General features: G+C 42.8%; 80 protein-coding genes and 1 tRNA gene (2 of these 81 cut by a window edge). 34 read left to right on the top strand and 47 right to left on the bottom strand.

The genetic code is table 11. The features are described from left to right. From ACGHVY_RS23130 to ACGHVY_RS23105, 6 genes are all read right to left on the bottom strand, one after another. Window positions 1-850: the 5' portion of a glycosidase gene (locus ACGHVY_RS23130; protein WP_390601890.1), read on the bottom strand. Its footprint begins 341 nt before the window's first position; the window shows 850 of its 1191 coding nt (coding positions 1-850); its start codon is at window positions 848-850; its stop codon lies off the left edge, out of view. 89 nt (window positions 851-939) lie between these two features. Beyond that, window positions 940-2352, bottom strand: a complete 1413-nt coding sequence (locus tag ACGHVY_RS23125) for an Ig-like domain-containing protein (RefSeq protein ID WP_390601889.1) — start codon at window positions 2350-2352, stop codon at window positions 940-942. 18 nt (window positions 2353-2370) lie between these two features. Continuing rightward, window positions 2371-3936, bottom strand: a complete 1566-nt coding sequence (locus ACGHVY_RS23120; protein ID WP_390601888.1) for a glycosyl hydrolase — start codon at window positions 3934-3936, stop codon at window positions 2371-2373. A 26-nt stretch (window positions 3937-3962) separates the two neighbouring features. Further along, window positions 3963-5705 carry a RagB/SusD family nutrient uptake outer membrane protein gene (locus tag ACGHVY_RS23115; RefSeq protein WP_390601887.1) on the bottom strand — a complete coding sequence of 581 codons (1743 nt, stop codon included), beginning with the start codon at window positions 5703-5705 and terminating at the stop codon, window positions 3963-3965. Between the two features lie 33 nt (window positions 5706-5738). Then, complete coding sequence (locus ACGHVY_RS23110; protein WP_390601886.1) at window positions 5739-8792, bottom strand: SusC/RagA family TonB-linked outer membrane protein; 3054 nt, start codon at window positions 8790-8792, stop codon at window positions 5739-5741. Between the two features lie 64 nt (window positions 8793-8856). After that, the gene (locus tag ACGHVY_RS23105) at window positions 8857-10221 is read right to left on the bottom strand and encodes a DUF4925 domain-containing protein (protein WP_390601885.1); all 1365 of its coding nucleotides are present in this window, start codon (window positions 10219-10221) and stop codon (window positions 8857-8859) included. Window positions 10222-11521: 1300 nt separating this feature from the next. On the opposite strand from ACGHVY_RS23105, the gene ACGHVY_RS23100 reads away from it, so the two are divergent. Then, the gene (locus ACGHVY_RS23100; RefSeq protein WP_390601884.1) at window positions 11522-12442 is read left to right on the top strand and encodes an Rpn family recombination-promoting nuclease/putative transposase; all 921 of its coding nucleotides are present in this window, start codon (window positions 11522-11524) and stop codon (window positions 12440-12442) included. On the opposite strand, the gene ACGHVY_RS23095 is transcribed toward ACGHVY_RS23100, so the two are convergent. Beyond that, entirely contained in the window at window positions 12396-12695 is a 300-nt protein-coding gene (locus ACGHVY_RS23095) for a hypothetical protein (protein WP_390601883.1), read from the bottom strand. The two genes, ACGHVY_RS23100 and ACGHVY_RS23095, sit on opposite strands and share 47 nt — an antisense overlap. Before the next feature lie 200 nt (window positions 12696-12895). Continuing rightward, window positions 12896-13813 carry an alkaline phosphatase gene (locus ACGHVY_RS23090; protein WP_390601882.1) on the bottom strand — a complete coding sequence of 306 codons (918 nt, stop codon included), beginning with the start codon at window positions 13811-13813 and terminating at the stop codon, window positions 12896-12898. Window positions 13814-14040: 227 nt separating this feature from the next. Between ACGHVY_RS23090 and ACGHVY_RS23085 the strand changes: the two genes are divergently transcribed. Then, window positions 14041-15609 (top strand): DUF4832 domain-containing protein, encoded by a 1569-nt coding sequence (locus ACGHVY_RS23085; RefSeq protein WP_390601881.1) that lies wholly within the window; start codon window positions 14041-14043, stop codon window positions 15607-15609. Window positions 15610-15617: 8 nt separating this feature from the next. On the opposite strand, the gene ACGHVY_RS23080 is transcribed toward ACGHVY_RS23085, so the two are convergent. Then, entirely contained in the window at window positions 15618-16607 is a 990-nt protein-coding gene (locus tag ACGHVY_RS23080) for a calcium/sodium antiporter (protein WP_308745058.1), read from the bottom strand. A 259-nt stretch (window positions 16608-16866) separates the two neighbouring features. Here ACGHVY_RS23080 and ACGHVY_RS23075 point away from each other — a divergent pair, with 259 nt between their 5' ends. The 4 genes from ACGHVY_RS23075 to ACGHVY_RS23060 all read left to right on the top strand — a co-directional run bounded on the left by ACGHVY_RS23075 (window position 16867) and on the right by ACGHVY_RS23060 (window position 21356). Then, window positions 16867-17061: a transcriptional regulator gene (locus ACGHVY_RS23075; protein WP_390601880.1), complete on the top strand. Its 195-nt coding sequence runs from the start codon at window positions 16867-16869 to the stop codon at window positions 17059-17061. 18 nt (window positions 17062-17079) lie between these two features. Then, window positions 17080-17718, top strand: a complete 639-nt coding sequence (locus ACGHVY_RS23070; protein WP_308745060.1) for a hypothetical protein — start codon at window positions 17080-17082, stop codon at window positions 17716-17718. Window positions 17719-17729: 11 nt separating this feature from the next. Then, window positions 17730-19202, top strand: a complete 1473-nt coding sequence (locus ACGHVY_RS23065; RefSeq protein ID WP_308745061.1) for a DUF4062 domain-containing protein — start codon at window positions 17730-17732, stop codon at window positions 19200-19202. Between the two features lie 297 nt (window positions 19203-19499). Beyond that, window positions 19500-21356: a mechanosensitive ion channel family protein gene (locus ACGHVY_RS23060; RefSeq protein WP_390601879.1), complete on the top strand. Its 1857-nt coding sequence runs from the start codon at window positions 19500-19502 to the stop codon at window positions 21354-21356. A gap of 299 nt (window positions 21357-21655) precedes the next feature. On the opposite strand, the gene ACGHVY_RS23055 is transcribed toward ACGHVY_RS23060, so the two are convergent. From ACGHVY_RS23055 to ACGHVY_RS23025, 7 genes are read right to left on the bottom strand one after another with little or no spacing between them, the layout of a single operon-like run. Further along, the gene (locus ACGHVY_RS23055; RefSeq protein WP_390601878.1) at window positions 21656-22123 is read right to left on the bottom strand and encodes a hypothetical protein; all 468 of its coding nucleotides are present in this window, start codon (window positions 22121-22123) and stop codon (window positions 21656-21658) included. A 17-nt stretch (window positions 22124-22140) separates the two neighbouring features. Continuing rightward, on the bottom strand, window positions 22141-22788 hold the full coding sequence (locus ACGHVY_RS23050; RefSeq protein WP_390601876.1) for a hypothetical protein: 648 nt from the start codon (window positions 22786-22788) through the stop codon (window positions 22141-22143). A gap of 48 nt (window positions 22789-22836) precedes the next feature. Then, on the bottom strand, window positions 22837-24024 hold the full coding sequence (locus ACGHVY_RS23045; RefSeq protein ID WP_390601874.1) for a THUMP-like domain-containing protein: 1188 nt from the start codon (window positions 24022-24024) through the stop codon (window positions 22837-22839). Between the two features lie 51 nt (window positions 24025-24075). Then, entirely contained in the window at window positions 24076-24846 is a 771-nt protein-coding gene (locus ACGHVY_RS23040; RefSeq protein WP_390601872.1) for a M15 family metallopeptidase, read from the bottom strand. A gap of 43 nt (window positions 24847-24889) precedes the next feature. Continuing rightward, window positions 24890-27778 carry a DUF6493 family protein gene (locus ACGHVY_RS23035; RefSeq protein ID WP_390602069.1) on the bottom strand — a complete coding sequence of 963 codons (2889 nt, stop codon included), beginning with the start codon at window positions 27776-27778 and terminating at the stop codon, window positions 24890-24892. Window positions 27779-27792: 14 nt separating this feature from the next. Next, on the bottom strand, window positions 27793-30714 hold the full coding sequence (locus tag ACGHVY_RS23030) for a DUF6493 family protein (protein WP_390601870.1): 2922 nt from the start codon (window positions 30712-30714) through the stop codon (window positions 27793-27795). Next, complete coding sequence (locus ACGHVY_RS23025) at window positions 30702-32057, bottom strand: SWIM zinc finger family protein (protein ID WP_390601868.1); 1356 nt, start codon at window positions 32055-32057, stop codon at window positions 30702-30704. The genes ACGHVY_RS23030 and ACGHVY_RS23025 overlap by 13 nt, the downstream gene beginning before the upstream one ends. A 594-nt stretch (window positions 32058-32651) precedes the next feature. On the opposite strand from ACGHVY_RS23025, the gene ACGHVY_RS23020 reads away from it, so the two are divergent. After that, window positions 32652-33155, top strand: a complete 504-nt coding sequence (locus tag ACGHVY_RS23020; protein WP_308745069.1) for an RNA polymerase sigma factor — start codon at window positions 32652-32654, stop codon at window positions 33153-33155. A 115-nt stretch (window positions 33156-33270) separates the two neighbouring features. On the opposite strand, the gene ACGHVY_RS23015 is transcribed toward ACGHVY_RS23020, so the two are convergent. From ACGHVY_RS23015 to ACGHVY_RS22995, 5 genes are all read right to left on the bottom strand, one after another. Further along, window positions 33271-33344 (bottom strand) — tRNA-Ile (locus ACGHVY_RS23015). Window positions 33345-33435: 91 nt separating this feature from the next. Then, the gene (locus ACGHVY_RS23010; RefSeq protein WP_049701378.1) at window positions 33436-33747 is read right to left on the bottom strand and encodes a DUF4491 family protein; all 312 of its coding nucleotides are present in this window, start codon (window positions 33745-33747) and stop codon (window positions 33436-33438) included. A gap of 6 nt (window positions 33748-33753) precedes the next feature. Beyond that, window positions 33754-34218 carry an Lrp/AsnC family transcriptional regulator gene (locus ACGHVY_RS23005; protein WP_004302580.1) on the bottom strand — a complete coding sequence of 155 codons (465 nt, stop codon included), beginning with the start codon at window positions 34216-34218 and terminating at the stop codon, window positions 33754-33756. A 160-nt stretch (window positions 34219-34378) separates the two neighbouring features. Further along, window positions 34379-35257, bottom strand: a complete 879-nt coding sequence (locus ACGHVY_RS23000) for an FKBP-type peptidyl-prolyl cis-trans isomerase (RefSeq protein WP_390601866.1) — start codon at window positions 35255-35257, stop codon at window positions 34379-34381. Window positions 35258-35277: 20 nt separating this feature from the next. Then, window positions 35278-35862, bottom strand: coding sequence for an FKBP-type peptidyl-prolyl cis-trans isomerase (locus ACGHVY_RS22995; RefSeq protein WP_390601864.1), 585 nt, complete (start codon window positions 35860-35862; stop codon window positions 35278-35280). A gap of 234 nt (window positions 35863-36096) precedes the next feature. On the opposite strand from ACGHVY_RS22995, the gene ACGHVY_RS22990 reads away from it, so the two are divergent. Then, window positions 36097-36795, top strand: coding sequence for an NAD-dependent deacylase (locus tag ACGHVY_RS22990; protein WP_308745901.1), 699 nt, complete (start codon window positions 36097-36099; stop codon window positions 36793-36795). 14 nt (window positions 36796-36809) lie between these two features. Here the strand turns inward: ACGHVY_RS22990 and ACGHVY_RS22985 are convergent, their stop codons facing one another. The 3 genes from ACGHVY_RS22985 to ACGHVY_RS22975 all read right to left on the bottom strand — a co-directional run bounded on the left by ACGHVY_RS22985 (window position 36810) and on the right by ACGHVY_RS22975 (window position 38241). Next, complete coding sequence (locus ACGHVY_RS22985; protein WP_308745902.1) at window positions 36810-37028, bottom strand: hypothetical protein; 219 nt, start codon at window positions 37026-37028, stop codon at window positions 36810-36812. A gap of 14 nt (window positions 37029-37042) precedes the next feature. Beyond that, on the bottom strand, window positions 37043-37393 hold the full coding sequence (locus ACGHVY_RS22980) for an AraC family transcriptional regulator (RefSeq protein ID WP_308745903.1): 351 nt from the start codon (window positions 37391-37393) through the stop codon (window positions 37043-37045). Window positions 37394-37467: 74 nt separating this feature from the next. After that, window positions 37468-38241 (bottom strand): class I SAM-dependent methyltransferase, encoded by a 774-nt coding sequence (locus tag ACGHVY_RS22975; RefSeq protein ID WP_390601861.1) that lies wholly within the window; start codon window positions 38239-38241, stop codon window positions 37468-37470. A gap of 426 nt (window positions 38242-38667) precedes the next feature. On the opposite strand from ACGHVY_RS22975, the gene ACGHVY_RS22970 reads away from it, so the two are divergent. Then, entirely contained in the window at window positions 38668-42714 is a 4047-nt protein-coding gene (locus tag ACGHVY_RS22970) for a two-component regulator propeller domain-containing protein (protein ID WP_390601859.1), read from the top strand. Between the two features lie 175 nt (window positions 42715-42889). On the opposite strand, the gene ACGHVY_RS22965 is transcribed toward ACGHVY_RS22970, so the two are convergent. The 7 genes from ACGHVY_RS22965 to ACGHVY_RS22935 all read right to left on the bottom strand — a co-directional run bounded on the left by ACGHVY_RS22965 (window position 42890) and on the right by ACGHVY_RS22935 (window position 58223). Continuing rightward, window positions 42890-45289, bottom strand: coding sequence for a right-handed parallel beta-helix repeat-containing protein (locus ACGHVY_RS22965; RefSeq protein WP_390601857.1), 2400 nt, complete (start codon window positions 45287-45289; stop codon window positions 42890-42892). Window positions 45290-45453: 164 nt separating this feature from the next. Then, a complete protein-coding gene (locus ACGHVY_RS22960; protein WP_390601855.1) occupies window positions 45454-46608 on the bottom strand; it encodes a discoidin domain-containing protein in 1155 nt (384 codons plus the stop codon). 33 nt (window positions 46609-46641) lie between these two features. Beyond that, window positions 46642-49047, bottom strand: a complete 2406-nt coding sequence (locus ACGHVY_RS22955; protein ID WP_390601853.1) for a M60 family metallopeptidase — start codon at window positions 49045-49047, stop codon at window positions 46642-46644. Between the two features lie 86 nt (window positions 49048-49133). Further along, entirely contained in the window at window positions 49134-50978 is a 1845-nt protein-coding gene (locus ACGHVY_RS22950; protein ID WP_390601851.1) for a RagB/SusD family nutrient uptake outer membrane protein, read from the bottom strand. 161 nt (window positions 50979-51139) lie between these two features. Next, entirely contained in the window at window positions 51140-54535 is a 3396-nt protein-coding gene (locus ACGHVY_RS22945) for a TonB-dependent receptor (RefSeq protein WP_308745910.1), read from the bottom strand. A gap of 123 nt (window positions 54536-54658) precedes the next feature. After that, entirely contained in the window at window positions 54659-56767 is a 2109-nt protein-coding gene (locus ACGHVY_RS22940; RefSeq protein WP_308745911.1) for a glycoside hydrolase family 2 TIM barrel-domain containing protein, read from the bottom strand. 19 nt (window positions 56768-56786) lie between these two features. After that, complete coding sequence (locus ACGHVY_RS22935) at window positions 56787-58223, bottom strand: alpha-L-fucosidase (RefSeq protein WP_390601848.1); 1437 nt, start codon at window positions 58221-58223, stop codon at window positions 56787-56789. Window positions 58224-58638: 415 nt separating this feature from the next. Here ACGHVY_RS22935 and ACGHVY_RS22930 point away from each other — a divergent pair, with 415 nt between their 5' ends. The 22 genes from ACGHVY_RS22930 to ACGHVY_RS22825 all read left to right on the top strand — a co-directional run bounded on the left by ACGHVY_RS22930 (window position 58639) and on the right by ACGHVY_RS22825 (window position 88903). Beyond that, on the top strand, window positions 58639-62514 hold the full coding sequence (locus tag ACGHVY_RS22930) for a TIM-barrel domain-containing protein (RefSeq protein WP_390601846.1): 3876 nt from the start codon (window positions 58639-58641) through the stop codon (window positions 62512-62514). A 137-nt stretch (window positions 62515-62651) separates the two neighbouring features. Further along, window positions 62652-65600, top strand: a complete 2949-nt coding sequence (locus ACGHVY_RS22925; protein ID WP_390601844.1) for a glycoside hydrolase family 88 protein — start codon at window positions 62652-62654, stop codon at window positions 65598-65600. A gap of 59 nt (window positions 65601-65659) precedes the next feature. Further along, complete coding sequence (locus tag ACGHVY_RS22920; RefSeq protein ID WP_390601842.1) at window positions 65660-66052, top strand: hypothetical protein; 393 nt, start codon at window positions 65660-65662, stop codon at window positions 66050-66052. Window positions 66053-67133: 1081 nt separating this feature from the next. Next, window positions 67134-67676: an SPASM domain-containing protein gene (locus ACGHVY_RS22915; RefSeq protein ID WP_390601840.1), complete on the top strand. Its 543-nt coding sequence runs from the start codon at window positions 67134-67136 to the stop codon at window positions 67674-67676. A gap of 326 nt (window positions 67677-68002) precedes the next feature. After that, window positions 68003-69175 (top strand): DUF2264 domain-containing protein, encoded by a 1173-nt coding sequence (locus ACGHVY_RS22910; RefSeq protein WP_390601838.1) that lies wholly within the window; start codon window positions 68003-68005, stop codon window positions 69173-69175. Window positions 69176-69196: 21 nt separating this feature from the next. Next, entirely contained in the window at window positions 69197-70114 is a 918-nt protein-coding gene (locus ACGHVY_RS22905; RefSeq protein ID WP_390601836.1) for a glycosyltransferase family 2 protein, read from the top strand. A gap of 195 nt (window positions 70115-70309) precedes the next feature. Next, window positions 70310-71212 (top strand): glycosyltransferase family 10 domain-containing protein, encoded by a 903-nt coding sequence (locus ACGHVY_RS22900; RefSeq protein WP_390601834.1) that lies wholly within the window; start codon window positions 70310-70312, stop codon window positions 71210-71212. Between the two features lie 77 nt (window positions 71213-71289). After that, window positions 71290-71553, top strand: a complete 264-nt coding sequence (locus ACGHVY_RS22895) for a TIGR04149 family rSAM-modified RiPP (protein WP_303877304.1) — start codon at window positions 71290-71292, stop codon at window positions 71551-71553. A gap of 135 nt (window positions 71554-71688) precedes the next feature. After that, complete coding sequence (locus tag ACGHVY_RS22890) at window positions 71689-73098, top strand: TlpA family protein disulfide reductase (protein WP_390601832.1); 1410 nt, start codon at window positions 71689-71691, stop codon at window positions 73096-73098. A 37-nt stretch (window positions 73099-73135) separates the two neighbouring features. After that, window positions 73136-74731, top strand: a complete 1596-nt coding sequence (locus tag ACGHVY_RS22885; RefSeq protein ID WP_390601830.1) for a vitamin K epoxide reductase family protein — start codon at window positions 73136-73138, stop codon at window positions 74729-74731. Between the two features lie 71 nt (window positions 74732-74802). Next, on the top strand, window positions 74803-75084 hold the full coding sequence (locus tag ACGHVY_RS22880; RefSeq protein WP_390601828.1) for a hypothetical protein: 282 nt from the start codon (window positions 74803-74805) through the stop codon (window positions 75082-75084). Between the two features lie 63 nt (window positions 75085-75147). Next, window positions 75148-76299 carry a TlpA family protein disulfide reductase gene (locus tag ACGHVY_RS22875; protein WP_390601826.1) on the top strand — a complete coding sequence of 384 codons (1152 nt, stop codon included), beginning with the start codon at window positions 75148-75150 and terminating at the stop codon, window positions 76297-76299. A 27-nt stretch (window positions 76300-76326) separates the two neighbouring features. Then, window positions 76327-76605, top strand: coding sequence for a hypothetical protein (locus ACGHVY_RS22870; protein WP_390601824.1), 279 nt, complete (start codon window positions 76327-76329; stop codon window positions 76603-76605). A gap of 220 nt (window positions 76606-76825) precedes the next feature. Further along, window positions 76826-77131: a hypothetical protein gene (locus ACGHVY_RS22865; RefSeq protein ID WP_390601822.1), complete on the top strand. Its 306-nt coding sequence runs from the start codon at window positions 76826-76828 to the stop codon at window positions 77129-77131. A 163-nt stretch (window positions 77132-77294) separates the two neighbouring features. Then, window positions 77295-78638, top strand: a complete 1344-nt coding sequence (locus ACGHVY_RS22860; RefSeq protein ID WP_390601820.1) for a DUF4932 domain-containing protein — start codon at window positions 77295-77297, stop codon at window positions 78636-78638. Then, entirely contained in the window at window positions 78635-79972 is a 1338-nt protein-coding gene (locus ACGHVY_RS22855) for a radical SAM/SPASM domain-containing protein (RefSeq protein ID WP_303877320.1), read from the top strand. The genes ACGHVY_RS22860 and ACGHVY_RS22855 overlap by 4 nt, the downstream gene beginning before the upstream one ends. A gap of 177 nt (window positions 79973-80149) precedes the next feature. Beyond that, window positions 80150-80677 (top strand): hypothetical protein, encoded by a 528-nt coding sequence (locus ACGHVY_RS22850; protein WP_390601818.1) that lies wholly within the window; start codon window positions 80150-80152, stop codon window positions 80675-80677. Next, on the top strand, window positions 80674-81912 hold the full coding sequence (locus ACGHVY_RS22845; RefSeq protein ID WP_390601816.1) for a glycosyltransferase: 1239 nt from the start codon (window positions 80674-80676) through the stop codon (window positions 81910-81912). The genes ACGHVY_RS22850 and ACGHVY_RS22845 overlap by 4 nt, the downstream gene beginning before the upstream one ends. Window positions 81913-81939: 27 nt before the next feature. Then, window positions 81940-84168 carry a peptidase domain-containing ABC transporter gene (locus tag ACGHVY_RS22840; protein ID WP_390601814.1) on the top strand — a complete coding sequence of 743 codons (2229 nt, stop codon included), beginning with the start codon at window positions 81940-81942 and terminating at the stop codon, window positions 84166-84168. 3 nt (window positions 84169-84171) lie between these two features. Next, window positions 84172-85491: an HlyD family secretion protein gene (locus ACGHVY_RS22835; RefSeq protein WP_390601812.1), complete on the top strand. Its 1320-nt coding sequence runs from the start codon at window positions 84172-84174 to the stop codon at window positions 85489-85491. A gap of 81 nt (window positions 85492-85572) precedes the next feature. Next, window positions 85573-86430 (top strand): SGNH/GDSL hydrolase family protein, encoded by an 858-nt coding sequence (locus ACGHVY_RS22830; protein ID WP_390601810.1) that lies wholly within the window; start codon window positions 85573-85575, stop codon window positions 86428-86430. A gap of 94 nt (window positions 86431-86524) precedes the next feature. Further along, window positions 86525-88903, top strand: coding sequence for a glycosyl hydrolase 115 family protein (locus ACGHVY_RS22825; protein ID WP_390601808.1), 2379 nt, complete (start codon window positions 86525-86527; stop codon window positions 88901-88903). 81 nt (window positions 88904-88984) lie between these two features. Here ACGHVY_RS22825 and ACGHVY_RS22820 read toward each other — a convergent pair whose 3' ends face one another. The 16 genes from ACGHVY_RS22820 to metG all read right to left on the bottom strand — a co-directional run bounded on the left by ACGHVY_RS22820 (window position 88985) and on the right by metG (window position 110622). Further along, window positions 88985-90133, bottom strand: a complete 1149-nt coding sequence (locus ACGHVY_RS22820; protein WP_390601806.1) for a TlpA family protein disulfide reductase — start codon at window positions 90131-90133, stop codon at window positions 88985-88987. Between the two features lie 36 nt (window positions 90134-90169). Continuing rightward, window positions 90170-91111 carry a hypothetical protein gene (locus tag ACGHVY_RS22815; RefSeq protein WP_390601804.1) on the bottom strand — a complete coding sequence of 314 codons (942 nt, stop codon included), beginning with the start codon at window positions 91109-91111 and terminating at the stop codon, window positions 90170-90172. 24 nt (window positions 91112-91135) lie between these two features. Beyond that, window positions 91136-92749 (bottom strand): RagB/SusD family nutrient uptake outer membrane protein, encoded by a 1614-nt coding sequence (locus tag ACGHVY_RS22810; protein WP_390601802.1) that lies wholly within the window; start codon window positions 92747-92749, stop codon window positions 91136-91138. A gap of 19 nt (window positions 92750-92768) precedes the next feature. After that, complete coding sequence (locus ACGHVY_RS22805; protein WP_390601800.1) at window positions 92769-96338, bottom strand: SusC/RagA family TonB-linked outer membrane protein; 3570 nt, start codon at window positions 96336-96338, stop codon at window positions 92769-92771. A gap of 335 nt (window positions 96339-96673) precedes the next feature. Next, window positions 96674-97810 carry a redoxin domain-containing protein gene (locus ACGHVY_RS22800; protein ID WP_390601799.1) on the bottom strand — a complete coding sequence of 379 codons (1137 nt, stop codon included), beginning with the start codon at window positions 97808-97810 and terminating at the stop codon, window positions 96674-96676. Between the two features lie 13 nt (window positions 97811-97823). Continuing rightward, complete coding sequence (locus ACGHVY_RS22795; RefSeq protein WP_390601797.1) at window positions 97824-98990, bottom strand: FecR family protein; 1167 nt, start codon at window positions 98988-98990, stop codon at window positions 97824-97826. A 76-nt stretch (window positions 98991-99066) separates the two neighbouring features. Continuing rightward, on the bottom strand, window positions 99067-99576 hold the full coding sequence (locus ACGHVY_RS22790; protein WP_390601795.1) for an RNA polymerase sigma-70 factor: 510 nt from the start codon (window positions 99574-99576) through the stop codon (window positions 99067-99069). A gap of 2 nt (window positions 99577-99578) precedes the next feature. Next, window positions 99579-100328: a glycosyltransferase family 2 protein gene (locus ACGHVY_RS22785; RefSeq protein ID WP_390601793.1), complete on the bottom strand. Its 750-nt coding sequence runs from the start codon at window positions 100326-100328 to the stop codon at window positions 99579-99581. Next, window positions 100321-101586 (bottom strand): glycosyltransferase family 4 protein, encoded by a 1266-nt coding sequence (locus tag ACGHVY_RS22780; RefSeq protein ID WP_308745918.1) that lies wholly within the window; start codon window positions 101584-101586, stop codon window positions 100321-100323. Before ACGHVY_RS22780 ends, ACGHVY_RS22785 begins: the two co-directional genes overlap by 8 nt. 12 nt (window positions 101587-101598) lie before the next feature. Then, a complete protein-coding gene (locus ACGHVY_RS22775) occupies window positions 101599-102717 on the bottom strand; it encodes a glycosyltransferase family 4 protein (protein ID WP_308745919.1) in 1119 nt (372 codons plus the stop codon). Further along, window positions 102690-103706 carry a hemolysin activation protein gene (locus tag ACGHVY_RS22770; RefSeq protein ID WP_390601791.1) on the bottom strand — a complete coding sequence of 339 codons (1017 nt, stop codon included), beginning with the start codon at window positions 103704-103706 and terminating at the stop codon, window positions 102690-102692. The genes ACGHVY_RS22775 and ACGHVY_RS22770 overlap by 28 nt, the downstream gene beginning before the upstream one ends. Continuing rightward, the gene (locus tag ACGHVY_RS22765; RefSeq protein ID WP_390601789.1) at window positions 103703-104518 is read right to left on the bottom strand and encodes a phosphorylcholine transferase LicD; all 816 of its coding nucleotides are present in this window, start codon (window positions 104516-104518) and stop codon (window positions 103703-103705) included. Before ACGHVY_RS22765 ends, ACGHVY_RS22770 begins: the two co-directional genes overlap by 4 nt. After that, complete coding sequence (locus tag ACGHVY_RS22760) at window positions 104515-105882, bottom strand: bifunctional cytidylyltransferase/SDR family oxidoreductase (protein WP_308745922.1); 1368 nt, start codon at window positions 105880-105882, stop codon at window positions 104515-104517. The genes ACGHVY_RS22765 and ACGHVY_RS22760 overlap by 4 nt, the downstream gene beginning before the upstream one ends. Window positions 105883-105966: 84 nt before the next feature. After that, the gene (locus ACGHVY_RS22755) at window positions 105967-107010 is read right to left on the bottom strand and encodes a hypothetical protein (RefSeq protein WP_390601787.1); all 1044 of its coding nucleotides are present in this window, start codon (window positions 107008-107010) and stop codon (window positions 105967-105969) included. After that, entirely contained in the window at window positions 106997-108454 is a 1458-nt protein-coding gene (locus ACGHVY_RS22750; protein WP_390601785.1) for a lipopolysaccharide biosynthesis protein, read from the bottom strand. Before ACGHVY_RS22750 ends, ACGHVY_RS22755 begins: the two co-directional genes overlap by 14 nt. Window positions 108455-108582: 128 nt before the next feature. Beyond that, window positions 108583-110622 (bottom strand): methionine--tRNA ligase, encoded by a 2040-nt coding sequence (gene metG, locus ACGHVY_RS22745; RefSeq protein WP_390601783.1) that lies wholly within the window; start codon window positions 110620-110622, stop codon window positions 108583-108585. 383 nt (window positions 110623-111005) lie between these two features. On the opposite strand from metG, the gene ACGHVY_RS22740 reads away from it, so the two are divergent. The 3 genes from ACGHVY_RS22740 to ACGHVY_RS22730 all read left to right on the top strand — a co-directional run. Further along, a complete protein-coding gene (locus ACGHVY_RS22740) occupies window positions 111006-111575 on the top strand; it encodes a hypothetical protein (protein WP_390601781.1) in 570 nt (189 codons plus the stop codon). A 254-nt stretch (window positions 111576-111829) separates the two neighbouring features. After that, window positions 111830-113890 carry an acetate--CoA ligase family protein gene (locus tag ACGHVY_RS22735; protein ID WP_390601779.1) on the top strand — a complete coding sequence of 687 codons (2061 nt, stop codon included), beginning with the start codon at window positions 111830-111832 and terminating at the stop codon, window positions 113888-113890. 98 nt (window positions 113891-113988) lie between these two features. Further along, window positions 113989-115343 carry the beginning of a two-component regulator propeller domain-containing protein gene (locus tag ACGHVY_RS22730; protein WP_390601777.1) on the top strand. It continues 2662 nt past the right edge of the window, so the window shows 1355 of its 4017 coding nt (coding positions 1-1355); the start codon lies at window positions 113989-113991; its stop codon lies off the right edge, out of view.

Raw genomic sequence — 115343 nt, 5'->3', positions numbered from 1 at the left:
GCAGCCCGGCAGCGCAAGCCCGTACACCGTGGGCGAGGTGCAACCATCCTTTTGGGGTTTTGATAGGATGAGGCCCCTCGCCATTCTTCACCTCTTTTATAGTGTGATAGTGACGGTGGTTGATGATAATCTCTTCTTTTACTTCAGCGTGAGTCATATCATCTATTAGTGCCCAGCCGATACCTCCGCCGTTTCCGGCATCAATGAAGCTGTCTTGCGGGCGGGTGTACAAAGCGTATTTACCGTTAACAAATTCCGGATGCAGAACGACATTGCGTTGTTGGCTTTTGGAAATCAGGTTCGGCAGGCGTTCCCAATTCTTCAAGTCTTTCGTGCGGACGATACCTGCTTTCGCTACGGCGGAAGATAAGTCGCCCGGCGCAGCGTTCGGGTCAAGGCTTTCGCTACAGAAGATGCCGTAAATCCAACCGTCTTCGTGTGCAGTCAGACGCATGTCGTAGACATTTGTTTCCGACGGGTCTGTATCCGGCAGATGTATCGGGTATTCCCAAAAACGGAAATTGTCTACGCCATTCGGACTTTCAGCGATGGCAAAGAATGATTTGCGGTCATTCCCTTCCACACGGACTACCATCAGGTACTTTCCGTTCCATTTGATAGCTCCCGAATTCATGGTGGCATTGACGCCAATCCGTTCCATAAGCCAGGGATTCGTTTCCGGATTCAGGTCGTAACGCCACTCCAAAGGAGCGTGTTCGTTCGTTAAGACTGGATATTCGTATCTTTCAAAAATCCCATTGCCCGGAAGAATAATCTTGTTGGGGCGGGTTATCAGAGTTTCATGCGCATTTTTGAGAACACACAATCGATTGTCATAAATTCTACTCATAGTGAATTGTTCTTTCTTTTTCTTCCTAAGTTTAAGAAGTACCGGAAGCGTGGGGGCACTTCCGATATACTGTTATACCACTAATATAATTATGTATGAGCTACTATGTAAGAATCGTAGTCCCTACCTTCTTCACGGAATTTTATCCAAAAGAAGCCATTTGGCTCTCGTCCTTCATCATATTGTACTTTTTTCATTACCACATTAGAAATTTTGATTTCCGTACCATTGTTTCCAGAGCTGTTGATAGTATATAATGTAGCATCAGTCTTATCGCCTTCAGTACGATCTCCCTTGAAAGAAATAACAAAGCCATTCTTTATATTTTTGTCTCCTGTCTTTATAGTTGTGATACCGTTTGATTCATTAATCGAGCATCCGCCCGGTATTCCAAAGGCGCCTTGGATAAACCATCTTGCTATATCCTTTTCAAATGGATAATCAATACATTTCACATTGATTTCTATAGGTTTTGTTTTAAGTATATTGTCAGTTATTGTAATCTTCTGGTTCAAAGCCATTTTTTTCTCGACACCATTTATGATTAGTTCTGATTTATTTTCAGAGAGTACACATGTCATAGATGGATCACATTTGATTGTATAATCTCCGCTACCATCTACTATAGGGATTCTTAGTTCTTCACCTATCCACAAATAATCAACCTGAATCATTTTAATCTCAAATCCGCCTGTTACTCTTACTTTTATAGAGCTTGTTAGTTTCATTCTGTCAGTAATGGTGATAGTAACCTCTCCTTTGGAAACTCCCGTTACCTTAATGGCACCTTCAATAATTTCGGCAGTTGCTATTTCCGGATTTTCACTGGTAACGGAGTATTCCCCATTTCCGGATGTGATTCCGATATTCAAGGCTTCGCCTATCATGCAAACTTTTCCTGTTATATCCTCAGTTACCAGATGTTCATCGTATACGTTGACTTTCAATATTGTTTTATTTCCATCAGCATCGGTTACGGTAATATTGCAGAAATCACTGCTAATCGCAGTAACCGAAATTTTACCATCTTCGCTTACTTCAGCAGTAGCCACTTCATTGTTGCTGCTTTCTACCTTATAGTCACCATTGCCGCTTAAGATATTAACTAGTTCTGTATCATTCTCACCTAAAAACATGGATAATTCTTCTTTATCCAGCTTCAGTTCAAAATCTTCTTTCACCTTAATGGTGAATACTGCTGAATGTTTGCTCCAATCCACTAGGGTTGCAGTTGTTGTTCCGTTCCTCAGACCGTTGATAATAATGCGGGTACCATCTAGTGTAGCATTTGCTATATCTTCATTAGCTATAGTTAGTTTATAATTACCGTTTCCGTTCGTAATGTTGACTTCTGCGAAGGGGTTGTCTCCATCCGCTTGTATGAAAACCTCCGCTTTATCGATAGTCAATTCACTGTACGATGGGATGTCTTCAGAACATCCGAACATCAGTATGGCGGAGCTTAGTAAAGCTCCTGCCAGATATGTTATATTAATTTTCATCAGTATCTATTCATTTAATTATTTTACAGTCAGACTTCCTTTTTCTCCAAATCTACCGGTGATTGTTACTACACTATATTTAGGTACGGTAATAGAACGCTTGCCGGTTGAAGAAGGATTCAGCTTCTTGCGCAACCATTTTACGCTGGAATTGGAAGTGTATGAAACCATGCTTTCAAACTCTTTACCTTCAATTTCCAACAAAGTGTCAAATGCTTTAGTTTTTGATTTGTTGACCAATACAATGGTATATGTATCGTCTTTGATATATGCCGATGCACTCACGTCTCTCGGGATTCTGTTTGCTGATGTTGATTCTGTTTTTACATCTACACGTGTTGAACCTCTTTGGATATATCTGGAGAATTGTCCGATAGAGTAGTAACGGTCTATACGATAGTACGAATTACTGAAATCCCATGCATCGGTTTGAAGCAGGTTTTCTCCGGTTGTTGAACATTGGCGTGCTCCTGCCCACCATACAACGGCGCTACAGTTTGCTTTTGTCAGGTAATCATTATAATTCTTCGCCCACTTCATTGCATCATTCCAAGTCTCGTCACGAGTCTTATCGTCACAAGTTTCTGTCTGCCATACATGGATTCCCTTGTCTTGGGCTGCTTTCATTGGAAGGATATTGTCGTCCACTGTAGAATAACCATGTCCTGCTGCGACGATGTTGGCTTTCACTAAATCGGGATTGTTGTTCAATGCGCTCTCTACCCATGCAACGGCATTTGCCCACCAGGGTAATTCTCCATAAATGATTTTTGTGTCTTTCAGACCTTGTTTGTCAAGTTCCGGACGTAGGTTTTGTATAGTGAAATCTGCCATTTGCTGGTTGCCCCATATACATCCGTCCCATCCGCCCATGGCCTGGTCGGGTTCATTCCAACCGGAGATACCATAGACATTGATACCGAATTTTTCTTTGAAAGCTTTGGCAAAGCTGGTCAGGAAGTTAGCGTATTCTGCACTATATTTACTATTGAAAGAACCACTTCCGCCATTTTGCTCTTCGCCTTCGGCAAAAGATTTCCATACTATCGGTGGAGTCCATACAGAGAAGAAATAATAAATATCCATCCGTTTTTTCTTACATAGATAGTCGATAATCCATAGTTGGGCATATTCCTTGTATTTCTTACTATCCGATTTGAAGAGTACTTTTTGTTCAGGAGAGTGTGCTCCCAATTTATAGTTCTCTTGTGTCTTGAAATTGAAAGTTTTGCCGTCTTTAGATGCGGACGAAGCGCATACCTCTCCACGATAGACATTAAATCTCAATCCGTTTTCGCCGTACAGGTCGTCCATGATTTGCTCGCGTTTCAAACATCCGTACACAGACTCCGCCCAACCGAAGTTACATCCGAAACCGTCTATTTCCTGATGTTTGTTTTCCGGCAGGATTCTGATAACCGATTCTGTGGTAGGTTCCGGTGAAAGACCATCATCTTCGTCGGATATGACCATTGGGTCAGGAATATATACCTCATCATGCCCCATACTGTTGTCGTCGCAAGCTGTGATGCTTCCCAGCAACAGGAACAATGATGTGCTTACATATAAATATATCTTTTTCATAAATTTGTTTCTTATAGTATTGTTAATTATTTCCATAATTCATTCTGTTCTACTGATGAGTTGTTCAACTCTCCTGCAGGAATAGGGAAATATTTATTTCTTTCTTTGAAATTATAAGCTCCCTGCTTGTCATTGCCTTTCAAGATCATCTGCATTTGAGGAGTTGTGTACCAACGCTTCAAGTCATCGAAACGATGGCCTTCGCCGAAGAACTCAAGCAGACATTGGTGCTCAATCTCTTTCATCAGGTCGATTTGTTCGAAGTCTTTTTTAGGCAAACCTGCTCTTTGGCGGATTTCGTTCAATGCCCAGTTGGCTTGATCCTTATCTGCTACTTTAGCGCAAGCTTCAGCGTATAGCAATAGTGCTTCTGCGAAACGTATTGCGCGTACATTGTTTGCTCTACCTTCTATGTTACCCATATTGTCGGCACTTTTTGATTTTACGTAGTGCGCGGTGTATTTCTTCAAAAGGAACTTACCAATTTGTGCACCGCTGGCCTGGCTGACATTAAAGATAGGAGCGCCACCGGCCATTTTGGAAGCATTACCTGTCCAAAGATCATCCATAGTGAAAAGACCTCCATAGAACTTTCCGTTATACCAACCATTCTTTTCCGACACCCAGTCGCCGTATTCGCTTGGTGTGAAGAACATACTGCCATAGATACGTTTGTCATATTTCGAGTCCGGTTGTGCTGTTATATCCGGGTCTGGTACCCATTCTCCTTTTTCGTTTAGAATCTTGTGTCTGTCTCCGCGAGTTTCAGTAGTAAATTCGCTGACAAGGAATGCGGAAGGCATTAACTTTGCCCAACCGCCGGATTTTGCAGGGCCTATAAATTGTGCCAGTGAACTACCCATGCTGATGCTGCCTTCGTTACCCCATGACATATCACCGTCGCTGCTATATTGCAATTCAAATACAGATTCGGAATTGTTTTCATAGGCAGTGGTAAAGTTATCCACGAAGTTTTCCATCAACCGATAGCGTTTACCCGGATTAGAGCCGTCAAAATAACTGTAAGACGAGTCAATCAGACCTTTCAGCAGCGTTTTGGCTTCGGCATACTTGTGCTGCGTTGCATATACTTTTCCAAGTATGGTGATAGCTGCACCTCTCTCGATACGTCCTTTTTGTTCTGCAGGGCGGCTCTCAGGCAGGTTCCCGTCTTTGATGGCAGTAAGCAGGTCGTTTTCAATCTGTGTCCAGATTTCGGATGCAGGAGATTCCTTTTTGTCAGAATCATCCTCATTCGACGGAACTAACCGCAAAGGTACATTTCCGTAGTTGTTCACTAACAGGAAATACTGGTATGCTCTCAGCGTGAGGGCTTCTCCTTTAATCGTGGCACGGTCGCTTTCCGTGATGCCGCTTGCCGGAACGTTGTCGATATATCTCAGCACGATGTTGGCACGTTGGATACCTGTATACAGTGCACCGTACGGGTCATTCCCTGTTGTAGCGGAATTCTGGAATGTGGCTATATCCCACATACTGGCTTCTTCGTTCAATATTGTAAAGATATCATCTCCACGGCTGTTGAGGTTGAGCCATCCGTCGAATGCGCCGTAATATCCGTTCATCTGGTATTTGATAGGCGAGTAAGCTGCCGCCAGTGCGCTTTCTGCATCTGCCTTATCTTTCCAGAAATTTTCGTTGGTAAAGTGGTTCGGGTCTTTCAGATCCAGGAAAGAGTCGCTGCATGATGTCAGCGCTCCCGAAAGGAGAGCTGATACAAGCATATATGATAACCAATTCTTTTTCATAATTTAATTTTTCAATGTGTAAATCTTAATATGTTATAGTCCTAGCTGGATTCCGAATGAGAAAGTGCGGGGAATAGGATAACGTCCCTGGTCAATTCCTCTGGAGAATACGCTGTAACCCACACCGGTTGAAGAACTTTCGCCCAGGTCGGGAGTAAAACCGGTGTATTTGGTCAGTGTCAGCAGGTTCTCCATAGATACGTAAACGCGCATTCTTTGGATCATTGCTTTTTGCAGCCATTGTTTGGGGAAGGTGTAGCCTATGTCTATTGTTTTCAAGCGTACATAAGAGCCGTCTTCCAACCATCTGTCGGTATAGGCCAGTTTGTTGTCTGTACCGTCTGCTTTAGAGAAGCGCGGCATATCGGTGTTTGTGTTATCCGGTCTCCAGGAATTGGCTACGTTTGTGCTCAGATTGCCGTTGAATGCTCCTGATTCGAGACAATAGCGAGGATAGTTATAAATCTTGTTGCCTGCCACACCGTCGATGAAGATGTTAAGGTCGAAATTGTTCCAGTCGCCGCCCAGTCTCAAGCCGAAGGTGAAGTTAGGCAGTGGGCTGCCGACGTCGTGCTGGTCGTTGGTATCAATCTTTCCGTCGCCGTTCCAGTCTTTGTAACGTACGTCTCCTGCTTGCGCACCCGGTTGAATCAATTCGCCATTGCTGTTTCTGTAGTTTTCCACTTCTTCTATGCTGCGGAAGATACCATCAGTCTCAATCAAGTTGAAGTAAGACATGGAGTGCCCCTTCTTGAACATATTGATACCACGTCCGCCTGCTCCGTGTGCCGAGTATCCTGAAATAGACATATACTTTCCGCCGGCAGTGATTTCAGTAACCTGATTGCTGGCTGTGCTCAAGTTGGCTCCGATGTAATAGTTCGCTTTGTCGCCGATAGAGCTTCGCCATGTAGCAGATACTTCGATACCTTTGTTCTGTACCTGTCCTGCGTTTTGTATAGACAATCCGCCGATACCGGCAGAAGCAGTATAAGGAATGGGTAACAATACATTGTTTGTGTTTTTGATATAAGCATCTGCTGTCAATGCTAATCTGCCGTTCAACAGGGTTACGTCCAAGCCCACATTGTAAGTCTCCGTATTTTCCCATGTCAGGTTGTCCGGTGATACGGCACTTACGAAAGGAAGCTGACCAAACCAAATTGTGTTGCCTTGCAGATAGTTCATCCCCCCGCTAACGACACTCAGTGTAGGATAATAGCTGTCCATTTCTTGATTACCCAGTTTGCCATAGCTTAAACGCAGTTTCACTTGGTCGAAAATGTTTTCTAACGGGCGGAAAAATTTCTCACGATTGATGTTCCAACCTACAGAAACTGAAGGAAAGTTACCATACCGGTGTCCGTCTTTGAAGCGTGAAGAACCGTCGCGACGGATAGAAGCAGAGAATAAATAACGGTCATCGTAAGAGTACATCACACGTCCGAAGAGAGAAACCAATGCTTGTTCAGACAGTGAACTGCCTGCTTTCATGGTGGTCACGTTTCCTGTCATTGTTTCGATGAACTTCGGAATATCAGAGTTACTTCCATTCAGTCCATAACTTTTGTCTTTTTGTGCGGAATAACCTGCCATAGCAGACACTGTGTGTTTGCCGAAAGTGCGGTCGTAGTTCAAAGTGTTTTCAAGTACCCAGGAATCGAAGCTTGAGAAACTTTCCGAAAGGTCTGGAGCGTTGTTGATACCATAAGTTCCCAAGTCATATGCATCAAGATAATTACGGTTCTTCGTATGATTTCTTCTCATACCTAAGTTCAACTTGTATTTCAAACCGTTGATGATTTCTGCCTGAAGATAAGCATTCAGGAAGATTTGTGTGCTTTCGCTCTTTATATCATTGATTTCAGAAATCGCATAGGGGTTCGGAAGGTTGATGTCCGCAGATGTTCCCCAGCCGGTAGCATTGGTCGGATCGAACACAGGAATGACTGTCGGAAAACGCAGCAGGCCGTTCATTGTGTCTTGATCTGTGCCGCCTTTACCTTCGGCCATACGGAGAATTAACGATTCTCCTACAGTAACGCGGTTGTTGAGGAAGCTGAAATCACTTTTCAATCGGATATTGTAAGATTCGTGGCTGGTGTTGCGCAGGATACCGTCTTTGTTCAGATAACCGCCGGATGCGCTGAATGATGCATTCTTCGAGCCTCCTGTGATACCTACATTAGCTTTGTAGACCATAGCTGTGTTTAACATAATGTCCTGCCAGTCTGTACCTTCACCGGTGAAGGGCACTGCATCGCTTTCCGAACCGAAACCATCGGCAGCTAAGCCGTAGTATTTTGCAAAGCGGCTGTATTCTTCGCCATTCAGTACATTTAGTTTTTTAGGATTCTGCTGAACTCCTGTGAAGAAATTAACATCAACTTTGGTGGGCATCTCTTTGCGGCCGCCTTTGGTAGTAATCAATACTACACCACCTGCTGCACGCGAACCATAGATTGCAGCCGCAGCGGCATCTTTCAGAACTTCGATAGACTGGATATCGTTAGGGTCAATCATGTTGATGTCACCGAATGCACCGTCCACTACGAATAGGGGAGCATTGTTGGATAAAGAACTGATACCACGCACGTTGATAGTAGTTCCGTCATTAGGATTACCACTGGAACTCATTACGGATACACCCGCAATTTTTCCTTGCAATGCAGTAGCAGCAGTCGTTGCAACGTCTCCGTTCAGTTCTTTCGTTCCCACGGAACTCACAGCTCCTGAAAGGTGGCTCTTCTTCACTGTACCGTAACCGATAACGACTACTTGATCTAGTTGCACATTGTCTTCTGCTAGTGCTACGTTGATGGGAGCGTTGGAAGATACTTTTCTTTCAACTGTTTTCATACCAATTGTAGAGAAGACAAGTATGTCGTTCATCTTCGCTTGTATGGTGTACTGACCATCTATATTGGAGATTGTTCCATTGGTGGTTCCTTTCACCTGGACAGTGACTCCGGGCATCGGCTCATTGGTCGATGCTTCGGTTACTGTACCTGTTATATTTATTTCTTGCGCAAACCCGGAAAGGGTAAGAAGACACAAGAAAAAGAAAAAACAAAGTATTTTTTTCATGATACTACTTGAGTGTTTAAACTGTATTTATTCACTAGAAATCTTTTAGTCTGCCTTTATGTTGTTACTTTTCTAAATGTAACCCAATCTTGACGTATTTACATTCTCCACTCAATTCTCCACCCATACTTTCTTCTTTATATGTTAATAAATCAGGTAGGCGTTTTAAGAAAATTTTTATATTAGGAGCATATGGAGCTAATGTCGGATCGTTTTCTAATAATGGCATGAGAAAGTCCAAAGCTGCTTCGTTATTGCCCACTTCAGCTAATAATTTGAGAGCACCTAATAAAAACTCTCCGTCTATGTTAATAGACAGTTTTTTGTCATTAATTGAATACTCACATGGAATACCGTTTTCAAGAGCTGGCTTCAAAAACGCAATCAATCTTGTACCGAGTGCTTTAAGGTCTTCTGCTGCCCCACGGGTGTTAGGTGACGGTTGTACAAGGCCTTTGATCGTGTTTAATAGGAATTGACCATTAATTTCTACGTAGATACGATCTTCGTTCTCTTTGTCATAATAATAACGAATAATATTACGGTTCATATTAGAACTCCATCTGTCTGGGTTGGATTTGTCGCTATCCCATGCATAAGTAGCATATATACTTCCATTTGGTAAAACAGTGATGCTCTGCAATAAATCAGTTATTTCTTGTTGTACGTCAATAACATTGAAAGCTGCTGGAGATATTAGGACTAATAAATCATAGAGCCCGTTAGGAGTATAAGTGTCCATGTTTAATTTGTTTAGACCCAATTCTGGCAAGTTGATAATCCCAAATCTAATTGTTAGATTTGTATTCCAATCATACCATAAAGGTGTCATGGTAGCACTACTACCTGTATAAACATTCGCCTTAGTCTTCCATATACCTGCCAATTTGGATTCTGTCAGTTCATATTTGAAATTTAAAGTCATTTTGCCATCTATAATTTTACCTTCATACTCCATTGTATATGTAGGTTTGACAAGGTCGCCTTTAAATGCATAAGTCGATCCGTTTCTGTATACAGGAACATTCGTAAAGGTAAGTTCCTTTTCTCCCGGAACCGGGCAGTTTCCTGTGTACTTAAGACCCATACCCTGAATTAGGTTCGCACCCTGAATCAAACCAATTACACTTTCCAAATCAGTTTCTACAGCAGTAAATGTAATTGTAGCTGATTCATTCTTTTCATCAACGGCCATAACCACTTTCTGACCTTCAAGTAGATCACCATTGCAAGTCATTTCCAAGTCGTAATCACCTACCATACTATATTCACCATTCAAGTCAGGTAGTTCATCTTCAGAACTTGTTGTGCTATTAGTCATTTTCTGTTCAAGGTATTCGTCATCGACACCGTTCACGCAAGAAGTAAAAGTACCAGTGTAGCTTAATAGGCACGCTGCACTAATAAGATAAAATAATTTGTTTTTCATTACATATATAATTTGATGTTGTTAAACTCTGGGGACAAAGGTAGGGTGGTTTGTTACGGGGGACAAATATAATTTTATCAAATACTAATACGAAATTAACAAAAGACATAAAAATGAGTAAAAATGATGATATAAATTCTTTGATATAATACTAAAATGCTACAAATAGCTGTATTTGTAGGTATGACTATCAAAAGTGTGTCGTTATATATCGAATCTTTATAATACCTATAATATACTTTCCGTTCACTAAAAAAAGACCTGTGTCTTCTGTATGAAATATGAGTTTAACTTATATAGAACGTAACGTAAAAAGAGTAATACGTCATAGGTTATTTATTGTATTTGCCAAAGTGCAACTTTTCCCAAAAGCAAACTTTAAGCAGGTTGTTTCTACTCCCATTTTCTTGAATAACTCTTTGTTTATCATAAATATTGCTTTTTACATTCCTATTCTCTTTTTCATCATTATCATTTAATTCGTTTCCGTGCGGAAATGAATGAGAATTTGTTTTCAATTACTGATTTGAATAAGCATAACATGAACTTTTGATTCATAAGTTCCACCAGTTTCACCTTACATCTGAAACATCGATGAATAAGGAGATAGCGGGTGAAAGCATAGAAAAAATCAAGGTGAAATCTCCCGTTATTGCTTTCACCTTTCAAATTTATTTATATCGATGACAGAATTTCTTCATGCCGATTGCTGAACATATAGAGCCACTATGCTGGATATATAGATTCAATACGGTAAGTATATAGATACAATGTGTTGAATATATAGATCTACCAACTCAAGTGTTAGTAGATGAGACTTAATGTGTTAATACCTTATATCCAGGCTGTTAATGCCTGATGGATTATCTATTAATACCTGACAGCGGATTTGCTATAAGCATATTTTCATTAGCTATAATGATATTGGTTTTAGCTCAAGGGATATTTTGAAAAGACAAGGTGAAACCGATAATGTTCAGTTTTACCTGAATTTGCCACTTGCTTTCACCCGCTATCTCCTTATTCATCGGCATTTCAAGAATTAGGTGAAATCGATGAACAGCAATAATCTTATAGTGGCATTTATGATACTTTTATTAAGGAAGAGGTAAGTTACGCAGTATTCCGTTATCGAATGATTCAGAACTGCACAGTTTAGCTCATTTCCACATCAGATTTAAACAACTTCACCTCTACATAGTTATTTATCCTAATTATTTATCCTAAAACAAACATTGAACGATTTATTTTCTTAATTTTGTGCTAAAACCAAATAGCAATAAAAGAAAAAGGAAGTAGTATGGAACAAGCGGACAGATATATTCGTTTCGACTGGGCAATCAAGAGACTGCTTCGTCAAAAAGCTAATTTCGGTGTATTAGAGGGTTTTCTCACGGTATTTCTTGGTGAAGAGGTGAAAATCATCGAAATACTGGAAAGTGAAAGTAATCAGCAGACAGCCGATGATAAGTTTAATCGTGTAGATATCAAAGCCAAAAACGATAAGGGTGAGATTATCATCATTGAGATTCAGAACACTCGTGAACTGTACTACCTGGAGCGTATCCTCTATGGAGTGGCGAAAGCCATTACGGAGCATATCTCTCTTGGAGAACGTTATTATGAGGTGAAGAAGATTTATTCAATCAGTATCTTATACTTCGATATCGGTAAAGGGGATGACTACTTATACCACGGTCAGAACAACTTCGTCGGAGTGCATACGAATGACCGTCTTGAAGTGACTACCAAAGAGAAAGACGCATTGGTGCATAAGCTTCCCGCCGAAATCTTTCCCGAGTATTTCCTGGTTCGGGTAAATGAATTTAATAAGGTGGCGGTCACTCCTTTGGAAGAATGGGTGGAGTATCTGAAAACAGGTTGTATCCGTCCTGATACAGAAGCACCGGGGTTGAAAGAAGCCCGTGAGAAATTGGTGTATTATAATATGTCCAAAGCGGAGCGACAGGCTTATGATGAACATTTGAGTGCGATCATGATACAGAATGATGTGTTGGATGGGGCGAAATTGGAAGGCCGCATGGAAGGTCGATTGGAAGGTCGCATGGAAGGCCGATTGGAAGGTCGTGCTGAAGGACTTGTAGAAGGACTTGCTGAAGGTCACATGGAAGTTGCTCGTAACATGAAAAAGCTGGGAGTTCCCATCGAAATTATCATGCAAAGTACTGGATTATCAGAAAAGGAGATAGAGAACTTATAAGTAATATAGCTATTACGAAGCGGTCTTTTATATCAATTTTCTTTAGTACAATATCTCTGAATCCCGCTTTCTTTGCGGCTTTCCCCCATTGGCGCGGTTTAAACCGATTGGGATTCCATGTGTCTGCCAGTGCCCAGTATTCTTTTGGGGTGATAGTTCCGTCTTCCCACGATTTGTTTGCGTACATTCCCCATGACAGGTCAATGCCCCCATGAACGGCTGACATACCCAAATGGTCGTACCTCTTTCTCATTCTTAGATGATTTTAGAGCGATTATTGAAACTCTAATCGCTAATGAATATTAAGTATTTAGTCTTCATTATTAGTAAAAAAGACATTGGAAGATTTATTTTTCATAATGTAATAGCCTAAATAGCAATAATCTTTCAATATATTGAAAGATTATTGCTATATTTATTTCAGTAAATAAGATGAGTGTGGAGAAAAAGTGATTATTTGAAAACCATCTTCATCGGTCTGCCTATCCAGACTTGTGGTTGCTCAAGATTAAAAATAGATGCTATGGTAGAAGCTACGTCATATTGCATCATGCTTACGTCATCAAAACGGAGTCCTTTTTTAATATTCTTGCCGGAGATGATGAAAGCTGTTTCCATTTCCTGCATTGTTTTGCCGCCATGACCTTTATTAATACCGCCGTGGTCGGAAGTTAATATGAAAATAGTATCATCAAGGATTCCTGCGTCTTTTACAGCTTGGACAATTTGTCCGACATAGGTATCCAACTCTTTGAGTTTTTCATAATAGGCGGGAGTATCATGTCCTTCAGTGTGTCCGGTATGGTCAGGGCTATCGTAACAAATGGCAACGAGAGTCGGGTGTTTTTCCTTTATATAGGCAGATGCCATATTGCCTAATTCTTTGGGAGTCTTGTTGTAATCGGCCACATGGTAATGATAACTCATAGAAAGGGTATCCACCAGGTATTTGATTCCGTCCCATTCATAAAGGCAGCCGATTTCTGCTTCCGGGCGGGCATCGCGCAACAATTGGAAGATAGTAGGGAAAATTCCGTTCTTGTTCAATATGCGTGATGGAAGTTCCGGAGTTTTAGAGCCCCATTCGGTGTATCCGTGGAGTTCCGGCCCGGCTCCCATAAACATGGATGCCCAGTTGATGGCGCTGGAAGAAGGAAGGGCCGAGCGTTTTTTTAATGTATAAGAGCCGTCTTCCATTAGCTTCTTGACGTTAGGCATGTCTGCTTTGGGCAGGCTATATGCACCCCAGCCATCTAATCCGATAAAAACAACGTGCTTGGCTTTGTCTTTTCCTTTGGCATTGCAAGAGAAGCTGAGACTGAAGAGTAAAGCAAATGTAGTAAGTAGTGTTAAGAGAGTTTGTCTATTCATGATATTTTTATTTATATGGTTAATGTTTTATTCGTTGTTTAATGAGAAGTCATAGCTAACGACAGACAAAGATAGGACTATTTTGAATGTGAGACAAATACAATCTTAGCATTAACCAATACTTTTGCGTTTTTTATCCCAAACTGATACTTTACTGTGCGAAATGATTTCCGGCGGGTTGCCGTATCTTGATTTGTTATATATTTGCCGGCAAACAAGATATTACTATGAAGAAGAATTGGATGTATGGTGGTGTAGTGGCTGCCTTGTTTGCTTTGGTGGTAAGCGGTTGTGCTGACTCCCTGCGGACTGTTGAGTTTCGCGGAATCTGTGTAGATGACTTGCACGGTGAAAACGGGCTCTATAACCCCGGGAGAGGATTCCGCCTGGAAACAGCGGTAGATGTGCTGCATGAGAAAAACACTCCTACGAAAGAGCTGGTGGAACTGTCGGAGAAGTACATGGCGGACAGTGTCTCGCTTTCCCAAAGTTATTTTTATCTTACTTATCTGATAGGTGAGAATCTGTCTGAAGAGAATTTCCAAACTATGCAGATGTACTTTGATGAGTTGCAGAAGCAGGGAAAGAAAGCCGTATTGCGTTTTGCCTACGAAAGGGATTTTATGGGAAGAGCCGCCACAGGTCCTACCGGAGAACAGATATTGGAACATCTGGACCAGTTGAAACCTTTTCTGGAGAAGAATAAAGACTTGATTCTGGTAATGCAAGCCGGAATGATTGGTGCATGGGGCGAGTGGCACAGCTCTATCCAAGGTTTGGAGAACTCTGAAGAGATAAAAGCTGCGGTATTGGAGAAATTGCTTTCAGTCGTTCCCGAAGAGAGAAACGTGCAAGTAAGGCTGCCTGAGTTTAAGAATCTGCTGAAGGACAAACCGGAACTATATAAAAGACTTTCGTTCCATGATGATTTCATCGTGATACGTCCCGACAGATGGGATGCTGATATGCACGAAGGAACTGCCAAGTTCGACCAGATAGTGAAAGAATCGCCTTATCTCGTAGTAGACGGGGAACTTCCCTGGGGATTTTGGAGCGTAGGTGCCGATCCGGACAGCCCTTCTGCCGGATGGATTATTGACGGGCTGCAAGCGGCAAGACGTTTATTCCTTCAGCACTATACTTCATTGAGTGTTATCCATAATTATAAGGAACAACATCCTAACAACAGATTTGACGAGAATAACCCGCCCGAATATTCCATGGTGGTATGGAAGAAAACAATGATAACGGAAGATTCTCTCCGTCAACACCATATGCCTGTATCCGACAGTTATTTCCAAAAACAGGACGGAACGAAAGTGAAGCGTACTATGTTCGATTATATACGTGACCATTTGGGCTACCGTATCGAACTGCAATCTCTGCAATTGCCTGATAAGTTGCAAACCGGAAAAGAAAACCTGTTGAAACTGAACTTGGTAAACAGAGGTTTTGCCACCGTGTTTGGAGAGCATCCGGTTTACTTTGTATTGATTGACGATAAAGGGGAAGTTACGGAATTCCCGACCGAAGCCAACCCGTTGGACTGGCAGCCGTTCCAACCGGGAGATACGACTTATACGCCGTTGACACATTCTGTTGATTTATCCCTTCAACTGCCGGGGGCGGTTGTTCCCGGAAAATACAAACTGGGTCTGTGGATACCGGATGGCTCAGAAAGGTTGAAGTATAATTCCCGTTATGCTATCCGTTGTGCGAATGGGAATACGGTTTGGGCGGTGTCTAAAGATGGAAAATACGGAGTCAATATATTGACGACTGTTGAGGTGGAATAAATGTTGGTTTATGTGTTATAAATCAGCACCACCGTGTACGCCACATAGCAAAGTACCATAATGCTTCCTTCTATTCGAGTAATCGTCCGTTTGGCGAAGAACAGTCCGAAGAACCAGAGCAGGATACACGAACCTGCCAGCGTGAATAAATCAAAGTTGGTGATTCCGTTGAGGCGGAGCGGAGTAATGCTGGCACTGCATCCCAGTACAAAGAAGATATTGAAAAGATTGCTGCCGATTACATTTCCGATGGCAATTTCGGGATTCTTCTTGAGTGCGGCTACGATGGAAGTGGCAAGCTCCGGCAGGGACGTTCCTGCAGCTACCAGTGTCAGGCCGATAATGGATTCGCTTACACCCAGGTTGCGGGCAATACCCGTAGCTCCATTAACGAATAATTGTCCGCCATAAATAAGTGCGCCCAGCCCGCCAAGAATATAAAATGTGGATTTCCACCAGGGAAGCAATTTGATTTCGTCTTCTTCGGCAGGGTGTGCGGGTTGGTGGGCGTCACTCGTCGCAGTCGTGGACGGAGTACGGGCAATCGCAAAGGTATACCCCATGAAGATGGCGAAGAAACAGAGTAATAATAAGCCGTCTATTCTGTTCAGGATGTTTTCTGATGCCTTATCCAGAAATACATCATTAGCACAGACCAGCAGGACGACAGAAGAAAGTATGCAGAGCGGTATCTCCTTTCTGAGTGTGTTCCGGGTGATGACAATAGGGGCGAACAGGGCAGTGCAGCCTACAATCATCAATGTATTGAAGATATTGCTTCCCACCACATTGCCGATGGCAATATCCGCGCTGCCTTTGAGGGCGGAAGACACACTGACTGTCAGTTCCGGGGCGGAAGTACCGAATGCGACAATGGTAAGTCCGATGACGATAGGCGGGATACGGAAACGTTTGGCTACTGAAGCCGAACCGTCCGTCAGTCCGTTGGCTCCTAAAAGAATGAGGATTAATCCCCCTATAAGAAACAATATATTCATAATTTTTCAGTTTGGCAGCAAAGATAAAAAATCTAAATGAAATTAATGACAAAACTCAGAAAGAAGGTTGTAGGAGGATGATTTAGGTAATATGTTGAAAAAGGTATGACCGCTAAAAGTCGGTTGAAACCGGACGTTATTATCAGAGGACAAATAGCTATGGGCTTTTCATGCAACTACATGATAAAAGTTTTACTATTCTATCATTTGGGGTATTTATTCTTTGATTAGTTCAAATAAAACAATAAATTTGCATTATATGCCGATGAAAGGGGAGATAGTGAAAGATTTAACTAAATTGATAGTAGTCTTGGCCGAGCAAAAGAAAACAGGAAAATGGTTGGCTGAACAATTTGGGAAAGATATTTCGACCGTTTCTAAATGGCGTTCAAATAATAGTATGCAACTGTTGTTAGAGGTGTTAATGAGGCAAAAGAAGAATTTATTGAATTAATTACACAATAAAAGTTTTATGTCCCGACTAAGTGATCTATATAAAGCAATGGAAACATTGCGCAAAGAAGGTCTTTCTTTGAATGAAGACCTTGAAAAACAAGTGAGTGATTTGGAAGAGAACATCATCAAAAAAGAAATTCTTCCGATTGTAACCGAGACGATTGCACCGGCTTTAAAGCAAGTGCAGCGCGAATTAGTGCTTGTCGTGGATTATGTACCAGGCTCGCCTATTAGTGTACACTTGTCTCGTAAACGAAATTTTACAGCAGATATAGCAGATGCCAAAGAGATTCTTCCTGACCCACAGGTAGAGCATAAAGAAATAGGAAAGACTGGACCGAAAGGCGAAATTGCGCCAGCTACCCGATTGAGGATTACATTTGCTGATGACCGAGTGATTCAAGAGCCACAAGCTGCTGAGACTTTCCGTAAGTTTGTAATGGAAGTAGGTGCCGACCGCGTACGTTCTTTAGGAATGAAGCAAAATAAAGTACCTCTGATTTCCAATACGCTTGACAAGAAATATAGAAGTTCACAAAAGCCTGTTGGTAATGGTTGGTATCTGATGACATGTAGTAGTACGCTTACTAAGAAACGGGATATAGAACGTATAGCCAATGCGTTTGATATAAAGATTAAAGTTGAAATAGTGTAATTCTTTCAATCATGAGACGAATAAGAATATTCATAAGCAGCGTACAGAGTGAGTTTGCCGAAGAACGTGCAATGCTTTGTCATTATATCCGAACAGACGTGCTGTTGGGAAAATTCTTTGAGCCGTTTATTTTTGAGGAAGTACCGGCTAATGAGTATTCTGCAAATCATGTTTATCTGAAAGAAGTTGAGTTATGCGACATATACTTGGGGCTGTATGGTAATCTGTATGGATACGAGGATGGGGAAGGTATTTCTCCAACAGAGCGAGAGTATGATTTGGCGGCATCACTGCATAAAAGTCGGCTTATCTATATAAAAAGCATTGGTGAGGAAAAAAGACATCCCAAAGAAAAAGCATTGATAAGAAAAGTAGAGCAAGATATAGTACGTAAGACTTTTGTAGATATTGACGGATTACGAACTTCGGTATATGCTTCTTTAATCAGATATTTGGAAGAAAAGGAATATATCCGGTGGCGACCGTTTGATGCTTCCTGCGATAATGGAGCAACATTGAAGGATTTGGATGAGGACAAAATGAGGAATTTTATACACATGGCTCGTTCAAAACGTAACTTCCCGCTGTCGGTGGAAACTTCTCCTGAGGTTTTGCTTACTCATTTAGATTTAATTGATGAAAATGGGCGTTTGGCTAATGCGGCCATATTATTGTTCGGGAAGAAACCTCAGAAGTATTTCATTACTTCAGAGGTAAAGTGCGTGCAATTTTATGGAGATGTAGTAGAGAAACCAATGCCGGCATATCAGATATACAGAGGCGATGTTTTTGAATTGGTAGATCAAGCTACAAGTTTTGTCATGAGCCGTATTGATAATTGGGTAGGAACAAGGGCAGAGGGAGAAAAAGCTGATATTCCAACACGTCCTGAATTGCCTATTGATGCCGTAAAGGAAGCCATTGTAAATGCTGTGTGTCATAGAGACTACACAAGTAATGCGAGTGTGCAGATAATGTTATTTCGCAACAGACTGGAAGTCTGGAATCCGGGAACATTACCATATGGTCTTACCGTTCATAAACTTCATGGACCGCATAAATCGTTACCTGCAAATCCGTTGCTTGCTGACCCAATGTATTGGAATGGATATATCGAGAAAGTGGGAACAGGTACAGAGGACATTATCAATAAGTGTCGGGAATATGGTTTAAAGTCTCCTGAATTTTATCAAGAAGAAGATTTTAGAGTAGTCATCTGGAGAGTAATCGAAGGACAAGACGTTCCAAAGGTGATCCAAAGCGTTCCAAATAACGATCCAAAGGCGATCCAAAGCGTTCCAGACAATGAAACTAGACTCTTGGAGATGATAACGGAGAATCCCTCAGTGTCAAGGGCAGAACTTGCCAAGCGACTTGAGTTAAGTGAACGGCAAATAAGAAAAATAATTGACCAGTTACGGAATGCTGGTAAGTTAAAACGAGAAGGTGGTAAGATTGGAAAATGGATTATTACTGGAGAATAGTAAGAACAGTAGCTAAATTCCTTGATTAAGCAAAGGGTTTGGCTGTTGTTGTACTAGAGTTGTTTTGATGAGATGCGAAGCGCAGCAGATTGGTGTAACTATAATGTCGCCGAATCGTTACTGACAACTATCTGCTTCTCTGCTCAATGTTGTTATCCAGACAGATATAAAAAAAGTTCTTATCCGAAACAAAGATAATCATTTTGGAAGTTGATATGTCAAAAACAATCCGTATGTTTGCTCTGTTTTAATTAAAAAGGTGATTAACATTCATTTAATATCTGCGAACAATAGGATATGGAAATAAATAGGATGAAAAGAATAATGCTGGTGTTGCTGATGTCTTTTGGGGCAATGGGTGCACAGGCGCAGTTGGAACAGGCTGTCAAGAAGATATTTGCCGGAGATACCATAGCCAGTAAACATACCGCTTTGAAGCGGGACTCGGATTCGGCCTATGTGGCAAACCTGCAAAAGACATTGGAAGAAGCCCGGCTCAATGAAGCGAATATGCGTATGGAGATGGAGCAGATGAAGCTTCAGATGGCTGCCGCCGATTCAGTGAAATATGCTCAACAACGCCAACGTATCGACTCTCTGCGCCAGTTCACCAAAGGAATACCCGTAGTGGCGGACGATGATACTTTATTCTATCTTTTCACCAAACGTGGCGGATACACTCCTCAGCAACGTGCGCAGATGACCGGTGCTGCGATTGAAGAACTGGGAAGACGCTTCAATCTCCGTCCCGACTCCGTGTCAATCGACCATTCGGATATTGTTTCCGATTTGATGTACGGCAATAAGGTACTGCTCTCTCTCACGGATCAGGACGCTTTGTGGGAAGGCATTTCCCGTGACTCTCTCGCTAAGGAAAGGCAGCAGAATGTTGTAACCAAGTTACACGAGATGAAAGCGGAGCACGGACTTTGGCGAATGGTGAAGCGTGTGCTTTATTTTATCCTGGTGATTGTCGGCCAATATTTCCTGTTCCGTCTGACCAACTGGTTGTTCCGTAAGTTGAAAACACGTATCCTGCGTCTGAAAGATACGAAGATAAGGCCTGTGTCCATTCAGGGATATGAACTGCTGGATGCGCAGAAACAGGCTAACTTGTTAGTCTTCCTTGCAGGTATAGGGCGGTATATCCTTATGGGTTTGCAGCTATTGATTACTATCCCGCTGATTTTTATCATTTTCCCGCAGACGGAAGGATTGGCTTATCGTATATTAGGTTATATCTGGAATCCTATCCGCGGTATTTTTGTGGGTATCATCGACTATATCCCCAAACTGTTCACAATCATTGTCATTTGGTATGCAGTGCGGTACTTGGTGCGGCTGGTGCACTATCTGGCGCGTGAGATAGAGGCGGGGCGCTTGAAATTCAACGGTTTCTATCCGGATTGGGCAATGCCGACTTTCCATATCGTCCGCTTCCTGCTCTACGCATTTATGATTGCGATGATTTACCCTTATCTGCCGGGTTCCGATTCGGGAGTATTTCAGGGAATTTCGGTGTTTGTCGGATTGATTGTTTCGCTGGGTTCGAGTACGGTAATCGGTAATATCATTGCCGGACTGGTGATTACGTATATGCGTCCGTTCAAAATGGGCGACCGGATTAAATTGAACGATACTACCGGGGATATTATTGAGAAAACGCCGCTTGTCACCCGTATCCGTACACCGAAAAATGAGGTGGTCACTGTCCCCAACTCGTTTATCATGTCTTCGCATACCGTGAATTACAGTACCTCGGCGCGCGAGTATGGGCTGATTATCCATTCGGAAGTGTCTATCGGGTATGATGTTCCTTGGCGACAAGTCAATCAGATATTGATTGATGCTGCGTTGAACACTCCCGGAGTAGTGGATGACCCGCGTCCGTTCGTATTGGAAACGTCTTTGAGCGACTGGTATCCGGTCTATCAGATTAATGCTTATATCAAAGAAGCGGATAAGATGGCACAGATTTATTCTGACCTGCACCAGAATATTCAGGATAAATTCAATGAAGCAGGAATTGAAATCATGTCTCCGCATTATATGGCTGTCCGGGACGGAAATGCGACGACAATGCCTAAGGATGATTTGAGAAATAGTAGTCCTGCGAATAAGGCAGGACAGGGGGAAGCTGCCGAAAAACAATAAAGGTGCCCCTTTCATCACGAAAGAGACACCTTGCGTTGTGTGTTTTTTCACTGAGAGTAGAATTTATATCATCAAGGGAACTTATTTCTTCCGGGTGACCGTATAGAGTATATTCCCTTTTTTATCTATCATATGTAAATTGAGCTCTTTCTTGTCATAAATGTTAGCGTGCGTTAATTATTTGCCGCAAAAGTAGAGAGCTAAGGTTTCTTACTCTTTACAGTTGCTTGAATAACGCGTAACAAATATGCTACGTTTGTATTACAACATTTTTTGGGGAGGGTTATCGGATTGAACGGTTAATCGCTTCCGGGTATAGCGTAATGAATATCAAAACGTCCGTTAGTGAGACGTCCGCCATTGCCGAATGTCGCACTGATTATTCGCTTATTCGTATCGAAGCGGCTTATAAAGGCTGTTCCGTCTTCCAACTCTTCCCCTTCGAACCGTACGTCCGTAATCGCTGATTCTTTGCCTTCTTTAGGGGATAATATGGTGAAATGGATGCTGATTGCAGACTTCACAGTGACGGAAACGGATAGTTTTTCCTCTTCTTCATTATAGCGGAATGAGTCGTGAGTCCATGTGTTCGAGTGTCCCCATCCTAGGTATCGTCCGCCTACATAAATCCAGCCGTCTACAAGACAGCCGAATGTATCGGCACCCGTAGTTGTGGCGGAGGGCAGAACTGTGATATCGACTGTGTCATCTTCCATGCAACTCCAAAAACAGAGGATAGTGAGAAGGATGAGTATTGATTTCTTCATGGCTATTACAATAAATGTTAGAAATAGTAGGATAATCCCGTCGTTATATTTAGTCGTGTGAGGTTTGAGTCATTATCTGAGTTGAATTTTACATCAATCGTTTCTCCATGATAATGAGACCTCATCTTGAAAAGTCCGCTGAACATATATTGTACTCCCAGTCCGATTCCTACATTGGGAGTCAGTTTATAGGTAACATTGGCTTGGGTAAGAAGTCCGATACTGCAGGCGTTGACTTTTCGTGTTTTGCCGAATACCTGACTGTTGTTTCGTAGAAATACTACACCGGGGCCGGTTTCCACACGAACCTGCCAATGCTTTGTATAAGCATTGCACATACCAATCTGGGCGCCCATGAAATGAGTCCATAAATGGTCTTTTCCTTCCGGATGACTACCTTTGGAGGAGAATCCGGAGTAGATTGCGCCGAAAACAAAACGTTTGAGGGGGCGGAAAGTATATTGGCCATTCCAGCTTACGCCTTGCGCGAGGTTGCGTTGGTAACTGTGGGTGGTCAGTGTCAGTGAGGGGGGATTATGGAGCATAACACCATAGCCCGCATGAAAGGTGAACTCGTGTCTTTTGAAATCCCTTTGCGCGAAGAGGGAAGAGTGGCAGGTGAGCACGATGAATAATAAAATTGCTTTTATCAGTGTTTGCTTCATATAGATTAGTTTAGATAATACGTTCTTTTTACAAAAGTAGAAAATATATTAGAACTTCTTACAACGAATCAGAATTTTTTGCCCATTATTTAATGTGCTGGCAAATAGGTAGGTATCTCCCCCCTCTGCCAGGTTGATGCGTTTGCGTAGTTCAGCCACGGTAGCCGGAAAGTTGCGGACGGTGAGGTTCGCTTTCTTAAGGTCTGCCAGGTTTTCTTTTATCTCTTTCTTATTGAAACTGCATTGGTCGACGATACGGAAGATTCTTCCGGGAAAGCCGGTAATCAGCGTATCGGACGTATAAAGGTGGCTGTTGGGATGCAGTTTCTTTACCGGGTAGGCTGTGGCGATACTGCGGAAAGCGCCGGCTTTCAGGAGAGATGCATTCGGTTCATACAGATAGTTTTCTAATGCATCCGTGTAGGTACATTCACTGCGTTGCTCCTGCTCACGGGTGAATACGAAGTGTTGCTCTTCCTGCTCTCCTTTCGTGGAGAGGTTCACGCAGTGGATTGGGACTTCTGCCGGCGGGTTCTGCCCGAGTAATAACAGTAGCTCTTTACATTCGTTGTTGACGGATATGATATGTACCTCTTGCGTATATTCCAGCTCTTTCAGTGCCAATGTGAGGTCGAGCATAGGGGAGAGTTTAACCATAATCCGGTTGGCTTTGCTTAGTAAGAGTTCTTCCAGTTCGGCAACGTCCGGCTCGCAGTCGGAGATGGCGACGGTTTTACCACCGTGCTCGTTGCGGCGGGCAGGGTCGAGGAAGATACAGTCTACGGGGGACATTGCTTTCAGATGGTTTACTCCATCCTCGTTTCTGACGGTTATATGGTTCAGGTTGAGTATGGGGAAGTTGTGTGCCGCTATTTCACAAAGTTCTTCCTGACGCTCTACGTAAGTGACTGATTGGAATCCCGCAGCAAGGAAAGAACAGTCTATTCCGAATCCTGCGGTAAGGTCGGTCAGAGAGTCGCCTTGCAGGAGACTTGCTTTGTAGCGTGCGGTGATTTCCGAGGAACATTGTTCCAATGACAGATGTTTCGGATACCATATATCTTCTATCTCCTTCCACGACGGGATTTTCTCGGCAGCGGTCTGTCGTCCTGCTATTTGAGTGATGGCAGTCGGCATATCTACATTCGGATATTTTTTAGCTTGCAGAGCTAGGGTGCGTATATTGTCCGATAGGTGTTCGCGGATGAATTGTTGAGTTTCGGGGGAGATTTGCATAAAGGTATTATTACGTTATTGTGATAGTACGATGAATCGTTGAGTAACGGTTTATGGTATTAATTTATATTTCTGTCTGGCTACGTCCCGGCTGCAAAAGTTGAAATGCCACCATTCACTGGGCAATGCACGGAATCCGGCTTCTTTCATTACTTTACGCAGCAGTATCCGGTTCTGACGTTCCGCTTCACTCATTTTCCCGTTGCGTACTAGTTCGCTTTCCCGGGTGATATGAGCTTCTGCACCCAGATGGTCTACTTTCGTTCCCATGGGTAGCGGTTGGCCCGAAGAGTCCTGAATACTGATATCTACTGCCAGCCCGTAATTGTGAAGCCCGCCGCCATTATTTGGATTGGAAACGTATCTGTACTTAGGTGTCCCCTTCACTACATTCCACATCTTCTTTTGTACGGACATCGGGCGTGCGGCATCATAAATAAGGAGACTATACGACGGATGCAGCTCTTTCAATGTTCTTTGTGCTTTTACAAGAGCATATGCCGCATCCGGGTGTAGATAGGCTTCCGACAAATCATCGTAAAGAACCTCTCCTGTGAAATTATCCGCTTGTGTGTACATCAGCTTCACGACAAGGCTGCTGTCAAGTTCGGTCACGTCTACCAGTCCTAAAGAATCCATATAGCGAGCCATCGGACTTTTCTCCGGCTGTGGAGCGGGAAGAATGGCTTCACTGACTTGTACGGTATCTATATATTCAGTCTTTGCTTTTGTGGAATCCTTTCCTTCCTTTGTCCCGGAAATACAGGAACACCACATCAGCAGAACACAAAAAGCAGGCAAACAGCGTTTCAGAAATCTCATTGTACTTTTGTTTTTACGGTGGCAAAGGTACTCTTTTTTGCTTTTAGCATTTGATATTCATAACTGCTTTTTTCAGGTTGGCTACTCCTTTCCATACATCCAGCAGGTGCAGGACGCGTTCATCTTTCACTTTGGTGTTATTGATAGAAAGTATTTCCGCATAGATTTCCAATAGTTTCTTTAAATCCTTGACAGGCTTTTCAGGGAGTTCGGCAAGCATTGCGGTCAGTAGTTTTTCCAATTCCCGGTTGTGCAGCGGACTGACGTTCATCATCTGTTGCTGTATCAGGTCGGTTAGCCTTTTCAACGGCCCCCATCCTGTGTCTTGGTGCGAGCCTAGAATCCTGCCTATGCGTGAGCTGTCTATGCATCCTTTGTTTGCACGTTCTATCCATATTTCGGCAGCATAGGCACGGCTGGTCTTGTCGGCTACTAACATACAACTGGCTTCCAGAAGATAAGATATCTCGTGCCATGTGTGTCTGAACTGATGGAATGTTTCTATCGTAGTTCGGGTCACGTTGACCTCTCTTACTTCATTTAACATCGGGTCGTATATCGCTTGGCAGATGCACCATGCCAATAATGGCTCCGGCGTATTGGGTGCCAGCCATAACAGACGCGGCAAATCTTTTGATATTTCGTCGAAATACTGTCCCTGAGGATAATATATTTCTACCAGCAACGGATGTGGAGTGCGCGGGTGATACTCTGCTCTCTCGTTATATTTCCCTTTATTGATGATTCGGACGTTCTGCCCTTCCGGAAGATGAATGCTGATTGTAGAGGAAGTCCATTCTACCACTTTCTTAGTGTAATCTATATATGAATGAGATTCCAGATACGTTTTCCATGCGAAGTTTCCGGTCAGAAATTCACGCGGACTTTCGTTGTAGGGGAAGTCCTTAAATTCGGGATAGACCGTTTCCGGTGATTTGATAAGTCCTGCTGTCATCCACCATGCCGGATGCGTGAAGGGGGATTGGGGCGCAGACTCTTTCTCTCCGAACAGGAAGAGAAGTAGATTCCGGTATTCTCCTTCCAGTTCCTGAGTGATGGTGGAGAGTAGTTGAGCGGTGGTTTCATCCAGTACTGTACGCGACAGTGCTATTTGCATATCCTGACTATTAGGTTCAACATCTGCCTGTTGATATTGCTTCAATCTTTGTATGAGGATTGCCGGGTCGATAAACATGGGTATATGCGTAGGCGTGGAAAGCAACGGCAGGCGGGGTTTGTTGCTTTCAAGCATATCTAAGGTATGACATAGTAATTGCCTGTGCACACGGTGCTCTATTTGTTTATTTCTTTTTTTGCGGATGGTAAGTGATTGTAAATTGCAGAACCCCCACTGTCCTCGTTGCACTTCATCTTTCTGCACCATTTTTTCGTGCAGGGCGTTCAGTTCTTTTCCCTCTTCGGGGAAACGTCTGATTAGTAGCTTTGAATAGTCGACAAGGAAGGTTGCCATCATATCGTCCAATATACCGGTGCGGGAATTTCCACCGCTTAGAATTAGTTTATAGGCACGTTGAAGAATGGGCGTCCATTGGGGGACTTGCCCGGCTTCCAGTTGGGCGTCCCATTGTATCAGGGAGCCGATAAACTGTTCGAAGTGATAGACTTCGTTTACTTCCAACACTTGGCTGGCTAAAAATATCAGGTCTTCGGTAGAGGTGATTTCCGGTATCCGGTTCTCTTCGCTGATGATGGGCGGTATAGGCTCATAGGATTCACTGATAAAGGAAACGTTGTTGGTTGTCGGGTTTGCCGGGGTGATGTCAGAGTAGCTGCCTTCCAAATAAGGTTTCAATTCTTGTTTGATGCCGGTCAACATGGTATCTACATAAACGGAAAGGGCTTCTTTCAATGTTGCCGATTCTGTGTCTCCGTAGGTCTGAATCAGTTTTACTATTTTACTTTGGATAGATTCTTCACGGCTCATTAGCCCTTGTGCGGCGGCACAGCAGATGGCGTCGCGGTATTCTTTTCTTTCTTTCGCCAGCTTGTTGAGGATGGCCAACGTATTTTGATGGACTGCCTTTACGTCCGAAGCAAACAGGACGGAAGTCTGGTTCAGAAATTCTTCTGTCGGGAATTGGGGGTGACTGCACAGGTTCTTCAGCAATTTGAGTATGATATTTGTCGGACGGCTGTGGGGACACGACAGGACGGCAAATAGTTCCGGTTGTAACTCCAATTGTTCCTCTACGCTGGGGGCAAGTGCTTCGAACATGCCGGCAAACCAACTGCACAGGTTTTTATTCATGTTCCGGTTGACGGCAAGCAGGGATTCTTTCAGTACGCGCATACGGTTCAGCAGTCCATTTTCAATGAGGTATCTGTAGGGGTAGTAAGGGGAACCGCCATTTCGGCTATCCATCCAGTTTTGTCCGCAGTCGTATTCAAAGAGGTACCAAATGTGTTCTTTCAGTGTAATTTCCCGTTTTTGTAATATGCTGGTGGTGTTGATATAGTTCACCAGATAGTCTGCTATGGTTTGTGGTGTTGGGGTGACAGTGAGAATTCCCTGTTCCAACCAGTCCATTAGTATCTCATAATCCATATTATAGATGCCGCGGGAATCTTTTCCTTCACTTTCTTTGAAGAAGCTATTCAGCCAGGTGGGGATGTGCCACGAAATCAATTCTTTCAGTCGTTCGACATGTATACTCCAATAGTATTTACTATATTCTTTCTGAGGGTAGATGACGAGGGCGGTGAGGTTGAGGATACGCTGTTGTTTGGGAGTGGCGCGTGTACCGTATATATTTGGCTCTAGCTGGACGATCTTATTATAATGTTCTTCCTGTTTGTTGAGGCAGGGGATGAGGTTTTTGCGTTCTTCCTGAGTCAGTCCTTGTAGAAAGGGGATGATGGCATCACCTTGTTGCTTTTCTACTATTTCGTTGAGGCGTTCTTCTATGGTCATAATCGTAGAGGTGTTTATAAGTTGTTCAGTGAGGTTATTACTTTCTTTAGGTTGCTGCTTGTCGTCCATTCTTGCAGGCGTTGGCGGAGTTGTTCGTCCGCAACTTTACTGTGGTTGTTGATGAGCAGTTCCAGATGGAGTTCGAGTAGCTGTTTGAGTCCGATGACAGGCTTGTCGGGCAATCCGCTGATAAATACGGTAAGCAGTTCTTCCAGTTGGCGGTTGTGGAAGTCGCTTCGCTTGTACATGCTTTCGTACACTTGTGTGGTGAAGCGTTTCAGCGGAGCAAGTTCCATGCAGATAAGACGGGCGAGGATTTCTCCTACACGGCGGTTGTTTATTCTTCCGGCAGTGAGTCCTTCCACCCATAATTCTGCTGCATAGGAACGGACTGTTTTGTCAGCAAAGAGCAGTGAGCCGCCTAGTAACAGCAAACTCATTTCTCTGAGCGGGCAATGGAAGGAGAGAAGCATGCGCAGAGCGTGGGCAATGCTGCGTTTGCTGTCTTCCTGTGGAGTGCCGAAAGACATATAGCAGGTGATGATTTGTGCGATTAACGGCTCCGGACGGTTGGGAAAGCAGCATAGCAGCGGTTCCATGTAGCGGGAATCATCCATGTTGTATTTACTGTTGATAATCAGATGTTCCTGCCATAATTGATGGCTGTTTCGCTTGGCATATTCGTGCCATTTGTAGAACTCCAGTTGTAACAGGCGTTTGTCTGTATCGTATGATTTCTCTTTCGGTTTCAGTTCTTTCCATTCGTAGTCTCCTGAGAGGTAGTTGTGAGACAATATGTTGCAGGAGAAAGACTTGAATGCTTTGAATTCTGTTTCCGGGCTTTTCACCAGTCCGGCTGTTATCCAAACGGGTTGATAGTTGTAGGGCGGTTCGGGTTGAGTATCTTCATCGAGCAGGAAGAGGAAGAGATGCAGGTATTCATCTTTCAATAATTGCCGGGCAGTGGCGATGGCTTCTTCTTTGTCTTCCATGGCACAGCGGGCGATAGCCAGTTGGAAATCCCATGCATTGGGCTTTGTGCCTGCTTTCTGATAGGCGGCAAGCCGCTGTATAAGTTCTGTAGCCTGTATGTATGCCGGAGTGTGGGTTGGAGCAGAAAGCAGGGGAAGCGTATTGCCGCCTTTGATTCGGCAGATAACGTCTATCCATAGCTTTTTGAAAGGGATAAAGCAGGTTGCGTTACTGTAACCCGGTTTCCAGTCGGCAAGCCGTTTGGCGCGTTCGTCATAAGCGCCCCTGTTTGAATCTATTCCTTTTAGCTTTTCTTCCAGGCGGGTGAACATATTGCGCAGGAATCCCTGGGGAGTAGTGTCTGCCTGTGCCCATAAACGTTGGTATTCCAGCAGGAAAGTGGCAAGAAGGTCTTCGTAGGGCATCCAACTGCTGGCTACGATGTTCGCTGCCCGTTGGAATATGGGCTCCATCCGGCTGAAATCTTCTTCGTCCAGTTGGGGATGGAAAGCGATGATGGCCGCAATCGTGGTGTCTGTCTCCCAGCTCTCTTCCATGTCGAACAAGCGGCTGAGCTGGAACAGGAAATCTTCTTTGTTGTCAGGAAAGGGGATACGGTTGTCTTCCCGGCAAATACGGATGGTTTCCGTAGATGGTTCCTCGGAAAGGAAATCTGCGGCTGTTGTGGTTATTCCTGTATTTACAGCTTCTGTGTAGGCTGTTTCTGTGTTGTTTGTCTTGTTTATGGATTGTGCATTGAAAGTGGCGATAGTTGTTTGCGCGTTTTGGAACATTTCCGGTTGATATGCTTGCAGCGTTTCTTGAAGAACGGATGAGGAAGCGTCACCATATTTTGCGATAAAGCCGGCGGCTTTCTTTTGCAGGCTTTCGTCTTTCTTCAGGAACAACTGGCAGAGGGTGATGCAGCATGTTTCCCTCATTTCGGGATGCTGCGCGGCGATTTTTTCGAAGATGGAGTAAATGGTGAATAGCGAGTTCTTGGGGCTGGAGAAGAAGAGCGTGGTTGCCCGTTCTACGAACTCCTGATAACTGAATCCGTCCTCAACTGCAATCTTTTTGAATTGTTGCAGCATTACATTTATGGGTTTCGTGTAGGAAGAAGTGAATACTTGCATCATTTCTTCTTGTAGAGACAGTAGTTCTTCGGTAGTGGGCTGTAATGTCTCGAAGAATCCGGCAAACCATCCTGCCATGTCTTTCTTGAAACCTCGGTGGAATGTGGCGAGCGTGGCTTTCAGTAGCCGGTTTCTATCTAAATGTCCGTCGAGGGAAAAGCGGTAGAGGGCGGCGCTGATACTTTCGTCTTGTGCTGTGATTCCCTCTTTGTAGGCACTTTTGGCACTCTCATCTTGATAACTGACAGATGAGTCGTATTCAAAAATAGTCCATATATGCTCTTTCAGCATGATGTCCCGTTTGAGCAATAAGTTGCTGTTGAAAGAATCTTTCTTTTTCGGGTCGTCGGTTGCTATACGGATACATCCGGGGAGTAGGTGTGCAATGCGGCTTGGAGCAAGTTCCTTGAGGTACCCCATATCCATGAGTGACATGAGTTCTTCGTAGCTGAGATTGAAGTTGTTCCAACTTTTATCATCATTGATAAAGTCTGTGAGCCAGGTGGGACAATAGAGCGGGAGCAGTTTGCATATCAGGTCGAAGTTTATATTGTACGCCATATCCATTTCTTTCTTGTTGGCACATACGAATTGCACGACCGCCAGGAAACGTGCCCTGTCACGGCTGCAAAACGTCTCACTGCTGAAACCTGCAAACTTGCCTTTTATCCATTGCAAGTCCCGTATGACGGGTAGTAGCTTGCGCCGCTCCTTCATCGGGAGTTCCAATAATTTCTTGATAAAAGGAATCAATACCTTTTCTTCTTTCTCCGGAGTGTCTTTGTAAGCCTTGGACAGCTTCTCCAATTCGTGTTTTAATTCTTCCATTGTATTAATTTCTTTACTGCTAAAATGTGTTTGCAAGCTCCCCGTTCTCCCTGATTACTGCTGAACCAGGTGCAGGTGCAACGTTCTTTCTCGTTCTCCCTGTCTAAAATGACAGTGTGCCTCACTCCGCCGCTTCCTGCGACACGGGCTTCCACCCGGTTTCCGTCATTCGATATAATTTCGACTTTCTCTTCTTCTAACAGTTTCTCTGCAGCTACCATGCGGGGATTCAGATTCATAATCCGTTCGGTTTTGAAAGGCAGACGGCGATAAAAGAAACTGTTTTCATCCAAATCGAATCCCAGCAGTCCCATAGCCGCCAGTCGTGCTGAGAGGGAATCTACTTTATCCAGGTCAATGTGTTCTTCGATAGCAAAAAGGGTGGGGTTGAACTGTTGGTTGGCATAGCTGTACTTGTCCATAGCTTCTATCCATCTTTCCGGAATATCTTCGAGCAGGGCATCCAATGCTGCCCCCTCTCCTGAGAAACCGCGCCAACATTCCCGCGAGAGGGAAAGGCTGAAACGAATGGGACCGAAATAGAGTTGCCAGGTGGTCGATTGCATGGTGGGGTGGACAAAGACTCTCAACTCGTCAGCGAACGGGAGTAAAGGCTCGAGTAACCGCAAACGATGAAGTCCGCCGATGCAAACGGAATTCAGACTTTTCACCGGTGAAAAGGCGGGTTTTTGACCGCGTATCACTAAAAAATAGTCGCATTTTACGGTACTTTTCGGGAGAGTCTGAAAGAGTTGCAGGGTCTGTATACGATTGAAGGAATAGAGCCGTTCGGCTGCGGATTGATAGATTTGTACTGTAGTCAGTCCCTTTATCCATTTCACGGGGAGAGGAACTTTGCGTTCTATCACTTTCTCACCTTTATTATATAGTCCCACTTCTTTCGGGCCTACTGACATCACGACTTTCTCTTGCCTGCCGATACTGCCTAAGGCAGAAATCATGCCGGCATTGAAGTCTACATTCGTTGTCCCGTTTTCCAGGAATTCTCCGTCGTGTCCGTCGGGGAGTACATCGACCCTGGCATATACGCCTGCACAGTTGGAAAAACCTTCAAAGCGCAGACGGTTGTTGCCCGCCGTCACAATCGGGTCTTTCAGCATCGAGAGCTGTGCCGGGGTCAGGTTGAAACTGGACTGCACGACATTGGACAAAGCAATGAGGCAGCGTGCTGTCATATAAGGTTGTGTCAACTTCCCCCAAAAGAAACACGGTGCGTCTTTTTTTTCGATTTCGCTGTATTTGGCGAGGAATAGTTCGTCCTGCTCGGCAGAGCGTTGTAATGCGGAAGGAGCGGCATATTGGTAAGAGATTGTATCGGCCATAGATAAAAAAATAAGTGTTTGATTGTATATTGCCCAAATATAGAAATTAATTCTTTGTGAGAAAAGAAGTTGTGGGGATTTGCACTGTTTTTTTTATTGATAAAATCTATAATATGTCCGGATAATAAACGGCTTATCTCCTGTTTTTACAGGGGTTTAAGTACAATTCTTTATAAATCAGAACTATTTTTTATATATGAAACAACTATTCTTTATAACTATTCTTAAATACTATCTACCATATTGCAATAAAGTAATACTTTTGTTCCCTGTAAATGTTTTAGCGACATAATCTAAATAAGTCTTATAATTTTTAAGAATATAAAAGAAACAGCTGTTTGTGAAAATCGCTAATATTGTTTGTTTTGTTTGTGTTATCCCATTTTGAGTCAGGTGTGATTTCAAAATGGGATTTTTTATTATACAACCGGCAAAATACCACCCGAATTCTATCTAAAATGACCTAAAAACTATCTGCTGATAGATTTTCCCCTAAACTATGTTTGTTCTTAACCTATCAGTTCTGTTGAAATCCTGTAAACTTGCAGCATCAAAATTATTACGACGAGTATTCACAATTTAAAAGTAACGTATATGAAAAGTTTAAGCTTCAAAAAGGACCTGGTAGGAGTACAGGACGAATTACTCCGCTTCGCTTACAAACTGACGACCGATCGTGAAGAAGCAAACGATTTGTTACAGGAAACGTCATTGAAAGCATTGGATAACGAAGATAAATATACCCCTGACACAAATTTTAAAGGATGGATGTACACGATAATGCGCAACATCTTTATTAATAATTATCGTAAGGTGGTACGCGACCAGACATTCGTTGATCAGACAGATAATCTTTATCATATTAATCTTCCACAGGATTCCGCATATGAAAGTACAGAAAGAGCCTATGACTTAAAGGAAATGCGCCGCGTAGTCAACGCTCTGCCCAAAGAATACAGAGTACCGTTCGCCATGCACGTATCCGGATTCAAATATCGTGAGATTGCAGATAAACTGAATCTTCCATTAGGTACTGTAAAGAGCCGTATATTCTTTACCCGCCAAAAATTACAGGAAGAGTTGAAAGATTTCCGCTAAACTTTAACTATAGAGCTTTTCAGTCAAAATCAATAGGTATTAGGGTAAAAAGAGGATTGGATAGGATTGTATAAAAGAAAAACTCCTGTGAGTTGATACTTACAGGAGTTTTTTGTGGACCAGCCTGGGCTTGAACCAGGGACCTCCAGATTATGAGTCTGTTGCTCTAACCAACTGAGCTACAAGTCCGATGTATCCATTTACTGGATGCGGTGACAAAAGTAGTGTTTTCTGTCGAATTATGCAAATCCTTTCGATAAAAAACTGCTATTCTTTCTTCTTAGAACTTATATTTCCGTTTCGGATTCTTGGGAAACCAGCCTTTTTGTACCCGTTCTTCCTGTTCGAAAACTTCTTTGATCGTCCAGAAGGAAGAGAAAGCAAAGACGCCCAACAAAGAAGACAGTATTACATTGTCAATGCTTAATGAAGCTATTACGCCGGCTATGCCAAGTATCAGAAATATCCACCAGCATTTTGTGCCCCAGTAATATTCGGCCTTTACCACGACAGGGTGAAAAAGGCCGATAATCAAAAAGGTGCAAATTCCGATGAATAACCCTGCGAGGTGATATTCATTTAGAAACTCCATCGTATTTTACTTTTCTACGCGGATGGGAATTTCTTTCTTGATGCTCTGTTCCAGAGAAATCAATGTCTCGGTAGCTACTACACCCGGTATCTCTTGCATTTTGTTGTTCAGCAGATCCATCAGATGTTCGTTGTCACATGCGTACAGCTTGGTCAGCATGGTGTACGGTCCCGTAGTGAAATGGCATTCTACGATTTCCGGAATTTTTTGAAGTTCCGCTACAACAGATTTGTACATGGAGCCTTTTTCAAGTTTGATACCGACATATGTACAAGTTCTGTAGCCCAAAGATTTCGGATTAACATGGTAACCTGAGCCTACAATGACACCTAGGTCAATCAGTCTTTGCACACGCTGGTGAATAGCTGCACGTGATACTCCACATTCGGCTGCTACGTCTTTAAAAGGGATGCGGGCATTCTGGGAGATAATCTCTAGGATCTGCCTGTCGAGGTTGTCTATTCTTTCCATAATAATAAATTATAATTTCCAGTTGTTATCAAATAGTAAGCAAATATAGAGATTTATTTTAATTATTCTTCTTTTCCGAGAAAAAAAATAGGAAAAAGCACAAAAAAGAGGTGCAAACGCTTTGCACCTCTTTCCTTTTTCTATTTAGACAGAAATTTTCTTATTTTTTATCTTTTTCGATGCTTACCAATTCAACCTCGAAAATCAAAGTAGAGAACGGTTTGATTTGGTTGCCTGATTCTCTTGCACCATAAGCAAGGTCTTGCGGGATGTAAAGTTCCCATTTAGAACCTACAGGCATCATAGTCAGGGCTTCTGTCCAACCTTTGATTACTTGGTTAGCACGGAAAGTAGCCGGTTCGTTACGTTTGTAAGAGCTGTCAAACTCAGTTCCGTCAATCAAAGTACCTTTGTAGTTTACTTTCACTTTGCAAGTATCAGCAGGAATTTCACCTTTACCTTCGGTGATTACTTTGTACTGTAATCCGCTTGGAGTTGTTTTTACACCTTCTTTAGTTTTGTTTTCAGCAAGGAATTTTTCGTTTTCAGCCTTATAGTCAGCATATTTTTCTTCCAGAGCTTTTGCTTTGATAGTTTCCATAGCTGTACGGGTATAAGTCTGAGCCTCTTCCATAGTCATCATACCGCCTTTTTCCAAAGTACCTGCGATGAAACCAGCCATGAAGTTGTCTTTGCTGATAGTCTTGGTAGAGTCACCTGCGAACAATTCCTGGTTGATACCTTTCATCATCTGGTTGCTGATTTGCTGGCCGATTTGCAGACCTGCCATATATGCGATATCTTTCTTGCTAGTCTTGGTTGCACCTTCGTTCAAACCCTTGATGAAATCTGCCATATATGCAGTATCAACGTCCAGGCGACCTGTCAGATAGCCTTTCAGACCTTGAGTCTGAGCCATACCGATAGAATAAGACAGTGAGTCGAGGTCTGTTTTCAGATTTGCTTTAGGAGACTGAGCTGTACAAGAAGCAAGGCTTGCAGCAGCGGCGATTGCCATAAAAATACTAACTTTTTTCATTTTGCTTTGAAATTTTTTATTTATAATACTTCGAGTAATTCTACTTCAAATACAAGTGTGCTGTGAGGAGGAATCATTTCTCCGGCACCTCTTGCGCCATAACCAAGTTCTGACGGAATATACAGTTTCCATTTAGCACCTTCCGACATCAGTTGCAGTGCTTCCACCCATCCCGGGATTACCTGATTAACACCAAATACGGCAGGTTCGCCACGTTGGATAGAACTGTCGAACAGTGTGCCGTCAATCAGCGTACCTTCGTAGTGGCATCTCACCTGGTCGGTAGCCTGCGGCTTTTTACCTGTACCTTCGTTGATAACTTCGTATTGTAATCCACTGGGCAAAGTTATTATGCCTGCTCTTTTCTTGTTTTCTTCGAGGAAAGCTTTTCCCTGTTCGATGGCGACAGCGCCCATCTTGGCTTCCAATTCTTCGAAATACTTGTTTACTATTTCGCGGGCCTCCTGGTGGCTGATAGCCGTCTGGTTGCCTTCCAATACATCTTTGATAGCCTGTGCAAAGTCTTCTACTGAGAGATTTCCAATCCCCATACTTGATAAGTTTTGACCGATTCCCAGGCCAATAGCGTAACTGAATTTATCCATATAATGTTTTTTGTTGGCGATTGAAATGCATCACCTTCATAGTTTTAGCTTTCAATCAATTGCAAATTTATGAATCGCAAAAGTACGTGTTTTATTTGAATGATTTAGCATTTGGTATTTAAAAATTCTTATATCTGTGAAAGTTCCCTCCTTTTCTTTGGAGAATTTATTCTTTTGTTCCGGTGATTCTGCTTACATTTGTATATCTTAAAACGAACAGAAGGAGGAACATATATGAAGAATCTGGTAATTTTGACGGGGGCAGGCATGAGTGCCGAGAGTGGAATCAGTACGTTCAGGGATGCAGGTGGTCTGTGGGACCGGTATCCGGTGGAGCAGGTCGCTACTCCGGAAGGATATCAACGGGATCCCGCATTGGTGATAAACTTTTATAATGAACGTCGGAAACAGTTATTGGATGTCGTGCCGAATCGCGGGCATGAACTGTTGGCAGAGCTGGAGAAGAACTTTAAAGTGACGGTGGTAACACAGAATATTGATAACTTGCATGAAAGAGCCGGGAGCAGTCATATTATTCATCTGCATGGAGAATTGACAAAAGTATGTTCCAGCCGTGACCCTTATAATCATCATTATATAAAGGAATTGAAGCCTGAAGAATATGAGGTGAAACTTGGAGACAAGGCAGGAGACGGGACGCAGTTGCGGCCTTTTATTGTATGGTTTGGTGAAGCGGTGCCCGAAATTGAGACAGCCATTCAATATGTGGAGGCAGCGGATATTTTCGTCATTATCGGAACTTCGCTCAACGTGTATCCTGCTGCGGGATTGCTTCATTATGTACCAGGAGAAGCAGAGGTGTATCTGATTGACCCGAAACCGGTGGATACACATACTTCCCGTCCGATACATGTGATTCAGAAAGGAGCTTCTGAAGGAGTGGCTGAGTTGAAACAGTTGTTGGGTGTCTGAGCCTTTTCCTGTTTTTATTCCAACTCAGTGGCAAAAATATGATTATTCCGGAGTGTTTCCGAAATTTCGAGTGCAGTGACGCCACTGCACTCGATTCTTAATATTTTCTCCCAGTCCTCAAAATCCACATTCCATTTGTTGATTTGAGGATATTGTGCCAGAAGCTTCCCGATGCGCTTGACATCACCTTTTTTGGTGATAGAAGTCCGAAAAATTAAAATCTTATTTTCCATGTGCTTTTAAAGTTTTATGTATGTGAGCGGAACTCACGAATGGTCACATTGAAATATTGTCTGAAGTTGCGGCTTAATAGTGAAAGGCTGCTAAAACCGCAAAGGCGGGCAACTTCGGTGGCAGAAAGTTCCTTGTTTCGTTTTAATAATAGTGCTGCTTTTTCAATCCGGGTGCGTTTGATATAATCCGTAGGTGTTTCTCCTGTCAGAAATGTAAAGACACGATGGAAGTGGAAAGGCGAAAAGCATGCAATGCCAGCCATTTTCTGCAATGATAACGGTTGGTCTATATTATTGTGGATATAGTCTGTGACTTTATTAATCCGTAACTTGTATTCTTGCCTATTTAGTTCTTTCGTTTCCATATCTTTTTGCAAAGTAAAGGATAATAAGTGCCGGAGAGTTGTCCTATCTTGCTAACTTCTCCGGCAGATAGTAATTATCTTTTTTGTCCTATATAGAATACATAGCCATAGTATTCTTTATACTTATAATATAGACTCTGTTCGTACCGTTGTCCTGCAATGAGGTCTGCGGCTGCGGCGTTGCCCGAATATTCTTTCAGAAAAGCTTCCTGAGCCGTGAACTGGGGAGCATAGAAGTGTTCTATCCAACAGTTTTCCGGTAAAATGAAATGAGCTGTCAGCGTATATCCGGCTTTCTCCATTTGTACTATTTTATTCGGAATCGTATCGATTTCCGGATAATTAGCCATCCAGAAGTTTTCTATCTCAGCGGGACGTTCCGGAGTAAACCAGGATGCTTCCGTTACAGCAATGAATCCGTCTTTTTTCAGAAATCTGTTCCATTCATTCATGCCACGTTCGAATCCTATATTATAGATAGCGCCTTCTGACCAGATTAAATCAAGTTCTTCATCTTGAAACGGCAGATTATCCATTGAACCGACAACGCCTTTTACTCTGTCTTCGCAATGTAATTCAACTGCGTTTCTGTTGAATATCTCAATAAAATCGGGAAAAAGGTCGATACCTGTAATCTGTCCTTTTGTATAGTTGGCCAAAGCCATTGTCTGCCCGCCTGTACCACAACCGATATCGGCTATTCTGGCCTCGTCTGACAGTTCGTGAATGAAACTTACGGCTTTTTGTGTGACTTCCGGGCTTCCGGGACCTTGACGTTCTAACAACTTGAAGTAATTACATATCATTGTGAAATCGAAATCGTGGATTGACTTTAATTCGTTACTCATTGTTTTTTAATGTTTTAGGTGTATGGCAGATGAAGGCATGCAATGATGCTTACGAGTATTTGGCCATACAAATTGTTTTAAAATTCAGCTATAAAAGATAACTCCGGCATGAATATGCCAGAAAACATAAGGGATAATCTGTAATGAGAGGAAGGCTTACAGATTATTTACAGAACGGAATCCTTACGATATGAAAATGAGTTAAACATCCAATTTTTCTTTTTTAGTTCGTGGCAAAGATATGTTTTTAGTGATAAAATCCAATGAGTTATTTGAAGAATAATGTTGAATATGTGCATTTTAGCAAGAATCGTCAAATGTGTATTTAAAGGATTAGTGGAATAAATGCCATAAAAAGACTATGTATTGAAATAATAATTAAGTATTATTTGTATTTTTGTAGTCGATAATCTAATTATATAATACATGAAAAGAAACGTTATCTTTCTCTTGGGTATTTTAGGTATTATAATGGTGGATGCTAAAAACCATTACTTTAAACATCTGGGAGTTTCTGATGGATTATCTCAGGTATGTATTTTTTCCATCTATCAGGATGAACTAGGAGCAGTATGGTTAGGCACCTCGGAGGGGTTAAACAGATATAATGGTAAGGATGTAAGAATATTCCGTCCATCACAGGGGAATGATGGCTTGACGAATAATGAAATCAATAAACTTTGTGGAGACAGAAACGGAAGGATATATATACGTTCGGGAAATGATCTTATAAAGTTTGAACTTTATAAAGAACGGTTTACTTGTTTGCGCCGGAATGATGTGAGAGACCTTTTCTGTAAAGAAGATACCTTATGGGTAAGTTGCAACTCCGGTATCTATTATTATACAACTGAAAATTCGGATTTAACTTTTGTCACTCAGTTGCAAGAAGGTGTAGGCTCGGGAGGAATGATATATGTCGATGACAGTTTGATATGGGTTGCTACCGATCGTGTAGTTGCTATTTCACGCAAAAATCCGAGCCAGCAAAAAATATTAGCTTCCTTGGATAGAGGAAGCCAATGTATTTCAGGAGATAGTGCCGGTAATATTTGGTTAGGAACTTGGAATGGATTATATAGAATTTCCGCTGGTAGTGGAGAATTGACTCATTATACGAATACGTCAGATAAAGACGAATTGTCTGACAATCAGATTCGATGTGTACTGGAAGATGATTTTAAACGTACGTGGGTAGGGACTTTTCGTGGGCTTGATTGTTATGATCCCGTAACTGATAAGTGGGAACATTATACTCGTTATGGTGATTCTCCGAATACGTTGAGTCATCATTCTGTTTTGTCTCTCCATAAAGACATGCAAGGTAACATTTGGGTCGGGACATATTATGGAGGCGTGAATGTTTTTAATCCTAATAAAGCCAGTAATCATTTTTACTATGCTGAGCCATTACAGGAAGACTGTCTGAGTTTTCCTGTTGTTGGAAAGATGACGGAGGACGATAGAGGAAAATTGTGGATATGTACAGAAGGTGGGGGCTTGAATTGTTATCATCCGGATAGTGGAATTTTTGCTCGATATCAACATCGTAAGGGGGATATAACCAGCGTAGGTAGTAATAATTTAAAGTCAATTTTTTATCGGAAGGAGAACGGGCGCTTGTATGTCGGTACTCACTTCGGAGGGCTGTTTATATTTGATACAAAATCAAAAAAAGGGCATACTCTCCATCATATAAAAGGGGATTCTACGTCTTTACCGCATGAGATTGTGAATGATATTCAAGAGTATAAGGGTGGTCTTGCGTTGTTAACACAAGGCGGTCCTGTCTTTATGGATCCGGTGACTGAGAAGTTCTCACCACTCTCTGATGATATGAACATTCGGAAACTGGTGAGTAAAAAATTTGCTTTTGAAACATTCCTGATTGATAGTCGGCAACGTATGTGGTTGGCTTCGGCTACCGGAGGAGTTATTTGTGTGGATTTGCCTTCATCTAAAGTAACTGAGTATGCGATGGATACCGATAATCCTTCTGCGATAGGGAGATTTAAAGTAGTTCATATCTTTGAAGACAGTAAAGGTGTTATCTACTTTTGTACGATAGGATCGGGCGTATTCGAATATCAGGAAAAGGAGCGCTCGTTTAAGTCTTATAGTACCTTTAATCAATGTCTGCCAAGTGATTATTGTTATTATATTTGCGAATCTGTTGAAGAACATCGTTTGTTTATCCTTCATGGAAAGGGACTTTCTATTTTTAATAGTGAAAAAGGAGAAGTAGAAAATACTTATCATTTGTTTAATCAGACATATAGTCAAGGTTCAGCTTTATATTTGGATAAAGATGGAACTCTTTTTATTAGTGGCACGAATGGTTTGGCTTTGTTTCAAAGACAATCTTTGTATGCTCTACCTTCTAAGAATCTTTTGAATTTTGATAAGTTGTTTATTTTCAATGACGAGATTTGTCCTAATGATCAGTCTGGTATTCTGACTGATATATTGGCAAAGACATCGGATATTTATTTGAACTATAAACAGAACAATATAACAGTTGAGTTTGCCTCCTTTAATTACAATAATGATCGTAACCGTGTATTTGAGTATTGTTTGGTGGGCTTTGATAAAGTCTGGACTCAAACTTCCGGCACAACAATAACTTATACGAACTTATCTCCCGGTGACTATACGCTTAAAGCCCGTCCGTTGGCTGGTAGAGAAGGCCCGAATGAGGAGGTTTGTTTGAATATACATGTTTCTGCTCCTTTTTATGCGACTTTTTGGGCATATCTTTTCTATTTCTTATGTTTGCTTGGATTGATGATTGCGTTTATTCGTTTTAAAACCCGTCAGGCCGCCTTGAAATCCTCTTTAGAGTTTGAAAGAAAGGAAAAAGAACGGATAGAAGAACTGAATCAGATAAAATTACGTTTCTTTACCAATATATCTCACGAATTCCGTACTCCATTGACGCTTATTCTCGGTCAGATTGAAGTGCTGATGCAGATGGATTTAGGTACGACTATTTATAACCGTATTCTTCGCATATATAAGAATGCCTGGCATATGCGAAATTTGATATCGGAGTTACTTGACTTCCGTAAACAGGAGCAAGGCTATCTGAAACTTAAAGTTGAAGAGCAGAATCTGGTTACTTTTACCCGACAGATTTATATGTGCTTTTATGAGTACGCACAGAAAAAAGAAATCACTTATCGTTTTGATAGTGTTGAAGAGACTATTTCGGTTTGGTTTGATTCAAAACAACTACAGAAAGTAATATTTAATTTATTGTCAAATGCTTTTAAGTATACACCTAATAAAGGTAGTATAACAGTTGAGGTCAGAAAGATTGCTTCTCAAGCAGTGGTATCGGTGTGTGACACAGGAGCCGGTATTCCGGCAGAGCATATCTCGAAGATTTTTGAAAGGTTCTATCAGACAGATAATTTATCTTCTTCTTTCACATTGGGAACGGGGATAGGATTGGCGTTAGCAAAGGGAATAATGAATATGCATCATGGAAAGATTGATGTAGAAAGTACTGTAGGGAAAGGTACTAAGTTTACATTATTTCTTCCTTTAGGCAATCGCCATTTTAGTGATGAAGAGATGGCTGCTACGGAAGGGCGGGAATCTGTAGTTATCTCAGAAACAGTTCCTGTGCTTCCTTTTGAGCAAATAGTGGATGTAGAAGGGAAGGAAGAGAGAACGGTTGCGCAAGAGGATGCGAAGGATGAAGATAAGCCAGTCATTCTTTTGGTGGATGACAGTGAAGAGCTGTTGTCTATGTTGGAAGACTTGTTTTTACCAATATATAAGGTCTATATTGCACGTAATGGACGTGAAGGGTTGGAAATGGCGAGGCAAATACAACCGGATTTGATAATAAGCGATGTGATGATGCCGGAAATGTCAGGAAAAGAATTATGCTATAAGATTAAAACCAATGTGGAACTTTCTCATATTTCTGTGATTTTATTAACGGCTCAGACTTCTGTCGAGTATGTTGTGGAGGGATTGATGTTTGGTGCAGATGATTATGTGACGAAGCCATTTAATGTAAAGGTATTATTAGCCCGTTGTAATAATCTCATAAAGAACAAGAAGCGCCTGATTGCTCATTATACAGGTAAAACTGTAACAGAGTCTCTTGTGCCGGAGGCTATTAATGAACGTGATAAGGAATTGCTGGCAAAATGTGTCAGTATTATAAAAGAGAATTTTGAAAATCAGGAATTTGATGTTACGGCGCTTGCTTCTGAACTTTGTATGGGGCGCAGTAAACTGTATATGCAGTTCAAACAGATAACTGGATTAACTCCGAATGAGTTTATTTTAAAAGTAAAGTTGGATGAAGCTATGTTCTTGTTAAATAACCATTCGGAGCTTAATATTTCAGAGATTTCTGTCCGGTTAGGCTTTTCTTCACCTCGTTATTTTAGCAAATCTTTCAAAGCATTTTTCGGAGTTGCTCCACAAGCAGTGCGGAACAAGAGGGGCGAATAGATTATCTGTGTGCTTTATGTGTGTGGATTGTTTCCTTATACGGACACGCACATTTCCCTCTATGGACATGTTGGTGTCCATAGAGAGATACGGTTGCTTTTATATAGGGATATTTCTGTATCTATAGTTGAGAACAGATGGAAGCTGTGATAATCTGATTCCTATATGTATAGTGTTAGTCTGTTATCGGTTTGATTACATTTTCAGGAATAGTGAGTTGTATCTTCTTTTGATTTCTGAAAAGAAGGATTTGAATAGGCTTGTCAGTGCCTGCTTGCCGGATGGCGACTTTCAGTTGGGCAAGGTTGTTGATTTCTTGCCGGTTGAATCCGAGGATAACGTCGTTTGCATAAACGTAATCTCTTAAAGGATTGCCCATTACGCGGACGGAAATGACGTATACTCCTCGTTCAGAATCCATTCCTGTGGCGGAACGTTCTCCTAGTGTCTCTAGGTTTTTGAGGGATAGTCCTGACCATTCAAATATGGCCGATGCTTCTGTCTTTCCTTGCAGGACAGAAGGATAAGGAAATGACGGACGTTGTGTCAGTGCTTGTAGTTGGGGTGAAATAACTCCGAATCTGTCCATTTCGAAATTTCGGAACCCGCACAATGAACTAATTTGAGCTATTTGGTCGATTTTGAAATTTCCTTTGGCGGGATTATGAAACGTGATGGGGCAGACTATAGAATGCTTGTCCGTGCCGTTCTTTCGGGCGGTTGTGTAAGCTATGCTGTCGGTGAACAGATTATAGTCGATTTCCGTTCCCCAATGGGAGATACCAATTGGACGGTATGGCTCCATGACAATGTTGCGTACGAAAACGTCACCGCTGTTCTTGAACCAAACGTGGGGATGAAAGGTGCAGTTTATCATAATATTATTCTCAACTGTGCGGTGAAATCCCTCCCGTAACTTTATACCACCGTTTAAACATAGATTATTGTAAATATGGTAGTTACTTGAACCGTCATCGAGGTCGATGTCCCAACCACGGTCACATCTGAAACGGTTGTTGCGGATGATGGTGGCAGAGGCGGCGTCGGCGAGAACCAGTTCAGGATTGTTTGTTACCAGTTGACTCATTTCGCGGTAGGATGATCGCCAGAAACGGTCACGTCCCCACGAATTGAATGCTCCGTGGTCGCCCGTCTCCATCACAGTGTCGAACACGTCATTGTATTCTATAATGTGTCCGCCCCATGTCCCCTCACTGATATTTATACCGGCGCGCGGAGTGTGGTAAATACTGTTGTGACTGACGGTAATGCAGTGGCACATTGAAAGTTCGATTCCGGCGGTTTGCTTCTCGAAAAGTCCGATGTGGTGAATCAAGTTGTCATACGCCATGCAGTTGGTAGGGAAGTCGTTGTTCAGAGCACCGGGGATGGAGTCTAGTTCGGAGATTGGAACCGCTTTGCTATACTCGAAACTTGGCGAACGAACTGCTGACGGATTGCCAACAAAGCAAATGGCACTGGCGCCAATCTCTGAGAAATGGCAGCCCGATACGGACGAATTTTGGTTGTAGTTGGAGAACATGAGTGCATTCCCTCCTACATGATGGATATGGCAGTTCTTGATTATGCAATTCTCGGTGCCTTCTAACAGAAGGGCAGCCCCGCGATATATTCGCCAGTCTGAGCGAAGGAGAGGTTCATACTGCTCCATAAAAGTGCGCACTGTTTGGGTGAGCTCTATATCTTGAATAATGATGTTGCGGACAGGTGATGATGAATTGCCTCGAAATTCAATCAGATGTTTTAATTGTGGTGTCTCGAATATGGCTTTGTTGATATCTTCACCGCAGACTGGATAGTAATAGAGCATGGATTCTTGTGGCGAATAGTACCATTCTCCTGGAGCGTCCAGTTCCTCAAAAATGTTTTCCACCATTTGGTTTTGTGGATGTAGTCCGGATTGGCGATTGTTCTGCCATCCTCCTTCCAACTTTAGTTTGCCGGTTGGTTGCTCTATTCCGGTGATTCGGAAATGAAAATCGCCCCAGTCATGCGAATGCATTGCATGTAAATACCCTCCAGCAGGATTTTTCCATTTTTGGGTTCGCTGCGGAGAGGTAGCATCTGCTGAAGTGCCGTTGAAACGTATGGCTGTAGATTCGAAATTCGGAAAGCGTGCCATAGGGCGGATATTACCGTTCACCAGCAGCATGTCCATGATGAAGGGGTGGGGTAGAGTAGCTTTCATAATACCGTTTGTATGAGGCTGCCAGTCTAGTTTTTGCTGGATGCCGCTACTGAGGATTACTTTCTCGTCGGGGTAAGCGCGAAGGATGAGTTGTTTTCGGACTCCGCCATCTGCTGGAGTGAAAACCAAAGGGTGAGTCAGAATATATTTGCCTTCTCGCAAATAGACGGTCACTGTCCCCTTCTTGTTACAGCGCGCTTTTTCCAGTGCTTTCGTGATGCTTTTGAAGGGTGAACGTATACTGCCATCTCCAGAATCTTTTCCATTAACGGATACAAAATAGTTCGTTTGTGAAAGCAATGTTGCATATGGATTGCCGAAGCAGAACAGAATGATGAGACAGAAGCGATGAATCATTTTAGACATGGTGCAATAAGTATGTATATCAGTACTGAATAAAATTAGGCACGAATTACATGTTTTTACGGTTCTGATTGATAAAACCGTGTGTCACGTGTAATCCGTGCCTAAGTATACAAAAAAGATTTAAAAGATGTCCCTTTTCTTTTTAGGTTAGAAGAATCATAGTTTTATTTCTTACCTACGTTGAATTCTCCTATTTGCATGGAACTGCCAGATGTCGAACCGCCTGCGATGTCACTCCATTTCACCAGTTTTACTTTGATATACCTGTATGTGGATTCCGGGATTTCTATTTTTATTTCATCTGTATTGTTGGCATGAGGAATATCAATATTCGACTGTATTTCCGTAAAGTCCTTACCATTGTTGCTTCCTTCGATAGAAATGCCCCATACTCTCAGATAATCGTAACTGTTGCCGGCTCTGTGTGCCCAAGTGAAATAATTGAAGCTTTGCTCTACTCCCATGTCAACCACAAAATATAACTGATGGTCTGCAGGTGTAGTGGAACCACTGTATGATTTGCCGGGTTTTACCAATGACAAGAAAGTGCTAGCATCTCCATCGAACATATCTTCAGGTTTGCCTGTTGAGCCATCCACTACATATCCGTTTCCGTTGCTGTATTTAATAGATGTTTCCACGCTCCATCCGTCGCGTATGAAAGGTTCTGTTCCGCTACCGATGATTTTCAGGTCTGCCGTTACTCCGCTACCGTCCGTAGCTGCTACTTTGATAGTAGCTGTTCCTTCCTTTTCTATTTTCAATATACCGTTTTCTATGGAAACAATGTCTTTGTCACCTTCTACTGTGTAGTTCAGTGTTTTGTTTCCTGCGTTTGCAGGCATTACTTCAATCAATGATGTGAGGTTGAATACTTGCCCTAGTCCGATAGTTTGGTTATGCAAAGAAGCCGGTAGTCTGATTTCGCTTACCTTAGCGGCAGGAGCGGCTGCTTGTGTGACGGGGAGTTCCAAACGGTGTGCTCCGTCATAAATCAGCGTAACAATGCTGTTTCTTTCTTGAGTGACGGTTGATTCTGTGATTCTCAGATTAACGGTGGTGTTCTCAATGGAAGCACGAATCCAGTTGGATTCGCTGATGATGTAGACACGCTCGGGATTAATTTCTGCCGAAACAGTAAAGTCACGAGTCAATAAACCGCCTTCATAGCCGATGGTGAAGCCTTCGTTGGGAATATTAATCCAATTGTCCGGCACAATTGTCGTATCGTCATCATTACTGCAGGAAGACAGGAATGTACACAAGATGCACATGAGAAAAAATACATTGTTTTGTATAAAGTTTCTTATATGTTTCATAACAGTTCTATTTAAATTGTATACGTATTTCGATTAATAGTTGTTTAAGTTGTTTTCTGTAATCAGATGCAAGTTCGCGGGAGCCGGTTCGTATCCTTTCCCATTAATTTCCGCTTTCAATGCATCAATTTGCTTTTGGGTGATAGTGAACTTTTTGTTTCCGTAGTCATTCAGCTCGGTATCTACGGGAGTCAGGAATCCCCATTTCTCGAAAAAATCCAGCAGGTTTATTTTGGAAATGGCACATGCCTGCCGGACGAAGTCAAGTTGGTTAAGCCCCTGGTTTTCACCTTTGTCACTCGGACTTTCGTGTGTACGGAAGTATTCGTAGAGGTCATAATAGAAGTCGGATTCGTAACGCACGTTATGCATATAGAGCTTAAGTTGCCAAAAGGGTACAAGTTGTGTTTCTCTGACTATGTCCGCTACTCCCGGCAGGCTGTGTGCACGTTTGCCGTCGACAATGAATGCGATGGCTGCTTCATAGATATTTTCGAATGAACCACTGATGGCTTGTCCGTTTTCATCTTTGGGGGTGCAAGAGTCTACAAGTAGTTTGCATGGTTTGCCGAAGGAGGTCTGTACATAGAGCGAGTGGATGTTGTTAGTCACTTCGGTGGTTCCCGACCATTTGATGCCAGGACGTGTTTGGTTGCAGTGTCCCACTTCATGTGCAGGTCCCCAACAACGGTCGGCAAAGCGGTCGGGGTTGCAGAATGGTTCTGCATAGTAGTCGCTGGCGTTGTACACAGTGCGATAGTCGGTAGCATTCGGACTTTTTGTTTTGTAGTCAATGCAGAAATGCATACGGTTGTTAAACATCCGGTTGTATTTGACAAGCCCCATGAATTCCTCTTCCAAATAAACCAGCCGATCGCAGTTTTCGATAGTTCGGGTGATTTCTGTATTGTATTTCTTGAAATCGGATACTCTCCAGGTGATGTGCGAGTATTTGCCCAATACGTCAATGTCTTGATATGTGGCGTTATCGCGAATCGTTGCCCAATCACTTTCCTTGTGTTTGGCGATGTCGAAATAACCGTTCACCCTAGCCATGGCAAAATGTATCTGTACAGTTTTTTCTTCCACTAGTTTGCGGACAGCCTCGTCGGCTTCGTCGAGCGTGAGGGGAATAGCATCGTTTACATGGTTTAGCACGTAGATCAGACCTCCTACTTCGGCAGTGATTTCATTGTATCCCTCTTCTAAGTCGTATGTTTTGAAGTTATTGTATCCTCCATTCAAATCTTGGATAATGAGGGAAATCTTTCCTCCTTTGTAGATTTTTCCGACCATGATAGCTAGCTTCTCTCCGCTTTTGGCATAGATGCCAGTGGGATTGTCGCGGAGACTGTATTTCCCGGTCTTGTTTGCTGCTGCCATTATCGACGGGTGCTGATAGGGGCGGTAGTTTGCCAAGCGGTAGGATGAATTGTAGTCTCCGTTCAGCAACGCAAGTCCCAGTTCTTTCAGGTATTGGTTGGGAATCTGCTTGATTTGTTTTTCCGTTACGCCTGATTTTAGTTGCGTACACATTGCGTCTGCAAATATTGAATATGGATCAAACTTATGCGTACTGGCTTCGAAGAATTCCATTTCCGCACAACTTACCCTGTCTTCGTAGGCCTTGTTGATGACAAAGCGTACTTTCTTTACATTGGCTATACCGTTGGGTAGTCTCATGGTAAAGGGAGTATGTACTCCGTTGCCCCTTTCGTAGTTACCTACTTCGGTAAACTCATCCGGACGGTCTGAAGTTGATACTTCTACCGAGAATTTGTCGAATGAGCCCCATTTGTTACCCGAGTCTGTGCGAGGAGTATATACAATACTGTTCAGCGTGCTGCCTTCTTCCAGTTCGTATGTGATGTAGAAAGGGTAGGATACAGCTCCGAATTTGGAGTTGAAATAAGTTTTCTTGTTTCCATCCCATGTCATGTTCAGTGTCAACGGATTTCCGTCGCTGTCCTTAGATGTTGCCTCTTCCGATGTGGCTTCTCCCCTCACTACTTTGATTGGTTTGTCGGCAGAGGCAGGAGCAGCATCCTGCGTCACATTAATTGTACATTTCTGTGTACCATAGGCGAGTGTCAGCGTTGTAGAGCGCTTTTGTTCCCGGTATGAATATTCTGCCAGTAGGATAAGCCTGGAGTTTTCGAAGGTGGCGGTGATCCATTCGTTTCCGTCGTTGCTGAAAGAACAAGACACTAGTGAGAGGTCTATCTCTTTGTCAAGTGTGAAGCTGCGTTTTTCTGTGCCACCTTCGTAGGTGAAGTTGACTGCTTCTGTCGAGATATTAATCCAGTTGGCGGGCAAAAAAATCTCGTCATCCTTTTCGTTGCTACTGCATCCGGCGAGAGAGAAAGAATACAAGACAGATAGCAGGAACAGGACGGCAGAGGCAAAGCAGTGTTTCTTATGTCTTTTTATATATTTCATAGTAATTCATTTGATTTAATTGCTCGTTGCAAGTAAAAGCAAAGGGGAAATGCCCCCTTGCTTTCAATTTCTCAAAACAATCAATTTTACCATAATGGATTTTGTACGAAGAGTTTACTCTTCTGTACTTCATTGTATGGTACCGGATATAACAACATAGCACGGTTCCATGCTCTGGTTTCGATATTCACCCGATTGTAGAACGAACCGGCACCTATGCGGTTTGCCTTAGGCGATTGCATGTCCATGCCTGTACGGAACAATTGCTGGTCGCGTTTGTTGTTGGCATCGTCTGCTGTCATCCAACGGCGTATGTCGAAGTAACGTTGTCCTTCGCAGAATAACTCTACCTGGCGTTCTCTTTGTATTGCCCAGCGTTGTTTTTCCTGGTCGCCGATAATGTTCTTTTTACCTTCATTTGCAAGTTCTTGATATCCGGGGATACCAGCTCTTTTGCGAACCTTGTCGAGGTAAGTGATAATTTTCGTATCGCTTGGATCGATTTCGTTGCAAACTTCGGCATAATACAGATAGAAATCGGCAAGACGGAGTAAAATAGACGGGCGAGACCATTGCTTTACTACAGCAGGTCTGTTTTTACCCGAATCAGCCGCACGGGTGTAATACTGCAAACTGCGGTATTTGAATTTGTAGAGCATGTATCCAGTATATGGATTTTCCGCTTTCGAACGGTCGTTGCCTTCTCCTTTGGCAAATCCTACTGTATAGCTGGCTTTGTTTTGCGGCTGAACATGCCAACTTTTGCCTTCATAAGTGACTGCTGCATAGAAACGAGGTTCTCTGTTGTGATACATGTTGTAGATGTCTTTGTCGGTGCGTTGGTCTTCATTACATACGTTTTTCCAGTCGCCGAATCCATCTTCCTTGTATCCACTGCCTTGGTCGTCTATTTCAAGCCCGTTGTCCATAAAGAAGGCATCTACACTTTCCTGGAATACTCCCACGTTGCCGAATGAGTTGCTTGAATACAAATCTCGAGGATTGGTACGTGGTTCCATGTTTGTAGTGACACTGTAATAATGATTGTATGGTCCTGCCCAAATGATTTCATCCGTATAATACTGGTAAAGTTCATAAACGGACAAGTTGGCATCACCTGTTTTCGATTCGTACAATGCATATCCTTTTTCTTCAGCGAAGTTCAGGAAATCTTCCAGTCTTCTCTTGGCAATTTTCCATTTTTCCGGGTCATAGTCGGGGAATAAACGTTCACCATCATGGTTTGTCAAGTTCAGTGCTTCCGTATATTTTCCGTTAAACAAAGGAGAAGCTGCATACACCCACAATTTTGCTCTCAGTGCCAGTGCGGTGGCTTTTGTTGGCCGTACCATTTCTGCTAGATTGTATTTGTCGTTGTTGTGGTCTGTGTGGTCTGTCGGAGTCGCGTTGAATGTTGTTTCGGGCAGATAGCCGGAATTAATTACTTCTTCCAGTAGTTGATCGATATGGTTCACCAGTTTGTCTATCGGAGCACGTGCATAGTCTATCTGGTTCTGGTCTTCCGGATCGGCAATTTCCGTAATGATAGGCACTGGACCGTACAATTCGAACAAAGAGAAATAACTGTATGCAATCAGAAATTTGGCTTCCGCTTTCATTCTGTTCACATCTTCTTCTGAGAGATAATCAACGCCGCTACTTACATTCGGGTCACCCAATGGTTTGGCGTTTTCCAAGAATATCATAGCTTGGCGAATGTAAATGTAGCATCTCCACCAGCGATGGAATGGTGCCGAGTTGGACGTAAACCCATTGGGTAATGCTGTATATGCAGAGCCCTGACGTGCAGTGATTTCACCGGCTAGTAAGTTCCAACCACCCGTGAAAGCACCAGTACTGGAGTTGACTCCCAATCCCATTTCAGAATAATCGGAGATGACGTTGAAGGTGTTCTTATGCCATCTTTCCATATAACCTTTATTATTGAATACAGCTTCTTTATCGATTACGTCTGCTAGTTCTTTTGATACATCCAAATAGTCCGAACATGAAGAAAAACAGCTTATTAAACCGCAGCCAATTAGTGAATATAGTATATTTTTAATTTTCATAATTCTATCTTTGATTTTAATTAAAATGCAACTTCAAGTCCCATAGTCCAAGTTCCACAAATCGGATATTTGGAGCCTGATGAACTGTTTCCTAATTCCGGGTCCCACATCTTGACATGATCCCATACTGCCAGATTGGTTCCCTGTATGTAAATTCTTAGGTTTGACATTCTAAGTTTTTGAATCAGTTTCTTGTCAAATTGATACCCTACCTCCACGTTCTTCAGACGCAAGAAGCTGGCGTCGCGATACCACCATGTGCTTGCTTCGTTGTTGTGAGTAAAACGGTTGGCGTGTGTACGTGGATACATGACATTTTGGTTGAAGGGATCGGCTGCTGTCCATCGGTTCATGGCCTCCGCACGTGCAGAAGAACTGTCGACTCCATTATAGAACGGAATGAAGTTGGATGTCTTCGCCAGCAGGTTGGTAGACGCTTTTGCCACTCCCTGGAAGAAGATGCCGGCAAAGAAACCTTTGTAGTCGATATTCAGACCGAAACCGTAAACAATCTGAGGGTTGTTAGGGTATAACCCGTTTCTGTAACTCATATCGTTGGCATCGATTGAACCGTCATTGTTCATATCCTTGTATTTGATATCACCGGGAGCCACGTTGGCGGCAGGTTTGGGAAGTCCTTCCTTCAGTGTGTAGGTATATCCGCCTTGTCCGTTTGAAGTGATATAGAAATCATTGGGCGTATACAATCTTTCAGCGACGTATACTTTCGGTTGACCGATTGGATTGCCTGTATAGTACATATAGTCTTCTACCTGTTCGATTTCATCATACTCTGTGATTTTGTTTTTGGCGTATGTGAAGTTACCTCTGGCGGACAGATTCAGTTTACCGATACTTTGTTTCAGAATGACGCTACCGTCAAATCCTTTGTTGGACGTCTTACCGTAATTTTGGTAAGGATTCTCACGATAACCCAATACGGTAGGGATAGTCTTGCGTTGTAACAGGATTTGTTCGCGGGTGTTGGAGAAATAGTCCACGGAGATATCTACACGACCACGGAAAAGTCCTAAGTCGATACCATAGTTTGACTTGTACTCTTTTTCCCAAGTCAATGAAGGAGCGGCAAATAAATCTTCAACGATACCGTTCTTGGAAGGACCGTCTTTACCTCCACTTGTTCCTAACGTCATGCCGTAGTCATAGCCTAAATCGCCTGTGCTCAGTTGTTCGCGATAAGCGAAACGGTCACCACTAATTGCATCATTACCCGTGACACCGTATGAAGCTCTCAGTTTTAGCTTACTGATGATGTTCTCGATATTGTTCTTCTGCATAAATTTCTCATGGCTGATATACCAAGCACCACCGATGGCGGGGAAAATACCCCAACGATGTCCTGCTGAGAAGTTTTCACTACCGGATGCACCGAAACTGGCTTCCAGCATATAACGACTGTCGTAGCCATAAGATGCACGACCTACCACGTTCTGTTTCCTGTAAGGCAACGCGGTACCCATATATTGAGTTTCTTTTTGGTTATAAAGAATCATACCGGTAAGGTCGTGTTTTTGAGCAAATGTACGTTTATAGTTTAATGACCCCTCAATATAGATTTTTTTCTTTCCGCCAGTTCCGGTTACTGACATATCACCAAGTTTACTACCTTCATTGACTGTTACAAATTTCAGCGAGTTGTCTTCGTTACGTCCGGTTGCAAAGACTGTACGGGCTGTTTTTGAACGTAATGATACAGAATAAAAATCAGCATCAAAACTGACACTTCCTTTTATAGACAACCCGTTGGTAATGAAATCGAGTTTCTGCTCCAAGGTTACTTTGCTTTGGAAAGATGCATCCCATCTTTTGGAATATCCAGTGTGGTTCAACAGATTGTACGGATTGTAACGGTTGGCGGCAGCTCCTTGCGGGTCGGCAAGCGAGCCGTCGGAATAGTGCATCGGAACCAGGTGTGTCGGGAATAGTGTGATAGCGCTGAAGATACCGTCGGAACTATAGTTCGGGTTGTTTTTCTTTTTATACTGTCCGCTCATATCTACAGACAACTTGGTTGTAGGGGTGATGTCCATATCTACGTTAGAGCGTAGGTTGTATCTTTGCAGTCCGATATTTGCATCATATTCTTCGACTGTATTTGATTTGAATATACCATCTTCTGAATAGTATGCTCCCGAAACAAAGAATCTGGTTTTTTCCGAACCACCTCTAAAATTGATAGTATACCGTTGGTTGTGCGTATGTTTTGCCAATAAGTCTGTCCAGTCTACATTGGGATACAGGTCGCGGTCTGCTCCAGTGCGGTATTTCTCAAGAATATCTTGCGAATAACTACCGTTATATTCGTTAAGAAGACCGGGATTTCCTGCTTCGTTCCATTCTCCTTCGTTGTAGAGGGATAGATAATTATATGCATCCAGTAGCTCCGGCATACGGGTTGGAGTAACAACACTGTATTGAGCGTTGAAACTTACCTTGGTTTTTTGGGCAACACCACGTTTAGAGGTAATCAATACAACACCGTTGGCACCTTCCGCCCCATATACAGCAGTAGCGGCAGCGTCTTTCAGAACAGAAAAAGATTCGATTTCGTCTACGTCGATGTCGTTCATATCACGTGGCACTCCGTCGACCAATACTAACGGGTTTGTTCCTCCGGCATATGAGCTTTGACCGCGAATCCAGAATGCTGCGTCATCATTGCCGGGTTCTCCACTGCGTTGGATGGCAATAACACCTGCTATCTGTCCTGAAATAGAATTTACCAGACTTCGGGTTGGTATGGCAATATCTGCGGGTTTCAGTGAATTGACTGATGCTACCACACTTTCTTTTTTCTGTTGTCCGTAACCGACAACTACAACATCGTCCAGATTGATGTTAGACTCTGCCAGTGTAACATTTATGACATTTTCTTTTTTTACTTTCTGGTCTATGCTCTTGTAACCGATATACCGGAACTCAAGTGTTTCGCCTTCTTTTGCTTGAATAGAATATTTACCGTCCATGTCAGTCAGTGCACCATTAATCGTTCCTTTTACCAATACGGTGGCTCCGATTATCGGTTCTCCCGTTTCATCTTTGACAATACCGGTGATATTCTTATTTTTTCCTTTTTTCACGATTTCCACTTCTTTGGGTGACAGAATAATCTGCTGTTTCTGAAAGCGGAATGAAATATTGGTTGGCTCAAACATTTTGCGTAATGCTAAACGGATTTCTTCATTTTGTGCAACCAAGCTGACTTGTTGTTTGATATCCGTTTCTGTCACGTCATATGAGAAGGTGTATTTGGAGGCTTTTTCAATTTGCTCCATTGCATCTTTTAATGCGATATTCTGAAAAGAAATACTAATCTTTTCTGTGCCGCTTTGCGCTGCTATTCCTAAGGCAAAGAGGGTAAAAAACGCGAATAAAAATATTTTTTTGAATTTCATAAATTATTTAGATGTATTAAATTTTAAGTGTTAAAAATAAAAGATTTCAATTAGTATGTTTCTACTTCATAGGCATTGATTTTTATGAGTTAATATTATATGTTATTTATTTTTCTTTCATGGTTACCATCCGGCATGTTCATGCTTGTTTTCGCGTGAATCTGCGTTTCGTTTCTTTTCACCAGTGTAGTTCCATCTAATTTCATCGGTATATTCTTTTCCGTTGTGTGTCGTGACGGCTTTGATTATGTTTTCTCCTTGTCGTAATGTGACGTTGTCAAAAATATAATGTACGTTGGTATATCCATTGCGGATATTGGTTAGTCTCTGTCCATTGAGGTATACTTCCGGAGTTCCGATATTAGAATATACAGTCACAGAAGTTTGCTTCCGTTCACGATCCGTATTCCGGCGTTGAGTCAGGTATAATACAGGCTCTTCGCTCCAGTTGGCTTTATACCAGTAGTAAGAGTCCTTCTTGGTTTTCCGGTCAAAAGTTATCAGTCCTTTCAAATTACGGGCAGGCACACCACCACGCTCCCACATTGGTACACCAAAGTCAAACATATTCCAAAGATAAGAGGCAATGATATAAGGATGTTTCGAAATAATACTCCATTGATATTCATGAGTCTTAGTTTGAAACGTTTCCGGATAAAAAGGTTTTCCCCAGTTCAACGCATCACCAAGATATTCAGTTTGATGTTCTAGATTAGCGTCCGCTCCATATTCAGTCAACATTAGCTTCTGCCACGGATATTTCTCTTCCAACCCTTTCACCCATGGTTCAATATCTTGCAGTTTCTTCTCATACCACCCGAAATACCGGTTCATCCCTTGAATATCCGCATTTTGGTTCACTGCGTGCTCAGTATGCCCGAATCCGTTGACAGCTACTGTATAGCGATCCGGATCCTCCGTCTTGGCAAGATTATGAAGTGTCTGCGTCAGCCCGGCCGTATATTCATGAGGCTGATATACCTCATTATGTAATCCCCATACATAAATAGAAGGGTGATTAAAACTCTGACGAATCAACTCACGGAGTTGAGACTGTGCATTTTCCGCTTCATATCCCGTCACACGATTTACAAAAGGAATTTCTGCCCAAATAACCAATCCCAGTGAATCACAACGGGAATATAAATAGTCTGACTGCTGATAATGGGCAAAGCGGACAGTTGTTGCCCCCACATCCATAATCTGAGCTAGATCAAAGTCATGTTCTTTGTTAGTAAGAGCACTTCCCAATCCCCACCAATCCTGATGACGGGTTACACCATACATCGGATATTTCTCACCGTTCAGATAGAATCCTTTACCGGCTACAATCTCATATTTGCGGACACCTAATGGTTGGATTACTTCATCAATAACTTTCCCATCTGATATCAGACGTGAAACTACTTTATACAAATAAGGATCTTTACGTCCTTGCCAAAGGTGAGGTTTACTCAATTTAAAAGTGGAAGCATAAGTCTGTGTTCCTTGAGGAGTTAATTCCAAAGGAAGACGGTGCGAAAGAACTTTCTTTCCTTCTTGTGTATAAAGAGAATTTTCAAGTACTAAGTCAGCAGGTGTAAGACCGCCATTATCCAATTTTACTTTTACAGTAATATCAGCCGAGCGTTTTGATACATTCTTCTGAGTAATATAAACCCCTGGAGAAGCACAGTCAGTAACTGTAATGTTATTCTGTCCGGTAACAATAAGCCATACCGGACGATAAATACCACCATACACTCCGAAAAGGTTATGATTCACCGGAATAACGTCCGGTCGTGAGGTATTATCGGCCTTTACCATAATTTCGTTCTCAGCGCCAAAGTTCAAAGCGGTGCCGATTTCAAAGGCAAAAGCACTGTATCCTCCTTTATGGGTTCCGACAAGCTTACCGTTCACATACACCTCGGTGTTTGCGCCCACACCTTCAAACCGGAGAAATATACGTTTCCCTTTCAATTCCTCTCCAAAGAACTGTTTTTTCTTATAATAGCCTACCCCTTCGTAAAAAGAAGCTGCTTTAACCTGCATATCCTTAGCATTCCATGTATGAGGCAGGTTTACAGCATCCCATTTTCCATTCCATTGAGCGGATACTTTCATCGGATTTTCTGAAAAAGGACCACGCTTGAACAACCACCCTTCATTGAAGGAGGTCACTTCACGGGCAGTCAGAGAGAAGAACTGCCCGATCAGCATAAATAAAATGAATGTAAATTTGAACTTCATATTATAATCCTCTTTTGATTTATGTTAAAGCATCCCGGTATATACCTTTTGTTCCCTTAGCTGCACGAACTTTAAGTTGAATAACATATGGTTCACCTGGGTTCTTTTTAGGAACAGATACATTATATTCATTACGAGCTGTTTCAACAACTTGAATCTCTTCGCCAGTACCTAATAAAGAAGCTTTTTCTACTGAGATGTCTTTCGGAGTCTTCACTGTCAGATGTCCGCTATATGGTTGGTTGAATACTACCATATACACTTCGCCATTTTTACCGCGTGTGTAATATCCCCAACCTTGTTTGTCAAATCCGGCATAGTCACAGGCATAGACAGCTTCACCGTAACGACTCATCCACTTACCGATAGCCTTAGCCAACTCTTTTTCTTCCGGACGGAAGTCCCCATCTGCCTGCGGACCAAAATTCACAACCATATTTCCGCCCATAGAAACTGCATGCACAATACGATCAATTACCTCTATCGGAGTCTTTACATAACTCAATGACCAATCTTTGTGGTACCCCCATTGATTTTCAGGAATAGTCATACAAGCCTCCCAATCCCATTGCGTCACTTTAAGGTCTTTTACTGGATCGGGCAGACGGCGTTCGTAACCGGATTCATAGTCACCCATTAGCCGACCGTTACTATCGAAATGGCGTTTGCCTTTATCGTCAGCACGCAAACGACTGTTGATAGTAACCCCTGGGAGCATTTCTTTCAACATTTGTTCGGCATGAGCTGTCCACCAACCATTCTTCTTGATACTGGCATCCCATGTACCGTCAAACCAGAAATCTTTCACCGTTGGATAGCGTGTAGCCAGTTCTTTCAACTGATTATCTGTAAACTCCAAAAAGCGATTGAATGCGATACTATCTTCTACTGATTTGATGCTGTAACGATAATCGGGATGACTCCAGTCCATTACTGAAAAATAGAAGTGCACATCAATACCTTCATCATTGTAAGCTTTCACCATTTCGCCCAACACATCTTTTTTATAGGGAGTATTTGCTACCGTATATTTGGAATATTTGCTCGGCCACAGGCAAAATCCTTCGTGGTGTTTCGTTGTTATCTTTATATATTTGACTCCCATTTCTTTAGCCATTTTCGCCCACTTCTTTGCGTCAAACTTGGTTGGGTTCCATTGATCCATCAATTTCATCCATTCGTCAGAAGGTACTTTTGCCCAGCTTTTCAACCATTCGGCTGCTCCGCCATATACTTTCCCGTTCCATTCCCCACCAGGAATAGCATATAATCCCCAATGAATAAAAGCTCCCAAACGGTTGTCGCGGAATTTTTGCATGGCCTGATCTTGTCGTTTACCTTCATTTGTAGCTCCATATTTTAAAGGAATCTCTTTTTTTATTTCCTGAGCGGAGGATAAAAAGGAGATGGCAGTAACTAGTGCGAATAATGTAATAATTCTTTTTGTGCCTTTCATCTTTTTCAGTTTTAATTAATAGTTGATATAATGAAGTGGCACAAACTTATGGCTAATAAATTAATGTGAGGTGACTTTTTGTGTTGTAAAAATGGAGTTTGAGTTTTTGTGGAAAATAAATGTAGGATTTTTGGACGATATGTGTATATGTATTTCTGCTTTTTACTCCGTTTGTGCGGGTATATACTTCAGGATGGACAAATATATCCGCCAGGATATTTGTTAGGGAAGTTTCTGGGGCGGAAATATGTCTTTTGTGTTGATAGTATGTGCAAATTGTCCATAATATATGCCTATATTTTCCACGATATCGTATATGTCTTTTTAAAGGGATATTTGGTTTTACTTCGTATAGAAACACTTCCTATTTTTACCTGAAATTTTTAATATTCAATCTTAGTGTAATTTATAAACCATGAGAAAACAGATAAAAATGAGTCGGCGATGCGTGCTTGGATGTATGATGCTTGCAATATCTCATCTGTCTCCGATGTATGCTTTCCCGGTGCAAGAGAAAGCGAGTACGTTTGAATGTGCGGTTTCTTCCAGACAGTTCATTACTAGTGCAAGAAAAATAAATCCCACCACTGTCGAAATTCTATTACCCAATAACCAGCGAATGTCCTTCGACTTCTATGGTGAAAACATCTTCCGTGTATTTCAGGACAACTCAGGAAGAATAATCAGAGATCCGCAGGCAAAACCGGAAGCGCAGATATTGGTAGACAATCCTCGAAAAGCGCTTTCTAAACTGGAGTTGGAAGAGAATAAAGATTTTGTCTTTCTGACTACTGAAAAGATAAAAGTCCAATTGGATAAGAAGACCTCTTTACTCAAGGTAATTAATCTGTTGACTAACACCGTTGTAGTGGAAGAGCTGGAAGCACCTCTTTTTGAGAAAGGAAAAGTAACCTTGACCTTGAAGGAGAATCCGCAAGAATACTTCTACGGTGGAGGTGTCCAGAACGGACGTTTCTCCCACAAGGGCAGAGTGATTTCCATCGAAAACCAAAATAGCTGGACAGACGGGGGAGTGGCATCACCCACTCCTTATTACTGGTCTACGAATGGGTATGGCGTGATGTGGTACACCTTTAAAAAAGGAAAATATGACTTCGGAGCCTCTGAACAGGGAAAGGTTAAGTTATATCACGAGTCAGATTATTTAGACGTGTTCTATATGATTAATGACGGAGCGGTAGCCTTGTTGAATGACTTCTACCAACTGACGGGAAACCCTGTTTTATTGCCTAAATTCGGCTTCTATCAGGGACATCTGAACGCTTACAATCGTGACTATTGGGTAGAAAACGAGAAAGGCATCCTGTTTGAGGACGGCAAGCGATATAAAGAAAGCCAGAAAGACAACGGGGGAATCAAAGAATCGCTGAACGGAGAAAAGAACAATTACCAGTTCTCCGCACGTGCGGTAATCGACCGCTATAAGAAACATGACATGCCGTTGGGCTGGCTGCTCCCGAACGACGGCTATGGAGCCGGATACGGACAGACGGAAACCTTGGACGGTAATATACAAAACCTGAAAAGTCTGGGGGATTATGCCCGTCAGAACGGGGTGGAGATAGGATTATGGACACAGTCGGATCTGCACCCGAAAGAAGGAGTGAGCGCTTTGCTACAAAGGGATATTGTGAAAGAAGTAAGGGATGCCGGAGTGCGTGTGCTGAAAACTGACGTAGCCTGGGTAGGTGCCGGCTATTCTTTCGGACTGAACGGAGTGGCTGACGTGGGACATATAATGCCTTATTATGGTAATGATGCCCGGCCGTTTATTATCTCTCTCGACGGTTGGGCGGGAACGCAACGTTATGCCGGCATCTGGTCGGGCGACCAGACTGGCGGCGTATGGGAATATATCCGTTTCCACATTCCGACCTACATCGGTTCGGGACTGTCCGGGCAACCGAATATCACTTCTGATATGGACGGTATTTTCGGTGGCAAGAATCTGATAGTGAACACCCGTGATTTCCAGTGGAAAACCTTTACTCCCATGGAACTGAACATGGACGGTTGGGGTTCCAATGAAAAATATCCGCATGCCTTGGGAGAACCGGCCACATCCATTAACCGCTGGTATCTGAAGTTGAAATCAGAACTGATGCCTTATGCTTACAGTATCGCTAAAGAAGCTGTAGACGGCATGCCAATGATAAGGGCGATGTTCTTGGAATATCCGAATGCTTATACTCAAGGAACGGCTACACAATATCAATATCTCTACGGACCCTATTTTCTGGTTGCTCCTATCTATCAGGCGACTAAAGCGGATGAGCAAGGAAATGATATCCGTGACGGCATATACTTGCCCGAAGGCGTATGGATTGATTATTTCACAGGCGAGAAATATGCCGGAAACTGTATACTCAACAACTTTGCAGCTCCTCTCTGGAAACTTCCCGTATTTGTGAAGAACGGAGCGATTATTCCACTGACAAATCCTAATAATAATGTAAGTGAAATCAATAAAGGAATCCGTATCTATGAACTTTACCCATATGGTGAGACTCTTTTTACCGAATATGATGACGACGGCATATCCGAAGAATATAAACGAGGTAAAGGAGTAACAACAGATATCAAATCCGTAGTTGACAGTAAGAATAATGTCACTGTTACCATCTGTCCGGCAAAGGGTGATTTTACAGGTTTCGTGAAAGAAAAGGCGACTGAATTCAGAATCAATGTCACTGCCCTGCCGAAGAAAGTAACGGCACAACTGGGAAAGAAGAAAGTGCAACTGGCAAAGGTCACCTCGAAAGATGAATTTGAGAGAGCTGAAAACGTATTCTTCTACGATGAGGCTCCCAATCTGAACCGGTTTGCTACTGAAGGAAGCGAGTTTGAAAAGGTAGTTGTCACCAAGAACCCGCAACTTCTGGTGAAGCTGGCTGCTACCGATATTACGGCAAACGCGACGACATTGCGCATTGAAGGATTCCGCTTCGCTCCCGAAGACCGTCACCGGATAACTGCCGGAACTTTGGCTGCCCCTGTTGCCCGGATTACTGCCGGCAACACGGAAGCCTATACGCTGAAACCGACATGGGATAAAGTGGCTAATGCCGATTTCTATGAGATTGACTTTATGAATATGCTGTATACTACGATAAAGGATACGGAATTGTTGTTTAGAGACCTGACTCCCGAAACGTCCTACTCGTTTAAGATACGTGCTGTCAATAAAGACGGAGTTTCCGACTGGACTGAGTTCGGTGCTACAACCAAATCCGATCCGCTGGAATTTGCTATCCGTGGTATCAAGGGTGAATGTACTGCCGCTTCGCAAGGAAGAGTAGGTGTGAAACGTCTGTTCGATTTTGTAGAGTCTGGAGACATCTGGCATACTAAATACGGGGAAAAAGCCGTTCCTTTCGACTTGGTGATTGACCTGGTTTCTGTTAACCAACTGGATAAATTCCACTACCTGCCACGTACAAACGCCGGTAACGGAACGTTACTGAAAGGAACCGTTTCTTATAGCATGAATAAAGAGCAGTGGACGGAAGCCGGTGCATTTGAATGGCAGCGCAACGATGATGTGAAGATATTCAATTTCACCGGTCATCCTACCGCCCGTTATATCAGACTGTCTGTTACGGAAGCAGTCGGCAACTACGGCTCCGGCAAAGAAATCTACGTGTTCAAAGTGCCCGGAACGGAAAGTTATCTTCAAGGAGACATCAATCTCGACGGCAAGATTGACGGCAATGACTTGACATCATACATCAACTATACGGGATTGAGAAAAGGTGACTCTGATTTCGAAGGATACATCAGCAATGGTGATATCAATAAGAACGGACTGATTGACGCATATGATATTTCGGTGGTTGCCACGCAGCTTGAAGGCGGTGTTGATAACCGCGGAATGGAAAAAGTGGATGGTGCACTTGAAATCAGCACCCCGAAACAGGTATATGACAAAGATGAGATTATTGAAATTCAAGTGAAAGGTACCGGCTTGCGTGCAGTCAATGCATTCAGCTTTGCTTTGCCTTACAATCAACAGGATTATGAGTTTGTCGGGGTGGAATTGCAGAACATGAATGCAATGGAGAATCTGACTTACGACCGTCTTCATACCAATGGCTCAAAAGCCCTGTATCCTACCTTTGTCAATGTAGGAAACAAGAAGACTCTTGAAGGAACCGTTGACTTATGCCTTTTGAAGTTTAAGGCAAAACGTAAAGTGAAATTCGACTTGAAGGTCATTGACGGCTTGTTGGTGGATAAGAAATTGAATACTCATAAATCGAATGTTCAGTAATTGGGTTAGTTAGTATAGTTGTTCAGAAAGCTGCTTTTTTCTTTCTTTATGGAAGATAAGAGCAGCTTAAACGGAAAATATGACTCTATTTAATCCATAATGCCCGTTATCTTTGCCTTGAACAAAATTATAGTATTATGAAGAAATTACTTTTAACCCTTGCCCTATGCATGGGCTATTTGTGTACTACAGTTGCGCAGACATTTATTAAAACAGAAGTGAAGCAGTCAATGCGGCGGGTGGCCGACTGGCAGATTGCTCATTACAACAAGGCTATTTACGGTGACCTCAACTGGGTGAATGCCACTTTTCACCTGGGACTTGTCCACTGGGCTGCGATAGCCGAACAAACAGACAAAGATGATTCGTATTATAAATGGTTGTTGCGGCTGGGAAACCGTAACTACTGGCAGGTAGACCAACGGATGTATCATGCGGACGATATCTGTATCTCGCAGATGTATCTGTATATGTACGAAAAGTATAAGAAGAAAAGTATGCTCATCCCGACACAGGCACGTGCCGAATGGGTGATTGCCAATCCTCCTTCCGGTTCGTTCGAACTGAACTACGGCGATGCAACCACGCTGGAACACTGGACTTGGTGTGACGCACTGTTCATGGCACCTCCCGTTTACATGAAACTTTACAATATCACGGGCGACAAGAAGTTCATCCGTTTCATGGATAAGGAATATAAGGCTACTTACAATTATCTGTTCGATAAGGAAGATAATCTTTTCTACCGTGACCACCGCTACTTTACGATGAAGGAAGCCAATGGCGCGAAAGTATTCTGGGGGCGTGGTAATGGCTGGGTACTCGGAGGACTTGTAGAGATGTTGCGCGAACTTCCTGCCAAGAGCAAATATCGTCCGTTTTATCAGGACTTGTTCCTGAAGTTATGCCGTCGCATTGCTCCTTTGCAGGGTAAGGACGGTTTTTGGCATGCAAGCCTGCTCGATCCGGCTTCTTATCCGTCGCCCGAGACGAGTTGCAGCGGCTTCTTCGTGTATGCGCTGGCTTATGGAATAAACGAAGGGCTCCTGCCAAAAGAAGAATTTCTGCCTGTGGTGGAGAAAGGCTGGCAAGCATTGGTGTCGGCTGTGGGAGAAGACGGGAAACTGGGTTATGTGCAGCCTATCGGTGCCGACCCCAAGAAGGTGACTCCCGATATGACAGAAGTCTATGGGCCGGGAGCTTTCCTGCTGGCAGGGACAGAAATCTACCGTATGGCACAGGATGCCCCGAAACGGAATACGAATATCTCTCAAAGCCGTATCCGTGAAATTGCTGCTATGCTGCCCGATAAACCGAAAGGAATGGGCGTTTCTTATAAAGACCGTACTTTCTGGAATAAAGTAAAAGAGAGTGGCAAAGCGGAAAAGCTGTTGACAGAGGAAGCCCCCGCATTATTGAAAAAGGGTATGCCTCCTTTTGTTGACTCATTATATCTGCATCTGAACAAAACCAATGTCCGCCTGCCGGGCGAAAATATGATGAATGCCCGCTATCATTATCTGTTCCGGTTGACATTGGCTGAATGTCTTGAAAATAAAAGACGTTACATTCCCGCTATCGAAAAGGCACTGGTTGCTCTCTGCAACCAGAACTCCTGGTCGATTCCGGCTCACGACCGCAATCTGAATAATTATCATGGGACAGATTATTATGTCGATTTGGTGGTCGCTACGGCCGGCAACGGAATAGCGCAGTGTGTCGCTATGCTCGACGACCGTCTGTCGCCGGAAGTAAAGGCCCGTGTGCAGTGCGCTTTCCGCGAAAAAGTTTTTCGTCCCGTATATCGTTGCCTGGAAGAGACAAAACCTTTCTGGTGGTTCACGGTTACAAATAACTGGAACTCGGTTTGTCTGGCTGGTGTCACGGGTGCCGCCCTTACTTTGTTGGCAGATAAGGAAGAACGTGCTTATTTTGTTGCCGCAGCCGAAAAATATAATGTGTATGGTATGAAAGGATATGCCGACGACGGCTATTGCAGTGAAGGTGTCGGTTACTATAATTATGGTTTCCGTGCTTACATCTTGTTGCGTGAGGAAGTATGCCGTGCCACACAAGGTAAGATAGACTTCTTCCGTGAGCCTAAATTTGTGCGTATTGCCCAGTATGGCAGGAAAATACAGATGAACGAGGGTGTATGTCCTGCTTATTCCGATTGCCGTATTGGGCTTTCTCCTGATAAGTTCATCCTTGATTATTGCGACCGTGCGCTTGGCATTACCTCGCCGGAAGAGAAATACATTCTTCCTTCAGGCAGTAATTTCTCTCTTTATCTTATTGAACTATTCCCCCATCAGGTGTGGAAAATGGAAATGACGGACGGCATCCGTCAGGCGTTGCAGGAAGGTTCTGATTCTTTGCGTGCTTATTACGAGAAGGCAGGAATCTTGGTGGCGCGTCCTGCCGAGGGTAGTTCGTGTCCGATGGCTGTCTCGGTCAAGGGTGGTGATAATGCTGAAAATCATAACCATAATGATATCGGTTCTTATGCTGTCGCTTTGGGAGGGAGTACGATGGCGGGCGACCAGGGAGGTCCTTTCTCTTATCCCGGTGATTATTTCAGTGCGGAAGCTCCTGCGAAATATAAAATTAAAGGGTCTTTCGGACACCCGGTTCCCGTGGTAGATGGGAAAACACAGTCTGCCGGTGCCAAAGCGAAAGCTATTGTACTCAGGAAAGAATTTACAAAGGAAAAAGACTCTTTTAGTATTGACTATACATCGGCTTATTCTACCCCCAATCTGGATAAGTTGATCCGTACTTTCGTCTATGACCGCCAGGGTGAAGGCAGTTTTACCGTCAGTGATGAATTTACAGCCAATGCGCCTATCCGGTTCGAAACAGCCATAACGACACAAGCCGACTGGAAAGTTCTGGACGATACACGTCTTTTGCTCACTAGCGGCACCGAACAGATGATTGTCAATATCGAAGCGTCCGGCAAAGTCGCATTTACTTCTGAAACTATCGAAGTGAATTCTCCGGCTTATACCCGCATCGGGATTGCGCTGAAGGAGCAGGCGGAGAAAGGATATATCCGTCTGATGATGCAGGCAAAACAATTGTAATAATGAAGATGCTGTGAAAAACACTATTTATATTTTATGATTTGGCAAGGAGGAGGCATATGCATACAAATTTGGTATATGAATTGAGAACTAGTTGTTTAGATTATGAAGAATTCTTCGAATATCAGAAATCAATTAATATATTGATGCATACCATTCTATCTCCTGTTACTCTTTGCCACAATTTGATAACTGAAGAATGGAGACAGTTATTTGCCCTTATGGATATCCTTTATGGAGATGTTTTGAAAATATGGTTGGCTAAATATGATTGTCTGTCCGAAGAGGAGATTGCTCTCTGTTATTTTTGTTACATAGGAATAAAGCATAGTAATCAGGCTGTTTTCTTTGGTGTTTCATCACATAGCTTGAGTAAACGTAAGCAGCGTTTGAAGGACAAACTGATGATTCCGCAGGGGATGTCTTTCAAAGATGCTGTTGGCGCGATGTAAATATCATAAAATAAAAAATCATGGTGACAGGACAGCCTTCATCCCTTTAGCCCTCTATGCGAAAAAAGCAAAATCATTTCTCATATTCTCATAGAGAATGGTAATCAATTGATAATTAGATGTATAAACTATGAGAATCAAAATGTTTACATGCATTTCTCATAGTTTATACCTCTAAAATGCCTTCAAAGAAGGTATTTCTCATACTTTGTTTCGCATTTCTCATGCTGTATATTATGCTTGTCCTTGTTTCAGGATACTAATATGTATAGGTCAATATAGCCGTAGTTTGTGTGTTGAGTCGGTAGATAACATATCTTTTACAATAGACATTATTGTGCTTTCCTGCCTTCATCCGTATTATTCCACTCCAGTGAACAGACCGTTGCACTAAAGTGGATAGACTTGTTCACTCTAGTGCATGAATCTGTTCACTCGAGTGAAACGATAGAGATGTCTTATTGAAAATCTATTGATTACAGTAGCATAATCTTTGGTTATCAGTTTGTTATAATAAAAATGAACGGTGGATTTGTTACAGTTTATTAAGTGTTAATGATCAGACTATAGGAATACTGTTTGTGATGTATGAGAAATGCCGGTAATGGTATGAGAGATGCATTGTTTTAAGCGCGTTTTCTTGATAAAACAATGAGAAATGCATGTAAATAATTTTATTCTCATTCTTTATGTGTTTAGTAATCAGATGAATATGCTTTACTATGAGAATATGAGAAATGTTTTTGTTTTTTTATTCTAGTGTGACGCTGAGCAGAAACTATGATGAAACAGATATTTGGCTCGTTTTGCGTAGGATATGAATAAAATTTGGCTTGGTTACCCTAATTTTCTAACAGAAAAGCACAGATGCTATTTGTCGTTGTCCATCAAATTTCGTTCTTTCTCTTGTAAGTGTTTGTGTATTAGTGCTATAAAATTTAAAAATGTCCATCGGAATTTTTGGATATCGTTTTTCGATTCGTTATCTTTACAGACAGAAAACACGAATCTTTGGTCATTAAATCATATAGGGGGATATTTATGAATAAAATACGATTCCTTCTTTTGCATTTTTGAGTCTTTGGAGGTTCCTTTTGCAGCGGTATTGGCTTATAAATCGAGAAATATAAATGAAACCTGTATATATGAAGGTAAAACAGACTTTTTCAAAAAACAGTATGAAGAGTTACAGAGGTTTTATCAACAGCGTATAGAGTGTGATTTGCCGATTTATTGTTGTTCAATTACAAATGATATAACTACAATAAAAAAACGAAATTCGAGAAATTTTGCTTGTGGGGGTGGAATTAATATTTTTGCAGTTACAGATAATGGTAATATTTATTCATGTGAGCATTTAGCTTTTGATGAGAAATATGCGGTTGGTAATATAGCTTCTGGAATAGATAAAAAAGTGTTGGAAAGTATGCAACCAGACGATGTGAATTCTATTTTGGAATGTAGCAATTGCTGGATAAGATTTTTTTGTAGTGCTGGATGTTTTTCGGAAAAGATGCTTATAGGGAGAGCTTCTAAAAGTTTGCCAAAGGAGGAATGTACATTGAAAAGAATTTATTGTGGAATGGCTTTCTTTTTGTTTGTCAGGAAAGTTGAAAGAAATTGATACGTCTGTGATAACAACAGCTAAAGGAAGCCTATATAATACTAATATTAATCATCATGAGACGTGGTCGTTGATTTATATAGTGGGAACAGCTATTTTGCAAGAAATGGCTCAAAAGGTCGGTTATGAGTCTTTATTAACTTCTATATTCTCTTTCTTTTATGATAATGCAGATAATTTTGTTAATTATTTTTCATAGGAATTAAGTAAGAATATTATGAAATACAAAATGATATGCTGATTTTATTTTACCAAAAAAAACGGTGCACGCGATTTATGATGTGTGAAATAATAGTGGTATTGATTAATTGAATTGTTAAAGTCATATGGAAAATGCGGTAAACATATCATGCAAAACCGATCGTGAGTTTTGGTGCCATACTCTTTCTCGGATGGCAGCTCCGGTGTTGAGTAATATGAGCAAAGGTTTGTTGGCAAAACGGATGCCAATAGAATACAGCCGTACTTGGGACGGACGAAACAGACAAGTCGCTTATCTGGAATGTTTCGGCAGACTGATGGCGGGCTTGGCTCCGTGGTTGTCATTGCCTGAAGATGAAACGCCGGAAGGCAGTCAACGCAAACAACTCCGCGAGTGGGCTCTTCAAAGTTATGTGAATGCTGTAGACCCTGAAAGCCCCGACCTGTTGTTTTGGGAAGGAGAATTGCAACCATTGGTAGATGCAGCTTATCTTGCACATAGTTTCTTGCGCGGATATGAACAATTGTGGATTCCTTTGTCTCTCCAGACCAAGCAGCGCTATGTCGAACGGTTCAAAAGACTACGCCGGATAACCCCGCCTTATAATAATTGGCTGATGTTTCCCGCTATTATAGAAACATTTTTGCTTGTAGCAGGTGAGGCTTATGATTTATACCGGATAACTTTGGCCATAAACAAAATGGAAGAATGGTACGTAGGAGACGGCTGGTATTCGGACGGCGCTCATTTCGCGTTTGATTATTATAGCAGTTATGTGATTCATCCTATGTATGTGGAGTGTCTGGAAACGTTGGCGGAGTTTTTGAGCCCGTCTTATTTCCCTTTGTATGAAAAAGCACTGAAAAGAATGCAACGTTATGGATGCATCCTCGAACGTCTCATCTCTCCCGAAGGTTATTTCCCTGTCGTAGGACGTTCGGCAACTTATCGCACTGCTGTATTCCAACCATTGGCAATGCTGGCTTTAAACGAAGAACTTCCGCAATCATTGTCCTGTGGACAAGTACGTACGGCACTTACTGCTGTATTCCGCAAGATGTTTGAGGGAGAGCAGAACTTTACTTCCGATGGGTATTTGACATTGGGTGTAAATGGTTATCAGCCGCATGCCGTTGACTATTATACGAATACGGGCAGCCTTTATATGGCCAGTCTTGGTTTCCTGCCGTTAGGGCTTCCTGCTTCTCATTCGTTTTGGACATCTGAGGCAGAACTATGGACTTCGCAGAAAATATGGTCGGGGGCGGATATCGGAGTTGATCGAAAATTTATTTGACAGTTTAAAAATTGAATTCTGATGGAAAATGTAATAATTCCTAGTGAAACTTCGTTGGTATCGGTCGTTATTCCCTGCTATAATTCAGTCAAGCTCCGAAGAACGCTTGAAAGTGTATGCAAACAGACTCATACATGTTGGGAAGCAATCTGTGTGGATGACGGCTCGGATATGGAACTTCTTCCAATAATTGAGGCGTTAGGTGATTCCCGTATATCTTATTATCGCTTGGCGGAACATACGAATGCCAATGTGGCTCGCAATTACGGTATTCTTCACAGCCGGGGAGCATATATTGCCATGCTCGATTCGGATGACGAATGGTTGGAGAACCATTTGGAGGATTCTCTTCGTATTCTATCGGAGGGACATACCGATTGTGTGTATAGCAGTTTGATTCTTAGAGGAAAAACGGATTCTGTGTTTACCACCCGTGCGGTAAATGAAAGTGAAACAATGATTGATTTTCTGCTTTCCACAGGATATGGAGCGCAGACTTCTACGCTTGTAATGACTACTTCAAGTGCCAAAGAGATTCTTTGGGATGAGAAACTTCACCGGCATCAGGATTACGACTTTGTGGTCAGGTATAGCCGGAAGTACAGGATGCTTCCGAAAATTACTCCTACAGTGATTTATCATTGCTCCGACACTTCTCGTACAATTGACTTCGATTCGTGTATCCGTTTTATACGTTCGGTAGAGGATGAGATAACAGACCGGATTTATATGAATTATCATAAGCATATGTTGAGGCTTGCTGTTGCCTGCAATGCACAGGAGAAAATAGTTAATCATTATCGTAAAGCGGTTACACATTATGAATATTTGCTTCCATTCTATGATTATTTGTTGATATTGAAACCTCGAAATAAGTTTCAGGCATGGGTATTGAAAATGAAATACATTTTGGGTATACTAATGGTGAAAATTGGATAAAAGATTGAATTGTCTCCTTGTTTTTGACTGCTGCATTTTCAGTGTGTCCATCGAGATTTTGACTTTATTGTCTAATGTGTTGATTATTAGCGAGAAAAATGTTTGAAAATGTCCATCTCGATTTTTGGATGTTAATTGGCGTCTTCGTAACTTTGGAACATAAGTTAAGTACGATATTATGAAACACAAAATGGTATGCTAATTTTATTTTGGACAAAGATACGCCGCACAAAATTCTCTATTTATGACCAACTGCGAATGGATGAACTCTCGCAAATTTTACCGTGCGATGTGGAGATCACGTATGATCGGGCCAAAATGTCGATTACCGATGTTGTGGTTTTCAATCTTCCTTTTTTATATCATGAACTGGAGGGTGATCTTGAGAAGTCGGAACATCAGATTTGGGCAGCGTGGAGTTATGAAAGTGAAGTCAATTACCCTTGGATGTTTTCCGATGAGTTGAAAGATATATTTGATCTTTGGATGACTTATCATTTGGATTCGGATATTGTGTTGCCATATTATGACTATACTTTCAAGGAAAAGCTGTTTACTCCACCTTGTGAAAAGACTAAAGATGTGTGTATGTTTATATCCAGTCCTGTGAACAATAGTCATCGGTTGGAATATATTTCAGAATTAATGGAATACTTGCCTATTGATTCTTATGGCAGTTGGAGAAGGAACGGCGTATTGGATGAAGATAAAGGCTATCTTACCAAACTTGATATAATCAAACAATATAAGTTTACTATTGCATTTGAAAATGCGATAAGTCAGGATTATGTGACGGAGAAATTTTTTGAACTGTTGACTGTCGGTTCTGTGCCGATTTATCTGGGTGCTCCGAATATAGAGACGTTTTCTCCTGGAGAACATGCCTTTATAGATGTGAGGGATTATGCTTCTCCGAAAGATTTGGCGGATGATATAATGAGATATTGCCGGAATATATCAAGGTATAATTCACTTTTAGAGTGGAAGAGGAAACCTTTGTCTGATGAATTGGCTGGGTTGATTGAAGAACAGCGGGAGCATGCTTTCATAAGGATGGTGGGACTGGCGAAAGGTAGAATCGAAGTAAAGCTAATGTAAGTAATAGATAGCTCTTTCTTGCTAAAGTTGCAGGGCAAGTAAAGAAAACTGCGGTATCATTAAATAAATAAGTAATTATGAAAAAACTTAGTAAGTTGAAACTTAAAGAGTTTCGTGAAATGAGCGATTTTGAGATGAAACAAGTCTTGGGTGGCTCTGGCGATTTTGAAGGTGGAGGAACTGGTAATATTGAAGGTGGTTCGGGAGAAGTTACTCACAATTGCGACTTAAAGTGCACAAATGGCTTATCATTCAAAGCTTATGACTGTGACGAAGCCAGTTCTGCAAGTGCATGTGAATACTATGGTGGGGCTGTTGAAAGCTGTGATTGTCCATCGTAATTAGTGTTAAGTTAAGGGCTGACTAAAAGACCGAAAAGAAGGCTTTGCTTTTTTCAAGTGTTTGTAAGAATGTAAATGCAAATAGTTTTTCTTTCAGTCAGCCCATTCATTTTTTGATTTTTAAAATAAAAGACTATGAGAGTGTTTGTTTTATATAGCTTATTTTTTGTAATCCTGCCACTCTTTTCTCAAAACACTGGGAAAATCCAACTTGTCGGCTCAGTTGAAAGTCCTGATATAAGAGGTTTAGGAATAACGTATTGTGCCAACCCGTTTAAAGATAGTGAGTTTAATAGGACTTCTTACAAGGATATATTTAGAAAAGGCGATGTGTATGTAGAAGAGATTGAAAGGGCGACTTTTCAGGTCGCTTTATTGTCAATTCCTGGTAGCAGGATGATGCCTGTATTTATGACTCCCGGTGACTCTGTTTCATTTATTGTAAAAAGAGACAAAGACGGCAGACCTTTTTTTGAGTTTTCCGGTGAAAATGCTTCTCATTATAATTATTCTTTTCAAGAGGAAAGAGCAGTACGAAACTGGCCTAAATTATACAAAAAAGGTAATGACATCTTACAGTACAAACTGGCTGTTAAAGAATATAGAGATGACCAATTAGCCTTTTTAGAAAATTACTGCCGTCAAAATTTTGTTTCTGACGAATTTTATGCGTATGCTAAAGCATCTATAAATAATCGATATGTTTGTAATCTTTATTTTCCTGTAGCGAATAAGCAAATATCGAAAATAGAGATCCCCGATGGCTATTTTGACGATAACTTATGTGTCACTAACAGCTTGTCCGAACTGTATATCTCTGCATTATGGTATTTGCATGTGTATGATTATACTGATGATATTTATAATAACTTTGATACGGTTTATAACCATATTGTAAATGATTTTGAAGGAAATGAAAGAGCTTATCTTATGAGTGCAATGATTGGCTTTTTTGCTTCAAAAAACAGTCAGTCATATAGTAAACAATTACTGAATGCGATTAATCAGGCTTCCCGATATACACAAAATAAGGAATGTTTGAAGTATATCGAAAAAGCAAAGATGTTCTATACCTTATTGAACCGCCCAATCCCCGGGAATATATTGGAGAATACTTTTTTGATAGAATATAACACTAAAAGTAAGGTATCATTGAAAGAAGTTTTGCAGAAATATAAGGGCAAAGCTATATATATAGATTTTTGGGCATCGTGGTGTGGTCCCTGCAAAAAGGATATTTCTCAGTCGGAAGAGGCGAAAGCCTATTTAAAAGAAAAAGATATTGTGTATTTATATATTGGGCGTAAAGAAAAGTCTGAAAAATGGGTAGATGCTTCAAAACAATTAGGTATCACTGAGAATCAATATATGGAGGAAAATTTAGGAAAGTCTCTTCTGGCGGAATATTTTAAAATAGGTCTGATTCCCAGATACGTTTTATTGAACAAAGAACATAAGGTATTCAATGCTAATGCTCCCCGTCCTATACCGTCGCAACGTGTTGATTTGGAGAAAGAAATCGGGGGGGTGACTTTAGTTAAATAGTTGGAACGAAATAAAGAACTTGATATCGTAATGAAATATGAACACACATTTCTCTCTGCATAAGAATCGGACTCTTTTATCGGCATATCTTAGTTTGTTGAAAGTAAAACATACGGCAAGATATGCAGACAAATTATATAATGAACATCCGTATAAATATTCTCTTTTCGGATTGTCGAAGATGCTTTTGGAATATAAAATACCGAATGCGGGAGTTGAAATATTAAACAAAGAGCAGGGTATAAAGGACCTGGAACCACCTTTCATGGCTTATGCGGGGAATGAATTTGTTTTAGTTTACGAAAAGGACGATGCGAAGGTCTCTTATTTGTGGCAAGGTAAACGGGTTAAGGTAGACATGGATTATTTTCAGCGTATTTGGTCGGGAGTTGTCTTGCTTGCCGAACCGACAGCGGAGTCCGTAGAACCAAATTATCGTCAAAACCGTAAATGGGAATGGATGGAACGTATCAAACCGTTCTTGTTGTTGGTGATGGTAAGTTGCCTTTTGATATTTTCGTGTGCCGAAGCAGGTGTATGTTCAAGTCTTATAAAGTTTTTTATTTTATTGGTTGATTTCTTGGGATTGTATGTATGCACATTGTTGTTGATGAAACAAATTCATGTCCAAAGCCGGTCTGCCGATAAGCTATGCTCGTTGTTCAAGAAAAGTGATTGCAACAATATATTGGAATCTAAAGATGCGAAACTTTGGGGAATAATCAGTTGGAGTGAGATTGGGTTTGGCTATTTTTGCTCAAATCTGGTTATTTTTCTTTGGTTGCCTTCTTTGATGGGATATTCGGTTTGGATAGGGTTTTTCGCTTTGTTATTTAGCTTTTGGAGTGTTTGGTATCAAGCGGTAAAAGTCAGGCAATGGTGTCCGCTTTGCCTGATGGTGCAAATTCTGTTTTGGGTTTTATTTCTTTTGTATTTGCTGGCAGGGTTTGTGATGGTTCCGTCACTTTCTTTGAAGTCACTTTTTATAGTCGGTTGTGTTTATTCCATTCCGGTTTTGTCAGTTAGCCTTATTTGTCCCCAATGGGGGATAAGCGGTAGAATGCAAAATCTGGTGCAACAGACAAACAGCCTTAGATTGAGGGATGAAGTGATTGCCGCTATATTGAAAAAGCAGTTGCATCATCCTGTTGACATAACTGACTCCAAGATTCTTTTTGGCAACCCTCAATCAAAAATATGGGTGACTATTCTGACTAATCCTCATTGCGAGCCTTGCGGGGTGATGCATAGACGGGTGGAGACTCTTTTGAATAAGGTTGGCGAAAGCATTTGTGTCCAATATGTTTTTTCTTCTTTTAATAAAGAACTGGAGAAAAGTAGCAAACAATTGATAGCGGTCTATTTAAATCATACACTTGAAGAGACGAATCAAATATTTCATGAATGGTTTACCGGCGGTAAATACAGGAAGGATGATTTTTATCAGCGCTATTCTCTGAATTTGGAAGATGAAAACGTAGAAAGGGAACTCGAAAGCCATAACAGATGGAAGGAAAAAGCTGGGCTTACAGCCACTCCTACTATTTTGGTCAATGGTTACATGTTGCCGCGTAATTATCGGATAGAAGATATGGTGTATTTGGTCGACAATGAGGATATTCGGTCTTTATAGCTAAACCGTAGTGCTATAAAGGTTGTATGAATGTTGGATTCAATCTACGGAGAAATTAAAAAAATGATTGTATGAAGAAATTGAAGAGAATTAGTTTGAGTGACGTTAAAGTAATGGATGCTCAGGAAATGAAGATGATTTTGGGCGGCTCAGGAAGTGGGTCTGAAGGTGGCGGCGATTTAGGCGGCGGTTTTGATGGAACAGGTGTAGCTAAAAGTTGTTCTGACCATAAAACGAAAGAGGAGTGCTTCGGACCGATGGTGGAAGATATTGGTGGAAATTTAGTGCCAGGAAAGTGTGTTTGGAAAGTTATTCCTGCATTGAAATACGCAGGCTGTGTGTTTGAAGGGTAACAACGTAGTAAGTATTTATGGGTCCTGCTATTGTCGGCAGGACTCCAATTAAAAACTAAATATATGAAAACATTTTTATCAACAATCGTTTTGTTTTGTAGTAGCTTGCTATTACATGGGCAAGAGCGGGTCTTGAAAGTTTCATTGGAAGGCGTTGTCCCTTATGATACGTTGAAATGTACGGCGGTAATGGAGTATGCAGACAATCTTGAGTGCCTTGGCAAGTGGAATACTCATGCCAACAGTTGGTATTTCCATCTTCCTGATACTTTTCTTGAGCAGGCTCAGTATATTCGTCTGTCGACCACTCAAAAGGATAAACCGGAAATAAAAGGAATTTATCCGTTTTTTAGAATTATGACTGCAAGGGATACAACCCTTTACATGAATAGTTTTTCTTTCTTCGAAAATGTAGATACTCTTTCTTTGCATGCAGAATACCTATATCAGGATACTGTACGGAATAGTATGTATTATAGAACATTTGGAACTGATAAAATCGTTATAACTCCTCATTTTAATCTTATATCTCCTTCTTCGGAGTTGATGCGAACCATTATCAATGCGAACGATTTCTATGTTAAATACAGAGACCTTCCTTTGGAGCAGCGTTTCGCTTTCTTCCATCGTATCATTTCGGATGCTCCCGATTCTCATGGCAATATGGTATTGCTTTACGGTCAGCGTGATAATTTTACTTTGCAGCAGTTAATTTCACTTCGTGCTCTTTTTTCGGAAGAACGAAGATGGAGTTATTATGGCAAGAAATTAGATACATATATACGGTTGTACTCGGATAGGTTTTCAGATACACGTTTGATAAATTGCTTGACAAAACAGGAAGAAACCATTGTTGCTGATGAAAACAAATATACTTTGCTTGTCTTTTCCGCTTCTTGGTGTGCTCCTTGTCACAAACTTATTCCTTTGCTGAAAGAACTCAATGAGAAGAAAAAGTCGGTGATGGATGTGGTGTATGTTACTTTAGACACGCCCGAACAGTTGCCTGCCTGGAATCAGTTGTTAGCGAAGGAGAACATCTCTTGGCGTTCGTTGAGTGTAGGCGGAAGGCTCAATGAAATACGTGAGAAATATAAAGTCCGCGCTATTCCTTATTCTTATCTGATATATCCGCAGAAATCGAAAACGGAAAAGGTCGATATTCGTGATGCGGGCGATAAGTTGAAGATAGAAAACTTGAAATTGGCAGAATAGTTATGCTGGTGCAATCTACATTGCTTGATGAATATAAAGCTTGGAAGGTCTCTTGTTGTGTATATTGGAGAAGGTTCTTTAAAGCGGAAAAAGGAGAATCATTGGACAGATTTGTGTATAGCCAATAAAGAAGATGATAAACGCCTAAGAGAGTTGTATGCCATTAGTGGGATTCCTTATGGGCTTTTGATTGATAAGTCTGGCAAGATTACAGCAGTTGTGACTGCCGGTTGGCGGCATTTAGAGATGTCGCTGAAAACCTATTATAAAGATGTGAATGGATTAAATGATAGGTACAATGAGTAATAAATTTTTTACTGAAAAATGATATGATATTCATGAAAAAAAAGTACTTTTTCATTTGCTTTTCCAATATGCTTTTTATATATTGCGATAAATTATTTGATATGATTGCTGGACGTTGTTTTTTATGTTTGTTTATTAGAAGATTTTGAAATTGAATATAATAAGTGGAAGCTGAAAAACTTGTAAAAAGAGTAGGCGTGATTTAAAATTGGAATTAGACATGAAAAAAATTGGTAAGGTTAAAATTCTTGAAGTTGGGCGAATCTGTACCCCGGAAGAGTTAAGACAGATTTGCGGTGGAAGCGGTATTGATGGTGAAAGTGATAGCGGAGCCTGTACTTTTACTGGATGCAATAAATATAATAATTGCGGTTGGTTTTCACACGAAACTTGTTCACAAGTGAGTGCTCATTATGGCTATGAGAATGATGGAAGTAGCATCTTGTGTTCTGATGGATACTCATATAGTAGTTGTTCATTAAGAACGTATACTTCATGTGGAGGTGGTAAAAACTATGTGGCTTAGAAATCCTTAATAGATTGGTTGCCCCATTAATGCTTATTTGGATAGGCATAGGTGGGGCAGCATAGCTTTGTTTTGTTAATTCTATTGTATTATGAAAAATACTCTGTTTTGTTTTGTTTTTCTTCTTGTTTCTCAGATTGCGGTAGCGCAAATTAAAAGTCAAGTGAGTGAATGCTTTGAACTTGTCAGCATCGCTTTCCGTTTGGCAGATGCTCCTGAATATGTCAATAATCAGAATCTTGATTACGTGAAAGATATAGATTCTTATTTTGTAGGAAACAAGCAGCATGACTTGATACATTATTTGCGTGAGTTGCGAAAAGAGTTTGGAGTCTCATTTGATGCTGTCGCCGTCGCTGCTGCTTATCTTGATATAGAAAATAAGCAGGTTGTTGTTCGTCCGGATGCGGATGTTGCTCAAATAAGTAAAAGTGACAACAGGTGGTCTGAACAGACATTCCGTTCTTTTGTCACATTACTTAATGCTTTTTATCGGGATACGAAATTCAGAGAGTTCTATTTGCGGCATTCGGAACGCTATCATGTAGCTGTGACGCGCATGGACAAGTTGTTGGAAGATGTGAATTGGGAATGGTTCGAGAAAAATTTAGGAGAAGGCTACAAGAAAAATAGAATAGTGGTTTCTCTTGTCAATGGAGCTTCAAATTATGGGTTCTCGACAATGGGAAAGGATAATCAGGTTCAAAGCGGAATAGTTGTCGGTTGTCGTGCAGGGGCTGACGGTTTCCCGCATTTTCAGAAAGGAATGTTGATGATTATTGCGCATGAGTTGCTGCATGGGTATGGAAACGTTCAAATCAAGACTTATTGGGAACAATTAGCTCCATCTGCAACAAAAATATTTGCGTATGTTAAAGACGAAATGGAACAGAAGCATTATGGAGACGTCAAGTCAATGATGTACGAATGGTTCACGAATTTGTTGACTATCATGTATTGTGAGGATAATTCGTTGGCGGGATTCTCTACAGATTTGCAGATTAGATATCTACAGGAAGCCGGATTTATATGGATGGAAAGGTCGGTAGGGTTTATGAAACATTTGGGTAGATGTAGAGATATGCGTTCTATAACGCTTCATGATTATATGCCTCAAATTGTCGGTTTTATTAATTATACAGCCGAGCATTTTGAAGAAGTGGTCGATGAATTCCGAAATAGGCATCCATATATCGTAGAAGTATTTCCGGCATCTGATAGCATGATATCGTTTTCTGATATGGAAACAATTGAGATTCGTTTCTCCGAACCGATGGCAACAAGCATTCATGGAATAGGTTACATCGAAGATGAAAAAGTAGAGTCGCTTCCTTATGTGATGTCTCCTTCGTGGAAAGATGAATATACCTTTCAAATCCGAATAGATAAAGGAAAAGTCGAAAAAGGAAAGGTTTACGGTTTTAAATTAGAACGCAAGGCATTTCAGTCACGTAAGGCAAATCCGATGAAAGATGATTATGAATACATTTTAAGAACGATGGAATGATGAAAGTATCAAAATACACATTTTTGTTTGATGTAGATAATAGTGAATTCTATGTTTATAATACTTTGTCTAATGCTTTGATTGAAATTGAGCAAGAAGCATACCAATATTTATTGGATGCTCAAAAATCTCATAAAAATATTGATGCTTTAAGATTGGAAGATGAACTTTATTCTTTATTAATTTTAAAGAAAATGATTGTAGAGAATGACATAGACGCTTTTTTATTTTATAAAGCGATTCTTACTAATCAAAGATTTGACCAGTCTCATATGCATTTGACGATAGCTCCAACAATGGACTGTTGTTTTAGCTGTCATTATTGTTTTGAGAAGTATAAAGCAAAGAATTATTTGTCAGATAATGTCGCAGATTCTATAATAAAATATTTGAAATCATTAAATCGTCAACCAGGGTTGAAGCTTACTTGGTTTGGTGGAGAGCCTTTGATGGCTCTTCCTCAAATTGAAAATTTCTATAAAAAGTTGGTTGCGGAGTACAAAAAGCCGATAGATTCTAATATGATTACAAGTGGATTTCATATAGATGAGAATGCTATAAAAATTATGCAAAATATAAATTTGGGACAAATTCAAATAACTTTGGATGGATTACCAGAAACTCATAATAAGATTAAAAATACGGAGGGTTGTAAGGACGCATTTGAGAGAGTAATGAAGAATATTGATTTATTATTGGAAAAAACAGATATCCATGTTTCTTTTAGAGTTAATTTAACTAAGCAAAATGCAACAGAGTATGTGGAATTATATGCTTACTTGTTGGATAGATATAAGAGATATAAGAAAAAGGGTATTTCTCCTGCGTTTGTGATGGATAGAGGAGGAACAGAAATGTGTGAAGATGTGAAACAGTTCTTTACTCCCAAAGAGGCATCACAGTTTGTTTTGGATTTATATAATAAGTATCAAATTCATTCGCCATTTCTTAGATATCCACCAAGATTTTTTACAGAATGTGCTATAAGAAATGTGATGTCTATATCTTTTGACCCAGAAGGGTATGCTTATAAATGTTGGGAAGTTATCGGAAATAAAAAATACGCTATTGGAAAACTTGATAATAAAGGAAGGATTAAAGATGTTAATGAGAATATATTAAATAGGCATTTATATGCGGCGGATCCTTTGGAAGATCCAACTTGTTCGGCATGTAGATATTTGCCCATATGTAATGGTGGTTGCCCTATACAAAGAATTGAAAATGTGTTTGAAGGAAAGAAGAATAACTGTTGTACATTTTACAAAGGACGTATGGAAGAGTTTCTTAAAATTCATCTGAAATTGAAAAAAATGGGATTCGAGAATAAATGATATAAGTTATCTGATTTTTAACATAATGTTATGCAGGCTTTAAAACGAATACAACATATTCTAATGTTGAAATCCAAGTTTCTCCCTGACGTAGGACTGTTGGAAGGCAAAATGGGAATAGTGCTTGCTTTTGCATGTTTGTATCGACATACATGCAATAAAATATACTATGAATACATGAGTGAACTCTTAGATGATGTGCTGGAACACGTTTACAAAGGATTGGATGTGGAGTTTACTTCCGGATTCATCGGTATAGGCTGGGGACTCGAATACTTGCTTCAAAGCGGTTTTGTGGAAGGCGATGGTGTTGAGGTTTGCGAAGAGATAGACAAGAAAATCATGGCATTCGATGTCCGAAGAATGACCGATACGTCTTTGGAAAGCGGGCTGGAAGGGTTGTTGCACTATGTGCTGATACATATACGTGGCAGCAAAGAACAGCTTCCTTTCGATGAACTTTATTTCTCGGATTTGTATGCGAAGGTAAAAACGTTGGTGGACGCCGGACAACGGGAAGACTCTTTCCTGCGGTTAGGCAGCATGTATATGCATTGGTATGAAACGCGTTCGATGCCTGATTATCCGTTGGATGTGTTGCAATTTGTAGATTCTCCGGTTGTGGAGCAAGAGCAAATAAGCGTTTCTCCGTTGGGCTTGAGGAATGGATTGGCAGGTTTGTTGTTAAGACAATTGTTGATATGAAGAGGCAGGTTTTTGTGTTTGATGAATATGTCAGTTCTCAGAAGAACGGCATAGGCTCTTTCCTGAAGGAGTTTTGCAACTGTATGAAGCAGTTGGAGGCGGTGGTCTGTATGTTGGTTTTCAATGCGGGTGTAAAGGAACTTACCATTGAGCGGGATGAAGAGGGAAGAATGAAAAGAATGCTGTTCCCGTTTTTTCCCGCAGGTCAGTTTACGCATCATGCCGGAATTGTGGTTCGGTTGCTTCGCTTGTATATCGTTGATTCTCCCGACAACCTGTTTTTTGTCAACCATTCGCCTTGCGAGAGATTGGCAGAGATGCTGAAGAGTGACTTTCCGTTGTCTAAAGTGGTTTTTATCATCCATGATTTGGGATGGACTTCCGGTTGTATGGGTGATGAACGTAGGTTCAGACAAATCATAGAAACGGCAAACGATGAACAGGAGAATACACGGCATATACGGGATTTCTATGCGAAGGAAGTACAAACGTATGGTTTCGTAGACCGTGTGGTGTGTTTGTCCGAGGATACTCGCCACTTGTTACAGACAGTGTATGCACTTCCTTCGGAAAGGGTATTTTTGATACCTAACGGGGTGAAAGAATGTGGTGGAAATGATGTGCAGTGCGCCACCCGTGAGGAGTTGAAGAGAGAACTGTTTATTCCCGCAGATGAAAAGATTATTCTTTATGTAGGCAGACCTACTATGCAAAAAGGTATACATGCCTTGTTAGGCGCTTTTCACACTGTGTTGAAGAAGAATCCGAATGTCCGTCTGGTCATTATTGGTTCCGATAATGGCAATCGGATTGAAAATCTGTTGGCTATTTCTTCAGGTTTTGCTACCCATGTGTCGTTTGTGGGATTGATAAATAAGAAGGAATTGGAGAAGTGGTATGCTGTGGCGGACATGGGGGTGATTTCTTCCTATTATGAGCAATGTCCGTATGTAGGAATTGAGATGATGATGCATGGACTTCCTATTGTTGCATCCGATGGCTTCGGCTTGCGGAATATGTTCAGAGACGGAGTGAATGCGGTGGTGGCTTCCATTGGCGATAGGGAGGATTCGAGCGAATTTTCTCGTAATCTGGCAGAGGCTATGGATAAGTTGCTGCATTCGGATAAGCTGAGAAAGATGTTAAGTAAAAATGCCCAAAATATATATCGCAGTCGTTATAGTGAAAGACAAATGCTGATGGGGTATGGGGAGTTGTTATCCTCATTGGGTTGAAAATATGTTTGATAAATTATTGAATCAATGATTAAATCGTTTCCACACTACCAGCAACTCGAATCGATGGACTGCGGTCCCTCGTGCCTGCGCATGATTGCCAAATACTACGGCCGTAGCTATTCTCTTCAGACCTTGCGGGAAAGAAGTTTCATTACCCGTCAGGGGGTATCCATGTTAGGTATTAGTGATGCCGCCGAAAGCATAGGCATGAGAACGCAGGGAGTACGTATCAACTTTCAACAACTGATTGAGGATGTTCCGTTGCCTTGTATCCTTCATTGGAACCAAAACCATTTTGTCGTGTTGTATGATATCCGGAAGAAAAAGAAGCTTTTCTCCAAAGCGGCAGAAGATTACACTTTTTATATTTCCGACCCGGCGAAAGGAAAGTATCCTATCGGCAAGGCAGGATTCGAGAAATGCTGGGTGAGCACTAAGGATGAAGGGAAGGAAGCCGGATTCGCCCTGTTGCTGACTCCCACTCCCGAATTTCACGAACGTATAGACGACCATGAACAGCAAAAGAAAAACCTTTCTTTCTACCTGCGCTACCTGTTTCCGTACAAGTCGCAACTGTTTCAGTTGATGATAGGGATGTTGTTGGGAAGTGTTTTCTCGCTTATCCTTCCTTTCCTCACCCAGACGATGGTTGACCAAGGTATCGGAAACAATAATCTTGATTTTATCACGTTGATACTCGTCTCCCAATTGGTGTTGTCGTTCACTCAGATGGGAGTCGGTTTCATTCAGAGCTGGATCAGCCTGCACATGAATACCCGAATAAGTATAACCTTGATTTCTGACTTTATTGCCAAATTGATGAGATTGCCTATCCGCTTTTTCGACGCGAAAAACATAGGTGATATCCTGCAACGGATTGGCGACCATGGACGTATTCAATCATTCATGACTGGAACAGCACTTTCCACTCTCTTTTCTTTTTTTAATTTCTTTATCTTCGCCGGTATTATGGCTTATTATAACCTGTCTATCTTGATAGTCTTTTTGGTGGGGAATGCCTTGTATGTCATGTGGATCCTCTCTTTCATGCGTTACCGTCGCAAACTGGATAATGCTCGTTTTTCCCAAGCTTCTGCCAATCAGAGCAACATGGTGCAACTTATCACAGGCATGCAGGAAATCAAACTTAATAATTGCGAGAAACAACAACGTTGGAAATGGGAATCCATACAAGTAAAACTGTTTAAGATAAGTATCAAAGGTACTGCACTGGGACAGACTCAGCAAGTAGGTTCGTTGTTTTTCAGCCAAACAACATCGCTTCTCATTTCCTTCTTATCAGCCAAGGCTGTAGTAGACGGAGATATAACCTTGGGTATGATGATGTCCATCAGTTATATCATCGGACAATTGTCGGGGCCTATCGGTCAGGTGATAAGTTTCAGCCAATCATTGCAGGATGCGAAAATTAGCCTCGAACGGCTCAATGAGATTAATAACAAAGAGGAAGAAATCACCGACATGAATGATAAAATCAATGTGTTGCCGGAGAACAGGGACATAACGATGGAAAATGTATGTTTCAGCTATGACGGTGCGGAAAGGGATTATGTGCTGGATAATCTGAGTCTCACCATTCCGCACAACAAGGTGACTGCTATTGTAGGTGCCAGCGGTAGCGGCAAGACGACTGTTGTCAAACTACTCTTGGGGTTTTATAATCCGGTAAAAGGGGATATTAAAGTGGGGAATTATTCGCTGAAAGACATTAACCCTCATTTGTGGCGGCAAAATACCGGAGCCGTGATGCAGGAAGGATTTCTTTTCTCGGATTCCATTGCGAAAAACATTGCTGTCAGCGATGAGTCGGTAGATACGAAGAAACTGTTGAATGCGGTGGAGATGGCCAATATCAAGGAATTTATCGAATCACTCCCGCAAAAGTATAACAGTAAGATTGGTATGGAAGGAAACGGCGTGAGTCAGGGGCAGAAGCAACGGTTGCTCATTGCGAGGGCTGTCTATAAGAACCCGGCGTTTCTCTTCTTTGACGAAGCTACGAATGCACTGGATGCCAACAATGAGAAAAAGATATTGGATAATCTGACGCAGTTTTATGAGGGAAAGACGGTGGTAGTGGTGGCGCATCGGCTCAGCACGGTGCAGAATGCGGATAATATCGTGGTGATGGAAGCCGGAAAGGTGATTGAGTCGGGCACTCATAAGGAACTGACGGCGAAGAAAGGGGCTTACTACACATTGGTGAAGAATCAACTGGAACTGGGAGTATAGCGTATGGAAAACAGGAAACCGGAAATAGAATTAAGAAGCGAAGATTTCAATGAAGTGCTGACTGCCGTCCCCGCATGGATTGTCCGTTGGGGAATCACGATGATAGCCTGTGTTGTTCTGATGCTGCTTGTAGGCAGTGCCGTATTCAAATACCCGGACATCATCAGTTCTACAGTAAGCTTGACCGGAACCACGCCTGTGTCCGCAGTGGTGGCTAGGACTTCGGGGAAGTTGCAGGAACTGTATGTTGAGAATAATCAGCAAGTTCAAGCAAACACTTTGCTTGCAGTGATAGAAAATCCGGCTAAGACGAATGATATAATCCGACTGAAGGAATTGGTACAACAAGCTGAGAGTAATCTGGATACTATTGCTTTGGTTCCTTCCCAACAGCTTCAGCTTGGTAGCTTACAGTCTCTTTATTCGTCTTTTTATCTTTCCATGTCCGAATACAAGCAGTTTAAAGAGTTGGCATATCATTTAAAAAAGATAGATTTGGTGAAAGCGCGGATTGTGCAGAATGAGGCTTATTATACCAATATGCTGAAACAGAAAGAACTGTCGGCAGTCCAGACAGAAATCGCCCACCAACAATATGCCCGGGATTCTCTCTTGGGTGTCAAGGGGCTTATTTCTAAAGAAGCTGTCGAAGAGTCTTACAGCAGATACCTGCAATCTTTCCTCTCGGCAGAAAATATGGACCGCTCTTTGGAAAACCTGCAGATTCAATTGGCACAGATGAATGAATCTTTGTATGATACGGAATATCAGTATCTGGATCAGAGAAATACGCTGGAAACGAAGTTGCGTTCGCTCATCAACCAGTTGAGGGCCGAGATAGATGCTTGGGAGATAAACTATGCGCTGATAACTCCGGTAGACGGTGAGATTACCTTGACACAGTATTGGACAAACAACCAGAATGTGACGGCAGGCAATATCGTTTTTAATATTGTTCCTAGCAATCAGGGGGAGATTATCGGAAAGGCGCTGTTACCAACGGAAAGGTCTGGCAAGGTAAAAAAGGGGCAGAAGGTGAATATACGGTTTAATAATTATCCGGATAAAGAATTTGGAATCGTGAAAGGAACGGTAAAAAACATCTCTTTGATACCGGTAGTGGATGGACAGAATATCAAAAGCTATATGGTAGATATCCAACTTCCGAACGGATTACGAACCAGTTATAACAAAGAATTGCCGTTTCTGCCGGAAATGGAGGGACAGGCGGATATTATCACCGAAGATATATCTTTATTGGAAAGGTTCTTGATGCCGATAAGGAAAGTGATAACAGAAGGATTAAAGAACGAAGATATGTAATGAAATTGATTGGATTTGTATATTTTTGAGCTACATTTGCCGAACATTGAATACAAATGTCTCATTTAATATAGAATACCAATGAAAAGCAAATTATTACTTACATGTACAGTCCTATTGTTCTGTTCTTGTTTTCTGTACGGACAGAATCAATCTTCTAAAGTCGTAAACTCCAATGAAAATAATAACAGAAGTATCCAGCATCCGTGGCAGGGTAAAAGAGTAGGGTATATAGGGGATTCTATTACAGACCCGAATTGCTATGGTAACAAGATTAAGAAATACTGGGATTTCCTGCAGGAATGGTTGGGGATTACTCCTTATGTATATGGCATAAGCGGCAGGCAATGGAATGACGTGCCCCGTCAGGCAGAACAGTTGAAGAAAGAACATGGTGGGGAAGTGGATGCAATCATTGTTTTCATGGGGACGAATGATTTTAATGCGGGTGTCCCTATCGGAGAATGGTTTACGGAAACGGAAGAACAGGTGATGGCGGCTCGTGGTGAGACTAAGAAGATGGAAACACGCAAGAAACGCACCCCTGTAATGGATGGAAATACGTATAAGGGACGCATCAATATCGGAATGAAACGGTTGAAACAGCTTTTCCCGGATAAGCAGATTGTGCTGTTGACTCCGTTGCATCGCTCGTTGGCGGATTTTGGAGAAACGAATGTGCAGCCGGATGAAAACTATCAGAATAGTTGTGGTGAATATGTGGATGCTTATGTACAAGCGGTTAAGGAAGCCGGAAGTGTATGGGGAGTGCCTGTGATAGACTTTAATGCGGTGACAGGATTGAATCCGATGGTGGAAGAACAGTTGATTTACTTTTATGATGCGGGGTATGACCGTCTGCACCCTAACACGAAAGGACAGGAACGTATGGCACGTACATTAATGTACCAATTCCTTGCATTGCCGGTAGCCTTTTAAAAGTATCTTGCACAAAAATCTATGAGATTGTACTCTTTTCTATAGGGGATTGCTTTCCAAAGCTCTATTTTTGTACTTTATAAAAATATGACTTATGAGACATAAACTCCTGTTTTCTTTATTTAGTTTTCTGATTGTCACTTTATCTGCTCATAGCAAGCAAAAAGACTTTGTATTAAACGCTAGGCAGACGGTTACGGTCGCTTGTAGTAATTCCGAAGAACAGGTAGTCCATACTGCCTTGGATATGCTGACCCGTGATATTCGGACTGTATTGTCGTCCACTACCCAAGCGAGCGAAAGTACCGGAATGATTGTCGTAGGGACGATCGGGCGGAGCGAGCTTCTTCAACAAACAGGGGTGGATGTTTCTGTCTTGAAAGGAAAACAACAGGCTTTTCTGTTGACTGTGTCTCCGGAAGGAAAACTGGTGGTAGCCGGTAGCGATAAACATGGCACAGCCTACGGAATACTCGAAATTTCCCGTTTGCTAGGTGTCTCCCCTTGGGAATGGTGGGCGGACGTAACTCCGGAAAAGAAGGACTTTTTCAAACTTTCACGGAAGTTCCGAAGTGTCCAGTCGCCTTCGGTAGAGTATCGCGGAATCTTTATCAATGACGAAGACTGGGGCTTGATGCCATGGAGCAACCGGACTTATGAACCTTCAGATGTGAAAGGCGAAATCGGGCCGCGGACGAATGAACGTATTTTCGAACTGCTGCTGCGCCTGCATGCCAATACTTATTGGCCGGCTATGCACGAATGTACACTTCCGTTCTTTTTGACCAAAGGCAATCGGGAAGCGGCAAAGAAATATGGAATATTCATAGGTGCTTCGCATTGCGAACCGATGGCCTGTAATGCTGCCGGTGAGTGGAAGCGGAGAGGCGAGGGAGCATATGATTATGTAAACAACAGTGCCGCAGTTTATAAATTCTGGGAAGACCGTGTGAAGGAGGTTGCAGATCAGGAGATACTCTATACGCTGGGAATGCGCGGAGTACATGATGGCAAGATGCAGGGAGCCAAGACGGTGGAAGAACAGAAAGCGGTGATAGACCGTGTGTTTGTAGACCAACGTGGATTGATTGGGAAATACGTCAATAAGGATATGACTAAGGTTCCACAGGTCTTTATCCCTTATAAAGAAGTACTCGATATTTATCATGCCGGATTGCAGGTGCCCGATGACGTTACATTGATGTGGTGTGATGATAATTACGGCTATATCCGCCATTTTCCTACTGCCGAGGAACGTGTGCGCAAAGGGGGGAATGGCGTTTACTATCATGTATCCTATTGGGGACGTCCGCATGACCATCTTTGGTTGAGTACAATGAGTCCTTCATTGATTTATCAGCAGATGAAACTCGCCTATGATCAGGGCATACAGAAGATGTGGATATTGAACGTCGGGGATATCAAGCCTGCCGAATATCAGATAGAGCTGTTTATGGATATGGCCTGGAATCTGGATGCGGTAGCCTCAGAAGGAGTGACCTCTCATCTGAAACATTGGCTGGAACGGGAGTTCGGAGCTTCATGTGCAAAGGCTGTATTGCCTGTAATGCAGGAACATTATCGTTTGGCTCATATCCGCAAACCGGAATTTATGGGAAATACGAGAGAAGAGGAAAAAGATCCCGCCTACCGTGTTGTTAAAGATTTGCCTTGGAGTGAGAAAGAGATAAATGCGCGTTTGCGGGCTTATGGTGATTTGTCGGAAACGGTGGAGCGGGCAGCTTCAAAGGTTCCGGCCGACAGGCAAAGCGCCTATTTCGAGTTGGTGAAATATCCGGTACAGGCTGCTGTGCAGATGAACCGGAAGCTATTGTACGCTCAGTTGGCACGTCATGGAAAGGCGGATTGGGGGCAGAGTGACCTTGCTTATGACAGCATTGCTGCATTGACACAACAGTATAATGCTTTGGAAGATGGTAAATGGAACCGTATGATGGATTTCAAACCCCGCAAGCTGCCTGTATTTAACCGGGTGGAGAGGAAAACTGCTACTTTGCCGATGATGAAAGAGCGTACCGCTGTCTATAAGTGGAACGGGCTGGACGGCAAGAATAAACAGAACGGGAAGATGGTAACAACCCCTGTAACTTATGAAGGTTTGGGCTATGAAGGCAGAGCGGCAGGTATCAACATGGGTGATGCACTGACTTTTTATTTCGGCAAATGGGCAGCGGATTCGGTAGTAGTAGACGTCCGTTTGTTACCCAATCACCCTGTGCACGGAGAGCAATTGCGCTTCTCGGTATCTTTGGACGGTGCAGAACCTAGAGTGGTTTCTTACGAAACGAAAGGACGCAGTGAGGAATGGAAGGAGAATGTATTGCGTAATCAGGCTATCCGTAAAATGGTGTTTCCGGTCTCCGGAAAGAATCCCCACCGTCTGGTGATTAGGGCGTTGGATGAAGGAGTGGTATTGGATCAGGTGATGCTCTATATGCCGGATAAACGTTAAGTCCTGTCGTCTTTCGGCGGCAGGACTTTCTCAATTATGAATGTATGCATGGGGTATAGAGATTTATATGATTGAGAATTTCTACGGACGAACGAATAGTTCGTCCACCTTTTTCTTGAGCTCCTCTCCCCGTAAATCTTTTGCGACGATTTTCCCTTCTTTGTCTATGATGTATAGTTTAGGGATGGCATAAACTTGGTAAAGCTGTGCAACAGGACACCTTTTCATACCTTTTAATGATGAGACATGCATCCAGGGTATTTGTACCTTGTCGATGGCTTTCAACCATGCCGCTTCCGAATTGTCCATTGAAATACCTACTATCTTCAACCCCTTGTCCTTATATTTTGCATAGATTTCTTTCACGACAGGCATCTCTGCAATGCAGGGGGCACACCATGAAGCCCAGAAATCAAGGATGACGATATGCCCTTGCAGGCTTGCAAGCGAAAATTCCTCTCCTGTCACAGTCGGTAACGTAAAATCCGGCGCTTTCGCTCCTGGTGCCAAAGCCTTCATTTTTGTAATGCTTTCTTTCAGTTCGATTCCCTTTGGCGTCTTTTTCGCTTTTTCTCCCATACCGTTGTAGAATGCTTCTGTCTCATCCACGGGAATACCTTTCAGTAGATTCATCACAATGAAGTAAGGTGCGGCAAGACAATTCCCATACCGGCTTAGAAAATCATTTTTTTCGTTTTCCCTTTCCTGTAGAACGGTCTTTAGCTTCTTCTCATATTCAGCCTTTTTCGACAGGTCGTTTTCTTTGGCACTCTTCTCTATACCAGCGGCAAACATACCTTCGTTCATCTTGCGTATAAAATCATGTCCCCAATATGCCAGAATTGCTTCGGAAGCCTTATGCTCTATTGAATTCCCTATTATTTCATAAGCGGCTGTCGGTTCTTTATAAGAGTATTCTACATCCCTTATGAGGATATCTGCAGGTTTTCCATCACCCATCAGCGGTCTGTAGCCTTTGCTACTCTCATGGGTGAGAGACAATAGTTGCATATTGTTCAGTTTTCCTGATAGAATGTAACTACCGTCCGGGGCTACGGTGGTCGAGTCAATCGTCACCGCTTCGGGAGTATCTGCAGGGAAGTTGTTCAAATAGACTTTTTTTCCTATTCCGGTAGCCCATTTCCCTTTGATTTGATAGGGAACTTGGGCAAATCCGATTCCCGTTGTCAGGCAGATGGCGATTATGGTACTTATAATCCAGCTTTTCATATACATATTTATTTGGTTTATCATTGATATCTATACTTATCTGGAGAAATAATCGAGTGGAAGCGGGTCATCCGGACAAGTGTTCTTCTGAAATTCTATCAGGTCTGTTCCGGCTCTTTCCAACATGAACTTATAAGCTAACGAAGCCCGGTTCTTTACTTTCGGAAAACGCTCGAATACCCTGTCTATTTGGCTCTTGGGTGTTTTCATGATGAAAGATACATAATAGCCGAAGTCCTCGTTGTTGCTGGGCTTCATTATGTAGAACAATTCACCCTCAAAATAGATAGGAGTGGCATTGATAACTGTCGCCGAATAGCATGAGTACTCCAAATCCGTAAATTCTTCCAGCGGATCCTCAAGAAGGTCTATCATGAAAGTAGCTTCACTGGAAGCATTAAAATCTGTCGGCTCTACACCTACGGCGGTATAAATGGAATTTAATAATGCCGTATTGATGGAAGCCTTCATTCCCTGCCAGTCATCCTCGTCCAAGTCATCCATGTCTTTGCTTACATGGGCGATAACTATGCCGTGTGTCTTTAGTTCCAGTACATCCACCAGTTTGCTTTTTAGATATTCCTTATTGTCACATACGGAGTCTACCAGGAAGATTCTGTATGGAAGAAACTTTTTTGTGAATGCAGGCGGATATTCATTTAACGCATCGTTCTCCAAGAAAGAAACCATGCGTTCGATATACGTTTCGCTTCCTTCCTGTTTCACGGGAACATACCACTTAATATCACTGTTGCTCCATCCGAAATACAAGTCGCTTGCCGGGAAATCATACAATATTTTACTGCCGTATTTTTTGTAGAATGCATTAATCTGGTTATCAATCGCTTCATTCCCCGTACTTTCCGGATCATAGATCGTACTGTTCAGCTCGTCAATGGAAGTCAGCGACCCCTCGGAGCAGGCGGTTATGGCTACCGTCATGACGATGCACCATGCATATAGTATATTCTTTATCATAATGGTACTTTTTTAATGGTTGTATTATTCAAGTGTTCCCAGGGAAGAAGAAGCGATAACTTCCCGCTGGTTGTTCTCAATTGCATTGTTATAACTAGTCTCATCTTCGGGAATAGGAAGTACATAGTTCGGACTTTCCGCTTTCAGGCGATATACCGAGTACTCTTTGGGAGAACTGAAAAGCCGATGTTCCACAGACGGCATACCCTGGCGGCGCATATCCCAAAAACGCATGATTTCTTCAAAACACAACTCCCTGCGACGTTCTTGCCAGATGAATTGAATTAAATCGTCTTTTGTTGCAAAGTCCGAGATTTGCTTTTCGGCATTGGGGCTTCCCGATTTGTATTTCTTTACCCGCAGTTGGTTGAGCAACCCGATAGCATCATTGCTGACACCGCTTGCTTTCTGTGCATATGCTTCTGCCAGGTTCAGGTAAAGCTCGGGAGTTCTCCAGGCTTGACTGGAATAGTTTGTGCCCGCTCTCTGGTCGTATTTGTGCGGGTGGTATTGTCCTGCATAATAAGTGGGATTGCGCGTACTGCCGGATTTGTTATATCTTCTTTGGAAATAAGCTTGAAGCCGCAAGTCGTCCTCGTCATATAGTCCGATTAAAGAATTTTCCCCTGTCCACGAAGTATGAAAACCATACTCGTAGTACATGAGTATAGGGTTGTTAGGCGCAAGGTAGTCATAACCACCGTCACTCCGCCCGAATCCGAATACCACCTCGTCCAATTCCTGATTGTTGGCACAGAAACTGGTCTTTTCGAAAGACGAGACATATCCGAACATAGTTGCATCTTCGCTATTCAGGTTATGGATAGAAGAATTTTTGACCAGAAACTTCTCTGCCGCCGAGATTACTCCATCCCAATCTTGTTGGAACAAGGCGATTCGTGCTGCCAGGAAGTAAATAGCTGCAGACGTGATTTCAGGTTTTCTACCGGTGTACTTTTCACACTGGAATACAGCTCCCGTTATATATTCCTGTGCTTTCTTTATGTCGTTATTGATTAATGCATACACTTCCCTGATAGTTGCTCTCGGTTGCGGAGTTGTTTGTATTTCGGGGCTGGTCTTTATTACAACACCCGGTTTGTCAAGATTGGCTGTCGAATAGGGGAGAGCATATGTGTTTATCAGGCAGAAGTAATGGTAAGCGCGCAGTGCGTACGCCTGTGCCGCCAAAGCCCGGTAAAGTCCTTCTTCCGTCTCCGCATAAGTCATTTCCGGCAAGGCATTGATGATAGTGTTGCATCCTAGGATATTGCTGTAACGCCCGCTCCAGAAACCATCCCTGATATTCTCCGAAAAATCACTCTGCCATATAAAAGCAGCTTCACCATATCCTGCCTTGGCATCTATACCTTCGCGCCAGGTGGTACAATACCTGTCGTTTTTTTGTTCGGCGTCATAGTAAAGAGGTCCCATTTCCACATCATCCGTCATTAAGTTGACGAAAGAGATTTGCGAACCGAACTTGTCGGGGTATCCTTCTCCCAGCAGTAGCGGGGCGAAATCGGTCACGGATTCGGGTATCAGTAAGTCTGCCGAGTCCTCTTTTAGGTAGTCGTCGCATGAAAAGAGCGACAGGATAGCCATGAAAGATATTATGTGTATAAGTTTCTTGTTCATGATTTCTAGCTGTTTGATGTTAAAATGATACATTTACTCCTAAACTGAACGTCGGTAAAGCAGGAATATTGGCTCCATTTGTTTCCGGATCCAGTCCATTCCATTTCTTGTCCGCGATAGTGAATAAGTTGGTCACCTGAAAACGCAGCATCAGGCTGTTGACATTCAACGGTTGCAACATCTTTTTGGGGAAGTTGTAACTAAGCGAAACGAGTTTCAGTTTGAGGAAATCAGCTTTCGCCACTCTGATATTGCTGTAATTATACATTTCGTATGGATAAATCATTTTCCCTTTTATTGTCGCGTCATAAGTATCGTAAGCGGCTCCCGCTTCCGTCCCGAAGTAGTTGGTCAATGCGGTGCTGTTATACGGCGCCGGATAGATGGTCTGGTCGCCAGGCTTGTTCCAGCACTTCAGCCAGTCAGTGGAAAGGTTGCTCAACGGATCTATATAATGTGTATTATCTGCGTAATAATTGGGAATCCGTGCCACGCTTCCGATACTATACGTGAAATTCATGGATAAAGAGAAATCCTTATAACGAATTTGGGTGTCGAATCCTCCGGTCAGTTTTGGGAAGATGGAGCCACAGCGTACTAGTTTCATATCCGTCTTTGAGCCCCGGATCGATTTTCTACCATCCCTTGTATAGAACATGGCATAGCCGTTGTCCTGATTGATGCCGGCAAATTCATAAGCATAAAGCGAACCGATAGGAGCTCCTTCTATAGCCAGACTGCCGCTCAACATCTTTTCGACAATTTCAACGTCGCTTAAATCTTCTGGGTTGGCATAGGTGATTTTGTTGATGTTGCGGCTGAAGTTCATGCCGATTCTCCATTCCCAGTCTTTCTTCTTTAAAAGTCCGATGTTGACAAAGCCTTCCACCCCCTTGTTAGTCATTTTTCCTGCGTTATAGTATAGCAGGGTTCTTCCGTTGGATGAGGCTACCGTTTTACTCATAATCAGGTCAGATGTTTTCTTGCCGTAGACATCGACTCCACCTCTTAGCCGTCCTTCGAGCAAGGAGAAGTCGACGGCGGCGTTCCACGAACGTGTTTTTTCCCATCTCAAGTCGGGGTTGGGCAATAAACGGATACTTGAAGTCGGAATATTCTCCACCCTATCACCAGTCGTGATTATCAGATAGGGCGAGGAATCTTCGTGGATATTTCCCTGGATACCATAAGACCCTCTGAGAGCCAGATTGTCTATCCAGGAAACATCTTTCAGGAATGCTTCGTTCATCAAATTCCATTTCACCGCGAACGAGTAAGTAGGCAACCAGCGGTATTTGGGGTTGCTGCCGAATTTGTTGGAACCGTCCGACCGGATATTGGTGTTCAGGATATACCGGTTGTCATAGGAGTAGGAAGCCACGCCGTAGAAAGAGGCAACCTGTGTGAAGGAATTAGTATTGGTAGGAAGTGTCTTTCCTGTTTGTATATACTGGCTGGTGAACAGCTCGGTTATCACCGGATTGAACTTCTCGCCGAATTCCGGTGTCCAGCCGTACCCCGTGATTCCTACGCCTTTGTAAGCGTTCCGCCGCGCTTCCGTACCCGCCATGATATTGATATGATGGTATCCGCCGAATATTCCGGTGTAACTTACCTGGTTTCTGATAGTATAACCCGTTTTACGCAGGTTGGACTGATACAGCATACCACCGTAAGGAAGTGCGGACGCATTATAAATATCCGTATCATAGGGAGTGTACATACCATAATCCCATCCTCTGATACTACTTATGTTGTAAGACTGCTCGGTAGCCCACTCCCTTTGTGCCGTATTGGTGTTGTGGTAAGAGAAAGTACCGGTATACTTCAGTCCGCTGATGATATTCACATCCAGTTGGAGCAAGGCGTTGAAATCATCCAGTTGTGACGATTTTCCGGTATTATCCAGCTCCTTGAGGATATTGTAGCCGATAGACTTTGTGCCGGTGTTTCCGTCTTTCTCATAAGTCATATAGTATGAACCGTCGTTGTTGAAAGCAGGAATGGTTCTTGACTTGCTGTATGCATAGTTGAAAGGGTTGACGGAAGAATTGTATCCGTTATTGGATGTATTGGTAAAATCGACTTTAGCAGTGAAGCTGATGTGCTTGTTTATGTCCATCGTCATTTTAGCCAGCGTACTGATTTTTTCGGTATCCGAACCTTTCGCCGCGCCTTCGATATTCTGATAGCCGGCAGAGATGTAATAAGTCATTTTCTCCGTACCGCCGGACACGCTGACATTGTGCGTATGCGTGATGCTGTTTCGGAACAGATGCTTGAACCAGTCGGTATTCCTTGTCTGCATGGCGCTGACTTCCGATTTGAATTCGTCCAGGGTCATGTCTTTGTTCATCAATGCTTCATAAGCGCCTTCATACGTCGGTCCATACGGCGTACGTCCGAAGTTGTATCCGGCATCAACCAACTGTTTGGAGAAAGCGATGCGCTCCTGCGAATTCATCTGATGATAGTTGGAGTAGGAAGGACGGGTATTCAGCGTGACATTACCATTATAGGTAATGACGGGACGCCCTGCTTTGCCTTTCTTGGTGGTCACTACGATTACTCCATTCGCGGCTTTTACACCATAAATGGCGGTTGCCGACGCATCTTTCAATACAGTGATACTTTCAATATCCTGCGGATTTACTCCTGAGATGGCATTACCTATCAGATATTCGGCATCTTCACTATTGATATCCGAAGCAGTGAAAGGCACGTCCTGTTCAAGGATTACTCCGTCCACCACCCATACCGGAGATTTATTACCGTTGATGGTGGCATTACCACGGATACGGATTTTAGGAGTGGCACTAGGCTCACCCGAAGTATTCATTACCGCCATGCCCGGTATAGTACCCTGAAGCATCTGGTCGATAGAGCTGACTCCCTGTACCATGATGTCCGCAGCTTTTATAGAGGAAACTGCACTGGCAGATTCACGGCGATCCATCACTTGATAACCTGTAATGACAACCTCACTCAAGGCGGCATCGCTCTCTTTCAGGATGACAGGAGATACTTTTTTGTTGGCAAGCCCCTTTTCGACAGATACCTTGACTTGTCTTGTTTCCATTCCCAGATAAGAAAACCGGAGCGTGTAGCTTGTACTGTTTTCAACTAAAAAGTTATAAGCCCCGTTTATATCCGTGGTTGTCACCCATTTCGTTCCCTCAATGATGACATGCGCTCCGGGGAGCGGTTGCTTGTTTTCGTCTATGACGATACCGTCCAACTGGCACAGTCTGGATTTTGCTTCAGCTTCCGGACTGCCGGGTTTCAGGGCAATCGTAATAAAATTGCCGTCTATCTTATACACTAACGGCTTTTTGCCGATCACTTCGTCGAGCGTTTCAGTGATTGTCTTGTTTCTGATACTCCCCGTGACACCATAAGCAAAGATATTCTCATAATTAAAGATAAACTTGTACCCGCTTGCTTCCTCTATTTTCTTGAAAGCATTGGCAAGCCGTTCATTTTTGAACTCAAGTGAGATCCTCTTTTCACTTTGTTGTCCCCGGATATTGGTGCTGAATATTGTTAAGGTCAGCAACAACCAGAACATTTTAGCCACAAAGTGATTCATTCTGCTCCTTTTGAAGGAATTAGTCCAAATTTTCACCATGATTATGCATTTAGTGTTTGACAAACTTTGTTCTTTTACTCTTGTAATACCCTCTCGTAAGCTTTTTTAAGCCTTCTATATGTTTATTACGTTTTGTCTGTGGAAATGGGTGACAGAAAAGAAACTTTTTTTGAGAAAATGCAGGCAATTGGTTTTAATTTATACTTTTTGAATAATTATGCACAACCAAACAGCCGGATTGTATAGCAGAATGAAAGGTGTTAATAGAATGAAACTGTCATACAGCCATGTTTATGTAGCTATATGACAGTTTACTGTATCACAGAATAAAAAAACTATTTTGCGAAAAGCTCATCCATCTTCTGGGAAAGTTTTTCTCCGCGCAGGTCTTGCGCTATGATTTTTCCTTGCGCGTCAATGATATACATGCGGGGGATACCCGTCACTTTGAACTTTTGCGCTATAGGGCATTTCCATCCTTTCAGTGAGGATACATGCTTCCAAGTTAGCCCTTTTCTTTCAATGGCACCTTTCCAGGCAGCTTCTTTTTCGTCTAGCGATACGCCGAGAATCTCCAACCCTTTGCTGTGGTACTTCTCGTAGATTGCTTTCAAGTTGGGCACTTCCGCTAAACAGGGGCCGCACCAGGAAGCCCAGAAGTCCAGCAATACGATGTGTCCGCGGAGCTCATGCAGGGAAAGTTTCTTCCCTTCGGGAGTGGTCAGTTCAAAATTGGGTGCGATACCGCCTATATTTACCTGTTGCATATCTTCTATCTTTTGTTTCAAAACCAGTCCCGGAGCGGATTTCTTTACCCGGTCTGTCAGCTTGTCATAGAAAGAAAGCACCTCGTCCAGTGTCTGGTTTGTCATTAGATAACGCTCGAAGAAATAAGTTGAGGCTATGTCATTGCGGGTGGTATCCATATAGTTCTGCACCGACCTTGCAATCAAGCTGTCTATCATGGCTACTTTGTATTTGGCCGAGTCAATGGCCGTCGTATCTTTTGAGTTCAATGCTTGTGACAGTGTTATCATCTTTCCCAGTTGGAAGAAAGAAGCGGTGGTGGAAAGCGTTTGCCCTGATTTCAGGACTTCCTGTTCGCGGTCACCTTTGACTTCTATATGGGTGGTGTTATGTGTTTTCCCTTTTTTGTCGGTGGTTGTTTTCTCCTGAATAGTGACCTGAAGAGGGGTTATGCTGACAAAGATTTCGGCTTTATTCTTGGGGCTGCAACTGATAGCCATCCGTTGTTCTTCCTTTACTTTTCCTTTCAGTGAAAAAGAAAAATCTGAGGCAACCTTTACCGAGTCGATGGCTTGCAGGCTATCGGCCGTGATGTATTTTTGCAGAAAAACAGTTTTTCCAGCTCCGTTCTCCCAGGTTCCTTCAATCTGATAGGGCACTTGTGCCACAGCTATAGAAACTGCTGGTAAGAAGATACAAAGTCCATAAAATCTTTTCATTTTCATTGTTCTCTTTTTTTTATAGTTTACTTATCGTAATCCGGTTACCCTCGAGGGTAGCCTTTACTTTTCCTACCTGATTGAGAAGCTTGAGAACTTGTTCCGGCTGATCTGTGCGTTCTGCCCAAAAGTTGAAATGATAGTGCATGGACGCTTCATCCGTGAAAACGATAGCCAGATTGTACCAACGTCCGATGGCTTTCATGATTTCTACAAGCTGCGCTTCTCTGAAACAGAATAAATCTTCTTTCCAGGCTACATACTCGTTGATGTCTACCTTGCGCGGGATTAACATCAAGTCGTTTTCATCCAGGGGAGCATCTTCGCCGGGGGTAAGCCGCAACTCATTTTCTTTTTGAGTGTCGGATACGATGACACTGCCCGATACCAATGTCACGTGCCTGCTTTCGTGCGGGTAAGCCCGGAAGTTGAATTCGGTTCCCAATACACGTGTCTCCGCAGTTCCGCTTTTTACGATGAAAGGACGGCTGGCATCTTTCGCCACATGGAAAAAGGCTTCGCCTTCCAGTTCCACTTTCCGTTCTCTGCCTGTGAAGCGATTGGGGTAGTGCAACTTGCTTTCCGCATTCAGCCAGACTTCGGTTCCGTCTTCCAGTACGAGTTTGAAGTTTTTGCCTCTCGGTGTGCTCAATATATGTGTAGCCATCGGCCCTTCCGCTTCGCTGGCATCTTGATACCTCAGGGACTCATTTTCCAGATGAGCCCCTCTTCTTGCTAATAATTGTTTGTCTGCTTGACCGCTAATCGGTACAATTTGTCCGTCGCCAGTTTGTAGTTCTATGCTTTGCACTCTTTCGGAAGCGGGAAAAACAATCGCCACTTCTGCATACGTATTTTCTTCTGTGATAGAGAAGAACGGATAGCCTATAATAATGAGCAAGGCGATAGCTGCCGCACTTACCGTCCATAAATAATATTTTCTGAGCGATGAAGTTTTGGGACGCGGGTCTACCCGTTTCCAGGCTTTTTCTACATCCGGCGCCATTTGCGTATTCAGGTTCATCAAGGCTTCCCGGCTGTCCATCATTTCCCGGAACAGGGTACGGTGGGACTCTTCTTCGAGCCAGGCAATGAATTCCTCCGACTGGCGGAATGTCCAATCGTCCAATGCCTGTAAGGCATATTCATAATCTTGCTCCTGTCTGGGTTGCTCTTCAGTTTTCATATTCTATATATTATTACGTTATACTCAAAGAAAAGGGTGACAATGGAAATATTTTTTTTGTATCCGTGTGCTGTTTTTATTTATCCGTTTTATTTCTGATGAAGGATAATGCTCTGGATATTAGAGTCTTCACGGTGTTGATCGTAATTCCCATTTCTTCTGCCGTTTCTTTATATTTTTTCCCGTGGAGAAAGCAGGATTCAAAAACTTTGCGGGTTTGCGGCGGGAGCTGGTTGATGGCAGACATCACTTGGGAGATGCGTTCCTGATGTTCTTCATCGTCATTGTTTTCTTCCCAGTATTCGGATTCCCGGGAGATATTGGAGGCGTACCTGCTTTTTACATCACAGTGTCGCAGATGGTCGATGCAGCTATTGCGAATCAGGGAATATAATAAGGGTAGCGGCGAAACGCCTTCCACCACCGTATCATAGTTTTCCCATAAATAACTGAAGGTGTCCGCAACTATATCTTCGGCACATTCCTGATCGTTCACCAGATTGAACGCATAGAAATAGAGCCGGGAATAATTCATCCGGAACAGTGCCTCGAAGTCTTTATACTTCTTCTCTTTTGAATAGGTCATAATCAGTGTCGGGTTACTAACCGCAGGACAAACCATGCATGGCGCGTTATGGTGCCAATCAGCCCGTAGTGTCTCGCCATGATACGAAATCTTTCTTTGAGGGATGCCTTCCGGTTTCGGGTGGTCATTCCTTCGTCCAGATAGTCGATAATCGTTAAATGTGTATTATGGAGTGTGCGTGCTTTTTTCATGATACGGATACACCAGTCGAAATCGGCGGAAAAGCGGTATTTCAGGTCATACGGCTCTACCAGGGTGTGGCGGGCGAAGAACGCCTGATGGCAGACCAACATTCCTTCTTTGAAACTTTTCCAGGTTAGCGTTTCAGGGGCGGAAAGCCTGCGCATACGCAGGAAGTGCCTGTCTTTGTCTACGATGGCTGTTTCTCCGTAAAGAACGTCGGGCAGTTCGTAACCGTTGATGCTATGTGCCATTTGCTGTAAGGTGTCATCTTCGTGAAAACAGTCGCCTGCATTCAGGAAACAGAGATAATCGCCGCTGGCAAGGGCGATTCCTTTGTTCATGGCATCATACAGTCCTTTGTCCGGTTCGCTCACTACGGTGTGTATCCGCGGGCGGTAGCGGTCGATGATAGCTAAAGTTCCATCCTTGGAAGCTCCGTCCACGATGATATATTCCACGTGATGATACGTCTGCGAGATGACACTTTGGATGGTGTCTTCCAATACCTTCTCAGCGTTGTATGTCACCGTGATAATCGAGAACTTGGGAGTAGGGTGGATGCTATGCATATTTTCCCGTTATTTTGTTGTAGACATCTGTATATTTTTTGGCGATGATACTTTCCGAGTAATTTCCCAGTACCTTGCGGCAGGCTTGTGCGGAGAGTTCCTTATATTCCGGTTCTGTCAATATCCAGTGTATGCCGTTGGCAAAATCTTCCGAAGATTTATATTGTGCTACGTAGCCGTTGTGCAGATGGTCTATCATTTCGGGGATACCGCCTACGTTGAATCCTACACAGGGCACTCCGCAAGCCATTGCTTCCATAATCATATTGGGGAGATTCTCTTCCAGAGACGGGATGGCAAAGAGGTCTACGGCATTGTAGATATCTACCACCTCGTGCTCGTTCTTGATATAAGGAAGCGGATAGACACGGAAAGGCAGCATCTCCTGTAACTGTTGCGACTGGTTGCCGAATACGACGACTCCCAGTGAGTCTTTCCATTCGGGGTGCTTCTCTGCCAGCAGTTTGCAGGCTTCGATAAGATAATCCACCCCTTTGCGTTTGTCGGTAATCTTCAGCGAGCCGAACAGAATCAGTTGCTTGTCTTCCGGTAGCATGAACTTAGCCCGTGCTTTCTGTTTGTCCTGCGGCTTGAACAGGTTGGTATTGATGGCGTTCGGAATATTCGTGACGCTTTTCCCTTCAAATAAGGCACTGGTCTTCGCCTGCTCTTTCAGCCAGCGGCTGCAAGTGACGAAGTGGATGGGAGCCTGACTGTATAGCTTTTGTTTCTTGCGGAACGTGCGATAGGACAGGTCTTTCCGCCCACCGCCTTTATAGATATAGGGACAGTTGTGGCATTCCTGCTGATAATTCGTACATTCCCGTGCATAATGGCAGATACCCGTACATGGCCACATATCATGCATCGTCCAGACTACAGGTTTGCCGGATGCCAGTATCTTCCGTATGTCATTCAGTGAGAGCATTCCTTGATTGATCCAGTGCAGGTGTATAACGTCGGCCTGCCGAAATTCAGGAAGCGATGTGATGTCCGTTCCCGTATTGGCAATATCCACGTCAAACAAATGGTAACGCCGGAAGCGGTTGGCACTCCAGATAACGATGCGCTCCCACATGAATTTCCACACTTGCAACCAGTTACGTTTCAGGCTGACAACGCTGATCTGGTCGGTCTGCTTGTCGCGAACCAGCATTTTGGCCTTGATACCGTTGTTTTTCAGTGATTCCATCAGTCGGCTTGCCGCGATGGCTGCACCGCCGATTCGTTCGGATGTATTTATAATCAGGACTCTCATGAGCATAAAAGTTTATGCAAATGTACGTCTTTTAGAGGAAATGTTTGATATTTCCTGTAAGCTTTCTGCTATTTCGCGTGAAAAGATTTCGAGGTTAAAGCGTTCTTCCGCCAGTTTGCGGGCCTTCTCTCCCATGCGGCGTGCTTCTTCGGGATGGTCGGCAATATAGCGGATGGCATCTGTCCAGCCTTGTACGTCGTTGTATTCTACGGTGATTCCTATTCCTTCTTTATCGATGTCTATCTCAAAGTTGGGATTGCGCGAACAAATCACGGGAATACCGAGGGCGAATGCTTCCACAAGCGTGGTCAATCCTACCGTGTAGGGAAAGTCCAGACAGCAAATCACAATACAGCTTTTGCGTGCCACGAGTTTCCCCAGTTCGTAGGGAATCACTCCGTCCGTATAATGGACATGAATGGAATCGGGCAATGAATACCGATTGATGATATTTTGGTAATTGATAGTTCCGCATGAGACGGCAATGTATAAATCCAGTTCCTCTTTTGTCGAAGAGAATGCCTGTAGAAGCGTGTCCACATCCCGGTTCTCTTTGCCGGTAGAGATAAACCCTTCGCGCTGCCGGCCGTGCATTTCTGCAAGCAGGTGGTCGTAGAAAGGCAAATCCGGTCCCCAATGTATGAGCTTTAGCTTGTGGGGCGGAGCTTTCCGGGTTTTCAGTGAATCCTGAATCAGCTTCCGGCTGAACAGGAACATCTTGTCTATACCTTTGTAAAAGAGACGCGAAATCTGTTCGCGCCAAGGTTTGGGATTGGCTACAACTGCCGTATGATGCCAGATAACGATAGGCTTGCGATAAAGTCCCAGGGCACGAAGAAAGATGACTGGCTCTATCCCCCGGAAAGAAGTGGCGTAAAGTACATCGTATTTTTCTTTACAGAACAGAATCTCTCCGGCAGTGTAAAGCATGAGCTTCAGACGGCTTGGGAAGAATTTGTATCTGTGCATCACGGAACGTATCCCGTACTTTTCCAACAGAGGGAGTCCGTATAAGATATGTCCGGGGAACTTATATTCTTTCCATTCCTCGTAGCTTTCGCGTGTGAGGCGGGTATGGTAAAAATAGATGGTAAGCGGATTATTTAGTGATGCTTGTTTCTTTTCAGCCATTTGTTTATTCGGTTTTTTACAGCTTTCGTGATGATAGAAAAATTACCGTATCTCAGGTTGAGGAACAGTTCCTCGAACGAACGTCCTATCTTAATCCACGGGTGATCCCACCCCATGATGCGGTAGACGCTTTCCTTGTATGCTACATTCTCAATGACATAACGGGGATGCTTCAGTGGAAAATCCACTTCGTAACGTTTCATCGTGAAGATACGCCGGTAGCCTTTAGGCAATGTATGGACCGAACCCGCAAAGTGGGTGGAATCTGCCGTTGCTCCCAGATTGTTAATCATATTGCGGGCGGGCACGATGCTCAGTCCCGAACCGAATAGAATGGAAGCATGGAAGATTGTTTCATAATAAGCCTTTTGATGCTCACGATGACGCTGGCACATATAGATGAAGTCGCTTCGGAATTTACGTTCCTTGATAAGCTGCTCAAGCTGCCTCATGTTGAAAGAGTCGTCCAGGAAACTGTAGAACTCGTCCCATTGGTCGACTACGCGTCTCCAACTCGCCCATCCCCAGATAGAGAAAGTAGTGGCGAAGAAATAATCATAAGGCATATCCTTGGTGATTTCTTCGGGGTTGAATCCGGCAATCATGCTGATGCGGGTGTCGTGTTCGTATTTGTCCAGCATCTCCTTGCAGAACCGGAAGAAGGAGACGGACGGCACATCGTCGTCTTCAAGCACAATACACTTCTCGACTTTCGAGAAAGCCCATTTCTGTGAGATGTATTCCGAAGGGTCACAGCCGAAATTCTTTTCCTGATAAAGGCGTTCCACCTCGCACTCCCAGTCTATCTGCGACACGATTTCACGGCAAGCCTCTATTCCCGGCAGGTCGCGTTCGTTCCTCGCTCCGTCCTGATAGAGAAACAGCCGGGACGGACGTGCTTTCTTTACTTGTTCGAACACTTGCGACAACTGTTGCGGGCGGTTGAAGAACAGAATCAGTACTGAGACATCTACGAGAGCGGGTTTCATGACTTCTTTATTAGTTCCGGGTGAATATAAATGGCATGGACCATCTGCTTTTCCTTGGGCGGGATGTCCATATAGTTTTTATATAAATCTTTCAGATAGGCATCCGGATCGGCCGGAGCCATGAATGTTTTCCCTTCGAAGGTGATTTCCGAAAGGGGGAATACGGAATCATTGCGGTGCATAATGCCGTAACCATTGTTTATCAGCACGTTGGACAGGTAGGTATCTTTCTTGTAGAATAAGCATAAGATGCCCCAGATGCTCCTGTATATTATGTTCTTGGCGCCAAAGTAGAAAAATTCGGCAAAGGAGCGCAAGCTGTAATAATGCCGTGCATGCAGGATGGAATAACTGGTGGATATGCCTTTGCACAGTTTTTTCACCCAGGACCGGGGCACGCTCGGATAAGGGATAAACGGAAAAATATCGAGGAAAAGCCCTTTCTCGTAACTGACGTCGAATGTATCTCCGGCTTCTATATAGAGCGAGTTCAGGTCGCGTATCTTGATGATAGGCTCTTTGTTCAGCGGGTCGCTTTCCGGGGTTTGCAGGAATAAAGACTCGGACAGCTCGGCGGGAGCTACCTTGATGAACCTCTGCAGGTCGGGCAGGCGCATTCCCAGGTCAATGTCATCGTCCCAGGGGATAAATCCGCCGTGGCGTACAGCTCCGAGGAGTGTGCCGCCGTCCAGCCAATAGTCTATGCCGTGCTTCCGGCAGATGCGGTCCACCTCTTCGAGGATAGAGAGCTGCTTCAACTGGCAGGTGCGCAGGTTCTGCGCTACGTAGGCGGATAAATATGGATTGCTCATAACTCGTTTCTTTTAATATCAATCACCTGACCGGTAAATTCTGTGAGTAGCGACTGTACGGTAGCCATTGCCACTGTCTCGGAAGAGAGCAGGCTGTCTTCCGGCTCGATGCCGAAGTTGTGGACGCGCATCGGGGTTTTGGTTCGTTCGGGGTTGATGCAGTTGACGCTGATACCGAACGATTCCCACTCCTGCGCGATGGCTTGCACGAAGTTTACAATCGCAGCTTTTGTGGACGAATAGATGCTGTAGAAAGCCCTGCCCCGTGTATAAGAGCTGGAAGTGAAGAATATCAGTTTCCCTTTGCTTTCTTTCAGATAAGGATAGGCTTCGAGCGCTACGTTGATTGTCCCCATATAATTGGTGTTCACCGCATTGCTGATAGTCTGATAGTCACTGCTGACCAACGGCTCTTTATTCAGTATGCCGGCGGTGTTGATAATGTAGTCTATCCGTTGCGCCTGCCGGTATACGCTTTTGAGCGCATCGGCTACCTGCTCTTTGCATCCTACATCCGTTCCGTTCAGATTGCGGGAGAAACAGAATACCTGTGCCCCTTTTTCCTGTAAGATACGGGCAATATCAGCTCCGATGCCATAGCTTCCGCCAAAGATAACCGCTACTTTATTATTGAGCTGCGATTCTTCGCGGGGAAGATTGCTCAGTTCGCTTTTGCGTAGCTGGAAAAACTTGTCCAAAAGGTAGGTGTCTTCCTTGTAGGTCAGCTTCATGTTGCTTTCTTCTCCCATGACGACATAGACGGGTTCTTCGGGCATATATTTCACTACTACTCCGCAGTCGTCGGTCACTCTGAAATGCGGGTCTTTCAGGGCAATCTCGTATGCGCGGCGGATGCTTTCTATATCAAACGCTTGTGGGGTCTGGCCGCGTTTCAGCTTGCTGCGGTCGGGGATGCTCCGGATGAAGTCTCCTTCTGTCTCGATGATGGTATCCGTGGCAGGCATTGCCACGTCGATGGCTTTGTAAGTTTTCAATGCTTCAATCACGTCGTTGATAATCCGTTGGCTGACCAAAGGGCGTACGGCATCGTGGAAGATCAGGTTGACGTCTTCTCCCTCGTAAGCATTGATTGCCGACAGGCTGGAGTGGTATCTTTCTTCTCCCCCCTTCAGTATTTTCTTTACTTTCTTCCACCCGTTCTTGATGATGATGGATTCGATGTCGGAGATGTAGAAAGGGTTGGAGACAATGGCTATTTCGTCTATATGCGGATTGCTCTCGAATGCGTCGATAGTATGTTCCACTACCATTTTCCCCGCCACCTTGAAGAATTGTTTAGGTGTCGACAGACCCAATCGGCTGCCTACTCCGCCTGCTAGTATGATAGCTATGTTCCTTTTCATTTTTTTGTATGGGCTACTATTATGATATGATGCAAAAGTAGTAATTAATTGGCTTTAAGAGGTAAGACTCTGTTGAAATTTTGTTTAATGCCGGCGGATATACTCCGTTGCCACCTGTCCGCGTCCCGGAATGGGGAGGGTGGATGCATATGGGAAATCCTTGAGCGAGCAGTCTGCCGGACTGATGCTCGGATAGAATTTCTTTAACAGGAACAGACTCGGGCCGGCGGTGATGCTTCCTATGAAGACGGAAGCGTTCATCAATATCTGTATGGAAGAAAGGAAACGTGTCATCTGCTTTTGTTTCAGCTCTTTGGCGGTCTGTGTGAAGGAACTGTTGACATATCCTTGCTCGTCGGGGCTGCACAGGGTGTACCAGTGTATTTCCGGAACAAGAGTCTGCACTTGCTGAAAAAGCCGGTAATCATCGGTCAGCACAAATACATCGCGTGCCGTTGTCTTTTCTTTGATAAGCTGTATGTAATGTTCCGGCGGCAACAGGTTGGTTTCGGTTATTTTGTCTCCGCCGCGTATCTGGCATCCTGCGTATGCTTGCGGGAGTTGCAGGCTGTCCGCCAATTGGCGACATTCCTGTGCGGTTGCCGTGTTGAACTTCCAGGTGATTTCCGTCAGCTTCTGGAATGCGTGGAGGTAGTCACCGTCTATTCCCAGTTCGGGGATATGGAAATGCTGGGCAGGATTGAATTTCAGTTGGAAATTGAGCAATACCGGTTTGCTATATACAAGAAAAGCAAGAATTTTTCCGATAAGGTTCTTTAAAGTAACCTTTAGTTTCCATTTCAGAAGTTTTGTCCTGGGCAGTTTCTTGTCTTTCATCAGTGCTTTCCACGAAGGAAGACGATGGGTGTTGTATGTATGGTGAAACGATTCGTGCACCTGTTCGCAGAAAGGGACGAAACAATCTTCCCAGCCTTTTTCCCACCCGAAGTTGGCGTCGTCGGAATAGAGTTTGAACTGAATTTTGTGTTGCAGGCAGTAGAGCATGGCATGAATCATATAGGTATATTCGGTAAAGAATCCGGCATCTATGCCTACATGATAAATCATTGTCTTCTTGAAAGAACTGTTCAGCAGACGGTATTGGGTAGCAAGATCATTCGTGTTCATGGCTTTTCTTTTTGATGAAATAGGCTATACTCTCCTTGAAGGTGACGGAGCGGCTCGCCCACATGGCTGCTGCATAGAGCGTTGCTGCCAGTATTATCTTACTTGCCAGGCGGATATAAATGTTCTCGATGGAATAGGTGAGATTGTAGGTGATTGCCATGACGGCGGCTGCTATGATGGCATAAGGAAGTATATCTGCCAAGGCGTGGCGCAGTTTCAGTCCGATAGTCTGCTGTACGAAGTAGTGCCATGTCAGTATCCACAGGATATTGATGGAGACGTAAACGGCAAGCATGGCATATATCCCATGGGAATGAACCAGAAGAACGCTTGAGAGTAAAAGAATGCCGAGGGATATGGTGTTCCACATGTAGACACGGGATTTTCCTTTGCTGATAATAAGCTGCTGATAGAGGTATGCGATGGGGGCAAAGGCTCCGCTGATACACAGAATCTGCATGATAGATACACTGGAATACCATTTGTCGGTGATGGTAATGATAATCAGTTCTTCTGAGATAATCCCCAGTCCCAGCATGGCAGGGAATGCTACAAAGGCGGTGAAACGCAGCATTTTGCGGAATATCCGCTTTTGCCGTTCAGGGTCGTCCGAAACTTTAGTGAGCACCGGTTGTGCCACTCCGTTTATCATGCCCGATATAAAGAGTTGTCCCATGCCGCACCATTTATTGGCTTGGTTATAGTATCCCACTTCCTGTTCTGTGTAGAACTTCCCCAGTATCACCGAAAACAAGTTGTTGTTGATGTGATTGAATACGTTGGTTATCAATAGCTTCCCACTGAATCCGAACATCTCTTTGATGGGCGCGAAATTGATCTGGAGCGTCGGCCGCCAATGGGTGAAATGCCAGTAGCAGGCGGTATTGACAGATACGTAAACTATGCTTTGCGTGGCAATGCCCCAGTAAGAAAAGCCAAAGTAAGCCAGCGTGACCCCGGTGATTCCTGAGACGATAAGTCCGATGACCGACGATAAAGCCCGCTGCTTGACCATCAGGTTGCGCAGGAGATAGGCGCTATGGGATATGCCCAGGCTGGCAATGAAAAATCCTATAAAAGAATAACGTGCCAGTGGCGTCAGTTCAGGAGTGTTGTAAAAATCGGCAATGAACGGTGCGCATAAAAATAACAGCAGATACAGTGACAAACTGATTGCGGCGTTAAACCAGAATACGGCATTATAGTCATTGTGCGTCACCTCTTTTTTATTGACAAGAGCTGCCGTGAAACCGCTTTCCTGTATCGAACTGGCTATGAGGGAGAAGATTGCCAGCATTCCCACCATTCCATAATCTGCCGGGGTGAGTAACCGTGCGAGGAATATTCCGAAAAGCAGATTCAGCAACTGTTGTATACCGTTGCTGAATCCGCCCCAGAATAGTCCTTTGGCTGTCTTCTCTTTTAGTGACTGATTTTCACTCATATCATAGTCTTTCCTTTAACTGTTAAAATGATATTCTTTGCCAAACACTAACTTTATTAAAGATGTTACTTGTTCGGTCATCGGAAAAAGAATAAGGTTCTGCAAATTCTGCAGAACACATTATTCTGTTATTTTACTTCACTGCCCGGCTTCACTTCACGTCCCGGCATGATGACTGCCAAGCTGCCGTCGTTATTCTCGGCACTCAGAATCATGCCTTCGCTGACGATGCCTTTCAGCTTGCGCGGAGCAAGGTTGGCGATGAAGCAGACCTGTTTGCCTACCAGTTCTTCCGGTTGGTAATGCTTGGCAATGCCCGATACGATGGTACGTGTTTCCAGTCCGTCGTCAATCTTGAATTGCAGCAGTTTGTCTGCCTTCGGCACTTTCTGACATTCGAGGATAGTACCTACGCGGATATCCAGTTTCGTGAAATCATCGAATTCGATGTTCGGGCGAATCGGGTTGGCTTTGTAATTGGCTTCTTCGTTCGCTTTCTTCGTATCGAGCAGCTTTTGTACCTGCGCTTCGATGGTAGCGTCTTCGATTTTCTCGAACAGCAGTTCCGGCTTGTTCAACTGGTGGCCTACCGGAAGCAGGTTGTCTCTTCCCAGTTCGGACCAATCGAAGGTATCCATGTTCAGCATCTTGCGGAGTCTCTCCGAGCTGAACGGCAGGAACGGGTCGAAGGCAATGGCAAGATTGGCAACCAGTTGCAAGGAGATGTTCAGGATAGTCCCTACACGTTCCATGTCTGTTTTTGCCAGCTTCCACGGTTCGGTGTCGGCAAGGTATTTATTACCGATGCGTGCCAGGTTCATCGCTTCTTTCTGTGCGTCACGGAATTTGAATACGTCAAGCAGCTTTTCCACTTCCGCTTTTACGTCGGCAAATTCTTTCAGCGTTTCCTTGTCATAGTCAGTCAACTCACCCTGTGCGGGAACTTTTCCGTCGAAGTATTTCTGGGTCAATACCATTGCGCGGTTCACGAAGTTGCCGTATACGGCCACCAGTTCGTTATTGTTGCGAGCCTGGAAGTCTTTCCAGGTGAAGTCGTTGTCTTTTGTTTCCGGTGCGTTGGCGGTCAGTACGTAGCGGAGTACGTCTTGCTTGCCCGGGAAATCGACCAGGTATTCGTGCAGCCATACTGCCCAGTTGCGTGAGGTGGAGATTTTGTCTCCTTCCAGGTTCAGGAATTCGTTGCTCGGTACATTGTCCGGCAGGATATAGCTGCCTTCCGCTTTCAGCATAGCGGGGAACACGATGCAATGGAATACGATATTGTCTTTTCCGATAAAGTGTATCAAGCGGGTTTCGGGATCTTTCCACCATGTTTCCCAGCTATCGGGAAGAAGTTCTTTGGTGTTGGAGATGTATCCGATGGGGGCGTCGAACCATACGTAAAGCACCTTTCCTTCCGCTCCTTCTACGGGAACGGGGATACCCCAGTCGAGGTCACGGCTTACGGCACGCGGTTGCAGTCCCATGTCGAGCCAGCTCTTACATTGGCCGTACACGTTCGGGCGCCATTCCTTGTGGTCTTCGAGAATCCATTTGCGCAGCCAGCCTTCGTGTTTGTCGAGAGGGAGATACCAGTGTTTGGTTTCTTTCATCACCGGTTTGCTGCCGCTGATGGCGCTTTTCGGGTTGATAAGGTCTGTCGGCGAGAGTGAAGTTCCGCATTTCTCGCATTGGTCGCCATAGGCACCTTCAGAGTGGCAGTGCGGACATTCGCCGGTGATATAACGGTCGGCAAGGAATGTTTTTGCTTCTTCGTCGTAATATTGCTCGGAAGTCTTTTCGATAAATTCTCCCTTGTCATATAATGTCTTGAAGAAATCCGAAGCCAGTTGGTGATGTGTCGGTGAAGTGGTGCGGCTATATACGTCGAATGAGATGCCGAACTCCTTGAATGATTCCTTTATCAGCGTATGGTAGCGGTCTACTACATCCTGCGGAGTGATTCCCTCTTTTTTCGCACGGATAGTAATGGGCACTCCGTGTTCGTCGGAACCGCCGATGAATAATACATCTTCTTTCTTCAGACGCAGATAACGCACATAGATATCTGCCGGTACGTATACACCGGCCAGATGACCGATGTGGACAGGTCCGTTCGCATACGGCAGTGCCGATGTGACGGTGGTTCTTTTGAATTTCTTTTCCATTGTATAGTGTGATTTTATTGTTTTCAGCTTTGCAATGTGCAAAGATAATGACTTTCTGTCTGATAGCAAAAGTTTGTTTCAATATATTGTGCGAGGGGTTAGAATACAGACATACCTTCTAAAATATCTCATTATTTAGATTTGATATTGGGGATTTATTGGGGGATTTCTTCTTTTGTAAATCAATATCAAAACTAAACATCATACAGTGATTTTTTTTATTCCACTTAAGCATTATTTTACATCAAATAGTTGCAGCTTGAAACTGTTTAAACCTAAAGTAGAATAATCTTATTTTCTCAGATTGGCGTTATTAATTACATTTGCAGCATTTGAGATAAATAAATTATATTACAAATTACTTATTAAAAGCTAAATTGAAGATGAAAAAAGATGATTTATTCAAAGTCTGTAATTTATGGTTAGTGGGAATCTGTTTGTTATTAATGGGAATGAATTTTACTGCATGTTCTGATGATGATGATGATGAAACCGGTACAGGAAGTGCAACATTGACAATTGATGGCAATAAAACAACTCTGAATCACGCTTATTGGTACTGCACACCTGGGAATAGCGAGAATAAGTATAGTTTGGAACTTATGACTTTTGATATGTACAATATCAAAAATGAATCACAAATGCCTTCTAATTATTCTATAATTCTTATAGATTTCAATGCAGAAGGTTCTGTTAACGAAATTCCAACTGGAACTTTCCCTGCTAATAAATATCATGTGTATACGGTTCTTGGTAATATGGAACATCAATATGAACAGAATGAGCATAAGAACTCTTCCAATAGTGCTCTTATAATAACTAAAGAAAATGGGGGGTACAAAGTAAATATAGAGAAGGTGTACATTGGTGACGATGGACCGGAAGATAAAGAAATGTCTTTTTCTTATAATGGAACTTTTAAGACAGTGCCAGAATGGGGATTACCGGAATAAGGATTTTCAAATCCAAGTTGTCATACCCTGATATAAATTGACAGTTATTGAATATTAACGGCTACTCTAACATTCAGTTATCGGCTGATATGTTAGAGTAGTTTCGTTTCAATAAGTCAGCATAATCCACATGATTTCTTAGCTATTTCCTCTTTTGTCCTCTATTTCCTTCTATATTTCTCCTCTTTTTCTTTCTTTTTTCTCATAAGAAAGAATATATTTGTACCTAAGTTAAACGAAAACAAGAGTATGATATGATAACAACCCAGTTGCTTCGTCCTGAAAGCATTGTTGTAGTAGGGGCATCGAATAATGTACATAAGCCGGGTGGCGCAATATTGAAGAATTTGATAAACGGAGGTTATCAGGGAGAACTTCGGGCGGTGAACCCGAAAGAGAAGGAAGTTCAGGGAGTGCCAGCCTTTGCGGACGTGAAAGATCTGCCTGATACGGACTTGGCGGTATTGGCTGTGCCTGCCGTGATGTGTCCCGATATTGTGGAAACATTGGCTAGTACAAAGCAAACTCGTGCGTTTATCATATTATCTGCCGGATTTGGCGAGGAAACTCATGAGGGGGCGTTGCTGGAAGAACGAATATTGGAAACAGTCAATAAGTACGGTGCTTCACTGATTGGTCCTAATTGCATCGGTTTGATGAACACCTGGCACCATAGCGTGTTCAGCCAGCCTATTCCTAATCTGAATATGAAAGGAGTGGATTTAATCTCCAGCTCCGGTGCAACGGCGGTATTTATCCTTGAGAGTGCCGTGACCAAAGGATTACAGTTCAATTCCGTCTGGTCGGTGGGAAATGCCAAACAGATTGGTGTGGAAGATGTGTTGCAGTTTATGGATGAGAACTTTGACCCTGAGAAAGACTCCCATATCAAACTACTCTATATAGAAAGTATTCAGAATCCGGACAGGTTATTGTTTCATGCTTCTTCCTTGATAAGAAAAGGATGCAAGATTGCAGCGATAAAGGCAGGAAGTTCGGAGAGCGGAAGTCGTGCGGCTTCTTCACATACGGGAGCTATTGCCAGTTCCGATTCTGCTGTTGAGGCTTTGTTCCGTAAAGCGGGGATTGTGCGTTGTTTCTCCCGTGAAGAACTGACCACCGTTGGCTGTGTATTTACTCTGCCGGAATTGAAGGGAAAGAACTTCGCCATTATCACTCATGCCGGCGGACCGGGGGTGATGTTGACAGACGCACTGAGCAAAGGCGGGTTGAATGTGCCGAGGCTCGAAGGCGAACTGACGGAAGAACTGAAAGTACAACTTTTCCCCGGTGCTGCTGTTGGAAACCCGATTGATATTCTTGCTACGGGAACTCCCGAACACCTGCGCCTCTGCATTGATTACTGCGAAGAGAAATTTGAAAATATAGATGCCATGATGGCTATCTTCGGAACACCGGGATTGGTCACCATGTTTGAGATGTATGACGTGCTTCATGAGAAGATGCAGGTTTGCAGCAAACCGATTTTCCCGATCCTGCCTTCCATCAATACCGCCGGAGCGGAGGTTGCGGCATTTTTGGCGAAAGGACACGTGAACTTTGCAGATGAAGTGACACTCGGGACGGCCCTTTCGCGTATTGTCAATGCTCCTAAACCGGCAGTCCCGGAAATAGAATTGTTTGGAGTGGATGTTCCGAGGATTCGTCGTATTATCGATTCGATTCCGGAAGACGGATATATCGAACCTCATTATGTGCACGCATTGCTTCATGCAGCGGGTATTTCGTTGGTAGACGAGTTTGTTTCGGATAACAAAGAGGAAGTAGTCGCTTTCGCCCGCCGATGTGAATTTCCGGTAGTGGCAAAAGTCGTTGGTCCTGTACATAAATCGGATGTTGGCGGAGTGGTATTGAACATCAAAAGTGAGCAACATCTGGCTTTGGAGTTTGAACGTATGATGCAGATTGCTGACGCGAAGGCAATCATGGTGCAACCGATGCTGCGAGGTACAGAACTCTTTATCGGTGCGAAGTATGAAGAGAAGTTCGGGCATGTAGTGCTTTGTGGTCTGGGAGGTATCTTTGTGGAAGTATTGAAAGATGTATCTTCCGGTTTGGCTCCGCTTTCTTACGAAGAGGCTTATTCAATGATTCATTCATTACGTGCTTATAAGATAATCCAGGGAACACGTGGACAGAAAGGAGTGAATGAGGATAAATTTGCGGAAATTATAGTCCGTCTGTCTACCTTGCTCCGGTTTGCGACAGAAATCAAAGAAATGGATATAAACCCGCTTTTGGCGACTGAGAAGGCTGTTATTGCAGTCGATGCACGTATCAGAATAGAGAAATAGGACGATTTTTTCATTCATTGAGACGTATTTATCATCTTTCGATTGTTATTTTGCCTACATTTGATTATTTGAATAAAGGAGTTTTATCAATCGAATATATGGAAAAAGTTATAATAGTATTTGTCTTTTTTATTGTTGGACTTGTTGGCCGTGCACAAACGGTAAATGAACATTATTATTTTAAGAATCTCAGTAGCCAAAATGGATTGTCACAAAATACAGTAAGTGCTATTTTGCAAGATTCGAAAGGCTTTATGTGGTTTGGTACAAAAGATGGATTGGATCGATATGATGGCGTATCTTTCCGGCATTTTAAATACGATAGAACCAATCCGAGAAGTTTGGGTAATAATTTTGTAACTTCTCTCTATGAAGATATCGAAGGCAATATTTGGATAGGGACTGATGTCGGAGCATACATATATTATCCGGAAAAAGATACTTTTTGCCATTTTGTGGAACTGAGTGACAAAAATACGAGGGTGGAACGGTCTGTTGCTATGATTTCAGGAGACAGTCAGGGACGTGTATGGATAGCAGCAGAGGCCCAAGACTTGTTCTGTTATGATTTGAAAAAACAAATTTTGCGAAACTATGTCTTGACGGATCATCCATTGATTTCTACCAATGTGAAATGCCTGACGGTTGATAATAGTGGTACTATTTGGATTGGTTTCTATGGTGACGGATTGTTTTATTCGAAAGATAATTTGAAAACTCTTCATCCTTATATATCACCTATTGATAATGAGGAAACCTATAATAATGACGTTGTGAGCGAAATACTCCCGGGAGCATACAATTGTTTATATATTGGTTCTTTAAAAGGAGGAGTGAAAGAATTGAATCTGACCTCGGGCAAATTACAGGATTTGTTGGTGAAAGATGAAGATAATGAATCCATTTATTGTCGGACATTGCTTTTTGCTACGGATAATGAATTATGGATAGGTACAGAAACCGGAGTTTATATTTATAATCTCCGTACGGGAAAGTATACGCATTTGCGTAGTTCTGAGTATGATCCTTACTCCTTGTCTGATAATGCAATTTATTCATTTTGTAAGGACCGTGAAGATGGCATATGGATCGGTTCATATTTTGGCGGAGTAAACTATTATCCGCGTTCGTATACTCATTTTGAGAAGTATTATCCAAAAGGAGAGGAAAATAGTCTTCATGGTAAACGGGTACGTGAGTTTTGCCGGGATAACTATGGCGTGTTATGGATTGGTACGGAAGATGGTGGGTTGAACCGTTTTAATTTGAATACAAAAGAGTTCTCTTTTTTTGCTCCTAGTGCGGGGTTTACCAATATACATGGACTATGCTTAGTGGATGATAAGCTTTGGGTCGGTACATTCTCTAAAGGATTGAAGATTATAGATACTCGTACGGGGACTGTCTTAAAGACCTATCAGAAGAACAGTTCTCCCCGTTCTTTGATTGATAA

The organism is Bacteroides sp. f07 (assembly GCF_042854785.1).
GTDB lineage: Bacteria > Bacteroidota > Bacteroidia > Bacteroidales > Bacteroidaceae > Bacteroides.
Note: the sequence above shows the minus strand (reverse complement) of the source record. Positions and strands in the feature narration are given on the sequence as shown.

Bases quoted from the DNA above. Each gene is read 5' to 3' on its own strand.
- ACGHVY_RS23125 (WP_390601889.1), bottom strand. From the start codon at position 2,352: ATGAAAATTAATATAACATATCTGGCAGGAGCTTTACTAAGCTCCGCC.
- ACGHVY_RS23120 (WP_390601888.1), bottom strand. From the start codon at position 3,936: ATGAAAAAGATATATTTATATGTAAGCACATCATTGTTCCTGTTGCTG.
- ACGHVY_RS23115 (WP_390601887.1), bottom strand. From the start codon at position 5,705: ATGAAAAAGAATTGGTTATCATATATGCTTGTATCAGCTCTCCTTTCG.
- ACGHVY_RS23110 (WP_390601886.1), bottom strand. From the start codon at position 8,792: ATGAAAAAAATACTTTGTTTTTTCTTTTTCTTGTGTCTTCTTACCCTT.
- ACGHVY_RS23105 (WP_390601885.1), bottom strand. From the start codon at position 10,221: ATGAAAAACAAATTATTTTATCTTATTAGTGCAGCGTGCCTATTAAGC.
- ACGHVY_RS23100 (WP_390601884.1), top strand. From the start codon at position 11,522: ATGGAACAAGCGGACAGATATATTCGTTTCGACTGGGCAATCAAGAGA.
- ACGHVY_RS23095 (WP_390601883.1), bottom strand. From the start codon at position 12,695: ATGAGAAAGAGGTACGACCATTTGGGTATGTCAGCCGTTCATGGGGGC.
- ACGHVY_RS23090 (WP_390601882.1), bottom strand. From the start codon at position 13,813: ATGAATAGACAAACTCTCTTAACACTACTTACTACATTTGCTTTACTC.
- ACGHVY_RS23085 (WP_390601881.1), top strand. From the start codon at position 14,041: ATGAAGAAGAATTGGATGTATGGTGGTGTAGTGGCTGCCTTGTTTGCT.
- ACGHVY_RS23080 (WP_308745058.1), bottom strand. From the start codon at position 16,607: ATGAATATATTGTTTCTTATAGGGGGATTAATCCTCATTCTTTTAGGA.
- ACGHVY_RS23075 (WP_390601880.1), top strand. From the start codon at position 16,867: ATGCCGATGAAAGGGGAGATAGTGAAAGATTTAACTAAATTGATAGTA.
- ACGHVY_RS23070 (WP_308745060.1), top strand. From the start codon at position 17,080: ATGTCCCGACTAAGTGATCTATATAAAGCAATGGAAACATTGCGCAAA.
- ACGHVY_RS23065 (WP_308745061.1), top strand. From the start codon at position 17,730: ATGAGACGAATAAGAATATTCATAAGCAGCGTACAGAGTGAGTTTGCC.
- ACGHVY_RS23060 (WP_390601879.1), top strand. From the start codon at position 19,500: ATGGAAATAAATAGGATGAAAAGAATAATGCTGGTGTTGCTGATGTCT.
- ACGHVY_RS23055 (WP_390601878.1), bottom strand. From the start codon at position 22,123: ATGAAGAAATCAATACTCATCCTTCTCACTATCCTCTGTTTTTGGAGT.
- ACGHVY_RS23050 (WP_390601876.1), bottom strand. From the start codon at position 22,788: ATGAAGCAAACACTGATAAAAGCAATTTTATTATTCATCGTGCTCACC.
- ACGHVY_RS23045 (WP_390601874.1), bottom strand. From the start codon at position 24,024: ATGCAAATCTCCCCCGAAACTCAACAATTCATCCGCGAACACCTATCG.
- ACGHVY_RS23040 (WP_390601872.1), bottom strand. From the start codon at position 24,846: ATGAGATTTCTGAAACGCTGTTTGCCTGCTTTTTGTGTTCTGCTGATG.
- ACGHVY_RS23035 (WP_390602069.1), bottom strand. From the start codon at position 27,778: ATGACCATAGAAGAACGCCTCAACGAAATAGTAGAAAAGCAACAAGGT.
- ACGHVY_RS23030 (WP_390601870.1), bottom strand. From the start codon at position 30,714: ATGGAAGAATTAAAACACGAATTGGAGAAGCTGTCCAAGGCTTACAAA.
- ACGHVY_RS23025 (WP_390601868.1), bottom strand. From the start codon at position 32,057: ATGGCCGATACAATCTCTTACCAATATGCCGCTCCTTCCGCATTACAA.
- ACGHVY_RS23020 (WP_308745069.1), top strand. From the start codon at position 32,652: ATGAAAAGTTTAAGCTTCAAAAAGGACCTGGTAGGAGTACAGGACGAA.
- ACGHVY_RS23010 (WP_049701378.1), bottom strand. From the start codon at position 33,747: ATGGAGTTTCTAAATGAATATCACCTCGCAGGGTTATTCATCGGAATT.
- ACGHVY_RS23005 (WP_004302580.1), bottom strand. From the start codon at position 34,218: ATGGAAAGAATAGACAACCTCGACAGGCAGATCCTAGAGATTATCTCC.
- ACGHVY_RS23000 (WP_390601866.1), bottom strand. From the start codon at position 35,257: ATGAAAAAAGTTAGTATTTTTATGGCAATCGCCGCTGCTGCAAGCCTT.
- ACGHVY_RS22995 (WP_390601864.1), bottom strand. From the start codon at position 35,862: ATGGATAAATTCAGTTACGCTATTGGCCTGGGAATCGGTCAAAACTTA.
- ACGHVY_RS22990 (WP_308745901.1), top strand. From the start codon at position 36,097: ATGAAGAATCTGGTAATTTTGACGGGGGCAGGCATGAGTGCCGAGAGT.
- ACGHVY_RS22985 (WP_308745902.1), bottom strand. From the start codon at position 37,028: ATGGAAAATAAGATTTTAATTTTTCGGACTTCTATCACCAAAAAAGGT.
- ACGHVY_RS22980 (WP_308745903.1), bottom strand. From the start codon at position 37,393: ATGGAAACGAAAGAACTAAATAGGCAAGAATACAAGTTACGGATTAAT.
- ACGHVY_RS22975 (WP_390601861.1), bottom strand. From the start codon at position 38,241: ATGAGTAACGAATTAAAGTCAATCCACGATTTCGATTTCACAATGATA.
- ACGHVY_RS22970 (WP_390601859.1), top strand. From the start codon at position 38,668: ATGAAAAGAAACGTTATCTTTCTCTTGGGTATTTTAGGTATTATAATG.
- ACGHVY_RS22965 (WP_390601857.1), bottom strand. From the start codon at position 45,289: ATGTCTAAAATGATTCATCGCTTCTGTCTCATCATTCTGTTCTGCTTC.
- ACGHVY_RS22960 (WP_390601855.1), bottom strand. From the start codon at position 46,608: ATGAAACATATAAGAAACTTTATACAAAACAATGTATTTTTTCTCATG.
- ACGHVY_RS22955 (WP_390601853.1), bottom strand. From the start codon at position 49,047: ATGAAATATATAAAAAGACATAAGAAACACTGCTTTGCCTCTGCCGTC.
- ACGHVY_RS22950 (WP_390601851.1), bottom strand. From the start codon at position 50,978: ATGGAAAGATGGCATAAGAACACCTTCAACGTCATCTCCGATTATTCT.
- ACGHVY_RS22945 (WP_308745910.1), bottom strand. From the start codon at position 54,535: ATGAAATTCAAAAAAATATTTTTATTCGCGTTTTTTACCCTCTTTGCC.
- ACGHVY_RS22940 (WP_308745911.1), bottom strand. From the start codon at position 56,767: ATGAAGTTCAAATTTACATTCATTTTATTTATGCTGATCGGGCAGTTC.
- ACGHVY_RS22935 (WP_390601848.1), bottom strand. From the start codon at position 58,223: ATGAAAGGCACAAAAAGAATTATTACATTATTCGCACTAGTTACTGCC.
- ACGHVY_RS22930 (WP_390601846.1), top strand. From the start codon at position 58,639: ATGAGAAAACAGATAAAAATGAGTCGGCGATGCGTGCTTGGATGTATG.
- ACGHVY_RS22925 (WP_390601844.1), top strand. From the start codon at position 62,652: ATGAAGAAATTACTTTTAACCCTTGCCCTATGCATGGGCTATTTGTGT.
- ACGHVY_RS22920 (WP_390601842.1), top strand. From the start codon at position 65,660: ATGCATACAAATTTGGTATATGAATTGAGAACTAGTTGTTTAGATTAT.
- ACGHVY_RS22910 (WP_390601838.1), top strand. From the start codon at position 68,003: ATGGAAAATGCGGTAAACATATCATGCAAAACCGATCGTGAGTTTTGG.
- ACGHVY_RS22905 (WP_390601836.1), top strand. From the start codon at position 69,197: ATGGAAAATGTAATAATTCCTAGTGAAACTTCGTTGGTATCGGTCGTT.
- ACGHVY_RS22900 (WP_390601834.1), top strand. From the start codon at position 70,310: ATGCTAATTTTATTTTGGACAAAGATACGCCGCACAAAATTCTCTATT.
- ACGHVY_RS22895 (WP_303877304.1), top strand. From the start codon at position 71,290: ATGAAAAAACTTAGTAAGTTGAAACTTAAAGAGTTTCGTGAAATGAGC.
- ACGHVY_RS22890 (WP_390601832.1), top strand. From the start codon at position 71,689: ATGAGAGTGTTTGTTTTATATAGCTTATTTTTTGTAATCCTGCCACTC.
- ACGHVY_RS22885 (WP_390601830.1), top strand. From the start codon at position 73,136: ATGAACACACATTTCTCTCTGCATAAGAATCGGACTCTTTTATCGGCA.
- ACGHVY_RS22880 (WP_390601828.1), top strand. From the start codon at position 74,803: ATGAAGAAATTGAAGAGAATTAGTTTGAGTGACGTTAAAGTAATGGAT.
- ACGHVY_RS22875 (WP_390601826.1), top strand. From the start codon at position 75,148: ATGAAAACATTTTTATCAACAATCGTTTTGTTTTGTAGTAGCTTGCTA.
- ACGHVY_RS22870 (WP_390601824.1), top strand. From the start codon at position 76,327: ATGAATATAAAGCTTGGAAGGTCTCTTGTTGTGTATATTGGAGAAGGT.
- ACGHVY_RS22865 (WP_390601822.1), top strand. From the start codon at position 76,826: ATGAAAAAAATTGGTAAGGTTAAAATTCTTGAAGTTGGGCGAATCTGT.
- ACGHVY_RS22855 (WP_303877320.1), top strand. From the start codon at position 78,635: ATGATGAAAGTATCAAAATACACATTTTTGTTTGATGTAGATAATAGT.
- ACGHVY_RS22850 (WP_390601818.1), top strand. From the start codon at position 80,150: ATGAGTGAACTCTTAGATGATGTGCTGGAACACGTTTACAAAGGATTG.
- ACGHVY_RS22845 (WP_390601816.1), top strand. From the start codon at position 80,674: ATGAAGAGGCAGGTTTTTGTGTTTGATGAATATGTCAGTTCTCAGAAG.
- ACGHVY_RS22840 (WP_390601814.1), top strand. From the start codon at position 81,940: ATGATTAAATCGTTTCCACACTACCAGCAACTCGAATCGATGGACTGC.
- ACGHVY_RS22835 (WP_390601812.1), top strand. From the start codon at position 84,172: ATGGAAAACAGGAAACCGGAAATAGAATTAAGAAGCGAAGATTTCAAT.
- ACGHVY_RS22830 (WP_390601810.1), top strand. From the start codon at position 85,573: ATGAAAAGCAAATTATTACTTACATGTACAGTCCTATTGTTCTGTTCT.
- ACGHVY_RS22825 (WP_390601808.1), top strand. From the start codon at position 86,525: ATGAGACATAAACTCCTGTTTTCTTTATTTAGTTTTCTGATTGTCACT.
- ACGHVY_RS22820 (WP_390601806.1), bottom strand. From the start codon at position 90,133: ATGAAAAGCTGGATTATAAGTACCATAATCGCCATCTGCCTGACAACG.
- ACGHVY_RS22815 (WP_390601804.1), bottom strand. From the start codon at position 91,111: ATGATAAAGAATATACTATATGCATGGTGCATCGTCATGACGGTAGCC.
- ACGHVY_RS22810 (WP_390601802.1), bottom strand. From the start codon at position 92,749: ATGAACAAGAAACTTATACACATAATATCTTTCATGGCTATCCTGTCG.
- ACGHVY_RS22805 (WP_390601800.1), bottom strand. From the start codon at position 96,338: ATGAATCACTTTGTGGCTAAAATGTTCTGGTTGTTGCTGACCTTAACA.
- ACGHVY_RS22800 (WP_390601799.1), bottom strand. From the start codon at position 97,810: ATGAAAATGAAAAGATTTTATGGACTTTGTATCTTCTTACCAGCAGTT.
- ACGHVY_RS22795 (WP_390601797.1), bottom strand. From the start codon at position 98,990: ATGAAAACTGAAGAGCAACCCAGACAGGAGCAAGATTATGAATATGCC.
- ACGHVY_RS22790 (WP_390601795.1), bottom strand. From the start codon at position 99,576: ATGACCTATTCAAAAGAGAAGAAGTATAAAGACTTCGAGGCACTGTTC.
- ACGHVY_RS22785 (WP_390601793.1), bottom strand. From the start codon at position 100,328: ATGCATAGCATCCACCCTACTCCCAAGTTCTCGATTATCACGGTGACA.
- ACGHVY_RS22780 (WP_308745918.1), bottom strand. From the start codon at position 101,586: ATGAGAGTCCTGATTATAAATACATCCGAACGAATCGGCGGTGCAGCC.
- ACGHVY_RS22775 (WP_308745919.1), bottom strand. From the start codon at position 102,717: ATGGCTGAAAAGAAACAAGCATCACTAAATAATCCGCTTACCATCTAT.
- ACGHVY_RS22770 (WP_390601791.1), bottom strand. From the start codon at position 103,706: ATGAAACCCGCTCTCGTAGATGTCTCAGTACTGATTCTGTTCTTCAAC.
- ACGHVY_RS22765 (WP_390601789.1), bottom strand. From the start codon at position 104,518: ATGAGCAATCCATATTTATCCGCCTACGTAGCGCAGAACCTGCGCACC.
- ACGHVY_RS22760 (WP_308745922.1), bottom strand. From the start codon at position 105,882: ATGAAAAGGAACATAGCTATCATACTAGCAGGCGGAGTAGGCAGCCGA.
- ACGHVY_RS22755 (WP_390601787.1), bottom strand. From the start codon at position 107,010: ATGAACACGAATGATCTTGCTACCCAATACCGTCTGCTGAACAGTTCT.
- ACGHVY_RS22750 (WP_390601785.1), bottom strand. From the start codon at position 108,454: ATGAGTGAAAATCAGTCACTAAAAGAGAAGACAGCCAAAGGACTATTC.
- metG (WP_390601783.1), bottom strand. From the start codon at position 110,622: ATGGAAAAGAAATTCAAAAGAACCACCGTCACATCGGCACTGCCGTAT.
- ACGHVY_RS22740 (WP_390601781.1), top strand. From the start codon at position 111,006: ATGAAAAAAGATGATTTATTCAAAGTCTGTAATTTATGGTTAGTGGGA.
- ACGHVY_RS22735 (WP_390601779.1), top strand. From the start codon at position 111,830: ATGATAACAACCCAGTTGCTTCGTCCTGAAAGCATTGTTGTAGTAGGG.